The sequence below is a fragment of the Nitrosospira sp. NRS527 genome (assembly GCF_018406445.1).
GTDB classification, from domain to species: Bacteria; Pseudomonadota; Gammaproteobacteria; order Burkholderiales; family Nitrosomonadaceae; genus Nitrosospira; species Nitrosospira briensis.
Genome location: NZ_AP024515.1, coordinates 2306031 through 2421373 on the forward strand (window position 1 = coordinate 2306031; position 115343 = coordinate 2421373).

Below are 115343 nucleotides of genomic sequence, written 5' to 3' on the forward strand. Positions count from 1 at the left end.
ACTCACACTGATTTTTCCCTCAAGCACCTGAGCTTCTTCTTCCAGCTTTGTCATCCTGCTGCGGTATTCCTCAGGCGCCATTGTTAGCTGATCATGACGCGCGACCACATACAATTCTGCACGCTGGCGATTTACTGACGAAAGCTGATTTAGCAGCGCACCATTCTCCGGGCTCAGGCGACGACGCAATTCGCTGTAGCTATCGGTAAGGGCGTCGAGTATGCGCCCCTTTCTTTGCAATATTGTGGTTAACGCCAAACGGGCTGCATCTGGCGCGTATACGCCCGTCGCCAGATGCAGCGAGATGGTTCGATGAGTATCCCAGCCAATTGTTGCAATGTATGCACGTTTTTCGTATTCGGAGCCTTTAGCAAGTAACAATCTCAGATGATGCTCGCGAATAGAAGTGGAGCGCCGAAACAACCCGACAGCTCGCACGATATCGCCATGCATCCATGAGCTTATTGCAATATTATTCAGACTTGTGGCGACATCAGGGTGATCTCGGCCCAAGGCATTCTCAAAGATGGCTAGCGAACGTTTAAGGAGTGGCTCGGCTTGTTCGTACTGGCCTTGATCTTGGTAGAGCAACGCGAGATTGTTCAGATTTTTGGCTACAAGGGGGTGGTCCGAGCCTAGAGCCTTCTCCCAGATTGCAAGCGAACGTTTAAGGAGTGGCTCGGCTTGCGCGTGCAGATGTTGTTTGTTGTATAACACCGCAAGGTTATTCAGAGTCAAGGCAACATCGTCGTGATCCGAACCGAAAACCCGCTCCTTGACTGCCAGAGCGCTCTTGTAGAGTGGCTCCGCCTCCGCGTACCGGCCTTGACTGTCGTAGAGGCTTGCGAGGTTGTTAAGGTTAGCGGCGACATCAGGATGATCGGGCCCGAAGACCTTCTCACGGATTGCGAGCGAGCGCTTAAGGAGCGGCTCCGCCTGCACGTACTGGCCTAGTGCCTCGTAGAGCACTGCGAGATTGTTAAGGCTCGTTGCTACTTCGGGGTGATCCTGGCCGCGAGTCTTGTACCGGATTGCAAGTGAGCGCTTAAGGAGCGGCTCGGCCCGCGCATACTGCCCTTGAATACTATAAAGAGCCGCGAGGTTATTAAGGCTCGAAGCAACGCTATCACCATCCGGGCCGAGGATCTTTTCCCATATTGCCAGCGAGCGCATGTAAAGCGTCTCGGCCTGCGCGTACCCGCCTTGGGCTTGGTAAACGGCCGCGAGGTCATTCACGTTAGCAGCCACCTCTGAGTTATCCGGCCCGAATGCCTTCTCGCGGATTGCAAGCGAGCGCTTATAAAGCGGCTCGGCCTGCGCGTACCGACCCTGCGCATAGTAGAGCACCGCAAGGCCGCTCAGGCCCGTGGCCACATTGACGTGGTCGGGGCCGAATGCCTTCTCACGAATTGCGAGCGAGCGCTTATAAAGCGGCTCGGCCTGCACGTACCGGGCTTGGGTACGGTAGAGCGCTGCGAGCCGGAGCAGGCTGGCAGCCACAACGGGGTCGTCGGGGCCGAGGTCCTTCTCCATAATCGTCAGCGAGCGCTCATAGAGCGGTTCCGCCTGCACATACCGGCCTTGGGCTTCGTACATCATCGCTAGGTTGGTCAGGCTCACAGCAATAGCGGCGATAAGGGGAACCCGTTCTTTCTCGGCGACATCAAGGGCTTCCTTGGCCAACAATACCCCCTGATCGTACTGGCCCTTTTGATAAAGAGCCTCCGCCCTTGCGGTAAGGTTTTGCCATTCAAGGCTTTGAGCCTGAACACACGTTACAGAAACGAGTGAAAACACTAGACTGGACAACAGCTTTATAGGTTTTTTCATGTGTTTACTATTATTCGGTGCAGATTGAGTGCCCAGGAAAACCCGCAAAAATATCTGGAATTTTCCAGTTCATCATTTCTCAATCACTTGCTATTTTATCGCCACCAAATCAAACCTCATGGATGCGCTACATAACCACCACACATTATCGTTAGTTTTCGCTATCGCGGAGCGAAAGCTTGTCCCGCTTGATATACGAATCCAACGAATTTAATACGGCAGGTAATGCCATCGCAAGTACCGCAATGGTTGTCCTTATTTTCAACCGCAATTGAGGCAAACTCCGCGCTTCCCAAAAATGTTCTTGTGCGGCTTGATTCATGAATTCCTTGACCCACGACTCAGCAAGTGACGGGGGAACCGCGGAAAGATTCTGCAACAGATAATTGGAAAAAGGGACTCCTGTGCTCACGGCGCTGGACGCCGATATGATATATGGCCCATCCCGATTATCGCCGGGTAAGTGCCTCATCAGGTGTCGTGATCGGGGATAATCATAGTGTTCGAGCACCCATCTCGCCAGCAATTTAATGTCGGTGATGGCGGGAGGCGGACCGTCGACAGGCAAATAGGTAATGTTAAGTTCGCTTGGTGCGAAGTATCTCTCCAGTCGGGCAATATCTGGAAGCAGTAGAAGATAGGCTTCAATCGCTTTTAAATACCGCTCGCGCGTGGTCTCACTTGGTGGTCCTCCCAATAAAAAATAACTGATAAGCCCATACCCCTTATGCTCAGGCTGTTTAGGGAGGAGAAAAGATCGGCCCGACTCACGCATGCCCCGCTCATCATTTGTGTGGATGTCGCTGTTTAACTCGATAGATTCGACAAATATCTGGAGCGCGCATTCCGCAACGCTCACGCCAGGTGCCGTGACCCGCACGTTTGCAACATAATTGCCGGGCTTCGCATTTTTTAGGTCCCACTGAACCGCAGCAGTTTGGCCTCTAATATGCCCTCCATTCACTGACCACTCGTACGTCAACTTCGCGGGGGATAATTTGCCGTTAGAAGTGGTAACCCAAACCTTCAAACGAACTGACTGCCCAAGCGAAACTAATGGAGTTTCAGGACTACAAGATACAATTAACGAATTATCACGAGCTTTTGTCTCCGCTTCGAGCGTTTCATCGTACGCGGTAGACAATGCTCCAAAGACAGATGTGGCATATGCCATCATCATGAGAGCACTGTGAAAGGAAACGGTGCTGGAAATCCTCATTACGGTTTGCCTCTCTTGTGAGGTAAGCGCGACCACAGCCAGCGAGCTGTTAGTATAATTATTAGATATATGCCGACAACCAGCGTAGTTTCCGGCGCCGTTAGCGTATCGCCAGTCTCAAAGAAGAATTGCCAAGTGAGGAGCGATAAAAGGATAACTGGAACGAGTATCGTTACCGCTATGCTCAGTTTCTGGTCTTTCATTCGTGAAATGTGGGCACAAACGAAAAGACGACCTTGCCGATCTTATCGACAACCGTCTTCTGCAGCGATGCTTTTCTTGGAGAACTTTTTGCTTGTTCGCCAAAACAAAGCTCAGTGAGGGATGTTGGAAAAGGGCGCAAGACGCTCAGTGTTAGTCAACGTTTCATTCTGTTACTAAGCAACCGCGAGTATAGCCAAAATTGCTATATCGCCCAGCTTTATTTCTGCGCTATTCATATTCATTATAGTAACTCTAGATTAAGTGCAAGCAATCATCGTAGAATTTCTTCATCCGGCACATCCGGGGCTTGGTCATCCAGACATACGACCCTACCCCACCAACGCGGCTCGGCGTCTCGAGTGACTCGCGAGTCACTCGAGACGCGCTAAAACGAACGATGATCCTGCCTGATGCCGAGGCACTATTCGCCAATGGGAGACAAGAGGCCCTAGCAGAGCTAGGGGAAATATTAAACAGTTTCTCTTTCGTTTCTCCCTAAATGGGGTGATGGCACCCCGCAGCCGCGTGGCTACTTCACGATGACCGTGCGGCAAACATTCACCATGTACGATGAGTATGGGCAAACAAGGGACGACAACCGATTGTCGCAGGCATCAAGTGATCAGAGCAGCCCTCATCGAACGGGTGTTTTAGATCAAAAAATCATAGAGCCTCTCTAATCGTGTTAAATAATCTTGAGCGGCCTTTTTTCCCATCCACGGTGAATTAACGCTACGGTACAGGCCGTGCCGATCCAGGGCTCACCACCGCTGCGATTTGAGCCGGAGTAAGGCGAACGTGAAGGGCTTTGAAATCTTCGTATTTCAGCCCACGATCACCTGCAGCCTGGTTGCTTCCAATAGGCTTGTAGTTTCGATTCACGAGAATGCACGTAGCAGGAATCACCGTGGCTTGAATAAAATATGGCAAATCTCGTTGCATCTCAAAGTAGGCACGGGACGCTTTACGGATCGGATACCGCAGCAATGCAGAGTTTAGGGAAGCAATGGCACAGGCGGTTGCCTCTGCAGCGTACCTATGGCTACGGGAGATGTCAGGAAGGTGAGAAATTGTAAACGGCATGATTCTTTGCTCCACGGTTGGTAGTAATGACAGCAATTAATTACGGGAACCATCGTTTTTGGGGAACCCCAGAACTGCGACCCCAAGTTTCAAAGACCGCCGCCTTATCCGTTCCTTCAATTCTTCAACATCCCTATATGGTTCGCTCCGTTTCGGTTCATTGCGTCCATTAAACATCCCGAACTCTTTTCCTAACAACATTAGCGCCTGGTTGGATGCAGGAATATTGGGTCTGTAAGCCTTGACGCGGATTTACATTACACACTGCACTAAAATGACGTGAACACGCAGAAGTAATGGGTGTTCGCATTAAGTGGTCCGGTGCGTTATTGCGCTGAGCCACTTCTACACATCGCTTTTTGAGATGCTAGAAAATGGCCAGCGCCAGTTGATGACTTCACCAAGGAAAGCATCGTCACCGAGGTCGATACTTCTATTGCGGGAGAGCGCGTGGCGCGTGTACTGGATCGCATTGCAGGGCTGCGCCCTTTGCCCCAGATGATCAGGGTCGATCATGGGCCCGAATTCACCAGCCTGGCACTCGATGCATGGGCTCATGCTCGCGGGGTAAGGCTGGCGTTCATCCAGCCAGGCAAGCCCACGCAGAATGCCTATATCGAAAGCTTTAATGGTCGATTCCGAGATGAATGTCTTAACGACCATTGGTTCTTAACCTTGCATGAAGCACGAGTTCTCATCGAAGCATGGCGCAAGGATTACAATTCAAAACGGTCACACAGTTCCCTTGGTAATATCACGCCAGCAGAATTTGCGGCCACACATCATGACCCTACCCCAATAAACAGTACCGATTAAAAGTAGAATTTCCGGCATGATTTTAACCTTGATGAAAGGAGTCATGACGTGAAGAGAAGCAAGTATACGGAGCAGCAGATCGCGTTTGCCCTGAAGCAGGCAGAGCTTGGCACGCCGGTTGAAGAAGTCTGCAGGAAGATGGGCATCAGTGATGCGACGTTTTATAACTGGAAGAAGAAGTACGGTGGGCTGGGGCCGTCCGAGCTGAGACGGCTGAAGCAACTGGAAGAAGAAAATACCAAGCTCAAGCGGCTGGTCGCGGACTTGAGCCTGGACAAGGCCATGTTGCAGGATGTGTTGTCAAAAAAGCTCTGAAGCCTTCCTGCAAGCGCATCCTGATTGATGAATTGCGCAACCGTTACCGCGCCAGCTTGAGGCAGACCTGCGCATTGCTCAAGCTGTCGCGCACGGTGTACGTCTACAAGTCTCGCGCCCGTGATTCATCATTGCTGCTCATGCGCATCAAGGAAATTGCCGCCGCCCGCGTGCACTACGGTTACCGGCGCGTGCATGTCCTGTTACAGCGGGAAGGCTTTAGGGATAATCACAAGCGTGTTTACCGACTCTACCGGGAGGAAGGGCTGTCATTACGGCTCAAGCGTCCGAAACGTAACAAATCTGCGCGGCTGCGCCAGCCCAAGCACCACGTTACTGCCATTAATCAGATCTGGAGCATGGATTTCGTCGCAGATGCGTTGTTCGATGGCAGGCGGCTGCGAGCACTGACTGTAGTGGATAACTATACGAGAGAGAGTCTGGCCATCGAGGTAGGCCAGAGCCTGAAAGGAGAAGATGTCGTGAACACGCTCAACCGCATTGCAACGAGGCGGGGGTTGCCCAACATTATCAAAGTCGACAATGGCAGCGAATTCATTTCCAAGGTCATGGATAAGTGGGCCTATGAGCGCGGCATCGAACTCGACTTCAGCCGTCCCGGCAAGCCGACCGACAATGCCAAGGTGGAAAGCTTCAACGGACGATTGCGGCAGGAGTGCCTCAATGCGCATTGGTTCTTGTCTTTAGAAGACGCCAAGCGCAAGATTGACGAGTGGCGGCAGTACTATAATGAGACGCGCCCCCACTCTGCATTACAGTGGGCAACACCCGCTGAATTCGCCCGCCAGGCAAAGGAAAATGCCTTGCCCGGCAGGCCTACTGAGTCGGAAATTTTCACTTTAGACCGGTACTGATTTCGGGGTCAGGTCATGAGTCGGAAATTTCCACTTTAGACCGGTACTGATTTCGGGGTCAGGTCAATCAATTTGCAAACCAGGGTTCTACTGCACCGTGTAGCGGGAGCAGGTCAGTTACAAAGAACGTTCTAACAGGTCAAGAAAAAATATTAATTCCCCCTCATAAGCTGGCGAAAGGTTTCCCAACCGAAACACCTCAAATAAGGTTCCTGCTTTAGCATCGTTTTATAGTTATCCGGTAGATTTTCCATGACTTCCTCTATTTCCCGCTCATCCTGTGGGGTAATCACCGTGGGTCCGACAAATGGAGTTTTATTCCTGCGCAAATTCATATCGAAACGTCGTTTATGGCGTAAATCGAAAAATTGGAGCATTCTCCTTAATACTCCTTCGTCCTTTAACTGTGCATCAACGTCTATAAAAAACACGCGATCGTGCCATTGATTCTGTTTAAGTAGTCGCATTGCCCGGTATTCGATTTCAATCCATTGCAGCAGATAAAACTGGAATCGACTCAAGGTATGCCCGGTGTAATGCCGATAGATGGTTTCCTTTCCAGTTAACGCCCAACGAAAATAACGGTCGCCTGTATCGCTTTTATAATCAACAAAGGGGATCCGTGCCTTGTATATCAATTGCTCCCGCAGTAGCTCGCTTTTAGCCACCTTCGCGGGATGACGAACAAGGTGAATGAAACCCACATTTTTTAAAAGGGCGCCCGCATGACGATCGAATGCCTTTAGGAAGGCATGATTGGATTCGAAATATACTGGTTCCTTACAGTTGGCGATAAATCTGCATTTCCGCATCAGCACTGGCAATAATGCGTTATCGTCGTGTCGCGTATTCCAGTCTATCGGCTTTCCAAACAGAACAGGATTTCCGGGAATAAGGTAGGGTTCATGGGTGCTATAGCACTGTTGCACATTTTTCGAAAAGAAGTCAGCTAGATAACTTGTGCCGGAGCGACCACTTGCTAGAGCAAAAAGCGTTAATTTAGTAATTGATTTAGGGCCTATAAAAGCACTTTAAGTAAAAGTTATAAATCTCTGCATTCCAACTACAACTCGCTTGAGGTTTAGCTGGCATCTATAAGCCTGAATGTTGCGGAAATCGAAGCAATATTCAAAAGCAGGGTTTGAACAGACTGAATGAGTATACTCCGGCCCGCTTCCTCACTCATCGCAATGTAGGCTATGTGTAGCCTGTAAAAAAAAGCTTACGATCTTACCCGTAAGCCTTTATTTTATTGGTGGGTCTGGCTGGACTCGAACCAGCGACCAAGGGATTATGAGTCCCCTGCTCTAACCAACTGAGCTACAGACCCGATTATTTAGACACCAGCGCTAAATACCGAACTTATCAACCCTCGGTATCCAGGAAACTACGCAGGCGTTCTGAACGCGAAGGATGACGCAGTTTGCGCAATGCCTTGGCCTCGATCTGCCGAATGCGTTCACGGGTCACGTCGAATTGCTTACCGACTTCCTCCAGTGTATGGTCAGTATTCATTTCTATGCCGAAACGCATGCGCAGCACTTTCGCTTCACGCGGCGTCAGCGAGTCGAGGATGTCTTTCGTTACGTCCCGCAGGCTGGCATACACTGCCGCGTCGGCGGGCGCCATGGTAGCGGCATCCTCGATGAAATCGCCAAGATGTGAATCTTCGTCGTCGCCTATAGGCGTTTCCATTGAAATAGGCTCTTTGGAAATCTTGAGGATTTTACGAATTTTCTCTTCCGGCATTTCCATTTTCTCCGCCAGCAGGGCGGGTTCCGGTTCCTGTCCGGTTTCCTGCAGAATCTGGCGCGAAATGCGGTTCATCTTGTTGATGGTCTCGATCATGTGCACCGGAATACGTATGGTGCGCGCCTGATCGGCGATGGAACGGGTAATGGCCTGGCGAATCCACCAGGTCGCATAAGTCGAAAACTTGTAACCTCGCCGGTATTCAAATTTATCCACCGCTTTCATGAGCCCGATATTGCCTTCCTGAATGAGGTCAAGAAACTGCAATCCGCGGTTGGTATACTTTTTGGCGATGGAAATCACCAGCCGCAAATTGGCTTCGGTCATTTCGCGCTTGGCGCGGCGTGCCTTGGCTTCGCCCGTCGACATCCGACGATTGATTTCCTTCAGGTCTTTCAAGGGGATACCGACCTGCTGTTGCAGCGTCAGCAGGTTTTGCTGCTGCTCCACGACATCCGGCCGGAAACGCTCCAGCGCTTGGCTATATGGTTTGCCAAGTGCAACTTCCTTGTCCATCCACTCAAAGTTGCTCTCATTACCAGGAAAAGCCTTGATGAAGTGGTTACGCGGCATGCCCGCCTTCGTCACGCAGAGTTCCAGGATTTTGCGCTCGTAGGTTCGCATTTCATCCACCAGCCCACGCTGGGTGTCACAAAGCTTTTCAACCATCTTTGCCGAGAAACGAATAGCCATGAGTTCGGCCGAAATCTGTTCCTGTATGTCTTTATAGGCTTTGTTACCCGGTCCTTTCTTCTCCAGCGCCTTCTGCATTTCCACATATGCATTTTGAATGACAGCGAAACGCTCCAGCGCGTCATTTTTCAACTTGAGCAAATTGGCATTGGCTATCGCGGCAATGTCTTCGTCTTCCCCATCCTCCGTGCTCAGTTCCTGCTCCAGTGACTCCTCGGAGATTTCTTCCCTGAGCAATTCTTCGGCATTGGGATCCAGCAATCCATCAACCAGTTCATCGATGCGCATCTCATCTTTCGCCACCTTATTGGCGAGATCGAGAATCCCGGCTATGGTTGTCGGACAGGCGGAAATCGCCTGGATCATATGCTTCAGGCCATCTTCGATACGTTTCGCTATCTCGATTTCGCTCTCGCGCGTGAGCAATTCAACCGACCCCATTTCGCGCATATACATACGGACCGGATCGGTGGTACGCCCAAACTCCGAATCCACAGTGGAAAGCGCCGCTTCGGCTTCTTCCACTACATCCTCATCGGCCACTGTGGGCGCGGTCTCCGACATCAGTAGTGTTTCCGCGTCGGGCGCTTCATCATAAACAGAAATGCCGACGTCATTGATCATGCTGATGATATTCTCGATCTGCTCGGCATCGAGCATATCATCGGGAAGGTGATCGTTGATCTCGGCATAGGTCAGGTAGCCGCGCTCCTTGCCTTGCACAATCAGGCTTTTGAGCCGCATACGCCGCGCTTCGAGATCCTGCGGTGCAAGCGAAGATTTTTCTGCGTCCTTCGACTGGGCAGGCTTGCCTTCCTTTACTGCCTTGACTTTACTTATTTTGGCAGCAAGCGGACTCGGTTCTTTGGTGGTCATCATCGGCCTCACGATTTCGGTCACAGCGGCCGGGACTTTAGCCGCCGACTTTGCAGTAGTTGTCGTAACATCGTCTTCCTGCGTTTCTGCAGCCGTCTTTACCGGCGCTTTTGCCACCACTTCTTTTGGCTGGCCTCTCGGCGACTTCTTCATATCGTTTGGTTCCTTTTTGGCGGCCATCCGAACGTCATCGGCGGAACGACTCACAGCCGCAGCCATTGAAGCTCCGGTCTTTGCCTTTACCGCCGTTTTGACTTGTATTTTTGGTTTTACCATATCTTTTCCAAATAGTATCGCCAGTTGAAATTCAAAAACTCTCTATTATATCAAGATTCAATTACACTGTCCGTATGCTGTCCCACATTGCCTTCAAGAAATCGCCATTCGCTGGAGTTCCTGTTTTTCCTCGGGAGTAAGCGTGCTCAAGGACTTGTTGTGTAATGTCGCCATTCGCTCTTTACGTTTCATTTCACGCAACCGGGCCATTGCGCCGGAAAACTCGGCTTCCAGATCTATCTCGCTATCCCACGTGAGCGTGTTGCTCTCCGCCTTCTCCAGGAGAACGCGATGGGAACTGTCGTGAAAATATGCGATAGCTGAAGGTATTGCCGTGTTTCCTCCAACGTTGGGGTGGGTATCGATAAATTCAACCAGAGCCTTCAGCGCTGCTACTTCTTCAGCATATTCCTCGTTCTGCATGAGTAATTCTCTATCCAGCTTCTGGATATAGCCGGGGTCGTATAACAATACCTGCATTAACCAGCGATAAGGTGAGGCAGGTTGTGGTCGAGGTGCCCTTTCACGCGACCGGGAAGCTGAAACGCGCTTGATCTTTAACAGCCCTTCCAGCTCCCTCTGATCGAGGCCGCTGATCTCCGCCAATCTTTTTAACAGCATCAGCGCGAGCCCCGGCGCAGTAACCTTTGCAAGCAACGGCTTGGCATCCTGTACCAGTTTAGCTCGCCCTTCGCTAGTTTTGATGTCCGCACGACCCGACAGTTCCCTAAATAGAAAAACGGATAACGGCAATGTCTGTTTTAACAAGACTTCAAAGGCATCCTTGCCGAAATTGCGAACGTAGCTATCCGGATCTTCACCCTCGGGCAGGAAAAGAAAACTGACGTTCTTACCGTCCACAAGCTGCCCAAGGCTATCCTCTAACGCCCGCCACGCCGCTTTCCTGCCGGCGTTGTCTCCATCGAAACAAAACACGACATTATCGGACTGGCGCAGAAGTTTCTGGACATGGTAAGGCGTTATTGCCGTGCCCAACGCGGCAACTGCGTACTCGATGCCATGCTGAAAAAGCGCCACCACATCCATGTATCCTTCCACCACGATGACACATCCCGCCATGCGGATTGCCCTGCGGGCGGTGAAGAGGTTATAGAGTTCGTGGCCCTTCTGAAACACGGGTGTTTCGGGAGAGTTAAGATATTTGGGCTCACCCTGTTCCAGCACTCGCCCACCGAAACCTACAATCGCTCCTTTGAGGTTAAGAATGGGAAACATGATGCGGTCGCGGAACCGGTCGTAGTATTTACCATCGTCGTTCGCGATCACCAGTCCGGACTCCACCAGCAGATTTTTCTGTGCCTTTGTCGGGGCGTCGGAAAATACGGCATCCAGGTTTCGCCAACCGGCCGGCGCATAACCAATGCTGAAGCGGGCAGCAGTCTCGCCCGTCAAACCACGCTTCTTCAGATAAATAATGGCATCTTTCGAATGCTTGAGCTGTTCCCGATAAAATCGGGCGGCTACATTCATTACCTCGAGCAAATCCCCGGAAGAGTTTTGGCCTCCTTGCGGCTTGTCTTGCGCCGACCCCGATTCTGCTGCTCCAGAGCGGGATTCCGTTTGTTGCACAGGAACCTGAAGCCCGATCCGGGCCGCCAGATCATTCACCGCTTCGACAAAATTCATGCCGTTGTATTCCATCACGAAGCCGATGGCGCTGCCGTGAGCACCACAGCCAAAACAGTGATAAAACTGCTTGGTGGGGCTTACCGTGAAAGAAGGTGTCTTTTCGCTATGAAACGGGCAGCACGCCGCATAATTTGCGCCGCCTTTCTTAAGCGGCAGGTCGCGCTCGATGACGTCAACGATATCTACACGGTTGAGCAGTTCGTGAATGAATGATTGTGAAATCATTTATAGTGGATCAGGCAATATTGTCCCAGGGCAGGCAAACAGGAAAGCACTTTGTTGAAAGCAGGTACACTCCAGCAATCTCGATCCGCGCGATATTTGTAACAGCCTTTGCAGCAATCCTGTAGCGATAAGCTACGGTATTAGACGATGAGCCTGTTTTTTACCAAGGCCGATACTTTTCCCATATCGGCATGTCCTGCAAGTTTGGGCTTGAGTATCGCCATTACCCGCCCCATGTCCTGTTGTCCTTTGGCGCCAACAGCGGAAATCGCTTCGCTTACGGCACTTTCCACTTCGTTGTCGCTCAATGCCTGAGGCATATAATGTTGCAGCACGCCCATTTCGTATTTCTCTACATCGGCCAAATCCTGACGATGAGCAGCCTCATACTGGGCAATGGAATCCTTGCGCTGTTTCAGCATCTTTTCGATTACAGCGACTACCGCAACGTCATCCAGCTCGATACGCTCATCCACCTCGCGCTGCTTGATAGCCGCCTGCAGCAGCCGGATGGCATCCCGCCGCCGCATATCGCCTGAACGCATGGCGGCCTTCATGTCTTCGGTGATTTGTTTTTTCAGATCCACAATGAACCAAACCGGGCAGCGCTTATTATTATGATGGAAGTTTCACTCGTTTTTTGGACTGACTTTGACTAATAAAGTTTCGGAGGAAGCAATTGGCTGCGCAGACGTTTGTAAGTACGCTTAACTGCCGCGGCCAACTTGCGCTTGCGTTCAGCCGTCGGTTTTTCGTAGAATTCCCGGGCACGCAACTCGGTGAGCAGACCGGTTTTTTCTATGGTACGCTTGAAACGTCGCATGGCAACTTCAAACGGCTCGTTTTCCTTGACTTTAATAGTGGTCATGAAGACTTGGTTCCTTTCTAGAAATGTTAAATGACTGACAAAGAGGGGCTGGGTAAACAGTATCGTATGGTTGATCTAACTATAGACAGCGCACTATTATATAACAAGTGCCAAATGCTGTCGTGAAAGAGTAATTTCTCCCATATTCCATTGCTCATACTTGGCATTGAAACTTCCTGCGACGAAACCGGGGTCGCGCTTTATCACACTCAGCAGGGGCTGTTGAGCCACGCGCTTCATTCCCAAACGGAAATGCATGGGGAGTATGGCGGCGTGGTGCCGGAACTTGCCTCACGCGACCACATCCGGCGGGTATTGCCTCTCGTCAGGCAAACTTGCGCGGCGGCCGGGCTCGACCTGAAAGCCCTCGACGCCATCGCCTATACTCAAGGACCGGGGCTGGCGGGAGCGCTACTGGTAGGGGCGAGTATCGCAGCCGCCCTGGGCTTCGCACTGGAAATTCCTGTACTGGGCATCCATCACCTTGAGGGACATCTCCTTTCTCCGCTGCTATCCGATCCCGCGCCGGCTTTTCCATTCGTGGCGCTGCTCGTATCGGGCGGCCATACCCAGTTAATGGAAGTGAGTGGCCTCGGGCTATATAAATTGCTCGGTGAAACCGTGGATGATGCAGCGGGAGAAGCTTTCGACAAGACCGCCAAGCTGTTGGGGCTGGGTTATCCCGGTGGTCCGGCGCTCTCGAAACTTGCTGACGAGTTTTTTCGGTCAGGCCAACCAAATCAATTCAAGCTTCCCCGCCCCATGCTCCGTAGCGGCGATCTCAATTTCAGCTTCAGCGGGCTCAAGACAGCAGTATTGACGCTGGCCAGAAAACAACCCCTGACTCAGCAAACCCGAGGTGCCCTTGCTTCTGCTTTTCAGGAAGCCGTCGTTGACGTCCTGACGGAAAAGTCGCTGGCGGCACTTTCAAGAACGGGTCTTACTCAACTGGTAGTTGCAGGCGGAGTGGGGGCAAACCGTCAACTGCGGAACAATCTCTGCCGGGAAGCCGAAAAAATGGGCGCCACTGTTTTTTTTCCCGAACTCGAATTTTGTACGGATAATGGCGCCATGATCGCATTTGCGGGAGCGATGCGACTACAGGTGCCAGAAACATGGAATAAAAAGCTGGATAATACGTTTACGATAAAAGCACGATGGGATCTGGAGATGCAGGACGCCGCAGGGGAGTAATCATGAGGCGCTGCGCTTGCCGATGCGTGGTTCACCACCCGCAATCAAGCTGGCGATATTTGACTTATGCCGCCAGACGAGCAATACGGACATGATAAAAACGATAAGGGTGCGGGCTTCAAAACCGAAAAAAAATACGGCGAAAATTGGCGCGAACCCCGCTGAGGCCAAGGCGGCAAGCGATGAGAAGCGCCAGATCGCAGCAACGATGATCCAGGTCGCGATTGCCAGCAACCCTATCCAAGGGTTAAACCCCAATAATACGCCCAGTGCCGTCGCCACCCCTTTCCCACCTTTGAAACGCAAAAATATCGGGAATAAATGCCCCAGAAACACTGCCAGCGCCACTACGGCAATCGCTTCCTCACCGAGCGCAAAACGTTGCGCCAAGACGACCGACAGCCAGCCTTTGCCGACATCCCCCAGCAGCGTGAACACGGCTGCCGCTTTCTTTCCACTGCGCAGCACATTCGTGGCCCCGGGATTTTTTGAGCCGTATGTACGAGGGTCGGGCAAGTGGAAGAGCCGAGCTGCCAGCACCCCAAAGGAAATGGATCCCAGCAAATAGGCCAGCAGGACAAGGGCCATCAGCATCATTTAATTAGCGACATCGTTGCCAGACAGAAGAAAAAAATTCCCGTGATTCTACGTGAAAATAACTTCGTCCATGCGCGCCTTTGTTTCTGCTGGAATCTTTAATAAAGACTCCAGGATTTAATCGACGACTGAACTGGTAGAATCTGGGCGGTTCCAAGGGTGCGGCGACGGTTATAGCTGGACCTTTTCCTGGGGGAATCCGGTCTTGTCATGCTGCTGCACCGTTGTCGCGCCCCTCCGGCAAACGCAGGGATTTATTCAGAGACTTCATATATGGACATTATTTTTTTGCATGAGCTCAAGATCAAAACCTTGATTGGGATCTATCCATGGGAGCTCAACACTGCACAAACCATCCAACTCGATTTGGAGATCGGGCTAGTAACAAGCCGAGCTTGCCAAACTGATAATATCGAGGATGCGCTGGATTATGCTTTTATTGTCCAGCGCATCAACGAAACCCTTTCGCAGAAACACTTCTCTCTGCTGGAAGCCTTGGCTGAACATATCGCGCAAATCGTCTTGACCGAATTCAAATCACCCTGGATAAAAGTCAGCGTGGCGAAACTCAGCGCGATACGCGGCGTAAAAAAAGTGGGAATATGCATCGAAAGAGGATCGAAGCTCGCGTAGAAACACGAATGCTTCAGGTTAGGTACGTTCAGTCAGCTAATACAAGCCTGGATGGCTCGCATGCAGGGTAATTACGCCCCGAGAGTAGTGAATGGCGCCTATCGCTCGTCAACTACCCCACAACACACCCACATGCTAACTTGTGATCAATGCTTCTTCAATTTCAGTAAAAGTCCTCGCCACCTCTATCGGCAGAATAGCGGCACCAAGTTGCTTCTCGATCTGCGTCAACGAAAAAATACCGCACACCTCGAGATTGCCCTCGTGATCGCTCTCTATGACTAAAGAATGCTGCCGCCCGGCATTGCGCAAGCTGGCGACGACATTTGCGACTTTGCCATGCTGAACCTGTTCGATCGGAATAGCTTCCAGATGATCGAGCGGTGTCATGATATCAGCGACCAGAATCTCATTATGCTTCATGTGCCGCTCCTGAATGAAGCGGAGCGGCTTTTCACCGAGAATATCGGCCGCGGTAATCATGCCCACCAGAATCTGATCCTGGTTCAGCACCAGCAGTGAACGTATACCTCGCTCCATCATGTGTGTATTTGCGCGTTCCATCGTTTCATTGGGTTCGGTTGTACCCGCCTCGACAGTACGCAGGTCGGTCATCACATCAAGAGCGGGTGACATCAGAGTGACAAATTTAGGCGGAATGGGACGGACGACCCGGATAGCGCCCGCCAGACGCTGTGCAGGGAGAGGGTGATATTCGGACATGACATTATCCTCCAGTAGTGGTGGATGGGATGCGCTTGAAATCTGAAAATACAATGCAAGCCTTCCCGTATTTGAACTCTACGCGCAACGAGACAGCGGGTCAATTCGGTAAACAGCATATATCATCGCCGCCAAACCAAGGCAGCTCTTAAACTTGGGAGTGATAATTGGAAACGATCGGAGAAACGGAAGTTCTGGCAGGAACCAGGGCATTTCAAATTTAACCAACCGCAAGGTTATTGCGGAATTTCAAGCAGATAACCCCTGCCCATCCTTCAATTCACCGATTTCCTCGTTCAGTCGCCGCAGCATTCCTACCGGGTCTTCTGCCTGTGTGACCGGTCTGCCAATGACGAGGTAATCCGCGCCATTTTCAATTGCTTGGCGCGGAGAAGTTACCCGCTTCTGGTCTCCCTGAGAAACGTCGGCCGGACGTATTCCCGGTGTGACGAGGCAAAAGCTCTCCCCCATCATTTTCCTGAGCATGGGCGCCTCCAGCGCCGATGCCACCACCCCATCCAATCCGCAGTCGCGCGCCAGCAAGGCCAGCCGCTGGACTACATCCTGAGGGTCGCCTTTCAGGCCAATCTCGTTCATATCCTCCGACCCCATGCTGGTGAGGAGGGTAACGGCGATGAGCCTGGTATTTCCCACCGGCACGGCTTCCCGGGCTGCCGTGAGCATTTTTCTCCCCCCAAGCGCATGGATATTCATCATCCAAACGCCCAACCCTGCTGCGGCCTTGCATGCACCCGCCACAGTACTGGGAATATCGTGAAATTTCAAATCGAGGAAAACCTCAAATCCGTTATCCATCAATTTCTCGACCAATTGCGGACCCGCGGCGGTAAAAAGCTCCTTTCCCACTTTGACCCTGCATGATGCAGAGTCAAGCTTGACCGTCAGGTCCAGTGCCTGTTTTGCGTCAGGAAAATCCAGGGCAATAATGATTCTTGGGTCGTTCATACGATCAGTCAGGCGTTCTCAATGAATTTGGCGGAAGCACTTACAGCTGCTCAGTTCGTATTGGATAGACGGGCTTTCGATAAATATTGTAGCTTCGCGAGTCTTTGATGGGAGTCTTTGATGGTGCGCATAATGCACGTTGACCCATTCCCGCTCTACCTGGATGGCAGGGCGGATTGGCGCTTTCTTATCGCTGTTCATCCAGCGAAGGATATCTTTTTCTGTATGTCGAAATTTCCCGCCTCTGGCTGAATATCTTGCCGAGGCAGGACCCGATGCCGATCGCCACGCCGAGGGCAAAAAATAATAATATTATCAGTACCAGCGGCGCATGCCATTCATAACCGAAATAATAATGTAGCGTTACCGTTTCGACATTTCTCACGGTAAAGCCAAGCAGCAACAGAAACAGCGCGGTGCGCAAGAACCATCTCAGGTAACGCATGATTCCTTTTCCCCGGGGCCAGACATCGTTAACAGCATGAACCGTGCAAATACCTCGAACCTCAATTTCTTCGTATTGCACCGATTGAATCGCACCAATTGAATCGCTTCACATAAGTTAAAAAAACGGCATGGTCCTTCGACCCTGCCGTCATTATACCTACCCATCCAATATGATTTTTCAGGTTTTGTTATCGACCCGCTCACGCATTTCCTTCCCCGCCTTGAAATGAGGAACATACTTTTCCGGCACCTTGACCTTCTCTCCGGATTTCGGATTACGCCCGACACGCGGCGGCCGGTAGTTGAGATCGAAGCTGCCGAATCCACGAATTTCAATACGCTGTCCCTGCGCTAAACTCTTGGCCATCGCATCAAGTATCACCTTGACTGCAAGCTCGGCATCCTTCGCGCCCAACTGCGGATAACGGGCTGCAAGCCTCGAGATCAGTTCAGACTTTGTCATGGACGCCCTTTATTGTTCAGTATTTTTAACATCCATCTTGGCTTTAAGCAACGCGCCCAAACTGGTGGTTCCCGCGCTTGCAGCACTATCCACCGTAACCTTGTGCATGGCGTCGGATTCCTCTGCGATATCCTTGGCCTTGATGGAAAGATTAATGCCGCGATTCTTGCGATCGACGTTGATTATCATTGCCTCGACCGTATCGCCTTCCTTCAAGTGCGAGCGGATGTCCTCGACCCTATCGCGCGACACTTCGGATGCACGCAGGTAGCCTTCGACATCATTCTCCAGCGCAATTACCGCACCCTTGGCATCAATTGACTTGACCGTGCCTTTGACGAGGCTATTCTTGTCGTTTATCGAGACAAAGCTGTTGAATGGGTCGCCTTCCAGCTGCTTGATACCCAGCGAAATGCGCTCACGCTCGACGTCGATGGATAACACCATGGCCTCAACTTCGTCGCCTTTCTTATAATTGCGAACCGCTTCTTCACCCGGTTGGCTCCATGAGAGATCGGAAAGATGCACCAACCCGTCTATCCCGCCCTGCAATCCGATGAAAACGCCAAAATCGGTGATGGACTTGATTTGCCCGCGCACTTTGTCGCCTTTTTGATGGTTCATGGCAAAGTCATCCCAAGGATTGACCTTGCATTGCTTCATGCCGAGCGAGATACGCCGCCGTTCCTCATCGATTTCCAGGATCATCACTTCCACTTCGTCGCCCAACTGCACCACTTTGGAGGGGTACACGTTTTTGTTGGTCCAATCCATTTCAGAGACATGCACGAGCCCTTCGATACCCTGCTCGATTTCAACAAACGCGCCATAATCGGTCAGATTGCTGACTTTTCCGAACAGGCGGGTATGCGGCGGATAACGCCGGGAGAGACCTACCCATGGGTCTTCGCTCAATTGCTTCATGCCCAGCGATACGCGATTCTTTTCCTGATCGAACTTAAGCACTTTGGCGGTGACTTCATCACCGACGCTGATGACCTCGGAAGGATGCTTCACACGCCGCCATGCAAGATCCGTGATGTGCAACAGGCCGTCTATACCGCCCAGGTCCACGAATGCGCCATAGTCCGTTATGTTCTTGACAATACCCTTGACTATCGCACCTTCCGTCAAATTCGCAAGCAAGGTCTGGCGATCCGCACCCTGGCTTTCTTCCAGAACTGCGCGACGCGATACAACCACATTGTTGCGCTTGCGATCAAGCTTGATGACCTTGAATTCCATCTCCTTGTTTTCGTATGGAGTCGTATCCTTGACCGGACGGATATCCACCAGCGAACCAGGAAGAAAAGCGCGTATGCCGTTGATCATGGCAGTCAGACCACCCTTGACCTTGCCGCTTACGATGCCGGAGACGATGGCACCACTTTCCATCGCAGCCTCCAGGTCATGCCAGGCCGTGAGGCGTTTGGCCTTGTCGCGCGATAAACGGGTTTCGCCGTAGCCATCTTCGAGCGCTTCGATGGCGACACTCACGAAATCGCCGGCCTTGACCTCGATTTCGCCTTTATCGTTCTTGAATTCTTCGACAGGAATGAAGCTTTCCGATTTCAGTCCGGCGTTTACAACCACAATGTTGTAATCAACACGAACAACCTGGGCGGTGATGACTTCACCGACACGCATTTCCTGACGGGAAAGACTTTCTTCAAATAACGCCGCAAAACTTTCGGAAGAATCTATAGCGGGGGAAGCAATAATCATTGTGGAAGATACCTGATTTGGGATCCCGTCAAAGAAAATCGACGGGGTTAAAAGTTAATAATAATAAGTGCCCGATCAGACCGCGCGCTCCTTTTGCCCGGAAAAAGCGCGGTCAGACAGCACCAGCCATACTCCTTAACTACTTGACTACTTGACTACTTGATCCATTACCTGGACAACCCTATTTCCATATTTCAACTATTTTTCATGCGCCGAGACATGAATCTTTGCCATAAAAGCAACGTTTTACCCATAACACGTATTAGTCGAACGTGCTATTATCACACCGTAGCATTTGCGGCGTCTGCACTCTTCCTTTACTTTCCATTCTTTTTCCTGGCTCGCTCGCTGCGACTGCGGCCGCCTGATGCAAGTGCATCGAGAGGCGAGGCTGACTTCAGTTTTTCACCTGCGACCTTTTGCACAGATTTCAATATATTGCTTTAGGACGCTATCCACGGCTTGTGTTATGTCGAGGGAAGTCGTATCCAGCAACGTTGTATCCGTACCCAGTTGCAATGGTGCCACGCTCCGATTACTGTCGCGGGCATCGCGGTCTCGTATATCCTGCAAAAGGGTGGCAATATTAGCACCTATCCCTTTTTCCATCAACTGCTTATGGCGCCGTTGGGCTCGCGTTTCAGCACTTGCCGTGAGAAATATTTTGAGAACGGCTTCGGGAAAAACGACCGATCCCATATCGCGGCCGTCCGCCACCAAGCCGGGAAGCTGGCAAAATGCGCGTTGCCGCGCTAATAGCGCGCTTCTGACCAGCGGATAAGCGGCTATTCTGGAAGCCGAGTTACCGCACGCTTCCGTGCGGATCGCATCGGTGACGTTTTCATTGCCCAACCGGATTTCTTCATCCTTAAAGACGACATCCAGGCTTGCGGCAACATCGCTTATTGTTCTTTCATCGCCCAGGTCGACCCCGGCACGCATCGTTGCCAGCGCCACCAATCGGTAGAGCGCACCACTGTCGAGATAGTGAAACCCCAGTTTTGCCGCCACCCGTTGTGCAACGGTGCCCTTGCCGGAAGCAGAAGGACCATCGATGGCGATTACGGGAACGTCATTAATATTCGTATTCATGAAAAACCGCCTCGATAAAATTTACCCGGATTCTGCCGGTCAGGGACTGACGATGGCCGCGAACTTTTCAAAATAGTCGGGAAAAGTCTTGGCGACGCAATCGGGTTCGTTGATACGCACAGGTGCGCCAAAGGACGCCAGCGAAAAGCACATGGCCATCCGGTGGTCGTCATATGTATCAATCGCTGCATCCCCGGTGAGTCTACCGGTTGGCGGAGTGATACGCAGAAAATTCGCGCCCTCCTCCACCACCGCCCCCAGCTTGCGCAATTCCTTTGCCATTGCCGCGAGGCGATCGGTTTCTTTCACCCGCCAACTGGCGATATTCCTGAGCGTGGTGGTACCAACGGCGAACAACGCCGCCACTGCAAGCGTCATGGCGGCGTCCGGAATATGGTTGCAGTCGAGATCAACGGCCCGCAAACCACCAGACGCAGGGGCGCTTGCCTCGATCCAGTTATTGCCCACGTTGATGCGTGCTCCCATTTCTTCCAGCACTTCAGCAAAACGGACATCTCCCTGAAGGCTGCCATGACCGATACCCTCTACTCGCACCGGACCGGCACCGATGGCGCCGGCGGCGAGGAAATACGAAGCGGAGGATGCATCGCCCTCGACAAATATCTCGCCCGGGCTGAGGTAGCGTTGGCCTGAGCGCATAGTGAAGCGGTGCCATTCCTCACGCTCCACCTGCACGCCGAAACGGGCCATCAGCGCTATGGTCAACTCGATATAAGGCCGCGAGATCAATTCTCCCGCCACCGTTATCGTCGACGTATGATTGAAACGCATTGCGGATAAGGGCAAAGCCATCAGCAGACCCGTCAGGAACTGGCTGGATACATCGCCCCTCACCGTAATTTCCTCTCCGTGGATCCGCCCTGGCTTGATTTGAAGCGGCGGAAAACCTTCATTGCCCAGATAGGTTATATCCGCACCCCATTGGCGTAGCGCACTCACCAGATCGCCGATAGGGCGTTCATGCATGCGCGGCACACCCGATAATTTGTAATATCCCTGAGCCAGCGCCAGCACGGCGGTCAAAGGACGGAAAGCCGTGCCTGCATTGCCCAGGAATAAACTCGCTTCACTGATGGGGAAACGGAGAGGCAACTTTCCGCCTATGCCTTGCACCCGATAACAATTTTCATTGATCAGGGCGATGGGCACACCCAGCGCCTCAAGTGCCTCCAGCATTCGCGCCGTATCGTCGGAAACAAGCAGGTCACGTATAACTGTCGCACCGTTGGCCAATGCAGCAAGCAATAGAATGCGGTTGGAAATGCTTTTGGAGCCAGGCAGGCGCACCGTGCCCTGAGCAGTCTTGACGACCGGAAGATCAATAAAACTCACGCCGTGCCTTATGAATCATTGGGATCATCTTTGCCGATATGAATAAGATTTGCATGAAGACTCGGGCAATCGCCCTGCCCTGTCTTTGAGATTCAATGCAGTGTCAGTGTCAGTGTCAGTGTCAGTGTCAAGAAGCGGCATCGTTCCTGGTTTACAATACTTGCAAATGCTGGACGCCCGGCTTGAATAAGCGGTCTCGTTCCCGGAGCAGGCTACAAGCATCAAAGTAGTACCTGAAGAGCAGGACGTCGCCTGCGTTCCACGATTGACCTCAGTCAAATGGTTACTCCGGCGCTTATACTCATGTTAAAATAACTCAATGATTTCAGCGAGATATTATAGAAAAGGCAGCGTAAACCCTGCGGTAAACCAAGTATTATAATCAATACGTCTTGAATAAACATTAAACCTGCCGTTCTGATGAACGCGCAACCCCTGGATGCGCCTCACCCACGGTTGCAAGAAAGCCCATCTCGAACGGATTGGATGGGTTGAAACGATTTAAGTTCTGTCTTCCAAACATGTCCATCCTCACGGGCGTCATATTCGTGAACAGGCTTGCCCGGAACCCATACTGAAGGAAGTCGCAGCATGCCGCGTTGGTTCAAGGATAACTCGCTGTCTATCGGACATACCCCGTTGGTCCGGCTCAACCGCATTACCGACGGCGCTCCCGCAACGGTGCTGGCGAAGATCGAGGGGCGTAACCCCGCTTATTCCGTAAAATGCCGTATTGGCACGGCGATGATCGAGGACGCGGAAGCGCGCGGACTGCTCCTTGCAGGAAAAGAACTGGTGGAACCGACCAGCGGCAACACCGGCATCGCACTGGCGTCCGTTGCGGCCTCCCGCGGCATACCGCTGACCTTGACCATGCCGGAAACCATGAGCCTGGAACGGCGTAAACTGCTGGGCGCATATGGGGCAAAACTGGTATTGACGGAAGGGGCGCGGGGAATGAAAGGCGCCGTGTTGAAAGCCGAGGAAATCGTTGCTTCCGATCCTGGCCGGTATGTACTGCTTCAGCAATTCAACAACCCGGCCAACCCGGCCATCCATGAACGCACTACCGGGCCGGAAATCTGGAACGATACCGAGGGCGCCATTGATATTTTCGTTTCCGGCGTGGGTACAGGCGGTACTATAACCGGCGTTTCGCGCTACATCAAAAATACAAAGGGGAAAACGATCATTTCAGTTGCCGTTGAACCATCCGCCAGCCCGGTATTGACCCAATTGCGCGCGGGTGAGCCGCTGAAACCCGGACCGCACAAAATCCCTGGAATTGGTGCCGGTTTCGTTCCGGAAAATTTGGACCTGGCGCTGGTGGACGATATCGAGCAGGTCAGCAATGAAGATGCGTTGCGCTATGCCCGCCGCCTCGCACGCGAAGAAGGCATTATTTCCGGAATTTCATGCGGCGCAGCGGTGGCGGTGGCGATACGTTATGCGAAGCGTCTGGAAAACGCAGGCAAAACCATTGTGGTAATCCTTCCCGATTCGGGAGAACGTTACTTGAGTTCCATTCTCTTCGAGGATGCGCTCGATGGTCAGGGTTCGGTGCAATGATGGCAAAATCAGGAAAAACAGGATACTCATCATCGAAAGGGAAAAGTTTGAAAATCGACAAGGTTGTGGCCGAGCTGCGCGCCTTGCGTGTGAAATCACTGGAAAACCGGCAAAGGCGCGACAGGCCGCCTAAACTGCCCTCCCGCAAGATACTGGTCGGGATCGCGGATGGGCTGAGTGCCGTGTTGTTTCCGAACCGCCTGGGCTTACCCGAACTCACCAATGAGAGCGTCGATTATTACGTCGGACACACCCTGGATGTCACACTCCGCGAACTTTTGGTTCAAGTGCGCCGTGAACTGCGCTTTACTTCCGGCCTGGAAACCACAAGCGATTCGGATCGAGAACAGGCCGCGGCCATCACCCAGGCATTCGCCCGGCAATTACCCCATGTACGAACATTGCTGGAAAGCGACATTCAGGCAGCGTACGAGGGTGATCCGGCTGCCCGCAGCCTCGACGAGGTACTGGTCTGTTATCCGGGCATCACGGCCATAACGCATTATCGCCTCGCGCATGAACTGCACTGCCTGGGCGCGCCGCTGATTGCACGCATGATTTCGGAAATTGCCCATTCCGCCACCGGTATCGAGATCCATCCAGGGGCGAAGATTGGAGGCAGTTTTTTCATTGATCACGGCACCGGCGTAGTCATTGGCGAGACCGCTATCATTGGCGAACACGTGCGCCTGTATCAAGCCGTGACGCTGGGCGCCAAACGCTTCCCCACGGATGAGCATGGTGCGCTGGTAAAAGGGAATATTCGGCATCCTATTGTCGAGGATGATGTAATTATCTACGCTGGCGCCACCATTCTTGGCCGTATCACCATCGGGCGCGGCTCGACCATTGGCGGCAACGTCTGGCTAACGCGCAGCGTTCCGCCTGGCAGTGTTATCTCGCAGGCGCAAATACGAAATGAGGTATACGACGGTGGCGCCGGTATTTAACCTAAATCCGGTAGTTGGGCGGGGAGAAGTGTACGGTTTTTGGGGTGCAGGGCAAGGCGCGACGACGCGGAATGCGACCGCGCAGGGCGGAGCAGTGCCTTCCGCAGGAAGGTGCGACCCCGAAGCGGGATGCGGGCGCCCCCTTGCGTGTGGAGCGCGATCGCGGCATCCCCTGCGCTGCCCGATCCCCGCTTCGCGGAGCCCCTCGGGCGACGCTTCGGGGCGCCGTTCCATTCCAAGGAGTTGCAACGCAGCCATGTGCCGCAAAAACTGTGCAATTCTCCCCGTAGCGGCCTCACCCGGAAGGCGAGCGTCAACTAATATGAAATATTGTTATTAATCACGATACTGATCTATTAAATGAGCGGTCAACTACCGGATTTAGGTTTAAGCGGGTAATCCATATCAACATCGATACTGAAATCATCCCGATCCGCTGGATCAGGCTGGGGATGGGTAGCTTGAATGCGCAGCCAACCTGAACTCGTCAGGGAGCTAATTGCGCTGAGATGTGCCTGGTATTCCTGCCTGGGTTGACGTTCGGTCAGCCGCTGCTTAGACTTCGCGAAATACAGGAACGCCTACTTTTCGAGTAGAACGGTAACAATACCCAATATTATGTACCCGGAATGCATTAAGTGCGGAAGTAAAAAAACGCATGGCTCTCGTGCCCGGCCCGGGGAACGGACATTGTCCATGCTGTTCCTTCGCCCCGTGCGCTGCCGCGATTGCAGAGAGCGCTTTTGGGTGCGAAACCCCCATGCTTATCTTGTAACGGGATCGACACTAACCGTGGCCGCGCTACTGATTGCGTTGGTCTGGCTGATCATAGAACAAAACATGGCTGACCATTACGTCGGACCCATATCTGAAATCGAGCCGGAGAAACCCGCTATTCCCGGCAATGGCAATTCCGGACGCAATCATGAAGAACATTTGAATGCGGCAACCACCGGCGTCAAACCTCCTCCCGGAACGGCAGCGACGCGTAACACAGGGCCATCCTCTCCTGCCACACCAGGCCCAGCGGATGACCATTATTTCACGGTACGGTTGTATCAAGAGAGTGCGGAGAAGGGGGATAGCGATGCGCAATATAAGCTCGGCCTGTTATATTTGACTGGAAATGGCGCCCTTCAGGATTTCGCCGAGGCTGCGAAATGGCTTAAACTGGCAGCGGAACAAGGCTACGGACTTGCACAATATGAGCTAGGCCTCATCTACCGCACCGGATATGGTCTTGCTGTCGACCAGGTACAGAGTTACGTATGGCTGAATCTTGCCGCTGCCGCCGGGGTTCAGCAAGCTGTAGCGGCTCGGGACGAAATCATGCGCTCTCTTAGCCCCAAGCAACTCGCGCAAGCGCAAAAAGCCTCGCGCGACTGGCTCGCCGCAAGGCCCAAGCCCAAAACAACCGGCGAAAAGGCTCACCAGGCGGAGCCAGGAACGTAGCCGATATATTAAACCCAGACAATCCATTAGGACGCGAGATGATGGCAAGGCAGGTTGCGAGACAGTTTTGCCGGTTGAGAGAAGTCCATAGCTTGATCTATGGACGCCCCGCAGGTAGCGAGAATGGCCGCAAACTGACCGCCAGCACTCGCGTAGGCTCGCAGAGCCGCCTAATGAATTATCTGGGTTAAAGACCAGGCGTGACTGCAAGATCGCCTTGACACCAAGCACAATGCCGGGCAATACAGCGTTCCCGGAAACGGCAGGGATTGCGTCTGTGAAAACAGCGTTGGCTTACCGATTACTTCCGCGAGCCTTTTGATTCGCATCGCCGCATTTGTCGTCAATTACCTGAAGTTATTTGAAGTTACAAGCTATCTCAGGCAGCCGGCCGAGCTAACTTTCAGCCCGTTACCATGTCATTTTCTTGCCCGTTCACCTTACCAACCAATAAGGGTCAATAGGAGAAGCCATCATGAATGAATCATACGATGTCGCTATTGTTGGGGCCGGTACTGGGGGTTTGGCTGCATTGAATGAAGTGAAGAAGCAAACATCCAATTTCATCCTCATCAACGATGGACCATGGGGAACGGTCTGTGCCCGGGTGGGTTGCATGCCTTCCAAAGCGCTGATCGAGGCAGCGAATGCCTTTCACACTCGTAACACGTTTGAGGAATTTGGTATTCGGGGAGCGGGTTCCCTCACACTCGATATTCCCGCTGTGCTGTGGCATGTACGCCGGCTGCGCAATGATTTTGTTGCCAGCACGCTGAAGACCACCGAAGCACTGGGCGAGCGCGCGATTTCCGGTCGCGCACGTTTGCTTGGAGCAGGAAGGTTGGAAGTAAACGGGCGCGAACTCCGCGCACGCAGCATTATCATCGCTACCGGCTCACGCCCGGTCGTGCCTGAGCCATGGCATGCCTTCGGAAGGCAATTGCTCACTACGGATACATTATTCGAACAGCAAACGCTGCCTTCCCGTATGGCAGTGATAGGCTTGGGCCCGGTCGGCGTGGAAATGGCCCAGGCACTTTCGCGGCTAGGCGTGAATGTAGCGGCGTTTGACCAGAAAACTGCCATTGCGGGATTGCGAGACCCTGGCGTCAACGCCGTCGCGACAGAACTTCTGCAACAGGAATTCCCTGTTCATCTGGGGCAAAAGGCTGATCTGCACGCGTCCAACGGTGGTATGCAAGTCCGTGCCGGAAGTAAAGAGGCTGTGGTTGACAGTGTTCTTGTTAGCCTGGGCCGGCGGCCAAATATCGACAACCTTGGGCTGGAAACGTTGGGTATCGAACTCGATGAGCACGGACTGCCTCCAGTTGATCCTCATACTATGCAAATAGCCGATCTGCCGGTTTTCATGGCCGGCGACATCAATGACCGGATACCTCTTCTGCATGAGGCGGCGGATGAGGGACATATCGCCGGAATCAATGCGACCCGTCGCGACCCGATGTATTTCAAGCGTCGCGTCCCGCTCGCGATAGTCTTTACCGATCCTAATATCGCAATGATAGGCAGGCGCTTCAATTCACTCGACGGTAATAAAATACTGACGGGAGAAGCTTGTTTTAAACACCAGGGCCGCGCCAGGGTAGGTCAGCGCAACAAGGGCATCCTGCGTCTCTATGCCGAACCGGAAAGCGGCCGGCTGCTCGGCGCCGAAATGTGCGCCCCTGCCGGAGAGCATATGGCACATTTGGTGGCGCTGGCTATCGACCGTTCGCTCACCGTGCATGATATGCTGCGCTTGCCGTTTTATCATCCCACCCTGGAAGAAGGCCTGCGTAGCGCTTTACGCCAACTATCGGCACAAGTTCCCGCTTGCGGCAAATCCGATCTTGCCAACTGCGATGCATTCGATTGCGAGGCGCTTGATTAATTCCGCTTGGTTAAAATCAAACTGAGGGCGACGACTCTGCTGCATGTTTATGTGTGAAATACTTGAACATTTTAGCGCCTGGGCTGCCAAACTCAATCACAAGCACTAACGACCTGCGAGTCAGGAAGTAGCAACGCAAGCAGACAACAGGCGTGAGCCTTGGCATATTTGTGCTGGCATGGGTATCGAGAACATTTTTGCATAAGCGTTTCGAGCAGGAAAGACCGGGAGATTATTTCTATGGATGAGTTCGCTTTCGCCAGAGTGGTCCATGTGTTGGGCGTTGTGCTATGGATTGGTGGCGTGGCGATGGTCACTACCGTGCTGATTCCAGCCATGGCACAGATGAGGTCGGCATCCGAGCGAACAGAGTTTTTTGCGCGTATCGAAGGCCGCTTTGCACCGCAGGCTCGCTTCGTTACGTTACTCGTCGGCTTGAGCGGATTCTACATGGTGCATTTTCTGAACGCATGGAGCCGTTTTGCCGAATTGGGCTTCTGGTGGATGCATGCCATGGTTCTGGTCTGGCTAATCTTTACCTTGATGTTGTTTGTAGTGGAACCGCTGGTGTTACGGAAACAGGCCCCGAAAACGGCGCAGCACGACGCCGAGAAGACTTTTCGCCGGATGCGGCGCATGCATTGGATATTGCTCGGGTTAAGCCTTGTCACTATTGCGGGCGCTGTGGCGGGCAGCCACGGCTGGATGTTGAGCGGGGAGTGAGCATGAGTTACGCGGCATTAAAAATGATTCATATCACCAGCGTGGTAATCAGCTACCTGTTGTTTTCGTTGCGCAGCATATGGAGAATGCGTGAATCTTCCGCTTTACAGCAGCGCTGGGTAAAAATTACACCACACGTGGTGGATACCATACTGCTGACGAGTGCCATCGTGTTGGCTACCAGGATTCACCAGGATCCGATACATGATTCATGGCTCAGCGCCAAAGTCATCGGCCTGCTGGTTTATATCGGCCTCGGAATGATGGCGTTGAAATTCGGCAAAACCCGTAAAGCAAGAATCTATGCATGGATCGCGGCTCAGTTGACTTTTCTTTATATCGTACTGGTCGCCGTGACTAAGAATCCGGCGGTAGTTTCCTTTGCATCCCCGTAAACAGACAAGCCTGCAAGTTGAGACCTCCCACCTCACTTCCCTGAAAAACACTTCAAAATGTGCCGTAGCGTTCCCAGCATTCGCTTCTGCCACATTGCTTCACGTAATACTGCATCACGTAATGCCTTATAATTGCATATGTTCGTCTTAACTCTCTTTTTCAAAATTCTTCCTACATGCTAGCACGTTGGTGGGTTTACCTGCTCGCCGCATTTTTAGCGCTAGGTCTTATTGGAGTCTTGCTGACCGGCTTTGCCGCGCTGGTTACCATTCCCACATTGCCCTCGCTTGAAGCGCTGACCGATTACCGTCCGAAAATCCCTTTACGAGTGTACAGCGCTGAAGGTCTCCTGATCGGGGAGTTCGGCGAAGAGCGTCGCGAGGTGGTTAAAATCAGCTCGGTCCCGAAGCGCCTCAAACAGGCGATTCTGGCCGCTGAGGACGACCGCTTCTATCAGCATGGCGGAGTGGATTATCCCGGCATATTGCGGGCGGCCTATTCGAATTTCACTTCCGGCGGCGCGCGGCAAGGGGCCAGTACCATTACCATGCAAGTCGCACGTAATTTTTTCCTGACCAAGGAAAAAACACTCACTCGGAAATTCAGCGAGGCTTTGCTGGCATTCAAAATTGAACACAGCCTGAGCAAAGACGAGATTCTTGAACTTTACTTCAACCAGATATATCTCGGGCAGCGCGCTTATGGCTTTGCTGCTGCATCACAGGTCTATTTCGGAAAGAGCCTGGAGAAAATCAACCTTGCAGAAGCCGCAATGCTGGCGGGACTGCCCAAGGCGCCTTCACGCTTCAATCCGGTAGTCAATCCCAAGCGTGCGAAAACCCGGCAGCTTTATGTCCTCCGGCGCATGCGCGAACTCGGCTATATTTCCGATACAGCGTTCAAGGAAGCGGAAAAACATCCGCTGCAGGTTAAACGCGAATCGCAGGAATTCACAATGCACGCCGGTTTTGTGGCAGAAATGGCACGGCAGGCAGTATATGAACGCCATCGTGAAGATACCTACACCAAAGGTTTCAAAGTCTATACCACGATACGACGGCTGGATCAGGATGCAGCCTACAACGCGGTGCGGCAAGCCGTGATGGATTATGACAGCCGGCATGGGTATCGCGGCCCTGAAGCATTTATCAATCTGGCACAAACTGGCCAGAATCGCGAAGAGATACTGGAAGACGCGTTACAGGAAGTGACCGACAGCGACGATATCCAGGCTGCCGTAGTGCTGGCGGCCAGCACTAAATCGGTCAAGGCGTACCGACGGGGTGGGGAAATCATCGAGATTACCGGTGATGGCCTCAAGTTTGCCCAGAAATCCCTTTCCAGCACCAGCAAGGCGGGCTCTGGTCAGCAATATATTCGTCCGGGCTCACTCATCCGGATACGGAAGAACGAAAAAGGCGTGTGGCATATCGTGCAACTTCCTCAGGTTGAAGCCTCGCTGGTCGCAATAAACTCGCATGACGGGGCAATTCGCGCCATTGTAGGCGGGTTCGACTTCAACCGGAACCAGTTCAACCATGTTATACAGGCATGGCGCCAGCCGGGCTCCAGTTTTAAGCCGTTCATTTATTCCGCATCCCTGGAAAAAGGCTTTACGCCAGCCACCGTCGTCAACGACGCCCCACTCTCCTTTACCGCCGAGGAAACAGGAAGCGATCAGTGGGATCCTCGAAATTACGAGGACACCTACGAAGGACCGGTACGCATGCGCGAAGCGCTCGCCAAATCCAAAAATCTGGTTTCCATTCGCATTCTTCAGGCAATTGACGTTCAATACGCGCAGGATTATGTTGCCCGCTTCGGCTTCGACCCCAAGCTACACCCCGCCTACCTGCCGATGGCGTTGGGTGCCGGGTCGGTGACCCCGATACAAATGGCGGTGGGTTACGCCGCGTTCGCCAATGGGGGCTTTCTCGTAACACCCTATTTCATCCAACGCATCGAGGATGAGAGAGGCAACATACTGGAGCAGCCAAAACCCGTGCTGGCGGGAGAAAGCGCCAAGCAGATCATAGATCCGCGCAACGCCTTTCTTATGACCAGCATGATGCAGGATGTGGTACAGCGGGGAACCGCCACCAGGGCAAAACAGCTCGGCCGTGCCGACCTGGCCGGGAAAACCGGCACCACCAGCAATTATGTCGACGCATGGTTTTGTGGCTACCAGGCTGACCTGGTCGCTATCGCCTGGATCGGCTTTGATAATCCAAAATCACTGGGAAACAACGAAACCGGTGGCCGGGCTGCCTTGCCGATGTGGATGAGCTATATGAGCAAGGCATTGAAAGGCGTCCCGACGGCGGCCTATACGCCGCCTGCCGGCATCACCACAGCGAAAATCAACCCTGAAACCGGTTTGAGGGAAGCGCACGGTACCATGACCGAATATTTCCTGGAAGAGCAGCTACCGCCCGAAGCGAACGACAAGGTGGACGAAGCTATAAAATCGGTGGAGGACGTGATCAGGGAGTTTTTGTCACCGTGAAATGATGAGGTCCATACCTCACGCCAACCTACCTGTTTACTCCTTCAGCCACTCCGCCGCATCAAGGGCGTAATAGGTCAGGATGCCGTCAGCGCCGGCACGCTTGAAAGCCAATAACGATTCGAGAACGCAGGTTCTTTCGTCAAGCCAGCCGTTTTGCGCAGCAGCCTTGAGCATGGCATATTCACCACTTACCTGGTAGACAAAAGTAGGGACGCCAAACCGGTCCTTTACGCGGCGCACGATATCCAGATAAGGCAAACCAGGCTTTATCATCACCATATCGGCGCCTTCTTCCAGATCCAGACCTACCTCCCACAGCGCCTCGTCTGAATTGGCCGGATCCATCTGATATGTATACTTGTTACCCGCGCCCAGATTGGCGGCGGAACCCACTGCATCGCGAAAAGGGCCGTAAAAAGCGGAAGCATATTTTGCGGAATAAGCAAGAATACGGGTATGAGTACACTTCTGACCTTCAAGCGCCTCCCGGATCGCTGCAATGCGCCCATCCATCATGTCGGACGGCGCCACGATGTCCGCACCGGCCTGGGCGTGCATCAGCGCCTGCTGTGCCAGCACGGTAACGGTTTCATCGTTCATCACATAGCCATGGGCATCGATCAACCCATCCTGGCCATGGCTGGTATAGGGGTCGAGTGCAACATCGGTAATAACGCCCAGCTCCGGAAATTGCTTCTTCAGCTCCCTTACTACCCGTGGCACGAGCCCTGCAGGATTGAAGGCTTCCGAGGCGGTGAGATTCTTGAGGTCGGGCTCGATAACCGGAAATATCGCGATAGCCGGTATGCCGAGCCGAAGGCATTTTTCCGCTCGATGCATCAACACATCCAGGCTTTGCCGCACAACACCCGGCATCGAGGATACGGTCTCCTCCCTATTCTCTCCGTCCAGTACAAATACGGGATAAATCAGGTCGTCCGGATGCAGACGATTCTCCCGCATCAGGCGACGCGAGAAATCGTCGCGCCGCATGCGCCGCATCCTCTTCTGTGGAAACTGGTTTAAAACTGGCATGGTCTACCTAAAAAAAGAAAATTGATAAAAAATGAAAAACTGGGAACTTGTACTCGAATTCTGCGTCTTACTTGCAGACGTTGCTTAATTGTCTCCCGCTTTTCCTCCCTGAGCGGGTACCTTAATCCCTATTAAGGTATGTTTGCCCCCGGTTTTATTCCCCTTTAACCGGGGGTTTTTTATTTTTTGCTTCGGAACAGCATTCGGTTCCCGAATCGAATCAGCTTCCAATCCCAGCCACGTGCCTAGCAAGGCCGTGGCGTCTTTCACCCCTTCTCTGGTTTTACTGGAAAATAACTGTACGCTGCATTGCGGATAAGCTTCACGTAAATAAGCCATCACCTCTTTGAGTATTTTCTCTGCCTGCTGTCTGGTCAGCTTATCCGATTTCGTAAGCAGCACATGCACTGGTTTTCCTGTTGACGCGAACCAGACCAGCATCTGGCGGTCAAGCGGGGTCAACGGGTGCCGCACATCCATGATAAGCACCATTCCACAGAGCGATTCCCGCGTCTGGAGATAAGTGCTGAGCAGGTGTTCCCAATGCCGCCGCACATCGATGGGTACTTTGGCGTAACCATATCCGGGAAGGTCTACCAGAAAACGGTCGCCCCCCAGCTGAAAAAAATTCAAATGCTGAGTGCGTCCGGGTGTTTTACTGACGAAAGCAAGGCGGCCACGAGTAGCCAGCGCGTTGATTGCGCTGGACTTGCCTGCATTCGACCGCCCGGCAAAGGCTATCTCCACCCCGTCGGGTGACGGCAAATGGCTCAACTGATTGACAGTGGTATAAAACGTTGCATGCTGGAAAACGGACATATTTCAACCAAATGAGTAAATGCAGACAGCTAAAAACAAAATTTCCAAATAGGCTCTAAATAAGTCCACAAGGATACGAACGGAGCAACAATCGCATTGAAAGGACAAAACCTGTTCAGAGGCTTCCAACTTGCTGCGGATGAAAGCTGAATTTACAGCGGTGTTTGCGGGTTCTCCTGGGCGATTGCCAGCAGGCCTTGCAATACCAGATTATCCATCACTTTGGCATTGACGTTAAGTTGCGGCAGCAACCGCTGTGCCGAGCCCCCGCATAAAATACAGTCAGGCACGCGACCCAGGGTACCTGCGAGCGTCACGGCCATCCGCTCGATGGCGCCGGCCATTGCATGCACCGCGCCGCTGCATATGGCATCCGCGGTGCTGTCGGGGTAATCGCAGAATTTCCCCTCCGCGGATTTCAGGGATACGATATCCCTCATCAGTATTTGCTGCATCAGATCAATACCCGGAGTAATAATGCCGCCAAGAAATTCACCTGTGTCGGTAAGAGCGTCAACAGTCATTGCGGTCCCGGCATCCACGACCAGGCATCCTTGCCGTTCCGATTCCCATGCGCCAATCAGGGCCGCCCAGCGATCACTGCCGAGTTGGGCGGGGTCCGCATAGTAGTTGCGCACGCCGCACTGGTAAGCAACCGCATGGATCCATTCCGGTTGGGTTTTCCATCGGGCAAATAGCTCGGACAGATCGCTCCCGGCCTGCGCGTCGGCAACATGGGATACCATGATACGCGAGGGTTCCTCCAGAACTTCCCATTCCCGCTCCAGCAGCACCTTTTTTCCTTGTGCCACGACTCCTTGTTTCAGCCGGTTGCTCCCGTCGTATAGTCCCCACTTGATATGGGTGTTGCCGGAATCAACTGCCAGCAAAAGCGGTTTCAGGCTATTCTGCATAGCGTAATCTCGCCGCCGCTGTAGCTACGAATACCTGCCGAAGTTTGCAGCAGCAACGATCCGTCATCCGCCACACCATGGACGGTGCCCTCCTGACTTGAGCCATCGGGGAAGCGAAGTTTGACAATCTTATTTTCGCAAAGATGGCGACTCACCCATTCTTCCTTGAATGGCGCAAAGCCTCTGCGCTCAAACTCTCTCAACGCGGCTGCGAGATCAATCAACAGCGCAGCCAATAATTCATTGCGGTCAGGCATTTTACCGGTAATCGAATGCACGTCCGTCACCCCCTGGTCTATACGCGCCTGTATATTATCCGACAGCTTCAGGTTTACGCCCACGCCAATGACAGCAGCGGAGGGACCCAGCATATCGCCGTGCAATTCGATGAGTATGCCTGCAAGCTTGCACAGGTTGTACATGACGTCGTTGGGCCACTTGAGTACCGCGCCCTCGATTCCCGCAGACTCGAGCGTACGTATGATCGCCACTCCAATCGCGAGGCTCAGGCCGGACAGGAAGCTGGCACCCTGCTGAAATTGCCATGACATCGAAAAAGCAAGGCTGCCGCCCAAACCCGAATGCCATTGCCGTCCGCGCCGTCCACGTCCGCTGGTTTGCAATTCTGCCGCAACCACATGAATACCGGCCCTGCCGCAATTTATCCCTCTCGAAGCTTCATGAAGCAAAAAAGTGTTGGTTGAGTCGATGCTATCCATCACCTCAAGGTCGAAATTGTCCGCGCTGCCGAGATGCTTCAGAATAGCCTCCCGTTCCAGCCATTGCACCGGGTCGAGCAGGCGGTAGCCACGACCGTGAACCCTGTGTACCGTCAGACCGGCTTCATCCACGTCTCGTAGCGCGTTGGACACGCTGGCCCGGGAAACACCCAGGGTTTGTGCAATGGCAGCGCCCGAATGGAATTCGTTATCGCTCAACAGGCGCAGAATAGAAAAAGTGAGCGGCTTCATATTAACCAGTGTAGTGCAAATTTTTCCGGCCTGCGCTACAGCTTGCGCATTAATCGGCGTGAAGGGTTTTTATCGGATTTAGCGTAATGCGCTAATCTCTCTATAATAGGTGAACCAAGCTAAGCATAATGAATGACACGAGAGGCTAATTTGAAAGATAACCCCGCAACCGGGCCCGCGGCGCTGCCCGTTTCCAACTTCATCCGTAATATCATCGAAGAAGATAACAGGACGGGCAAATGGAACGGACGCGTAGAAACCCGTTTTCCGCCTGAACCGAATGGCTACCTGCACATCGGCCATGCCAAAAGCATTTGCCTGAATTTTGGCCTTGCCCGTGATTATAACGGTATATGTCATTTGCGTTTCGACGATACCAATCCTGAAAAAGAGGAGCAGGAATATGTCGATTCAATACTTGATTCGGTTGAATGGCTGGGTTTCAGCTGGGGCAAGCACCTCCATTACGCCTCCGACTATTTCGATAAGCTTTACGAGTTTGCCGAGCACCTCATCAAGCGGGGCAAGGCGTATGTAGACAGCCTTACTGCCGAGGAAATCCGCGCGCTACGCGGAACACTGACCGAGGTTGGCAAGAATAGCCCTTATCGTGAACGCGGCACTGAAGAAAATCTTGACTTGTTTCGACGGATGAAAGCGGGAGAGTTTGCAGACGGGACGCATGTTTTGCGCGCTAAAATCGACATGACGTCTCCCAACATCAACCTGCGCGACCCGGTTATATATCGTATCCGCCATGTTCATCATCATCGCACCGGCGATAAATGGTGCATTTACCCGATGTACGATTACACGCATTGCCTTTCCGATGCGCTGGAGAAAATCACTCACTCGCTTTGCACGCTGGAATTCGAAGATCACCGTCCGCTCTATGATTGGGTATTGGATCAATTGGCTGATATTGTCCCCTGTCATCCCCAGCAAATCGAATTTGCGCGGCTGAATCTCACCTATACCGTCATGAGCAAGCGCAAGCTGATCGAATTGGTTGAGGGAGGTTTCGTCGATGGCTGGGATGACCCGCGCATGAATACGCTGGCTGGGGTACGGCGCCGCGGCTACACGCCCGAATCCATCCGGCTTTTCGCCGAGCGCATCGGCGTCAGCAAGGCCGATTCGTGGATAGAGCTGGGTATGCTGGAAGACTGTCTTCGCGAAGACTTGAATGACCGTGCTCACAGGCGACTGGCTGTCCTGGAACCGCTAAAAGTCGTTATCGATAATTATCCGGAAAACAGCGAGGAGGATTGCCTGGCGCCCAACCATCCGCAAAAACCGGAGTGGGGAAACCGCATCGTGCCACTGTCGAAAATCATCTATATCGAGCGCAGCGACTTCATGGAAACACCATCGAAGGGCTACTTCCGCCTCTCGCCTGGCACGGAAGTGCGATTGCGTTATGCTTATATCGTAAAATGCGTGAATGTCGTGAAAGACGCCGCCGGGGAAGTCATCGAAATTCACTGCACTTATGATCCCGACACCAGGAGCGGCACCGCAGGCGCGGACAAGCGCAAAGTCAAGGGCAACATACATTGGCTTTCGGCAAACCATGCGCGGCAGGCCGAAGTGCGGGTTTATGACCGCCTGTTTTCCCATGTCCAACCCGACGCGGGAGGACAGGATTACAAAATTTTTCTGAATCCCAATTCGAAGAAAATTATCACCGCCTATGTAGAACCGGCACTCGATCAGGCTCAGCCGGAAGACCGCTTTCAATTCGAGCGCCACGGTTACTTCATCGCCGACCGTGAGAGCTCGAAACCCGGAAAACCGGTGTTCAATCGAGCGGTTACGCTGCGGGATTCATGGAGCAAGCCCGCTAAGGCCTGAAACACGGCGGTTGAAATTACGATTGACGCCGATACCGAACTTGCTCAGTTCTACTGTGATATAATGCGAATTCAACTCAAGCCCGTCTTTCTTGAAAAAGCTGCTTCCCTTTCCTGCATTTTTTCGATAGCATATAAAAAATACAAAAGCAAAGCATCCGGAAAAGAAGCGATATATAATTTCTGATATTGCCACAGACCCCTGACTGAACTGCAGCTTCTTCATTTTCAGCATTATCGCATCGGTGTCGTTTGGCCCTGCCTGCCGTAGTCATTAGCCGCATATATTTAACTTGGACGAGAAAGTCACATGAGCCAGCATATCCTTTATATTTCCGATGGGACATTTGAAGCCGAAGTACTGCAATCCACCGTGCCGGTGCTGGTTGACTACTGGGCTGAGTGGTGTGGACCATGCAAGATGATCGCGCCGATACTGGATGAAGTGGCCAAGGAATATGGAGATCGGCTGAAAGTGGCAAAACTGAATATTGACGAAAATCAGGCTACCCCGCCAAAATATGGCATCCGTGGCATTCCCACGCTTATGCTTTTCAAAAACGGCAATATCGAGGCAACCAAGGTTGGCGCACTATCAAAGTCCCAGCTTACCGCTTTTATTGACAGCCATATCTAAAATCGCTAATCTTGTAAATAACCGCCTCCCCAAGCGGAATCCTATTCGATCTACCGCTTCTAATTCTCGCTCTGCCCCATCAGTTTTTTCCAACGCGTCCTGACGCTTTACGCCCCTGTTCTTCACCCACGAGTTCCGCTCAATGCACCTATCCGACCTTAAGAACTTCCACGTCACCGAACTGGTGGAAATGGCTATCGCCAACGAAATTGACGGCGCCAACCGGCTACGAAAACAGGACCTGATTTTCGCCTTACTGAAAAACCAGGCGCGCAAGGGGGAGAGCATTTACGGCGAAGGCACCCTGGAAGTGCTCCAGGATGGCTTCGGCTTCCTGCGATCTCCGGACACCTCCTATTTGGCCGGACCCGACGATATTTATGTCTCCCCCAGCCAGATAAGACGTTTCAACCTGCACACGGGTGATTCCATAGAAGGCGAAATTCGCACCCCCAAGGATGGCGAACGCTACTTTGCCCTGGTCAAGGTGGATAAGGTCAACAGCGAACCGCCGGAAAATTCCAAGCACAAGATTCTGTTTGAAAACCTCACCCCGCTATTCCCCACCGAGCGACTACTGCTCGAACGTGACATCAAGGCTGAAGAAAACGTTACCAGCCGCATCATCGATCTCATTGCTCCCATCGGGAAAGGCCAGCGCGGCCTGCTGGTAGCGAGCCCCAAGTCGGGAAAAACGGTCATGCTTCAGCATATCGCCCATGCGATCGCGGCCAATCACCCCGACGTCATCCTGATGGTATTGCTGATAGACGAGCGTCCCGAAGAAGTAACAGAGATGATCCGCTCGGTCAGGGGTGAGGTGGTTTCCTCCACTTTCGACGAACCTGCAGTACGTCACGTGCAAGTGGCCGACATGGTGATTGAAAAAGCCAAGCGGCTGGTCGAACACAAGAAAGATGTGGTGATACTGCTGGATTCCATCACGCGACTGGCGCGCGCTTACAATACCGTGGTTCCTGCTTCCGGCAAGGTACTGACCGGCGGCGTCGATGCCAATGCATTGCAACGCCCCAAACGTTTCTTCGGGGCCGCCCGCAACATTGAGGAAGGCGGTTCCCTTACCATCATCGCCACCGCCCTGGTGGATACGGGCTCGCGCATGGACGATGTGATCTATGAAGAATTCAAGGGGACCGGCAACATGGAAATCCATCTTGACCGGCGCATGGCGGAAAAACGCACTTACCCCGCCATCAACGTAAACCGCTCCGGTACCCGCAAGGAAGAATTGCTCATCAAACCGGATGTACTACAGAAAATCTGGGTGCTGCGCAAATTGCTCTATCCGATGGATGACATGGAAGCGATGGAATTCTTGCTCGACAAGATCAAGGCCACGAAAAATAACGCGGATTTCTTCGATTCCATGCGCCGGGTATAGTACAAAAACCGCGCCTAATGGAATACATTGTTGCAACCTCTCCCCGGATTATAAGATAATAAGAGTTTTTCCTGCTCCGCAGCTATCTACTGCCGACCGGGCACAGCTCAGCTCAAGGACTACGCCATGAAAGCAAACATTCATCCAAACTACCAGGAAATCACCGTTACCTGTAGTTGCGGTAACATATTCCAGACTCGCTCCACCATGGGCAAGCCTTTGCATATCGAAGTATGCTCGGTCTGCCATCCTTTCTATACCGGCAAGCAAAAAATTGTTGATACTGCCGGGCGAGTAGAAAAATTCCGCCAGAAATATGGAAAAAAGGTCGAAAAGCAACCAGCGGCTTAAAATCAATCGTCAGGTATCTGCTGAAATAGAGCAGGCAGAAAAAGAGCAGCTTCACGCTGCTCTTTTTCGTTTCCCTACGCTCTTTTATTTTCAGCGGCTAACCAAAATAATACGATGAGGATCGTAACCGCGTTTCAATTGACCCTCGCGCTCGGCTGCCTGTTTCAGTTCTCTGGTTGCGCGGTAAATCCGGTTACGGGCAACCGGAATTTCACGCTCATGTCGGAGGCCGATGAGATGCGCGAGGGGCGGCAAGCCGCTACCGAGATAAGCAAGACATATGATATTTATGACGGCCTGCCGGCTTTGCAAAATTATGTGAACGAGATTGGGCAGAAGCTCGCCAGGAAAAGCCATCGCCCCCAGCTCGATTATCATTTCACGGTCGTGGATAGCCCCGAGGTAAACGCCTTTGCCCTGCCGGGCGGTCATATCTACGTTACACGGGGCATCCTGGCTTATCTTAATTCCGAGCCACCGTTGGCGGCCTGGCAAAGCCTTCTCGGGGTCACCGGCAGCGCTCTTCTTTCAGGCTACGGCCGCAGCCATGAACTGGAGGCGGACCGTCTGGGTGCGGAGTATCTTGCGCGAAGCGGTTACGATCCGCAAGCGATGATCAAAGTCATTTCCGTGCTTAAAAATCAGGAACTGTTCGATATCGAAGCCGCGAAACAGGAAGGACGCGAGCCGCGACGTTATCATGGTATTTTTGCCACCCACCCTGACAATGACACACGATTGCAGGAGGTGGTTGGTGAAGCGAATCGATATGCCCAGCCGGGAAAATTCGATGATCACCACGCGGAATTCCTGCACCAGACCGAGGGCATGATTTTCGGCGATGACGCCAGCCAGGGGGTCGTGCGAGGAAACACGTTTCAACATAAGCAAATGGGTTTCATGCTGTCTTTCCCGCCCGGCTGGCGTATCCGGAATAAACCGGATGAAGTGGTTGCGGTGAGTCCTGACGGGGAGGCCATGGTGGTGTTAGGACCTCTGGGTGACCAACGCGGGGCGCCAGCCGATCTTGCCCAGGAACGCTTTCGCCCTGAATCCCCTGCGGAAATTCTGTCGATGACCAGTAATGGCCTGCCAGTAGCTGTCGTAACGCCCATTGCGCAGGGCGAGCGACCCTTCAAGGCGGCCATGATTTATCACGAAGACAAGGCATACCTTGTCGCGGGACGAGGCGACTCTCCCGCGGCGTTCGCCCGCTACCGGGATGCTATCTCCGGCACCATCGAAAGTTTTCGCGCACTTACCGATGCGGAAAAAAAATCTGCCAGGGCACTTGAGATCAGAACCATTAAAGCTGCCAATGGCTTGAGTTATGCCGGGCTGGCCAAAGAGTCTCCCCTTGGAGTTAACGCCGAAAGTTACCTGCGCTTGCTCAACGGCCAGTATCCCGAGGGAGAGCCCGCCGCTGGCCAGATCATCAAAATCGTCAAATAAGCCATCGCTCTACCCTGCGTTACCTGAAGTCAACAGGGTGATTTATAGCATGCGTAATTCCAAAATCCTGTTTTTTTTAGCTGCACTATGCATTTTGCACCAGGAGCGGATAATCGGTAATCACCCCATCCACGCCCAGTTCCCGGCAATCGTCGTGCTCGGCTTTAGTGACGGGACCATAAACGAAATTGCGGAAGCCATCCAAAGACGCCTGCTTCAATAGATCGGCGTCCAGCACATCATAATCCCATACGATATGATTGATCCTGGGATTGCCATTGTCGTTCAAGTCTGCCAGCAATGAACTCAGCGTTCGCGGCCGATGCGCCAGCAAAAGGCCGCAATTGACCTTGAGCGACGACGCGCAGATCGCCACCAGGTCATGGCGAAAAGACGTAACGATAATACGATGGCCAGCCTGATGCTTCTTGATAACGCCAATCACGGCGGATAGCGCCTTCATTGCCTTGATCTCGACATTCCACAAGATGCCGGGAAAGTGTTCCAGCGCTTCATCCAGAGTGGGTACCTGATGCCCTGCGATTCGTTCGATGTCACTCCGGATCAACTCCGCTACCGCTTGTCCGGATGCAATAATACGGTCATGAATCAGTACCGGTAAACCATCGCGACTGATGCGCACGTCTGTTTCAATGCCGTTCGCGCCTACCGCCACCGCCGCTTCGAAAGCAGCCATGGTGTTTTCGGGAACCGCGTCGTGATATCCGCGATGAGCGATTACCAGCATGATCTGTAATCAGGAACCATATGAGTTCGTCGAAGCGCCGACGCTTCAGCGTGGAGGCACGTACCTGTCGATAAATTCATTCAACACTTTCACCCAATCGTCCCGCATGTAAATGAAGCCATTATTGTGGCCGCCTTGCAGCTCCAGAAATTGCTTTGGATCGGGTGCTGCCTGGTATAGCGCCTGGCCATGCGCAAACGGCACGATTTCATCCTGCGGACTATGCGCGACAAATACCGGGCAGGTAACGTTTCGCAAGTAGTCAATCGTGTTGTACTCGAAACGGGACAGCAATCGTACAGGCAAAAACGGATACATTTTTACCGCCATGTCGGGTACCGAAGTGAACGCGGAAGCCAGCACCAGCAGAGCCGGCTTTTCATGTGCCGCAAGCCATGCCGCTATTGCGCCACCGAGGGATTCCCCGAATAAAACGATACTATCAGGCGGCAAAGCTCTTTTTTCGATAAGGTATTGCCAGGCGGTCTGAGCATCAAGATAGGTGCCAGCCTCTGATGGCGTTCCGCTACTTTCGCCGTAACCGCGATAATCGAAAATGAATGTATTGTAACCGAGCCGGTAAAACATCGGCAGATAGTCCAGGCGGTGCGAAATGCTTCCGGCATTGCCATGCATGAACAAAACGGTTGCGGTTGCAGCGGGGGCCGGTACAAACCAGCCATGCAGGATTTCGCCGTCAGCGGTAGTGATCTCCACTGACTCGTAGGCAAGCCCCAGGTCATCCGGTGTTCCGGTAATGCTTCGCCCAAAATCCGGATAATAGACAAAACGCGGCTGCACAAAAAAAATTGCCGCCGCGAAAACAGCATACCCAGCCATGGCCATGATGCCTAAATTGAACAGCATATTGGTGCCCGATAGGATGGAATTAGGGAACCTATGAATATTTTCCGGGCTTATCTGCCCAGTTGCCGGTAATTTGGTACACGGAAGCTTATTCAAGGTTTCTGGGTTAATCTGCTTACTCATAGTTATAATAGCCGTTTTTCAGCCATCAGTAACAGGAACGCAAATGAATCTCGACCGGGTTGGTTCAGGCCGTGACGTGCCCAACGATTTCAACGTCATCATAGAAATACCCATGAATGCCGATCCTATCAAGTACGAAGTTGACAAGGAAACCGGTGCAATGTTCGTGGATCGCTTCATGTCAACGGCGATGCACTACCCATGCAACTATGGTTATATTCCCCATACGCTATCGGACGATGGAGATCCGGTGGATGTGCTGGTAATCTCGCCGGTTCCGCTTATTTCCGGTGTGGTCGTGCGATGCAGGGCCTTGGGAATGTTGGAAATGACCGATGAAGCCGGTGAAGACGCCAAAGTATTAGCCGTGCCTGTTGACAAGCTATGCAGCCTCTACCGCAAAAAAAAATCCCATGATGACTTACCTGAGCTGATTCGTTCACAAATTGCACATTTTTTTGCTCATTACAAGGATCTGGAACCAAACAAGTGGGTCAAGGTAAATGGCTGGGTTGGTGTCAAAGAAGCAAAAGCGGAAATCGTGGAAGGTGTAAAACGCTATAACACAGCCAAAAAGAAGCCGATGTTTTAGGAAAGCCGCTGAACAGGTCTCAGGCGTGAACAATGGAGATTGATACGGTACAGGTCAGTGAAAGGCAATATGAACACATGCAATGATGCGCTGGCTTGAACCTATCCAGCTCAAGGGGGCGCTTGTAACCCTTGACCCGCTTGATATTAATCACATTGATCCGTTAAAGACAGCGGTAATGGATGGAGAGTTGTGGAAGCTCTGGTTTGCCAACGTGCCCTCCCCTGCCCAAATCGGCAATTATGTGGCTAAAGCCATTGAAAATGCCAGGAACGGGGATATCGCGTTTGCGGTCCGGCTTAATGATGCGAACAGGATAGTGGGAACCACGCGCTTCTATAACGTGGACGAAAAGAACAGGCGACCGATGCTTGGCTATACCTGGTATGCAAAGTCCATCTGTAAAACAGGGGTAAATACCGAAAGCAAGCTGTTGTTGCTGCAACATGTCTTCGAGCAAAAAAAAGCCATCGCGGTAGAGTTCAGGACACATTTTTTCAATCAAGCCTCACGAACGGCAATTGAACGGCTGGGAGCGAAGCAGGACGGGATTTTACGCAATCACCAAGTAATGCGTGACGGTTCGGTTCGTGACACGGTTGTCTATTCGATACTCCAGCATGAATGGCCCTCGGTAAAAAACAATTTAACAAGCAGGCTCTCGTTCCACAAACACGGCAATGAAGCCACTGTGGCGGAAATTACGCCGACCTCATAACCTCCATTGTCGAAATTAAATTGATTTCATGAACTTGAAGGCAGTGGCGCTATCAAAGTAGTTAACCGACAACACCGCTGGTGCCACTGTCTACCAATTTATGGGAGAAAGCATGAATTCCGGCAGTTGCGAGGAATCGTTCATGAATCGACGGAAAATGCTCACTTTGATCGGCGCAGCCGGCATTAACAAGCTCAGCGGATATTCATCCGCGAACGCCAGCGGGTCGGTACACAGGACCCTCTCATGTGTCCTCACTCCTCAGCAAACCGAAGGTCCCTACTTTGTCGATGAGCATTTGCATCGTTCGGATATTCGATCCGATCCTTCGGATGGATCGATAAAAGAAGGGCTGCCACTCGCACTTGAGATTCGTGTTTTTGCCACCGGCACAGGTACGAAGACCGGCAATGGAATCGACTGCAAGCCCCTTGCGGGCGCTTCTGTGGATATCTGGCATTGTGATGCCCAGGGGATTTATTCCGATGTGACGGATAGCAGCTTCAACACCGTCGGCAAGAAATTCCTGCGCGGCTATCAAGTAACGGACACAAGCGGCAGCGTACGATTTCTCACTATTTACCCCGGCTGGTATCCCGGCAGAACGGTTCATATTCATTTCAAAATACGTACTGACGCGAAATATGCGCGGGCCCGCGAGTTTACGTCGCAGCTCTACTTCAACGACTCGATTACGGACCTGGTATATGCACGGCAGCAGGCATATGCAAGAAAAGGGTCCTACCTGCCGAGAACGAGGAATGAGGGCGACAGCATATTCCGCGAAGGAGGAGACCAGCTAATGCTTACGCTTCTGGAAACCGGAAAGGGGTACGCGACAACCTTCGATGTCGGACTCGAAACGAGCTAGTTATTTTTTGGATGACGCGAGTGCCGCAGCAAACTCGGAAATCCTTGGATCACATGCATGAGTTCGAAGGCGGCTGGTTCAGAAACTTCTTATATCAGCTTGAATTCGGAAGCGGCGCGACTGGCGCCCCGTTGACCCAGCGCCGCCTGAATTGCGTCATCCACCGTTTCCAGGAAAACGAATTCCAGTGTGGCGCGCGTCGCTTCGGGTACTTCCCGCAAATCTTTTTCATTACGCGCCGGCAGTAGTACCGCGCGCAGACCTGCACGCTGAGCTGCAAGCACCTTCTCCTTGATTCCCCCTACGGGCAATACCATCCCGCGCAAACTGATCTCCCCGGTCATTGCCACATCGTGATTTATCGGCCGGTCGGTAAAAAGTGAAGCGAGCGCTATAAACATGGCTACCCCGGCGCTGGGGCCATCCTTCGGGATGGCCCCAGCCGGCACGTGCACATGAACGTCGACCCCGTCAAACATTGACGCCGGAATATGCAAATCGCCCGCAAGCGCCTTTACCAGGGTGAGCGCGGCCTGAGCACTCTCTTTCATGACCCCGCCAAGCTGCCCTGTCAGAATCAGTTGGCCGCGCCCACTGACTCGCGTCGCTTCGATGAAGAGGATATCGCCGCCTGTCGGCGTCCATGCAAGGCCGGTAGCCACACCCGGCAGGCTGGCGCGCAAGCCGATCTCATGCTCATATTTGGCAGGGCCCAGGATACCATCCAGATCTGCGATATCGACCCGCACCCTGAGCTGCGCACCATCGGCAACCCGCATGGCCGCATGACGCATCACACGCCCGATCTCGCGTTCGAATTGGCGTACGCCGGCCTCACGGGTGTAGTTCGCAATGATGCTATTCAACGCCTCGACCGTTATTTCGCACTGCCCTTCGGTCAGGCCGTTGCCCTCACATTGGCGAGCCACCAGGTAACGCAGCGCGATCTGAAGTTTTTCCTCCCGGGTATAGCCGGGAATGTCGATAATCTCCATGCGATCGCGCACCGGGGGCGGCACGTTATCAATTACATTCGCCGTCGCAATAAAGACGACACGGCTCAAGTCGAAAGGCACGCCGAGATAATTATCCCGAAAAGTCGAATTTTGTTCCGGGTCCAGCACCTCCAGCAGTGCAGCCGATGGGTCTCCGTGAAGACTGGCTGACATCTTGTCCACCTCGTCAAGCATCATCACGCAATTGCGTGCCTTGGCCTTGCGCAGACTCTGCACGATATTACCCGGCATGGCGCCAATGTAAGTGCGGCGGTGACCGCGCATTTCCGCCTCGTCATGCACGCCACCCAAGGATACGCGAACAAATGGCCGCTGCAGCGCCCGCGCGATGCTCTGGCCGAGGGAAGTCTTGCCTACCCCCGGCGGGCCGACAAAACAAAGAATCGGCGCGCGCCCCTGAGGTTTCAGTTTTTGCACCGCCAGGAACTCGACAACCCGCTGCTTGACGCGCTCAAGCCCGAAGTGATCGGCTTCCAGTATCTCGCGTGCTGCATTCAGGTCGATCGGCATGTCGGCCGGAAGCCGCCACGGCAACTCAGTCATCCACTCAAGATAAATGTGAAGCATTGAATATTCGCTTGAGGCCGACGGCATGCGTTGCAGTCGTTGCAGCTCCTTGCGCGCCTGGGCCTCGATTTCATCCGGCATGCCGGCCTTGGCAATAGCCTCATCCAGTTCCGTGATCTCCTGGTCATTGCCTTCAGTTTCACCCAGTTCCTTCTGGATCGTCTTTAATTGCTCACGCAGCAGGAATTTGCGCTCGCGGTCCACCAACTGTTCTTTCGTCCGCTCACCAATCTCCTGCGAGAGCCTGAGCACCTCGATGCGGCGCGACAGGATCTGAAGCACTTTTTTCAGCCGTTCTTCCGTACTCAAGGTTTCGAGCAGCATCTGCTTCTCACCGACTTCAGCATCGAGCAGGCTCGCGGCAATATCCGCCAGATGCGATGGTGCGCGGGTAGCTTGCAGTGCGTGCGCAAGCTCTGCCGGCACTCCGGGCAAGAGCGAGAGAATTTCCACGGTGCGTTCACGCAACTGCATTGCCAGCGCCTCGGCCTCTGTGGACACCTCGGCCGGCTCGGCGATGCGCCGTATACGAGCGGCAAGAAACGGATAACCTTCGACCAGTTCTTCGATGCAGAACCGCTCCAGACCCTGACATACGGCGTGGCGCAGCCCATCGGCCGAAGTGAGATGCCGAACGATGCTTATTATTGTGCCCATGTTGAATAATGCATCGAGCCCCGGTTCGTCGACGGCCGCGTCCTTTTGCAGAACGATGCCCAACGGCCAGTTGGAGTGCAGCGCATGCTCCACTGCCGCGATTGACTTTGCCCGGCCAACGGTGATCGCCGTCAATACGTGGGGAAACACCACAAGGTTGCGCATAGGCACTAGCGCGATCACGTCCTTGGGTAACTTGAACTGGGTGACGGCAGACTGTTCCATAACGATTCCCTCGGCAATAAACGATTCTTCGCTAAGTGTATAAGTCATAGGGATCTGCTCAGCCTTTACCGTCATGCATGGGTATAAAAGACCGGTAGCCGAGCAGAATGAAAGACGATAAATTATCGCTTCCATGTTCCAGTCTAGCATTCGCTGGTCGAGCGTCAACTCGAATGAAATTATTTCTGGCTTAACAATGTTTTCACACTGCAGGAGGAACAGCCATAATGAGCGAGACAGCGCCTGAAATACCGGTATTCGCATTCGCACGTTCATTGCATCGGAGCCGAGGGCGCAAAGCGTTCCAGATATCCCCGAGCTACGCGGGTTCTGAATAAAGCCTGAATAAATCTCACGCAGGCTCGGATTATTTCATACAATGAAGCAGTAACGGCCGTGCTTCGGCAAGGCTCAATCCATTGTCAGAGAAATAAATGAGCAGATATCTCGTACAACTTAGCTTCATTTCCTTCGTGAAGTTCAATTCACTGGTATTCTGTTGTGCCAATACGTTATTTTCCCCGGTAAACGCATTTTTCACTTTTCAGAGCAGCGGTATAGGGAAAGCGCTTCTTGTTCTCCTTTTAGCGCCGTTTGCGGGCCTGCTTCTGGGCATAATCTTTGGCGCGCTCGCGTTCCCGCTTTATAAGCTGCTGACTACCCACAGCCAATTTCTAGCATCTCTTACCGGCAGATTCCAGGAAATACCGAGCAGTTCCGCGGACGAACCTGCCAGGGATGACTAAGCGCGGCCTGCTCGCGAGGAGGGCAATTGAAAGTTAAAGCAACGTTTGAGGAAGTATTTTCCCGCATTCCAGGTCCCGTTACCGCAGAGTGGCCCATGGGTGAACGATTCGCCGTTGCGCTTGCTCATGGCACCATGTCGGTCGAGTATTACGCACCCATCGGCCTCGACCCCCAGACACCGCATGAACAGGATGAGGTTTACTTCATCCATAAAGGCACGGGTGAGCTTGTTATCGGCGACGATCGTCATTCGTTCGAGGCGGGTGATTGCCTGTTTGTAGCTGCTGATGTTGAACACCGGTTCGAGAATTTTTCCGGCGATTTTGGCACGTGGGTTGTATTCTGGGGGCCTAAAGGCGGAGAAAGCAGCCGTGGAAGGGTTGAGGAAAATTCCTAACTCTCCAGTCTATTCCGTAAAGAATGCACAGTTCCTATGCGGATTCCATGAGCTTTGATCGATAGCCCTCCAATTTGCGCACATATCGTAGCCGTGCTATCAGCGCTAATTCATCTGGCGAATTGTAATCCATATGCAACTGCTCGCTCGTGGCGACCTAATGGGACTTATATTTGACGTTCCCAAGATTCATGAAGTACGTCGACTCGCATCCAGCGCCTTCCTGATCGTTTTTGCCAATTCTTGTGCGTTGCCCTTGCCCCAGTAGTGCATGAATAAATAATGCGGCTGATCGTGGGTCATATGTTGATGGATCGCGACGACATTGATGTCGCCTGCCCGCATTATTTTCAGAACAGCCTGCATTTCATCTGGCAGCATTGCGAAATTTCCATCTATGCTGCCCATGTGTTGACACCCATTTCCTTGCCGACTTGCGCGCCATGCATGGTAGCGGAACGGCCAACCGTAATTTTGAACATGCCATCTTTTGATATGCCCTTTATTCCCAAGATTGTTTCGAGAGGCCCTGCGGAGATTCTGCTTTCCTTCGAAATTGCTTTAGGGAACTCGGGCACAGGTACAGGTTATATAGCGCGAATTTCGACGATTTTGTCATAAACCTTTTTTACGCCCGCGGCAAGCTGTGCGGCACTACCCACGCCGCCAATATGCATGAAATAGATTTTCGGTTCATCGAAGAAAAAGTGATTGTATAAAGCGGTAACTTCCAGTCCCGAATCAAATGCCATGCTCATGGCTGGATTAACCTCATCCTCGAACAGAACAGTGTCTCCCATCATCATCACTTGTCCATCCTGAGCAGGGACAAAAGCAGCCCAAGAGGTCAAGCCCATGAATGGCGGCATCATCCATTTATCCACCTTGATTTTTACGTCGGTGCGTGGCTTGGATACCTTGAAAACATTTTCTTCGCTGGAGTATGTTCCTTTAAGACCCGTCAATTGTTCTATTTCAGCCGTATTCAAAGTGTCGGGGGTATCGGCGGCGTGGGCTGTTGCGGCAACTAGCGCGAGTATAGCGGTAATCAGGCGAATGAGAGCGGGCATGGCTGTTTCCTAGTTATGTAATTGACATGCAATAATTCGAAAGAGGCCTTTTGACTCCCGCTTTCGCGGGGAAGACAAGATTTGACAGTACCGTTATAAAAATGGATAGCAGGTACAAATCTGGTTAAATACGTTCGTCATAGCTGCCAGTCATCAATGTGGCCTCTCGTGGGAATGGGCTGAATGCGCCGAAGTGTCGGCATTCTCGGATAGATGAAGCTGATGCAGGATGCCGTCAGTGAAGACCTGGTAATTTATGTCGTAATACAGGCGATACTGGATTTTTCGTGCATCGGGCCGGGGCTGTACCGATCCCGGGGTGGCGGTTGAACCTTGATAGACCTTGCCCGAGAACCCATAACGGAATACCGGGCCAAAGCCGCTATAAGGCAGCGTCAACGTTTCGGAATGTATCAGCTTGTCGCCATCGTCAAAGACATGAACGTCAATCCATGCGTTGGCGCCGAAAGTGGTTTCCCTGACCCATGCGGTCACCTTCAGCATCGTCTGCAAGTCTGTGCCCTGGCGAGGGCCACCTTCCGGCAGTGGTGGAAAGACATTGACCTTGACAGCGCTATGCTCCAGCACATTGACCGTCTCCGGACTTGTTATCGCACCGCTGCGATAAGCGACCGGCTGCATTGGGGTCTGCGCCGGCGCACCGTCGATCTCGAACCAGTAATTGGAACCAAATCGGCTATCCCAGGCGTCGCAACGCGTGCTGGTCTGATAAAAATTGTGGAACCAGATCTCCGCCTGTGCAGCGTCGTCCGGCACTGCGGTTTCAAATGGCGCAGGCACATGCCCGATAATCATGCCAGGCGGGCTTTCCTGGTTTCGGACCGGAGCAATCACACTGCCGCTAACGACCTCCCCTCGAGGATGAAAACGGATATATGCGGTGATATCGCCGAGCCCGGCGCCATGCCATGCCGTGAAACAATGCGGCAACCGGTGCATGTCATACTCGACCTTGAGCCGTCCATTTCGCTCGATCATGCCATGCTGGAACTCGCGCCAATCCCTGAGGAACTGAATCGTTGCTTTGGATTTCATAATTTCCCCTACTTTCTGCTGGTATGGGCTAAGCGGTCTTGATGCGGACATGGCGCCAGGCCACTGTGCTGCCCGCATAAGCCTGGATGCCGATGAATCCCGGGGATAGGCCGCGGTCCGCGTCGGTATTGTGGAATATCGTCGTTTGCTTGCGTTCCCCGGTCTCGATGTTGGTGAGGAAGACGGTATAGTCGTTGCCCTGCACGACAATCTCATATTCAAACCAGACAGCAGGAACGAGCGCGGGGCCGGGCGTATAGTTCTGCATGGCCGGTTCATTGAAATTCAGGTGCCAGACACGGTCGCCAGCCTGAATTTTATAGATCGCGCCGGTACGGTTTTTAAATAATCCATCCGGCTCAGGCTTGATGCCATAAAAATCCTTGCCGGAATCCCCGCGGGCGTTGTCGTCTATCTGGACCTCAAAACCAGCAATCACAGGTTTCCAGGCGGAATTTCCCGCATCGAAGGAAGGTTCGGGCGATGGTTGCTGCGAGATGCGATTTTGGAGAGCTGCAGTCAGGCCAAGCGTCGGACGCGGGAAGCGGATGAATACACCGCTGTTGTGATTCGCGGCATCGAAGATGCGAAACTGCAGGCGCAACGTGAAATCGCCAAAAGCCTCCTGGGAGTAGTAGAACAGCCGTAGCGCGCCATCGCCATAGCTGACCATCTCGCCGTTGAGGTGAAGCATGCCACCGCCACCGGGTCCGGCAAGAGTCCAGTTTTTGAATGTTGCCGCCGTACCGTCGAAGAGAGGGCGGAAGCCAGTCTCGTCCTGAGGACTGATGACCGGGTCGGGGCCGAAGAGCACGCCACCGTTGAGCAGATCTCCCGTCCGACGGCCCAGCGCGACACCCGTGAGCATCGGGTTGGGTGAACCCAGCGAGGGGAAGAGCGCAGGGCTGGCGATGTAGCAATTGGTGGTGTCGTGGATACGGCCAAAATCATTGGTTACAGCGTCCGCAATGTTGTCGCCCATGCGCATCGTGCCGGCGTCGTGGTGCGTTGTACCCAGGTCGTCGCGGCGGTTCTTGAACGCGGCGAGCATGGCGAGTCGCTGCGTCCGGGTACCAGAGGGTATCGGAATGGCGCCGTCAGGATTGGTGAGAAGTATCTCGAACGGTTCATTGCCGGCAAAGATGAGCGCGATCTTATCGGCTACCGCATCCATGGCATCCCACGTGGCGCGATCGTTGTTGGTCTGTGCACTGCCGGGAAACTGCTGTGGACTGGCTTTGGCATTGCCGAGATGAACAACGGCCTTCGGGCGCCCAAAGTCGCTTTCCTGCGCCGAAAGATCGATGAAGCTGTCCGGATTGCGAGTCGTCATTTCGCCGATGCCGCGGATGGTGATGACAACGGTCGCATCGTTCGCGCGGCGCATCGCTTCGATGAGTTCCAGATCCGGGATTTTCTTGAAAAGCTCGGCTTCGGAATCGGTGCCCAGTTTGCCCAATCCCGAGGCGGTGATCTGGAAATGATAAGTCCGATTATTGGGCGCCTTGCCTTTGATGAGCAAGGCCGATGCCTGGAGGCTGGGAATCAACGTAGCCGGCAAGTTGGCCGCAATGGCCGCGCGCGGTATCCGTATGGTGAGGTTGGTGCGCAGATGCGCAATGAGATTTTCACCCATGCGCTGTGCAGCGCGCCCCGCGAGCGACTGCTGAAAGGTGGTCAGCGCCACGCGCGTGGTTTCAACCGTCCCAAGCGCGATTACCGACGCACTCTGCCGGCCATTTCGCGGCGGCGCGAGCAGAATATCCCGTGATGCGCCATTCTGCCAGATACGCGCACCCGTCACCCGCACCCAATTATCGGGTTGTGTCTCGGTGATGAGTTCCTGTACGTGGCAGTTTGGCACAATCATGAGCCGCTTGCGTGCGTCCGCCACCGGTCCTACTCCGTCCGCCTCTTTGTTCGCCAACCTTGCTGCGCTGATCAAGCCGGGGATAGCACTGAATTTATTGGTTGGAAAAAATCCGGGCAGCGTTGTCGACTGCACCGCAAGCGGTGCTTCAAGTTTGAAAAGTTCGTGTAGGACTGCCTCGGGAGTGGTGTCGGTACTGGGCAAGCCCAGCCAGTCACGAAGCAGCGCGGCGGTCAACGGCGGTTCTCCGGGGTCAGGGTAGCGCACCGCCGGATGCTCGAGGAGTTGAGCGAAAGTAAAGCCGGTTTCATTGCCCGGCATGTTGAGCCCGGCGTGGAGTTGTTTGCGCAGCGCGATATGGAGCGGTCCGTAGATGAAGTCGTTGGTTTCTTTTACACCAATCTGCCGGCTCGACTGTGCGAAATATCCCTCAGCAGGAAGTGGCGGCCGCAGCGCCGTTTTTACCGCTGGTGGCCATGCCGCCATCTCCTCATCGAGCATCTCGGGCGACCACCCGCCCCATGTCAGCGAGCGTCCTCCGACAGCGAAGATCAGGCCGAGGTAGTTCAGCGCCGGATGATTTACCCAGGGCACACGCAAATCGGGCGCGCCACCCATAAACGGCATGTTTTGCACGTGCTCGGGTACTACGAATGGCCCGGCTTCGAGTACGAGAATCCGGCGACTGCGCGTGGCGTCGGTAATAAAAAGATGTTCCGCCATCACTGCCCCGAAGGTGCCGCCGCCAATGATAATCACATCAAAGTCGCGCTGGCGCCCACCGACGGTCTGTGCGGCGCTATCGACTGCTTCCTGCAACGTGTTGCAGAGGAACCTCCCCATATTGTCCAATGTAAACGAGGTGGATTCAGAGGCCAGCAATTGAGGCATGTCGTTTCCTCCTGATTAGGTAACTATTTGATTATTGCTTCGGTTGATTGATAGAGAGCAGGAAAGTGCCATCGCAGTGTTAATGACCTTTACCCTCATGGATCAAACATTCATATCACTATAGTTCACAAACTTGCGCATTTCCGAGAATGAGAGCAGCTGAATTATTTGGGCAATTCATTGCTCCCTATAAGAAATCCTGAGCTTGGCCTGTGCTAACGAGAAAAAAAGCAGCTATTGGCATTATTCGTTCCCGGGTATAGAATCTAGGAAGCCATGAACCCACGACGCCATATCCACCCCGTCATGCTTGTACTGTTCGTCACCATGATGACGAACGCATTTAGCTGGGCGTTTAACGGCGAGGTTTTCGCTCATGAGCTCGATCATGAGCATCACGTTCTTTCTCTCGATCCAACAGCTCATCTCGAGGCCCATCAGCATGCGGCAATAAACGATGAGGGCCATCTGGATGCCGCTACTCATTTGTGTCTTCACGCGGCAGGACAGTATCAGCCCTTTTTCTTTACGGCTCCTTTAACTGTACCCACTTTCACCGGTATGGAAGTTCTGGGGATCTTTGTCTCTGCCACCGTTCCCGAATCCATTCCCGAGTCACCTCTGCATCCACCCCGAAACATCCTGGCAAGCTGAATCTGCAAGTCTCAGCATGCGTATCCCCCTGGCTTTGCTTTGGGCGGACCCGGCTCGCCGGGAGAATACTTCGAGGCCTTTATCCTCGCGCCCATTGTGCCGCTGCGCCATGCGCAGACTTGCCCTATTCTCATCTACGTAAGGACCGGCTGACTCATAGGAGCGCCGGTTACGGAGTTCGATATCTACCCCGGATGTTTCATAAATTGACGCGCGCCCTCGCTGGTCTTTTGTTTCGTATGAAAATTTCGTTCAGTCGGGCGTATGAATAACTACGCCACTCTTTCACGAAATCTCCCTACAAATCCTGCGCAATCATCACGCGAATTTATGACACATCCGGGTTACGTAGCCTTGCGGAGGATTTTCATGAGCTTTGATGTATTGTTCGCGCCGTCACGATATTCCGTGCTGGCTGGATGCCTTGTTCTTGCACTGAACTGGCATTCTTCGGCAATTGCGGAAAATACTTTTGTCGGCGTTATTCCCGACAGAAGCCCGCGCTTCCCCGATGCGCTCCAGCCTGAGGAAAAGGGCGATTTGACGTTACGGGACGCCGCGCTGCTTGCATTACAGCGCAATCCCGAGCTGGCCTCTTTTGCCAAGGAGATGCGCGCCCTGGAAGGCGCAACGCTTCAAGCGGGGCTGCTGCGAAACCCCGAATTATCGATCAACGTCGAAAATGTCGGAAATATCCAGCCGCTTCAGGGCGATGTCAACTCGCAAAAGGCGGTTACGCAAGAGGTTGTACAACAAATCACGACTATCCGCATCAGCCAGCTGATCGAGCTCGGCGGGAAACGCGCGGCTCGAGTCAACGCGGCGCTGCTTGGTGAAGAACTGGCAGGTAAAGACTACGAAACAAGACGGGTGGAACTTATCGCCCGGATAGCAAACACCTTCACGGAAGTGCTGGCCGGACAAGAACGTGTGCGTCTTGCCGAGGATAACCTGCAACTGGCGCAGGGGGTAGTCAGTACAACCGGAAAGCGTGTTCAGGCCGGCAAGGTGCCCCCCATCGAGGAGACCAGGGCGGGAGTGACACTATCCACCACGCGCATCGAGCTTGAGCAAGCGCAGCGTGATCTGGCATCGGCGCGCAAACGGCTGACGCTGCTATGGGGCAACGCTTCTCCCCGATTTACCCGGGCGCTGGGAAATCTTGAATTATTGATCACCCTGCCGAGCTTTGAAGTTCTCTCGGAACGCGTCCTCAGCAGCCCCGCAGCGCTTCGCGCCATAAAAAATATAGCACAGCGTAAAGCACTGCTGGAGGTGGAACAGACCCGTCAGATACCGAATCTTACCGTGAACGCGGGTGTCGTTCACCACGCGCTGCTCGGGGGCAATACGCCTGTGGTCAGCCTGGTGATGCCGTTGCCATTTTTCGACCGTAATCAGGGCAATGTCCGCGAAGCGCATCAACGTGTAGATAAGGCCATCGACGAGCAGGCAGCCATCGACCTGCGGCTTAAAGCTGAGCTCACGCTTGCGTATGAGGCTTTGTCGAGCGCACAAAACGAGGTAGGGATACTGCGCGACGAAATTCTACCTGCGGCCAGAAGCGCGTTCGAGGTTACCAACAGAGGCTATGAGCTGGGTAAATTTGGATTTCTTGAAGTACTGGATGCGCAGCGGACTTTATTCCAGAACAGAATTCTTTATGTGCGCGCGCTCGCGAATTACCACCGCCTGGTCAATGAGATCGAACGCGTGATTGCAGCGCCCATTGATGGAGCCATAACTCCCGCTGCCATCAACGGCAACAATACAAATGGCACAAATGGGAATTCGAGGAGCACATTGTGAACAAGCGTCAAAGGATATCGATTGCCGTTGTCATCGTAACCGGGGTCGTACTGGGTGGGTTAATCCTTGGATGGGACAAGGCTCCTTCTCACGATACCCTGCATGAAGTCCATGATGAAGCTGCCGCCTCCGGCGCTCGCGAAGACCATGATCACCCAGCGACGGAAAAACGAGCTGGACAAGAGCCCGGCAAAGGTCCGAAGGGAGGAAAACTGTTTGTCAAGGATGGATTCGGCGTAGAGGTCACCATTTTTGAAAAAGGGGTGCCGCCGCAATTGCGCCTCTACCTCTATAAAAACGGGAAACCTCTTCCGCCCGCTGCCGCGAAAGTAACGGTCACACTATCCCGGCTGGGTGCGCCGGCGCAGATATTCAACTTCAAGCCTGAGGCCGATTATCTGCTGGGCGACCAGGTGGTGGAGGAACCTCACTCATTCGATATGGCAATTGCCGCGGAACACGACGGTGAAACATTTCGCTGGGGCTACAGCCAGGTCGAAGCACGGGTAGCAATGCCGGACGAAATGCTGAAAAGCATCGGCGTCGAAATACGCACTGCCGGGCCAGCGACGCTCAGGCTGACACTCAAGCTGCCCGGCGAGATCGTATTCGATGAGCATACCATCGTGCAGGTCGTACCCCGGTTGCCGGGCATTGTGGATGCCGTCTATCGACATCATGGCCAGCATGTGCAGAAAGGCGAGGTGCTCGCAGTCATCGAAAGCATGATGCTGGCGGATTTACGCAGCCAGCTCTTCGCGGCGCGAAAACGGCTGGGGCTGGCGCGGATCACATTTGAACGCGAGAAGCAGTTGTGGGAGGAAAAGATCTCCGCAAAGCAGGATTATCTCACCGCCCAGCAGGCGCTGGCCGAAGCCGAGATCGCCTCCGATCTCGCCTTATCCAAACTACGTACGCTTGGCGTGCGGCCCGAGGCAATTCATCAGGAGCGCGATCTGTCCCGCTATGAGATTCAGGCGCCGATTCCGGGCCTTATTACCGCCAAAGCCATAGCCCAGGGCCAGACGCTCAAAGAGGATACGGCTATCTTCACCATAGCCGATGTGTCCACGGTATGGGCGCAAATCACGGTGTATGCGAAAGACCTGGATGTACTCAAGATCGGACAGAAGGCGAAGGTGAAAGCAACAGCCATCGATGTCGAGGGCGAAGGTGAAATCTCCTACATCAGCGCCCTCGTCGGTGCCGCGACCCGCACTGCCACCGCGCGGATCATACTGGATAACAAGGATGGCAGATGGCGCCCCGGCATGTTTGTCACCGCGGAACTGGTGGCCGAAGAAATTCAGGTGCCTGTCGCGGTATCGGTCGATGCCATCCAGACACTGAACGACTGGTCGGTGGTGTTCGGCCGCTACGGCGAGCATTTTGAAGCACGTCCGCTGAAGCTCGGGCGCAGCGATGGCAAGATGGTGGAGGTGCTTAGCGGACTTTCCGCCGGGGAGCAGTATACGGCGGGCAACAGTTTTATCATCAAATCCGAACTCGGCAAGGCAGGCGCATCCCATGATCACTGAAAATCGGCGCGGCCAGCCGGCAAGCTGCAGGTCAGCCACAATATTTTCGATGGCGATACATCATGATTGAACGCATCTTGCAAGGTTCGATACACCGGCGCGTCTTCGTGATGGGAGCGGTGCTGGCGATGGCCGCGGTCGGGGTTTATAGTTTCCAGAAGCTGGCAATTGACGCCGTGCCGGACATTACCAATGTGCAGGTACAGATCAATACACCGGCGATAGGCTATTCGCCGGTGGAAGCAGAACAGCGAGTGACCTTTCCGATCGAGACGGTCATGGCCGGCCTTCCCCACCTTCACCATACCCGGTCCCTCTCCCGCTATGGTTTATCCCAGGTGACGGTTATTTTCGAGGATGGCACCGACATCTATTTTGCGCGCCAGCTGGTCAACCAGCGCATCCAGGAGGCCAAGGCCAAGCTGCCCGTTGGAATTGTGCCCACGATGGGGCCGATCTCTACCGGCCTTGGGGAAATCTTCATGTGGACCGTGGACGCCGGGAAAGACGCACAAAAGCCGGACGGCACCGCATATAGCACGATCGACCTGCGGGAGATCCAGGACTGGATTATCCGGCCCCAGTTGCGCATGGTCAAAGGGGTAGCGGAAGTCAACGCAATAGGCGGCTACGTCAAGCAATTTCACGTCACACCCTATCCCGACAAGCTGCTCTCCTTCGGACTGACATTACAGGATGTCATCGTCGCCCTGGAGCGGAATAATCTTAACGTAGGCGCAGGCTATATCGAAAAAAGCGGTGAACAATACTTGGTTCGAGTGCCGGGGCAGGTGGCCGACCTGGATGAAATCGCCAATATCATTCTCGGCTCGCGGCAAGGCATACCCATACGCATCAAGGACGTTGCGGATGTCCTGATAGGTAAGGAATTACGCACCGGCGCCGCTACGCAGAATGGTGAGGAAATAGTCCTTGCCACCGCGCTCATGCTGATCGGAGAGAACAGCCGGACGGTCTCTCAAGCTGTCGCCGACAAGCTGATAGAGGTTAACCGGACTCTGCCGGAAGGCATCGTCGCGACGCCGGTATACGATCGCACCGATCTCGTGGACAAAACCATCTGGACAGTCGCAACCAACCTGTTCGAGGGTGCAACCCTGGTAATCCTGGTGTTGTTCCTGTTCCTGGGAAACCTGCGTGCTGCGCTGATTACCGCGCTCGTCATTCCGCTTTCGATGCTGTTCACCTTCAGCGGCATGGTGGCCAACCATGTCAGCGCCAATCTGATGAGCCTGGGGGCACTTGATTTCGGCCTGATCGTGGACGGTTCCATCGTCATTGTCGAAAATGCCATCCGGCGGCTCGCGCATGAGCAGACGCGACTGGGACGACTGTTGACGTCGGCCGAACGCTTTGCCGTGGTCTTCGATGCATCCAGGGAAGCCCGACGAGTGCTGATCTACGGCGAACTCATCATCATGGTGGTCTATCTGCCGATTTTCGCGCTGTCAGGCGTGGAAGGAAAGATGTTCCATCCCATGGCTTTCACGGTCGTGATCGCGCTGGTCGGCGCAATGATTCTTTCCATAACATTTATCCCGGCGGCAATTGCGCTCTTTCTCTCGGGGAAGGTAGCGGAAAAAGAAAGCCCGGTAGTGGCGTGGGCGAAGAAAGTGTATGTACCGGCCCTCGCGGCAGCGATGCACAATAAGGCACTCACGATCACGCTTGCGGTGGTGATTGTGGTGCTGTCGGGCCTGCTGACAACGCGGATGGGCAGCGAATTCATACCCAGCCTCAATGAAGGAGACATAGCTCTCCATGCCATACGCATTCCCGGCACGAACCTGACTACTGCCGTCGAGATGCAGGACGAACTGGAGAAAAAAATCAAGGCATTTCCCGAAGTGGACAGGGTGTTCTCCAAGATCGGCACCGCCGAGATTGCGACCGATCCGATGCCGCCAAGCGTAGCGGATACCTTCGTTATCCTGAAGCCGCCGTCGGAATGGCCGGGGCCGCACCATACCAAGCCGCAGTTGGTTGCCGCCATTGAAAAGGCCGTGCGGGAAGTACCGGGTAACAATTACGAGTTCACCCAGCCGATACAGATGCGTTTCAATGAACTACTTTCCGGCGTGCGCGCGGATGTCGCCGTAAAAGTATTCGGCGACGACATGGATACGCTGCTCGCTGTAGGGGAAGAGATCGAAAAAGTTCTGGGCACCATCCCTGGCGCGGCGGATGTGAGGACCGAGCAGATCAGCGGATTGCCGGTATTGTCGATTCAAATGGATCGGGCAAAAATGGCGCGTTTCGGTTTGAATGCGGTGGATATGCAGGATGCCGTTGCCATTTCCATTGGCGGCAGAAGCGCGGGCACTATCTATGAGGGGGATCGCCGCTTCGATTTGCAGGTTCGGCTGCCGGAATCACTACGCAGCAATATCGAGACCCTCGAGCGTTTACCGATCAGGCTACCCGATTCGACCATGGGGGCTACGGCGGCCCCTGGCACTGGCATAGTCGGCTACGTCATGCTGGGCGAGGTGGCCAATCTGGAAGTCGTCCAGGGACCTAATCAGGTAAGCCGCGAAAACGGTAAACGCCGGGTAGTGGTCACCGCTAACGTTCGTGGCAGGGATCTGGGGTCCTTCGTTGAAGAAGCGGAAGCGCTCATCGCAGAAAAGGTGCAGAGTCCGCCGGGCTATTGGATAACCTGGGGAGGGCAATTCGAGCAATTGATTTCAGCGGCGCAGCGCCTTCAGATCGTCATTCCCGTGGCCCTCGGATTGATTTTTGTTCTGCTCTATAACATGTTCGGCAATGTTCGGGACGGATTGCTGATGTTCAGCGGCGTTCCATTCGCGCTTAGCGGCGGAATTGTGGCACTGTGGTTGCGCGATATTCCACTGTCCATTTCAGCCGGCGTGGGATTCATCGCCCTGTCCGGCGTAGCCGTGCTGAATGGCCTGGTCATGCTGGCGTTTATCCGTGATTTACGAGCACAGGGCATGGCCCTGGATGAGGCTATTCAAACTGGCGCTCTCACTCGTTTACGCCCGGTATTAATGACGGCACTGGTGGCAGCACTTGGGTTCGTCCCCATGGCGCTCGCCACCGGAACGGGTGCGGAAGTGCAGCGGCCACTGGCAACAGTGGTAATCGGCGGCATTCTTTCGTCCACCGCGTTGACTCTGCTGGTACTGCCCATATTGTACCGCCTGGTCCATGGCAGCGATGATGATCGCAATGGAATGCGGGGTTGAATACTCACCCCCTTATTTACCCCTTAACCGCCCATTACTCATCGCGGGGCAAGTCTGAAAAAATTGTTGCAGATTCCTTCTGCCGGCCTATCCCGGCGCCCGGAAGAGGCGGCGGAACTGTGGCCTCCATATTCTCCGTTCAATGCATCCATCACTTTCATCAGCGCCTATCGCTTCTCGCCAACCCATGCGCCAAGCGGGATAGGGATAATACATTTGACATTGCATCTCATCCGTGCTAGTGTCAAATCGGGTTTGATTTATTCAATCCACCTTTCGGAGGTATCGATGAAAAGTACGCTGAAACCGTTACTGATACTATCTACTCTGATATTCTTCTCGTCTGAAGCCGCAGTGGCTGCCAGTTATGCGACCTACGGCCTGGGCGTAGGTAATAAACTCGCGCACGGCGCCGCGAATACCGTAACAGGCATCGCGGAAGTTCCGAAGAGCATGCTGATGGAGACTAATGACAAAGGCTTGGGTTATGGACTCACCACAGGGTTGCTGACTGGTATTACCTACGGGGTCGGCCGTTCGCTGGCGGGGGTTGCGGATCTGGGTACGTTCTTTATCCCAGCCAAGCCGCTGGTCTCTCCCGGTTATGCCTGGCAGAATTACCGGACCCAGCAAACTCGATTCCAGCCAAACTGGAAGTAGAAATATATCATTTTGGCAGCGGACTGATCCTCTGCCCTTATACAAGAAGGGAGCTGCGGCTCCCTTCTTGTATAAGGGCATCAATGTAGCAACTACCGTCGGGCGGGCCGTCGCACGCTTCGGGTCTCCGCGCCCTTGCATACCTGCTTGTATCCCGATTCCACCGCCTCGCCAGTTTGGGCTACTCAGTCAACCTGGCAATGATTCCAGACCACGCCAAACCCAGCCATGCTTCTTCTCCTTGGGGCGATCAGCGCCTCGGAAGTATCAATTTATCGAGGGGTAGTGGCAACTCGCTAATTATTGATAACAGATCCAATTCTTCAGTGGAGTGCCTGCCGCTCACTCTAACCGGGCAATTCCACCGCGAAAAAAGCTCGCAGCACTGCCGTCTGCATGGACGACCGATGCAAGGATATGAAGATGGGTGAAAGAACTTTTATTTAGTTGCCAGTCTCGCCATTTGCGGCGAAACGGTATGATGCCTGGAGTTGTGCCTCGTTGTTCAACTTCAGAAAGGAAAGCCATTATGCTAAAAGTCGCTCTATTCGTACGATTACATGCCAAACCAGGGAAGGAAACCGATGTAAGCAATTTTCTCGAACGGGGGCTTACACTCGCGAACCAGGAAGCCCAGACGCCGGTATGGTTTGCTCTTCGCCTGGGCCCATCCACTTTCGGCGTTTTCGATGCATTCGCCGATGAGGCGGGGCGGTCGGCGCATTTATCCGGTCCGATCGCAGAAGCACTGAGCGCCAACGCAGCCGATCTACTGGCGGAACCCCCGCAGATTGAGTATATAGACGTACTCGGCGCGAAGCTTCCACTCTGACGCCATTAGCGGCGAGAAAGCCAGGTAGTGCAGAGGAGCGCAGCAGATGATCGGCTCGTTCCTTCGCATCGTTCGATCCCCTTAAAGCGTATCCTCCTTCCATCCTTGGGATTTAAGTTAAAATATTTTTTTGATCATACGCGCACATCAATTTTAATGAAAAAAACTCGCGCTCCCCATCGCACCAAATCCCCGCGCGCAGTGCAAGAGCTTTGCCGCCTGGCGGCGGGGCTTGCCGCTTCCGGCAGCCGCATAGAAGACGCATTCTGGGAAAACCGGCTTGCGGCAAAGATACACGCCCAACTGCGGACAAGCGACGATCAGAATCTCGAAGCGGCGCTGGATCAGCTTTATGATACTGACCCGGCGGGTTATAGCGAATTCATTTATGCCATAGAGGCGGCAATTGAATGCAGCATATTGACACATGAAGATCGGCGCTATGATGTTCTGATGTTCGCCGTGCCGGTGCTGACCTGGTCGCGGTTTTCGATTCCTTCGGGTCCGGTAGACGAAGAAATGCTGGCCAATTTGCGCGTACAGTTGCAGACCCATGTGCTGGCGCCGAATGTCCAGTTCGTGCTCGCCGATTGCCTGTTCAGTCCCGACCAGTTACCGCGCGGCTATCACCTTACACATGAGCTGGCCGGCAAACTATGGGCAGCAGCGGTGGCGGGAGAGCGCAGGTTGCATATGAACCCCAACCGACTGCCCGAAACCGGCCGTTTCCTCTCCGATACACGCTATCTTCTCGGGGGTATCGCGGTGCCGCAAGGAAAGGCCATGTTCCGCTGGCAGCAAACAGACGGGGCTGGCGAGACCAGAAACAGCAACTTGCCGGCTCTGATGTTATCAAAAGAGGAAATTGTGCCTGCATGGCAGACTCACGGTGGTGAAGCTTTGCGGAAGTTGTTCCTGGGGTGCGCGTTTGAATTGCTGATACCGGATGGCTTTTTTTCGGCCTGGCGCATGGCGGATCGCCTTGCCCGGCCCTATTCCACGCATGCCACCGTTAATTTCCTGCAAACCACCCTGAACATTTCACCTAACAGGCTGCGTGCGGTGATCGCGCCGTTCTATGATCAGTGGCTGGAAGAATACCGTATAGGTTTCACGCTCAAGGATCGCAACGAGGTGCTGTATGGGATAGTATGGGCATTGGTTGGCGATGAAGATGAGAGCAGCGATATCGTAACTCAAATCGAAACGACCTTGCGGGAATGCGGTATAGGCCATACCATGTTGCTGCAAAATCATTTTCTTCTGGACTATTGCGAGGAGTGTGGCGCTCCATTGTTTCCAAACCCGGAAGGCGAGGTGGTACATGCTGAATTTCCGGAAGAAGGTGAAGTGGCTCCGGTACATCTACATTGACAGACACTCTTGATCCGCTTGAAATATATCCCTGAAATATCCCTGAGATACCTTTCAGGTGGCACTAAATTATCGACTGAAGGGAATCATGGACCGAAAAATCGTCAAGTCTGAACAGGAATGGCAAAAGCAGCTCACGCCTCAGCAGTATCATGTTTGTCGCGAGGGTGGTACCGAGCCCGCTTTCACGGGTGAATACTGGAATTGCCACGACAACGGCGTATACCGTTGCGCATGTTGCGGCGCCGCGCTATTCAGTTCGGATACCAAGTTCGATTCAGGCACGGGTTGGCCTTCTTTCTGGCAACCCGTGAACCCGGCCAATGTCACTACCGAGGAAGATGACAGCTTTTTCATGCACCGGACAGAGGTATTGTGTGCTCGCTGCGACGCGCACCTGGGGCATGTATTCGACGACGGTCCTGAGCCAACCGGTTTACGCTATTGCATCAATTCCGGATCACTCAAGCTCGATCGGGGAACGGACAATATATAAACGGATCGATTGCTGACTCGATTGCTTTATCAATGGGGCATATCGTTTTTATAACGCTGAGAGACATGCTGCGCATTTTAGCGGGAACCTGGTTCGACCATTCTTCATTCGTCCAGCCTTTTAAGCCAGGGCGGAGAATTATCTGCCGGGGTTAAAATCTCCCGCAATTTAAGCGTCTATATTCGCTCATCTTTCTGGAAAATTTGAATAGATTTTTCCGTGGCTAGCGGCCATAATCACTCTTCAACGGCTCCTGCCGACCCAGCTGGATATTATGAAGCTTCTTTTTGATCTCTTTCCGGTAATCCTGTTTTTCGTCACCTTCAAAATTTATGGCATCTATGCAGCCACTGCCGTTGCCATTGGCGCCACTTTTGCACAAATCGGCTGGGTCTGGTTTCGCCACCGCAAGGTGGATACCATGCTGTGGGTCAGCCTTGTTATCATCGTTATTTTCGGCAGTGCGACATTGATTCTACAAGATGAAACATTCATCAAGTGGAAGCCGTCGGTACTTTACTGGTTTTTCGCCGCCGCGCTGCTGTTAGCCCCGCTGGTTTTCAAGAAGAATTTGATCCGTATCATGATGAAAGAACAGATCAAGCTGCCAGACCCCGTGTGGGGGCGCCTCAATGCCAGTTGGGCTGCATTTTTCGCGTTGATGGGTGGAGCGAATCTTTACGTGGCTTTCAATTATGATACTGATACCTGGGTCAACTTCAAATTGTTCGGGTTTATGGGTCTGATGGTGGCTTTTGTCTTATTACAAGGTGTGATGCTGGGTAAATACATACAGGACAGCGAGGATAAAGAAGCGTGATGTTCTATGCGATAAGCGGGGAAGATATACCCGACAGCCTGGAAAAACGGCTGGCGGTCCGTCCGGAGCATCTGGAACGCATCAAGATATTACAGGAAGAGGGGCGTCTTATCCTGGCCGGACCCTATCCCGCAATTGACAGCCCCGATCCCGGCCCCGCGGGATTTTCCGGTAGCCTGATCGTGGCCGAATTCGAATCGCTGGAAGCAGCACGAACCTGGGCAGAGGCCGATCCATATGTTACTTCCGGCGTATATGGCAAATTGACGGTCAGGCCCTTCAAAAAAACTTTGCCTTAAATAAAACCGATGAGCACCATCGAATTGATCAAGCAGAAACTTTCTGTTCTTGAACCGGAAAAAATTGAAATCGTGGATGAAAGCGCCAGGCATGCAGGACACGAAGGTGCTAAAAGCGGAGGCGGGCATTACTTGCTTACCATTGTTTCCCGTAAATTTTCCGGCCAATCCGCGTTGGCGCGACATCGTCTGGTCTATACCGCGCTGCAAGAGATGATGCATAAGGATATTCACGCATTAAGTGTAAAAGCGTATACTCCCGAAGAAATTTGATTTTGATCCCATGACAAGGAAGCCCCATGTATTTTATTAAATTTTCTCAACTCACAGCGCTAGGTATTTCCGGACTGATTGCCGTGACGGCTGCTCAGGCTCAAACTGGGTCAACCATGGCCAAGGTGAACGGAGTCGCCATTCCTCAGTCGCGTATCGAATTTATAATGAAAGCACGCGCTGCCCAGGATCAGCCGGATTCTCCTGAAGCCAGAAAAGCCTTGCGCGAGGACCTCATAACCGAGGAAGTCATAGCTCAGGAGGCGAAAAAGAAGGGGCTCGACAAGGACCCGGATTTCATAACCCAACTCGAGATGGCGCGTCAAACAGCTCTGGTTAGGGCCTACCAGGTCGATTACATAAAGAACCACCCGGTGAGCGATGAAGAGCTGCGCAAAGAATATGAAACAGTCAAAACTCAGATGGGTGACAAGGAATACAAGGCACATCATATTTTAGTCGCCACTGAAGCAGAAGCTAAAGATATTATCGCCCGTATCAAAAAAGGTACCAAGCTTGAGAAGATTGCCGAGGAAAAATCCCTGGATAGCGGTAGCAAGAATAAGGGTGGCGAACTCGACTGGAGTCCCGCTGCAAGTTATGTCCAGCCCTTTGCAGAAGCGTTGACCAAATTGACCAAGGGCCACCTTACCGAACAGCCGGTGAAAAGCCCTTTCGGCTGGCATGTCATACGTCTGGACGACGTGCGGCCCCTGAAGGTTCCGCCATTCGAAGAAATAAAGCAAAACCTGGCCCAGCGCGTATTGCAACGTCAGTTTGCGGCATCGGTCGGCGATTTGCGATCCAAGGCGAAGGTTGAATAACCCAAGTTCACCTGCTTGCTGGATAAAAAAGGCGGTCAGTCGACCGCCTTTTTTTGGGCTCAGTTTGAGCAGGTCCAAGCAGAAGCCCGCGCTTTCACCTGCTAAATCAAATCGGAATCAGGTTACTATCTGCATGCGCGGCGCCAACGCGCACAACAACTCATAGCCTACCGTACCGGCTGATTGCGCCACCTCGTCAACGGGCATTCCCTTTCCCCAGAGCGTTACGGGGGTACCTACTCCGGCGCTTTCTATTTCGCTCAGATCTACATGCAGCATATCCATGGACACGCGCCCGACAATGCGGGTGCGCCTGCCGTTCACCAGTATGGGGGTGCCGCTAGACGCATGACGCGGGTAGCCGTCCGCGTAACCCCCCGCCACAATTCCCACGCGCATTGACCTGCCCGCCCGAAAGGTATGACCATATCCGACGCCATCTCTCGGCTCAAGCGTTTGCACCGCGATGATCTTGCTCGATACCGTCATTGCCGGGTGCAAATCCAGCTCGTCAGCCGCGGTATCGGCGAATGGAGAGGCGCCATAAAGCATGATGCCGGGCCGTACCCAATCGGCATGTGTTTCGGGAAAACGCAGGATAGCAGCGGAATTGGCCATTGAACGGGGCAGATACCGCCCTTCGGCGGCAGCGTTGAAACGTTGTAGCTGCGCCGCGATGCTCTCGCTTCTACATGACTCGTCTGCGCGGGCAAAATGCGTCATCACTGTAATTTGACCTACGGCAGGATTCGCCTTGAGGGTTTCCAGCGCAGCGGGAAACTCATCAAGCGTGAATCCCAGCCGATTCATGCCGGTATTGAGCTTCAGAAATACATCCAGCTTGCCGCGTGGCCTGGATGCCGACAGCATGGCGAGCTGCTCGCGGTGATGGATTACGGTGCTTAAATGGTATTGCTCGATCCAACCTAGTTCGCTTATATCGAAAAAACCTTCGAGTAGCAAAATCGTCTGGCGATAGCCCGCCTCGCGCAGCCGCACAGCCGCGTCCAGCTCGAGCATTGCGAACCCCTCTGCTCGAGCTAGCGCTTCGGCGGCACGCAGCAACCCATGGCCATATGCGTCAGCCTTGATCACTGCCATCACGCGAGAGTTAGGGGCGTGCCGGCGAACGACAGACAGATTATATTCGAGCGCGGAGAGATCGATCAGTGCCTGGATGGGACGTGACATCAGCAGGGCAACCTCTGCATAAATCCACCGGAGAGCATTCCGGATTTAAGCAGAGGTTTCTTGGGAGATAACGAAAATTTCATAAGTGATCCTGAATCAGATGGTGCCAATTTTATAGCGCAACGGTTTCGTGATATTGCCCGGATGAGCATTGTATAATTCCTCGCCTTACGGTGAGAAAGTTTTAGGAGAACAAAGCTTGAAACGCGGATTCTATACCATCATGGCAGCGCAGTTTTTCTCTTCACTAGCAGACAACGCGCTGCTGGTCGTCGCCATTGCGCTTTTGGTAGAACTGCACGCGCCTGCTTACCTCACTCCGATGCTCAAATTTGTGTTCGTTTTGTTTTATGTGATTCTTGCTCCGTTCGTTGGCGCTTTTGCCGATTCCATGGCCAAGGGGTGGGTAATGTTCATTAGCAATAGCATCAAGATCGTGGGTTGCAGCCTGCTTTTTCTGGCATCGCATCAGTATTTTGCTCTAGCTGCCTACGCGGTCGTCGGGCTTGGCGCCGCTGCTTACTCTCCCGCTAAATACGGCATACTCACTGAACTGTTGCCCCCCGAAAAACTGGTCGTCGCCAATGGCTGGATCGAAGGTTTGACCGTTGCCTCGATCATAATAGGCACGGTACTGGGCGGGCTGCTGATCTCACCCTCGATCTCCGCCCTATTTTTGACGCTCGACTTTCCACTCATAGACACAGGTGTGAATACCGTCGCGGAAGCTGCCATACTTCTTATCGCCGTATTCTATACCACCGCCGCCATCTTCAATCTGTACATTCCCAATACCGGAGTTGACCACCGCGCTCTCAAGAAAAACCCCCTATTCCTGATGCATGAGTTCGGGCATTGCATGAAGCTGCTATGGACAGACAAGCTCGGACAGATTTCGCTGGCCGTCACTACGCTGTTCTGGGGAGCGGGGGCAACCCTGCAATTTATTGTGTTGAAATGGGCCGATATCGCGCTCGGCTATCCGCTAAGCAAAGCCGCACAATTACAAGGCGTGGTCGCCGTAGGGATCGCGGTAGGCGCTGTCATCGCGGCACGGTTGGTATCGCTCCGGCAGTCGGTAAAAGTGATTCCTCTTGGCATCGCCATGGGGATCGTCGTAATAGCCATGGTTCTGGCGCGCGACCTGTGGATTGCGGTTCCACTTTTAATGCTGATCGGCGGACTTGCGGGATTTTTTGTCGTGCCGATGAATGCCCTGTTGCAACACCGCGGACACATCCTGATGGGTGCAGGCCACTCCATAGCGGTTCAGAATTTCAACGAGAACCTGAGTATTCTCACCATGCTGGCCGTGTATGCGATGCTGGTGAGTTTCGACGTCCATGTTTACACCGTTATTGTTCTGTTCGGCCTGCTCGTGGCTGTAATCATGACTCTGATACGTCAATGGCATTTGCGTAACCAGAGCATTGAAGATTCATTACATCTGATCGGTGCCAATAAAGGGCACTAGTGAATCTGAACAAGTATTGAGAGCGACCTGACCTCTTGGTTACGGCTATAAATGCGTTGCCGGCTGTGCTTCCTGGCATCCTGGACTGAGCAACAACACGGCTCCGTTGCCTCGTGATCATTCGGACTTGGCACAACGCGCTCCGCAGCGGGCTTGCCGGGGGCTTCCCGCGCATCAATATTTTTCTGCTATAAAATAACCGGCCTGTCGGACAGTTCATTTTCTCCACCCTTCCGCTGCGCAGGGAAATGCGTCTGCAAGTGATTGCCGATAGCTCGGATTCCCGCAATTACCCCTGGTTCGAATTGACCTCGACGAAAAGCATCTTCCATTTCGCGACAGATCTTTTCCCACTCCTCAGTATCGACCTTGCTGCTGATTCCACGGTCCGCAACGATTTCAACATCGCGATCCGCGAGCAATAAATAAATAAGCACACCATTGTTATGCTCTGTATCCCAGACACGAAGTTGGGCAAATGCCTCTACGGCTCGTTCGCGTGCCGACTGATCTCTAAGCAGAGGCCACGTATTCAATGCTGCCTCAACCGCGAAAAGTATCTCTCCGTCATGGCTGACTTCAGTTCGGCTGATGGCCTGCTCGATAGCTATCAGCACGGCGTCCGGAAATACACGCCGCACTGCCAGAGAACCGGTAAAACAATGCCGCAGTATGCGTGCAAAATTCATCTACCATCTCCCAGATGCGCCGCCGCCGCCAAAGCCACCACCGCCACCACCAAAACCGCCGCCGCCCCCAAACCCACCGCCACCCCTGCCCCCCATTCCACCGCCCGGCCAGCTACCGCGGCCCCCTCTAAAAACTCCCCCGCCAGGACTGCCGAACAAGCTTACGAAAAATGCAAAGATAGCCGCAATGATGCCGATGACTATCGAAGAAAAAAGCAGCCAGCCCAAAAATCCTGCCGAAGCGCTTACGATGCCGGCGCCGATGAAGCGCCCAAAGAAGGACTGCAACACTTTTGCGACGACGATGAGCATGATAAAAAGGGGAATAATGTTATCCATCACAGCATTTCCCGAGGGAGCACGTTCGCCGCCTCTGGCTTGCGGCGGCGGCAACGGTTCTCCTTCGACCACGCTCATCATTTGCTCGATACCAGCATCGATACCGGCGGCAAAATTGCCCCGCCTGAATTCAGGAACAATCACTTCGTCGACTATGCGCTTTGCCAGCGCGTCCGGCAGCACGCCTTCCAGACCATAGCCCACTTCTATACGCACCGTCCTGTCCTGTTTGGCGATCAGCAGGAGTGCGCCGTCATCGATACCTTTTCGTCCGAGTTTCCACGCCTCGGCAACGCGAATCGAATATTGCTCGATAGTTTCAGGCTGAGTGGTGGGAACAATTAATACCGCAATCTGACTGCCTTTTCTGGTTTCAAATGCGGCCAGTTTCTGTTCCAGTTGCGCGGCGTCATTCGCAGCCAGTGTACCGGTCAGATCGGTAACGCGGGATTTAAGCGCGGGAACGGCCACTTCTGCCATCGACAAAGAAACGGAAAAGAGCAGCGCGAAGAATATAAGAGCTTTTTTTCCGGTTTGTCTCATAAAGAAAAGTTGAGGCGTGGTTTCAAGTTCCATGGTCGGGTTTATGGATTCCCGCGAAAAATCTGTTTTCCCGCTATGGCTTGCTGAAATCCACCTTGGGCGCAACCGAGATTGCTTTCTCGTTTTCAACGGCGAAGCTAGGCTTCACTTTGAACCCAAATACCATTGCCGTAAGGTTGCTGGGGAACGAACGCACGGTGATGTTGTACTCCTGGACCGCCTTGATGTAGCGGTTACGAGCCACGGTGATACGATTCTCGGTGCCTTCCAGTTGTGCCTGCAATTCACGAAAATTGGCATCCGATTTAAGTTGCGGATAGTTCTCCGCCACCACAAGCAAGCGCGACAGAGCGCTTGTCAGTTCCCCCTGGACACTCTGAAACTTCGCAAAGGCCTCGGGGTCGTTGATAAGCTCCGGTGTAGCCTGGATGCTTCCGACCTTGGAGCGGGCATTCGTTACGCCCAGCAGCACGTCCTTTTCCTGCGCGGCGAAACCCTTCACGACGTTTACAAGATTGGGTACCAGGTCAGCGCGACGTTGATACTGATTCAGAACTTCCGCCCAACTCGCCTTGATTTGCTCATCGGTAGACTGTAACGTGTTATAGCCACAACCGCTCAAGGAAAGGGCAATAAGCAACGCCAGGGATCGCAGCAGATTATTCATGAAATTGTTCCCAAAAAAGTGTTGCCGTGCCGTAAATAATTAAACCGTAAATAGTTAAATCAGCATCAGAAATGGGGTTTAATTTTCCGAATGCAATAGGGTCTGCATCGTGTATCTGGCAAAACATAAATCCTCCCAGGCTTTCGCTTTGGCGGGCAATGTCCTTAGCAGATAGGCGGGGTGATAGGTGACAATAACGGGAATACCCGAATGCTGGTGCAATCTGCCGCGAAGGCTGCCGAGACTGGCATCGGTATGCAGCAAATTCTCCGCCGCGACTTTTCCCAGCGCAATAATAAGCCTGGGCTTGATCAATTCGATTTGCCGCACGAGATATGGTTCGCATTGATGCGCTTCATGCGAGGTGGGGGCTCTGTTGTCAGGTGGACGGCATTTTACGATATTGGCGATGTAAACATTCTGGCCGCGCTTCAGATCAATTGCCGCCAACATGTTGTCCAGCAACTTGCCGGCCTGCCCGACGAAGGGCTCTCCGGTAGCATCCTCCTGCGCACCAGGCCCTTCACCCACATAAAGCCAGTCGGCGTTTCTGTCACCTGTGCCGAATACGGTGCGCGTGCGGGACTGAAACAGCGGGCAGGCGACACAACCCTCAACGCTGGCCTTAAGTTCATCCCAGCCCATCCGCAGAATTTGCGTGCGCCTGTCTTCCTTTGCGCCAACATGGGAACAGGGAACCGGCTCAACGGCGGCCTCGGCTTTCTCACCATGCACCTCGGTCCTGGCACGCCACAGTGGCGTCAAACCCAGTTCTTTGAGTATGTCCTTGCGCCTGGTTCGCCTGGCAACAGTCATAACACCAGTTCCATGACTAATGAATCTTCACGCCCACCCATCGCAGGGTAATAGTCCTTGCGTTTGGCAATCTGCGTAAACCCGATCCGTTTATATAGCCGGGCAGCGATATGATTGGATTCCCGTACATCGAGGAACATCGTCAACGCACGCTGTTCCCTGGCGATATGGATGAAATGCCGCAGTAGTCTTTCACCCCAGCCCTTCCCTTGCGCGCCTGCAGCAATGCTAAGGGTCAGCAGATGCGCTTCCTGCGCTCCAATTGTCATCACACCGTATCCAAAGACGTCTCCATCCTGCTCTAAAACAAGGGCATGGTAACCGGACTGGAGCGAATCGCTGAAATTACCGCGTGTCCAGGGAAAAAGAAAAACCTCACGTTCGAGTGCTACCACCATATCCAGATCTGCCGGAACCATCCGTCTCATCTGCGGCATCTCCTGGAACTGAGCACTCATCGCTCCTTCTCCTTCAGAGCTACTTTATTGCGGATGTATAATGGCGCGGCATCGGCAGGGTCGATACCCCATCCCTTTCTGAATCCTGCTGCAGCCAGCTGAGCTATGGCGCGGGCATTCGGCCTGAGGCCACTGATAACGTGACCGATAGATCCATGGTAATGGTCACGCAGTATTTCCCCATACATATCAAAACCGCTGCCACAACCTGTCCAGTCGTCTCCTGAAACAATGGGCGCATTGTGCGGCAAGCACAGCGCTGGTTCGCTCACCGGTAGCCATCCGTCTGCTGTTCTCTTATACGCGGCATGATATATCTCGCTCATGCGGGCGTCGAGCGCGGCAATTACGCCGGCAACTGTTCCTTTTTCCCCGGCGTCCTGCGCCAATGCTTCCAATGTGCATACACCGATTACCGGCAGGTCTGTACCAAGAGCCAGCCCTTGGGTTACGCCGCACGCAATGCGCAAACCGGTGAAAGACCCCGGCCCCGATCCGAAAGCGAAACCGTCCAGTTGCCTCAGCGTCAACCCGGCCTCGTCCAGTGTGCGCCTCACCATGGGTAGAATCAGTTCGGAGTGACGCTGTTCCGCAAGAACCTCCTGATTCAGGATCTCGCTATCCCGCAATAGCGCAACCGAGCAATATTCGGTAGATGTATCGAGAGCGAGAATTTTCAAGGTAAAATTTAACGAATATTAAGTATTATACGAATGCAAGATTCTGCCGACGGAAACTTCTGTTGAAATCGGGTTGTCAATTGATGAGCAGCCCTTTACTCGGTTTTACTTGGTTGTACCTGGTTTTACTTTACCACCATCGCACGGAGGAGTCATGAGCATCACGTGGATTTTGGTCGCAAACGCAAGCGCCGCATATCTTTACGCAAATTACGGACCTAAAAAAGGACTACAGAAACTCAAGGAATTCAGACATGATGCCAGCAGGGAAAAGGGGCAGCATCTGGTTTCCGACCGCCCCGGACACAACAAGAGCCACGGCAACGGCTGTGGTTCTTATATCTCCTCCACCCATCCAAAACAGCATGAAGCGCGGACCTTTGCCTGCCAACTAGCCAGGGAACTGGAGCATGGCCGCACCACCAACAGCTATCAGCGCCTGATCCTGGTTGTGTCAACTCCGTTCATGGGCCTGATCAACAGCAATCTGGGAAGCCATGTACGAAATTTGGTAAGCGATACTTTTGAAAAGGATTACACCAGGGCTAGCGAGAAATATCTGACAAGACATCTGGAAAGCTGCATTTATCTTTAATCATAAAAGAAACTCTGGCGTCGGGTTACGCTATGCTAACCCGACCTCTTCTTTGGCATATTCGATAGTGCCCGCCTAATAAAAAAATCACTAAAAGTATGATTTTTCAATCATTGGCTATCCCCTGATGTGTTGCCAAAATCAAGGTTTATTAGAAGTCTCCAAAGACCAACGGCCGATAGGCGTATAAACCGAGCCGTTGCTGGTCTGTTCTGATTTAACCAGCGTCCATTCCCGCACTCGCCAGGCTACCGGCTCGGCCAATTCAGCCAATGCCGGGCAGAAAGCATTGCTCATCAGGGTTATGTGCGGCGCATAAGCTCGCTGCTCCAATGGAAACCCGGCTGCGGAGATTGCGTCCCGTAGCATCTTTTCCAGATTGATAAGTTCCTGGGGAACCTTGCCTGGCGCGACATAAACAATGTGGTTATGTTTCCAGTAGCGAACCTCATCAATGACCAAATCAAAAGCGGGCAACACGGATCGCTTGACGCTATCCGCCACATCGCGTAGCACTTCCAGTCTGTCGGGGTATACTTTTCCCACAAATACCAGCGTGAGATGAATGTTTTCCGCTTTTATTTTCCTTCCGCCGCAGAGCGATTCCAGCCGTAGTTGTTTTGTCAGCCCAACCAGTTGATTTTGCGTATCGTTGTCCGGCCATATTGCAAAAAAAATGCGATGGGCTTTTCCCACGCTTCCAGTATTGTCTTCAGTTATCGGCATTGCCCAAGGCGATCAGGCATATCGCCTCCGCCTCTATTCCCTCACCCCTTCCAACCGGGCCCAAGCGCTCGGCGGTTTTAGCCTTGACGTTGATATCCTCCTGTGGCATCCGAAGGTCATGTGCAATGTTGCTCAACATAGCCGGAATATACGGCGCCATCTTGGGTGCCTGAGCTATGATGGTTGCATCAATGTTCACGACCTTGTAACCACGCTCTGCCAGCAAACCATAGACGTTATGCAATAGTACGCGGCTATCGATGTTTTTGTAGCGCGGGTCGGTATCCGAAAAATGCCTGCCGATGTCGCCCAGCCCTGCCGCGCCCAGGAGCGCGTCACATATCGCATGCAGCAACACGTCTGCGTCCGAATGTCCGAGAAGGCCCTTCTCATATGGAATGGTCACACCGCCGATGATAAGCTTGCGGCCTTCAATCAATTGATGTACATCGAATCCTTGCCCGATTCTTAACTTCTTCACCCTTTTGCCTCTCTTCAGCTCTATAAATTTAATTTCTCTTTCTCCGCCACTACTTAGCGGGCAAACAGTACAACGTCATCGTCGGTTTGGACCGGATTCCGGACCTGGCCTGGAATGACGAAATTCATGCTATTTTCTCACCGAGATGGGATTAATAGCTCATATGGGCAAACAGAACACCCCGATCTTCCCATTCAAAAATTTTTTAGTATCAATTCCGCCAACGCCAGATCCTGCGGATAAGTCACTTTCAGATTGCGCGCTTCGCTCAGGACCAGCTTGGGTTTCAAGCCGAGCGCTTCAACCGCGCCCGCGTCGTCCGTCATGGTCATGCCGCCTGTCCTGCTCAAGGCTTCCACCAGTAGCCCGTGACGAAACATCTGTGGCGTTTGGGCCTGCCATAAATTCTCTCTCGATTCGGTACGCTCAACCCGGCCACCGCCACCGCTGCGCTTCAGCGTGTCCGCCACCGGCACCGCAAGCAGTCCTCCTACCTCATCATTAGCCAGTTCATCCATCAATTTGTCGAGCTGCGCGTTGCTTAAACAAGGCCGTGCTGCATCATGCACCAATACCCAGTCATCATTTTTCATGGCAGAAACTTCCCCTGCCGCTCTCAAACCATTCAGCACAGTTTCCGCACGGGTCGTGCCGCCGCACTCGAGCACGACCAATTTGTCGGAAAATTCCGACCAATCATGCCGCATCCATTCTCTATCGCCGGGTGCAAGGATCACAAACACGGAAGTGATTCGCGAAGACCCGCACAACGTCTTCAATGTGTGATAGATCATCGGTTTGCCTGCCAACCGCAAATACTGTTTGGGAAGCTCATCACCCATGCGTGAACCGGAACCTGCTGCGGGAATTAGCGCAAAAAAATTTGTCATTCTTGGAAGTAGCTCAGACTGATCTAATAGTGTAGTGGAAGATAAAGTATGTGGATCAAGCGTTGGATGCCGATAATTTGACGCTGATTGGTCAAAATCCCATGGAGTCAAATCCTAAAAAACAGGCTGTAAGTAGCACTTCGCCTGAATCATGGCCCCGCGTGATTTGAGGACTGAAGGAAAAAACCACAGGATATGTTCGCTAACGTACCGAATGCCCTGCCCCAGCAAAGGACCATAAAAAGGACGAGGTGACCATAAGCTCGACCATGACTCATTGTCAACTCTTTTTCAGCAGATTTTGGGCAACAAACGTCAGCAAGCTTCCATTCATACTTTGGCAATAAAATCGGCTGAATTATCTCAGGCGCATTCTACACAAGATAGCGCGAGTTTCCTCACAAAAAATGCGTTTGTCTTATTTCTTCAACCGCGTCGCAAGGTTGACCTACAGATAGACCGTGCGCGGTAGTCATCTGGATTCACGAGCCGGTTGATCCCGATGCCACCTGTAAAATCTTACAGCTATCCCGGAACTTAATCTTGCCTTCTAATAGCTATATCGTAGAGCTTAAAATACAGGGTGGTTACGAACGGGCCTTGGCATCATGATGAAACAGGTTAACTAGCAGTCTCTCAGCTTTTAGGGGAAATATGATTGGACAGTCACCCGCTTTCGTAAAAATCACTCAGCTTATTGAGAAAATCGCTCGTTGCGATGCACCCGTTGTTATTGAAGGTGAAACCGGCACCGGGAAAGAATTGGTCGCGCGGGCTATTCACGATAGAGGAACCAGGGCCGGCTATCCATTTGTTCCGGTCAATTGCGGAGCCATCCCCGACACATTGATCGAGAATGAGCTATTTGGCCATGAACGTGGCGCTTACACAGGCGCCCAATCGAAGCGCCTCGGCCTCATCGCTCATGCGCAATCCGGAACGCTCTTCCTGGATGAAGTCGATGCGCTATCTCCAAAAGCACAAGTTACCCTGTTGCGATTTTTTCAGGATCAGCAATATTCTCCGCTGGGCGGGGGTATCGCGCGCGCTGCAAATGTGAGAGTAATCGTTGCCAGTAACAGAAACTTGACGGAACTGGCGCAGAAGGGTGAATTCCGGCTTGATCTGCTGTTTCGTCTCAAAATCATGCACCTTACGCTGCCCGCGCTGCGAGAGCGCCAGGGCGACGCGGCGCTTTTAGCGGCCCACTTTCTGCATGCATGCGCAACGCGCTTTAGCTGCGGCGAAAAAATACTCCACCCCGAGACGATTGCCTGGTTTGATAACTATGGTTGGCCGGGCAATATCCGCGAACTGGAAAACCTCATTTATCGCGAGTGTTTGCTCGCCGATGGGTTAACTATCAATATCGCGCCACTAGCGTCCGCAGTTGTGGAGCGTCGGGCTGGGTTTGACCGGCGCCGCCCGAACTTCATCTATTTGAATTTCGCTGAGGCCAAAAATCATGCGATTGCAAAATTCGAACAATATTACCTCGCCCAAGCTCTGACCAAGGCGGGCGGTAATGTAAGCAAGGCTGCGAGTCTGGTAGGGAAAGACCGACGCGCATTTGGAAAGCTGCTAAAGAAACATCATATAGATAAGAATATTCATTGCGTTTAGCGTTACCTCCTCTGCTTCCAGCATTTTTCTGGACTGTTCATCGAAGCTGCCTTAGACATACCCATACCGAATAGCTCAGCAATACATACAGCCAAACTGATTGTATCGTTGTGATTCAAATTTAGCTCCTTTCGTTAAATTTCCCCCGCCACCGCGCAATGCTGGGATGCTCCAGCCAAAGGCTGAGCAACGCGCACGCCTGCGCCCTCAAGTTACAAGAATATTAAATCATGGGTCGATTTCAACCCGCTATGGGTACGTTTTCACCCATGGCATATATACCGTTGATTTAACTTGATTTCTGCCCGATGGAAGCCAGCTGCCGCCCACAGCGAACCATTTCACTTGAAAAAATATGACCCATACTCGAGTAATTTATTTTCTCAACTTATTGAATATCCTGCGTTTTAATTAATGATGAGGCTGGGCATGGATATTGCTGAGAAAAACAATGTGATCGGAATATCAGCGATCTTATCAAAAGGATAATCGTCGGCTTGCTCGCTAATGGCAAATGCTTTAGCGTTGATCGCCATGTGTGAGCCGAAACCCACTATAGGGTTAACACTAAATATTTGCGGCTTATTAATAAATTTAGCCTGAGTGGATATCAGATGATGAACGATAAGGCACATCCGACTATATGAGCATGATAAAAAAATTACAACGTAGGTGCAGTGGCGCACGGATCGTTCTGCCTCACACAAAACATCATGACCAAAATTTTGCGGTAGGAAACTCACCAGGACTCATTGCCAACTTCTAATCGTCAAGCGTAGGACTCAAGCTCTTGGCGAAATATTTTTAACCTGGAGCTGATTAAGTACTCATGGGCACACAGCACATCACGACTTTTCCTGATGTGCGAAAAAAAATCGCCCACTATCCACCCACGGAAAAGAATGAAAGTTTATCGATGGAAGCCATGGAAATCACAGCACATCCGCATCCCTTCGACAGTGGCCTTATTCGCCACCGCGATAGCTTTATTGAACTCGGTGCCCAATGTTCAAGCGGCGGAACGCTGCGTGCCTTCGATGGGATTGGTCGTGTCAGCGCAAGGTGCTGTTGAATTGCGCCGTGTCAGTGAAACTCGCTGGCAGCCGGCGAAGCTCAACAACTCGCTGTGCCCGGGCGATACCGTTCGCGTTCGCGAGCGTGGCCGCGCGGCCCTGCGGCTTAGCAACGAGAGCACGCTCCGACTGGATCAGAAGACCACTGTTACACTCTCCGACGCGGGCCATGATAAGACCGCGCTGCTGGAATTACTCACCGGTTCACTCTACGTCATCACGCGTACCCCCAAGCCATTCAGGGTGAGAACGCCCATTGTCGTTGCCGATGTGGAAGGAACGGAGTTTTTTCTCGAAACTGGGCAGGATAGCGCCACTCTCATGATCTACGAAGGCGAAGTCTCCGCCACCAACGAGCATGGCGGCATTAGCCTCGCCAGCAACGAAGCAGCGATCATCCCCAAAGATCAGGCGCCCCGCAAAGAAGAAATCGTCCGCCCGGCTGACGCCGTTCAATGGGCTTTGTATTATCCAACCATCGTTGGCTATCGGATTGACGAGGCAAACACCGGAGAACAAGCGCTGCCAGCGTTGCGCGCGTCTATTGAACTTTACCAGCAAGGCAAGCTGAGTGAAGCGCTGGCTGCGCTTGATAACGTGCCACAGAGCGAGCGTTCTCCCCACTTTCTGACTTATCACGCAGGCCTTCTGCTATTCGTCGGGAGAACCGATGAGGCACGAGCGGATATCGAACAAGCGCTTAGACTTGAACCCGGCAATAGTGACGCCTATGCGCTGCAAGCCATCATTGCCGTGGTACAAAACGATAAGGACCAGGCCCTGACCTTAGCCAATAAGGCAGTCGAGCTGGACCAGACCTCCTCCGCTGCCAGGCTGGCGCTCTCCTACGCCCAGCAAGCCCACTTCAATATCGAGGATGCTCTTGCAAGCGTCCAAAAAGCGGTGGAGCTTGATCCTCAGAACGCCCTCATCTGGGCCCGGCTGGCTGAATTGCATATGTCGACAGGTTATCTGGACCGCGCGCTCGAAGCAGCGCAACGTGCGGTGGATTTGAACCCCAACCTTTCAAAGACGCGGACGGTATTGGGATTTGCCCATTTAACCCAAATTGATACCGAGGCCGCCAAGGCGGCATTCGCCCAGGCCATCGAGCTGGATCAGGCTGATCCCATGCCGAGACTGGGCATGGGTCTGGCGAAGATACGCGAGGGGGATATCGAGGAAGGGCGTATCGAACTGGAAATTGCCGCCAGCCTCGATCCGGTAAATTCACTGATACGTAGCTATCTCGGCAAAGCCTATTTTGAAGAGAAGCGCTATAAGCTTGCGGAGATGCAATTTGATCTGGCCAAAGCGCTCGATCCCTATGATCCTACGCCCTGGTTTTATGACGCGATCCAGAAACAGACGCAGAACCGGCCAGTGGAGGCACTAAGGGATTTGCAGAAATCCATCGACCTGAATAATAACCGGGCGGTATACCGCTCAAAGCTGCTGCTCGATCGGGATCAGGCGGCGCGCGGTTCCAGTCTGGCGCGGATTTACGATAACCTGGATTTCGAGAAGCGCGCGCTTATGGAGACTGCGAAATCGTTGACGCTTGACCCGGCTAATCACTCCGCGCATCGTTTTCTTTCAGATGCTTACCTTAACATCCCGCGGTACGATATCGCACGAGTGAGCGAACTGCTTCAAGCCCAGCTCCTGCAACCAATCAATGTCAACCCTGTTCAGCCCCGCCTGGCTGTAGCTGACCTCAATATCATCACCGGCACGGGCCCCGCAGTCGCCGGTTTCAACGAATTCGCTCCGCTGCTTGAACGCAACAGACCACAGCTTGTGGCCTCGGGCCTTCTTGGCAACAATAATACAGCAGGGGATGAAATTGTACTTTCCGCACTTTATGGTCGTGCTTCGGCCAGTGTCGGCCAATTTCATTACAACACCGACGGATTTCGCGAAAACAATGATCAAAAACACAACGTCTACAATGCGTTTATCCAATATGCGGTGACGCCAAAGTTTAACGTTCAAGCGGAGGTGCGGGCGCGAAAGACCGAGCACGGGGATTTGTTATTTGATTTCGGAAGACCTCAGCAAGACGACCGACGGCGAAATTTAATCGAAGATACGGTACGGATCGGGGCACGTTATTCGTTCTCCCCACATCAGCATTTAATAGTGTCCGGCAGCTACAGAAATCGAGAAGAAATTCAAACGTTTGCCCAGGATCCTGGCGCACCCGACAGCTCGGCTATACAAACCGATAGGACGACTGGCAATGGATATCAATCTGAAGCTCAATACCTTGTTCAGCAGAAACTGTTTAATGCAACCTTCGGGGGTGGGGTCTACAGAATAAGCGCTGATAAACAAACGGAAATCGATTTCACCCGGTCTGACCATAGCTCATGTCCTGATGACCCAGACTTCCTTTACATATGTTCTTTGAATGCCGATTTCGAAAGAGACCGAAGCAATCTGTATCTCTATACGAATCTCAATTTGCCAAAAAACATCACGGCGACCTTGGGCTTAAGCCACGAGTGGTACCGGGAAATTCCCATGATGACATCGACTACTGATAACTCCGGTAACACGACACCGACAACTAATGCTCCAGGATCTCCTCTCAGCTTCGAAAAATCCAACCCCAAATTCGGGTTGCAATGGGACGTGACTCCTGGCCTGCGGTTACGCATGGCTTGGTTTCAAACTGTCAAATCCGCACTTATATCGCAACAGACACTGGAACCAACCCAAGTGGCTGGTTTTAACCAGATGTTCGATGATCTAAATGGCACGAAGGCAACACGAGCAGGAATCGGAACGGACGTTCGCGTTTCCAGGAGTTTTTATTGGGGCTTTGAAGCGTCTAGACGCGATCTCAATGTGCCGGTGCTTGATCCGCAAACGATATTGTTGCAAAACTGGCAAGAGCAGAAGGAAAAACTTCTTCGCGGGTACGTTTACTGGCTCCCTCACGTAAGCTGGGCTGTAAGGGGAGAGTATCAGTTTGAAAAGTTCAGCCGACCGACTGAAAATCTTTCCCCGTTCGACCCGACAAGGATCGCAACATCATATGCCCCTGTCAGTATCACCTATTACAATCCACATGGCTTATTTGCCCAATTCAAAACAATCTATATACAGCAACAGCTGGACCGTGCGTCTACAATTGAATCCACCGGAACGAAAGATGCTGTCATGTTGGACGCTACAATAGGCTATCGCCTTGCTCGCCGTCGAGGTATCGTCAGCCTTGAAGTCCGAAATCTCCTTGACAATCAAACCGCCTTCAGAAACATGAATTTTCCGACTTCAGAACCTTTTTTCGATCGGCGTTTTACTCCGGGCCGAACCGTTTTCTTACGTGCCACCTTAAACTTTTAAATGGAGAAATAGAAAAATGGAATCCGATGAACTTGACACGAACTATGTAAGTAAGAGTGAGTCTTCGACTAGCTGCGCGTCCACCAGTAATGCTGAAAAAGAAAACGATCCCTATATACGGAAGTTACCGAACGAAGCCAAAACTGCTTTAGAAGAAGCTGGCATAAAGGATATCGTATTTATTGCTACCATTGGTAAAGACAGGAGCATACGTTTGCTAGCGCCGGAAGAAGTCAGTCATGACATAATTACTTTTGATGAGAACGTGCCTTTGCTAAATGGTGGTCTTACAGGGCTCACATCGATCGCTATTTCAAGTCACATAGGCTCACAATGTTATTTATGGAGCGACGGCACCAAGATGGACAAAAACGGCAACATAATAAAACAGGGTACAGGCGGTGAGGCGGTAAGCGAAGGAACAAACTGCGCCAAGTTTTGCGTAAAGTATTACAAGGATCCGAAGCCGTAGTAGCCAATAGCTCTCTACTTTTTGGCACTCAGGGTAACCTTGGGCTACGCATATTTCTTTAGGACTTACTCTTCGCGGGCGTGCAGCGATGCGGCTTCTCTGTAACGCCCCCTCTTATTAAGCAGGTCAGCATAGCCTTCCAGGACGTTCGCCACCGCTGGGGGGTTGGGACCGAGCGCCTTTTCCCAAATCTTGAGCGCACGCTGATGCAAGGGCTCGGCCTTCGCGTATTTCTTTTCATTACAGTACAGAGTTGCCAAATTGTTGAGACTGGTTGCCACGTCGGGGTGGTCCGCTCCAAGAGTTTTTTCCCAAATCTTCAGCGAACGCTGATATAAGGGCTCGGCTTTAGTATATTGGCCTTGCGTAAGCTTCCCCGTCAAGTAGACAGTTCAGAAGTAGAACTTTTCCCTGCGAGCAATCGCTCACGGAACACAACCGGGGGCAGACTTCCCAGTGCGTCATGGGGTCGTTCTTCGTTATAGCTTTGAAGCCACTGATGTGTGATTTCCCGCACTTCCTCAAGCGAGGTGAACAGCCAGCTGTTGAGCACTTCGGTCCGGTATGACCGGTTGAAGCGTTCGATGAAAGCATTCTGATTCAGCTTGCCCGGCTGGATAAAGCGCAGTTCAATGCCCTTGTCCTTGCACCAGCCCGGCCAGATACTGTGAGGTGAGTTCGGGGCCATTGTCGAGCCGTATTGCTTTGGGTAATCCAACCCTTGATAGAAGCTGTCGCTCATGAAGTCCAGCGACCAGATCTCGTTGGGCCACAACGGTGCATCCAGCGGCTGCATCGGCCTGATCAAGCGCTTCTTCGTGCGACGCGGCAGATTGAGCTTCATGGCGCAATACACCCGCCAGACTCGCTTGTGATTCCATGCATGACCGGCTAGCCGCAGCCGGTCATGACACTTCCAGAATCCCCAACGGCCATGCTTGGCCACCACCGCATTGAGCGCCTCAACCAACGGCGCATCACGCGCTGCAAGCGTGTTCTCTTCCCGGTAATACGCCGCCCGTGACAGGTTCACCAGCTGGCAGGATCGTCTTAAGGATAACCTCTAATCCTGCGCCAAACGGGAAACCATGTCCCGGCGTTCAGACGGCGCTACAGCTTTTTTAATACCGCCTTGATCGCTTCATTCTCCAGGGCCAGGTTCGCATACATGCGCTTGAGCTGGCTGTTCTCCGCTTTCAGCTCTTTTACCCGCACCAACTCGGAAACATCGAGTCCGCCATATTTAGATTTCCATTTATAGTAGGTCGCCGAACTGATCCCATGCTTGCGCCAGATCTCGTTGACCGCAACCCCGCTATCGGCTTCCTTCAGAATCCCTACAATCTGGCTTTCCGCAAATCGCGATTTCTTCATTAGAACCTCCAGGCAAAATTTTCCCAGAAAGTTCTACTTTTTGCTTGTCTCTTAAATGGGGAAGCTTACGCTTGATCCTGATAGAGCTCCGCCAGGTTATTGAAAGTTGCCGCCACATGAGGATGATCGAGGCCGACAGTCTTTTCCAGAATCTTGAGTGAGCGCTGGTACAAGGGTTTGGCCTTGGCATATTCGCTTTGAGTGTAATATAGGGTCGCAAGATTGTTGAGGCTTGCCGCCACATCAGGATGGTCGGGGCCGAGAGCATTTTCCCGAATCTTGAGTGAATGCTGATACAAGGGCTCTGCCTTGTCATATTGGCCCTGACTGTAGTAGAACCCTGCCAAATTGCCGAGGTTGGTTGCCACCTGGGATGATCCGGCCCAAGCGCCTTTTCAAAAATCTTCAGTGCGCGCTCCAGCCAAAGGCTGAACAAGCTTTTCCCTAGAGTTATGCTCAGAACTTGTGTATGACAAGAAGGAGACTGCACTGCTGGAACGCGATGCGCCGGGATTGTCGGCGTCCACCATCAGCCGACTGAAAGAGAGCTGGAATGACGAGTACGGGCGTTGGTGCAAGCGGAATCTGACCCATAAGCACTATGTCTACCTGTGGGTTGATGGAGTGCAGTTCGGCGTACGTCTGGAGGACGCGAGCCAGTACATGCTGGTGGTAATTGGCGATTGCAAAATTCGAACAATATTACCTCGCTCAAGCCCTGACCAAGGCGGGCGGTAATGTAAGCAAGGCCGCCAATCTGGTAGGTAAAGATCGACGACCGTTCGGAAAGGTGTTGAAGAAACACGGTATAGATAAGAATACCCACTGCGTTTAGCGTTACCTTCCCTGTTTCCAGGATTTTTCTGGACTGTTCATCGAATCTGCCTTAGGCATAGCTGAAATAGCTCAACAATCAAACGATCAAACTGATTGTATTGTTGTGATTCAATTTAGCTCCCTTCGTTAACTTCTCCCGCCGCCGTGCTACGCCGAATGCGCCAGCCAAAGGCTGAGCAATGGGCAGGCGTAGTCGTTATTGAGATATTTATAGCGGGTCAATTTCAACCCGGCGTGGGTATTTCTTCACCCAAGGTCATTTATATCATATAGGTCGTTGATTTCATTCTATAAAATTCCAGTGGATATCCGATTGCCGTCGGCAGCAAATCATTCCACTCGAAAAATATGACCTAGGCCAAAGCAGTTTATTCCACAACTCATTGAATATATAGGTCTTTATATAACGATGAGATTGGCATGGATATTGCTGAGAATAACGGTGAAATCGGAATATTAGCGATCTTATCAATATGATAAATGGCCGGCTTGCAGCTAAGGCAGGTATTGCCTTGAAGCTCATCTGCCATCCGGTAGCCGAAACCCGCTAGCGATTAGCACCGAAAGCTTGCGACTATAAAGGAGAGAATTAGCTCGGAGTTGATCTCGGGCTTGACAAAAGTAGCCAGGACTAAATAAGTATTTTAAAAAACAGAGAACATGTGCGGTAGCGCACGGATCATCCTGGCTTAGACAAACATTATGCCCAATCCTTTTGTGGCAGGAAACTCACCAGGACTCATTGCCAACTTCTAATCGTCAAGCGTAGGACTCAAGCTCTTGGCGAAATATTTTTAACCTGGAGCTGATTAAGTACTCATGGGCACACAGCACATCACGACTTTTCCTGATGTGCGAAAAAAAATCGCCCACTATCCACCCACGGAAAAGAATGAAAGTTTATCGATGGAAGCCATGGAAATCACAGCACATCCGCATCCCTTCGACAGTGGCCTTATTCGCCACCGCGATAGCTTTATTGAACTCGGTGCCCAATGTTCAAGCGGCGGAACGCTGCGTGCCTTCGATGGGATTGGTCGTGTCAGCGCAAGGTGCTGTTGAATTGCGCCGTGTCAGTGAAACTCGCTGGCAGCCGGCGAAGCTCAACAACTCGCTGTGCCCGGGCGATACCGTTCGCGTTCGCGAGCGTGGCCGCGCGGCCCTGCGGCTTAGCAACGAGAGCACGCTCCGACTGGATCAGAAGACCACTGTTACACTCTCCGACGCGGGCCATGATAAGACCGCGCTGCTGGAATTACTCACCGGTTCACTCTACGTCATCACGCGTACCCCCAAGCCATTCAGGGTGAGAACGCCCATTGTCGTTGCCGATGTGGAAGGAACGGAGTTTTTTCTCGAAACTGGGCAGGATAGCGCCACTCTCATGATCTACGAAGGCGAAGTCTCCGCCACCAACGAGCATGGCGGCATTAGCCTCGCCAGCAACGAAGCAGCGATCATCCCCAAAGATCAGGCGCCCCGCAAAGAAGAAATCGTCCGCCCGGCTGACGCCGTTCAATGGGCTTTGTATTATCCAACCATCGTTGGCTATCGGATTGACGAGGCAAACACCGGAGAACAAGCGCTGCCAGCGTTGCGCGCGTCTATTGAACTTTACCAGCAAGGCAAGCTGAGTGAAGCGCTGGCTGCGCTTGATAACGTGCCACAGAGCGAGCGTTCTCCCCACTTTCTGACTTATCACGCAGGCCTTCTGCTATTCGTCGGGAGAACCGATGAGGCACGAGCGGATATCGAACAAGCGCTTAGACTTGAACCCGGCAATAGTGACGCCTATGCGCTGCAAGCCATCATTGCCGTGGTACAAAACGATAAGGACCAGGCCCTGACCTTAGCCAATAAGGCAGTCGAGCTGGACCAGACCTCCTCCGCTGCCAGGCTGGCGCTCTCCTACGCCCAGCAAGCCCACTTCAATATCGAGGATGCTCTTGCAAGCGTCCAAAAAGCGGTGGAGCTTGATCCTCAGAACGCCCTCATCTGGGCTCGGCTAGCCGAATTGCATATGTCGACTGGCTATCTGGACCGCGCTTTGGAAGCAGCGCAACGTGCGGTGGATTTGAACCCCAATCTCTCAAAGACGCAGACGGTACTGGGATTTGCCCATCTGACTCAAATTGATACCAAAGCAGCCAAGGTAGCCTTCACCCAGGCCATCGAGCTGGATCAGGCCGATCCCATGCCGAGGCTGGGCATGGGTCTGGCGAAGATACGCGAGGGCGATCTCGAGGAAGGGCGCATCGAACTGGAAATTGCAGCAAGCCTCGATCCGGCAAATTCGTTGATACGCAGCTATCTCGGCAAAGCGTATTTTGAAGAGAAACGATACCCGCTTGCCGAAACGCAGTTTGATCTGGCGAGGGGGCTCGATCCTAATGATCCTACGCCGTGGTTTTATGATGCGATTCAGAAACAGACGCAAAATCGGCCAGTGGAGGCACTGCGAGACTTACAGAAATCCATAGAGCTCAATGACAACCGGGTAGTGTATCGTTCACAACTGTTGCTGGATCAGGACCAGGCAGCACGGGGTTCCAGTCTGGCGCGGATTTACGATAACCTGGATTTCGAGAAGCGCGCGCTTATGGAGACTGCGAAATCGTTGACGCTTGACCCGGCTAATCACTCCGCGCATCGTTTTCTTTCAGATGCTTACCTTAACATCCCGCGGTACGATATCGCACGAGTGAGCGAACTGCTTCAAGCCCAGCTCCTGCAACCAATCAATGTCAACCCTGTTCAGCCCCGCCTGGCTGTAGCTGACCTCAATATCATCACCGGCACGGGCCCCGCAGTCGCCGGTTTCAACGAATTCGCTCCGCTGCTTGAGCGCAACAAGCCCCAATTCGTCGCTTCTGGCCTCGTCGGTACCCATAGCACACTCGGGGTGGAGACAGTTCTCTCGGCACTATATGGCCGCACCTCTGTCAGTGTCGGGCAATTTCATTACGATACTGATGGATTCCGTCGGAATAACGATCAGAAACACAACGTCTACAATGCTTTTATGCAGTTTGCAGTAACCCCAAGGTTCAACGTTCAGGCGGAGGTGTGGACGCGAAAGACGGAAGAGGGCGATCTCTTGCTCGATTTCAAGTTTCGTGAAAATTTTAAAGATAATGTTCGCCATGACATACAGCAGGATACAGCGCGAATAGGAGCAAGATATTCGTTATCACCGAGACAGGATTTTATTGTTTCGGGAATTTATACTGACCGGAAAGAGGATCAAGTAGAGTCTAACCCGCCAAACCCGGGGATTGTAACCGTAACGGAGGACAAACAAAGTGTAAGAGATCAAGGATACCAAGCAGAAGGCCAGTACCTGTTTAGGGAAGAGCGGTTCAATATTACTGCAGGGGCCGGCACTTATCAACTCAATGTCGAGGGGGAAGAACAACAAAACCGTGTTGGACCAAAGGGAAACCCAATTAGCCCCTTGGTTAAGACCCAACCGAATTTTGCGAGAGAACGCAACAATGCTTACATATATACCAATTTAAATTTTTTCAGAAATATAAGCGTAACCCTTGGCCTAAGCCACGAATCCTTTAAATATGACATTGATCGAGAACATTTCCGTCCGATCATGGGAGAGGATTTCAGTTTCACGAAAACCAGCCCAAAGGTAGGATTCCAATGGAATATTTCTGATAATCTACGCCTGCGGGTTGCGTGGTTCGAAACGGTCAAACCGGCGTTAGCTGCTAATCAGACCCTTGAGCCCACTCAAGTAGCTGGATTTAACCAGATGTTTGATGATATTAACGGTACCCGAGCCCGACGACTTGGAGCAGGAGTGGATGCCCGTATTACACACAAGTGGTATGTCGGCGGAGAAGTCTCAGAACGCGACCTGGATGTCCCGTTGCTGAGTACTGTAGATTACACTTTCGAACGCACTATAAAGCAAAAAGAGGAGCTCCAACGTATCTATCTTTATTGGTTGCCCCACGCATACTGGGCAATAAGGGGTGAATTCCAGCATGAGAGATACGATCAAGACCCTAAGGATGCTGGCAGTACCCCATACCGGATTGATACATTAACCGCACCACTTAGCGTAAATTATTTTGACCCTTCTGGAATATTCGCAAGAATCACAGCGACCCACGTTCGCCAGGAGGTGAAACGCTCGACCGCATCGAAAAACCAGGGTATCAGTAATTTTGAATTACTCGATGCAATGATTGGCTACAGGCTTCCTAAAAGAAGAGGTGTTCTTAGTGTGGAAGGCAGGAATCTTTTAAATGAAGATTTCTTTTTTAGAAATATCAACCTACAGCAATCTCAACAGACTCTTTACAACCAGCGTTACTCCCCCGATCGTACCTTTTTTGTACGGCTTACTTTAAACTTTTAAGGAGAATAGAATGGAAAAAGATGAGAAAACTACGTCAGATTACGTCAATTGTAAGGAGAACGCGCCTACTTCGATGAACGTTGGACGACTTACCCCAGATATGATACAAGCATGCGGCGTACAAGGTGCAGTATGGATGATGATTATCGATAAACGACACCAGAGGCATTTTTGGGCAGCAGAAGGGACGTTTGAAGACCCCCCAGGTTCTAAAGTTTGGTGGTACACACATTGTAAAGGGGGGCTGGCCGGCGAGCTGCCTCGTTGGACTACGGAATGTATGGGCCGTGATCCAGATTACGAACCTTCGCAATGTCCCGAGTGTGGTCCTGATCCCTATATAAAACAACCGCTTGGCGATATATGCGAGCTTGGGGATATATCGAGTAGTCGTACCTGAAAATGTGTCTTTGCAAGCAGCCATCATTAATCGATGGCTGCTTGTATGGTAAATCGCAAGCGACTCAGGATTAGGGCGAACAAAAGCGACAGGCGGCTCATCTTTTAAAAGATGAAGTAGTTACTAAGAGAAACGAAGAAAATTATCGAAAGCTGATTTCATGTATTCGAACATCGGCATGTCCTCCAAGCATAAATCCTCGCTCTGGCAGGAAGAGAGCAATTACCTCATTTGACCCTAACTTCCGCCATTCGCCTGTATAAGTTTCTTCCGGATCACCTCCCCACGGGCGTGCAAAGATTCTGCTTCTTTAGTACGCCCCATCTTATTAAGCAGATCAGCATAGCCTTCCAATGTATTTGCCACACCCGGGTGGTCGGGCCCAAGCACCTTTTCCCAAATCTTCAGTGCGCGCTGGTACAAGGGCTCAGCCTTGGCGTACTGTTTCTGATTATAGTAGAGGGTTGCCAAATTGTTGAGGCTGACCGCCACATGGGGATGATCGGGGCCGAGAGCCTTTTCCCAGATCTTCAGTGAACGCAGATACAACGGCTCGGCCTTGGCGTATTGGCCTTGCTCCTGGTAAAGTTCCGCCAGATTGTTAAGATTTGCTGCCACATGGGGATGATCGGGGCCGAGTATGTTTTCCAGGATCTTCAGTGAACGCAGATACAGCGGCTCGGCCTTGGCGTATTGACCTTGGGCGTAGTAGACGGTTGCCAAATTGTTGAGGCTGGCTGCCATATCGGGATGGTCGGGGCTCAGAGCCTTTTCCCGGATCTTGAGTGAGCGCAGATACAAGGGTTCCGCCTTGGCGTATTGGCCTTGGGTAAAGTAGAACCCGGCCAGGTTGCTGAGGTTTGCCGCCACATGTGGGTGGTCGGGACCGAGGACTTTTTCAAAAATTGCCAGTGAGCGCAGATATAACGGTTCGGCCTTGGCGTATTTGCCTTGGTCGTAGTAAACCCTGGCGAGATTGTTGAGCCTCACTGCCACATGGGTACTCTCGGGGCCGAGAGTCTTTTCCCCAATTTCAAGTGAGCGCTCGTACAGGGGTTCGGCCTTGGCGTATTTGCCTTGCGTGTAATAGAGGGTTGCCAGATTGTTCAGGCACACCGCCACATCGGGGTGGTCGGGCCCCAGGGACTTTTCCAGAATTTTAATTGAACGTTGAAGCAAGGGCTCGACCTTGGCATATAAGCCCAGATCGTGATAGAGCCCTGCCAGATTGTTGAGGCTGACGGCCACATCGGGATGGTTGGGGCCGAGTGTCTTTTCTCGAATGGCCAATGCTTTTTCATAGAACGACCGCGCTTCCGGATAGCGCCCCATTTCATGGTTGATCCTGCCCGCTTTGTTGACATAGTCGGCATTGTCCGGCTGAAGCCGCACGGCTTCGAGGTAATATCTGCGCGCCTTGGTGTAGTCAATTCTGCTTAAGGCCAGTTCGCCTAGCTGGAACGCAGCTTCGGCGGCGCGCTTCGTATCGGTTCCCAGCGTTTGCTCGAACAATTGCTCCGCCTTCGCCGTATCTCCTTTGATGAGCGACTCGCGGGCTTGTGTAAGAACCTCTTCCGGAACGTTTGGTGCAATGTCCTGCAAGCTTTGGTTTGCGTTGGCCAGGATTACATTGTATTTCGCGCTGGCTTCTTCAGGAGACCGCAGGTCGGCTTCTGCTTTCTTGATCTTGAGCTCGAGCGCGGTAATTTTTTCCTGGTCTGCCTGTTTTTCCTTCGCGAATTCCAGGCTCAGTTCGGTAATCGCTTCATCTTTTAGCTTACGGCGCCATTCCTCGAATTCCGTGGGGGATAGGCCGATGTTTATATCGCCCCCAGCGGTGACGTTTACATCGCCTCCGGCGGCGATGCTTCCTTGCTTCGCAACGATAGTCGGACCCGGGGTTGGCTTCGGTTCTTTATCGGAAAAGTGTACGTAAAGTGTCCAGATACCAGTCGCCAGCGCCGTAATGCCCCCCCCGATGAACTTCCAGGTACGCTGGTTCGTTTTGTTGGTTACCGCAGCCTGCCACCCATGGGACTCTCTGGGTGCGGTTTCTGCTACCAGCTTAGCCGCCACGCCAGCCTTTTCTATTGCTTCGATCACACGGCCCGCATCGTAATCGAATCGGGATTCTGTGATCTCCATTGCGTTTCGTCCAGCGAGTGCAGCAATATCCGGTGGCAATTGTTCGGCCTTTGGAACCTCCGCGCCGCCTATAAGAACAGGTATAACCAGTTTCTTTTGATCGAGTGCTTCGCGAACCTCCGCTCTGACGGGATCTTCTGGATATTCGAGCCTGCGTTCGCCTGCCGCATTTTTAACGCTAATCCAATTTTTACCGATGACGGCAACGAGGACCTCGCATTGCGAGATTCGCTCTTCGATGACCTTTGCAAATTCGGCACCGGGCGCAATGGCATCCAGATCGCGGAAGACTTGTTCTTTACCGAAGTGATGGGCTAAACGATCATATAATCGACCAGCGGAAGCAGCGCTGTCGTCTCGCCGATAACTGATGAAAATGCCAGCCATTAAATTCCCCATCGTTGACGACGACCGGTTTCAGGCGCCCTGGTATGCACGCGCTATAGGATTCGACCGGGCGTTAAGCGGACAAAATACAAGCAAGAAATTTCAGTGAGACGCTGATTATTAAATTCATAGTAGGTCGGGCTCTGCCCGACAACGTTTTTGATCGTCGGGCAGAGCCCGACCTACCGCGCTTGTCAATAAACTTGCTCCAGACCTGGTATGCCAGCCCTGGAATGACAAAAATTCCTCGCATTTGCCTCGGAATGAACGGGTTCAAATATCCAATGTCATGATAGTATCCGCCCGGACAAAAAACAAAAAACCCCGCAATAGCGGGGCGAGTATCGATTCCATGAATTGGCCTGAAACTTCCTACAGATTACAGAAAGTCAACTCAAACTCTACATCTTCTTCATATATTCTGGTTTTCTGCCTTGAACCCGAGATGACGAAACGGATGTTAAGCGCATATTTATTGGCGCTGATTTCGGGTACGCACGGCAGACTCTCGTCTACCTTCAGGCACAGCATATGCGCTACCCGAGCTGACCCAATCTGCTGATATACACCCCGGTGAGCAGTGTGCAGGATTGTCTTGCCGCTGTTTCGCAACAGGTGCAATACAATGCTGAAGCCATTTTCCAGCGGCAACATCGGTGCAAGCCATTCGTTGAGATCGCTGCGCCGCACCGCAGGATCCTGATGCAGCCAATAGTGATAAGAGGGCAAGTCGAATTCGCATGCGCCTCCTGGTATTCCGACACGCTGCTTTATGCTCATCAGCCACTCATTGTCCCGCATGTGTTCGCCGATTTTCCCCGACATACCCAGCATGCTTTGGGAGGCGGCCTGTATATTGGTCAACACTTGATTAAGCGCGCCTTCGGAAATGTCGGGCCTTCTGCGCAGCACCTCCAACGCGTGCTTCTGCCGCTCCAATTCCTGCAGCAGATCCGATTTCATATCGGCACGGCTTGTTACATCCAGTATTTCAAACAGGGTAACGAGCGCGGAGTGGTGCTGAAAAGCGTCCTTTTTTGCGGAAAAGAAGGCCACCTTGTCAAACAGGTCCTCAAGCCGCAGCAAGGTGCGGATGCGCTCGTTAAGAGGTTGCTCGTAACAAATCACGACGATGGTCTGAAAGAGAGAATGGAACGGACAGGGTACGTGATATTGTGCTGAAAGACAGAATTCTAAATCAAATAGCGTGCAATAAACGTAAAATGCCGGTAGAACTCAACTTTTATTTGCCAAAGCGAGATATTTCTGGTGTAACGCGTTTACCTGTCGCTCCAAATGCGCCATATCCGCATCGTTGATGATTACATCATCCGCCTGCTGTAATCTTTCCTTACGTGAAAACTGCGCGGACATGATTGCGCGTATTGCACGCTCGTCGAGCCCGGTTCGAGTCGTCGCGCGGACGATCTGATCGTGCTCACTGCAATCCACCACCAGGATGCGCCGGATCAACTCGTGGTATGCGCCGGTTTCAAGCAGCAGCGGGACCACTATCATCGCGTATGGGGTACAGCAATGCGCGATACGGCGAGCCACCTCGACGCGTATAAGTGGATGGAGGATAGCCTCAAGCGTGTGACGTGCGTTGCTGTCCGAGAATACCAGATTGCGCATTTCTTCCCGTTTGAGCGCGCCGTCCGCAGTGATGAATTCTTCCGTAAAGGCGTGCCGAATATCAGCAATTGCCGCACCCCGCGGTTGGGTAAGCTCATGCGCAATCGCATCGGTATCGACCACATCAGCGCCCAGGACGGCAAAGAATTTCGCAGCGCTGGTTTTACCGCTGCCGATACCGCCGGTTAAGCCGATGATCAAGGACATGGACTAAAATAGGTCTAAATAGATACGATTAAGCTGGTTACCCCAGAACATAGCCACGAAACCTGCACTAGCCAGATAAGGGCCAAACGGAATGCGAGCATGACGCTCCTGCTTTGCCAGCAGTATCAACCCGACACTGGCTATGGTACCCACAATTGAGGAAAACAGAATCACCAGCGGCAGCATTTGCCACCCGAACCACGCCCCAATGACGGCAAGCAGCTTGAAATCACCATAACCCATGCCTTCCTTACCGGTGATGAGCTTATAGCTCCAATATACCAGCCACAACACAAGATAACCGGCAACCGCACCGATAACCGCGGAATAAATATCGGTGAAACCATTGCCCAGATTGACCAGCAACCCTCCCCATAAAAGCGGCGAGGTAATGGCGTCCGGAAGCAATTGAGTATCCATGTCGATAAACGTCAGTGCGATCATCGCCCAGGCAAACGTCAAGGCGGTAAAAGCGGCAAAACCATAACCGAAATGCCAGGCTATAAAGCCACTGATAAAGCCGGTGGAGACTTCGATAGCGGGATAGCGTCGAGAAATGGAAGCCCGGCATTGGGAACAACGCCCTCTCAACATCAGATAACTTATCAATGGAATATTTTCAAGTACCGTGATTTTATGCCCGCAATCAGGGCAGGCGGAACGAGGCACGACAATATTAAAAAGCGGCAGCGCCTCCCCCTCCCCCTCCTCACGCAGATGCCCGCCCAGTTGGGCACAGTGCTGCCGCCATTCGAGCTCCAGCATTTTAGGGAGTCGGTAAATGACCACATTCAAAAAACTGCCCATTGCCAGGCCAACGATGGAGCAGCATGATATGAAAAAAGCGGGTGAGTTTTGCAACAGGTAAAGAAATGACATTCAGGCGACAGAATACTATCCTGTATAAAGATCTGGCGATTCCCGTTCGATTGGCGCTACAGTGAGGAATATCCGCACTACCTTGACCACGCGATCCTGAGTCTGGATGATTTCCATCGGATAACCGGCGATTTTAAGGCTGGTACCTGCTTCGGGAATATCCTGGAAGTGTTCCAGAATGAGGCCGTTGAGTGTTTTCGGCCCTCCCAGCGGCAGCGTGAGCCCAAGCTTGCGGTTAAGATCACGCAGCAGGCTGCTTCCTTCCACTATTACACTGCCATCTTCCTGTTTCAGGAATGCACCTACTTGCGAAGGTGAGTGCGTAGTAAATTCGCCAATGATTTCTTCGATGATGTCTTCCAACGTCACCAACCCCATCCATTCGCCGTACTCGTCCACAATGAGACCGACCCGTTCTCGGTTTTCCTGGAATAATTGCAGTTGCGAAAACAGGGGTGTGCCGGATGGGATGAAGTAAGGCTCACGCATGATTTTTTCGAGTGTTGCGGCGGAGATTTCGTCACTTCTCATCTGATTCAGCACCTTGCGCACGTGAATGATACCGGCAACGTTATCCAGCGTGCCCCTGTATACCGGCAAACGGGTGTGATAACAGGTGAGTAACTGATCGTGAATGATCTCATCGTCCGCGTCGAGGTCTATCGCCTCGATCTGGCCGCGAGGCACCATGACATCGTCCACGGTTACGGTTTCGAGATCGAACAGGTTAAGCAACACGCTCTGGTGCTTCTTCCGGATGAAGTGTCCCGCTTCCAGCACCAGGGTTTTGAGCTCTTCCAGGCTGAGTTTCTGTGTCGCGTTATCCGCCCTGGGTTTTATGCGCAGGATAGTCAATAGCGTCTGCACGAACAGATTGACGAACCAGACTACAGGATAAAACAGCTTCAGCAACGGCGTCAGCACGTAGCTCGAAGCCAGCGCGATACGCTCCGGGTGGGCAGCCGCGATGACCTTGGGCGTAATCTCGCTGAATACCAGGATGGCAAAAGTGACGCCTACCGTTCCCAGAAGCAGGGCCAGATCGCTCTGACCAAAGAAAGCGGAAACAATCACGGCCACCACAGTCGCGGCAGCGGCATTCAGCAGGTTGTTGCCAAGCAGGATTACCCCCAGCAACCTGTCGGTATTCAATAGTAACTGGGTGGTCAGGCGCGCGCCCCGATGTCCCTGTTTCGCGAGATGCTTCAACCGGTAACGGTTGATCGCCATCATGCTGGTTTCGGAAAGGGAAAAAAATGCAGATAAAATCAATAGAACAGCCAGTGCTATCAGTAGCACATACAACGGCATGTCTTCCAAGAGAAACGCCTTTATGCAAGTTGATAAAATTCAGATGCGGAAGAAAGCAGCCAGCCACAACTTCGGGCGGCTTTTGACGACTTCCAGATCGGCACGTTTACCGCCAACGGCATACGCTTTCTGAATATTAGTACCGTTAGCGCTGCAATATCACTTCCAGTACAAATTTGCTGCCGAGATAGGCCAGCAGCAGAATAATGAATCCCGCCAGCGTCCAGCGAATCGCGATGCGCCCACGCCAGCCATAAAACTGCCTGCCCGCCAGCAGGGCCGCGAACACCCCCCAGGAAATGAAACCAAACAGATTCTTGTGGGTGAATTTGACTGGCTGGCTGAATATCTCCTCTGAAAATACGACACCGCTGATGAGAGTCAGCGTGAGCAGTATGAATCCTACCCAGATGACACGGAACAGCAACGTTTCCATCGTAAGGAGCGGGGGTAGGTTCGTCAGCACCGAAGGCATGGCCGGTTGGTGCAGGCGACGCTCTACCACTGCCATCAACAACGCATGGAGCGCGGCAATGGTAAGAAGGCTGTATGCCAGCATTGCGATGGAAATGTGCGCCTTGAAAGCGGGTAGTTCAGTATTGGCCAAAGGGCGCAGGGAAGGAAAAACCAGCGGGAGCAGTACCGCCACCGCAGCCACCGGCGCGATCAGGGTTTGCAATCCTTCAAGGCGGTTGAAAAAACCGGATACCCAGTAGATCATGGCAGTAAGCCAAACGATGGCGGAAACTGCGCTGCCCACCCCGAAGCTCAACCCGATGCCTGCAAACACGGATTCATAAAGCGTATAGCCGTGCAGCACCAGCGGTGCGAGAATGGCATAGCGCTCCCATCCCGGCGCTATGATATCGCCGCCTCCGGATTTTGCGGGCGCATTCCACCTGGTGCGCCAGAAGTGCCAACCGATCAGTCCATACAGCAGGGAGGCGACGAGATAGGCTAGAATACCTGACATTTATATAGCGGATTAAATTGGGACTGCCAGTTAGTCTACACCAAATTTTCTTGAGAGGCATTTTGCATGTTCGACAATCTTACCAGCCGGCTTTCCGGAGTCATCAAGACCCTGCGGGGTGAAGCGCGACTGACCGAAACCAATATACAGGAAGCGTTGCGTGAAGTGCGCATGGCATTGCTGGAGGCCGACGTCGCCTTGCCGGTGATTAAGGAGTTCATTGCACGCATCAAGGAAAAGGCGGTCGGCAAGGAGGTAGTAGGCAGCCTTTCGCCAGGGCAGGCACTGGTGGGGGTAGTGCATCAGGAATTGATCGCTCTCATGGGAGGCGAAACCGCCGATATCAATTTATCTACCGTGCCGCCGGCGGTCATCCTCATGGCCGGACTGCAAGGCGCAGGCAAGACCACCAGTAGCGGCAAATTGGCAAAGTGGTTGATGGAGCAAAAAAAGAAAAAAGTATTGCTTGTTTCGTGTGACACGTACCGCCCCGCCGCCATTCATCAATTGGAGTTGCTGGCCCGGCAGACGGGCGCAGCGTTCTTTCCGGTTCAAGCAGGACAACAGCCGAAAGAAATCGCTACTGCCGCACTGGATTTTGCCCGCAGGCACTTCCATGATGTGATGATTGTGGATACCGCTGGGCGGTTAGCCATCGACGAAGCGATGATGGAAGAAATTCGCGGATTGGAAACGCTGCTGAATCCCATCGAAACGTTGTTCGTAGTGGATGCAATGCAGGGCCAGGACGCGGTCAACACAGCCAGGGCATTTGCCGAGGCGTTGCCGCTGACCGGCGTGATCCTTACGAAACTCGATGGCGATGCGCGCGGAGGCGCGGCACTGTCGGTGCTTCATGTTACTGGAAAGCCAATCAAATTTGCCGGCGTAGGCGAAAAATTAACGGGGTTGGAGGCATTCCACCCTGATCGGATGGCTTCACGCATTCTCGGCATGGGTGATGTGCTGGGATTGATCGAGGAAGCCCAGCGCGGCGTAGATCAGCACGAGGCCGAAAAACTCGCTAAAAAAATGAAATCGGGCAAAAGCTTCGATCTGAACGATTTCAAGATGCAATTTCAACAAATGAGAAATATGGGTGGCATGGGTGCCGTCATGGATAAACTGCCTGCTCAATTGAGTCAGGCCGCCCAAAACGTAAAAATTGACGATAAAGTCATGGGCCGCACCGAAGGCATCATTAATGCCATGACACCCCAGGAACGGGTCAAGCCTGAAATTTTGAAAGCATCACGCAAACGCCGGATCGCAGCGGGAGCGGGCGTTACCGTACAGGAAGTGAACCGCTTGCTGTCTCAATTCGAGCAAGCGCAGAAGATGATGAAAATGATGAGCAAAGGGGGGATGGCAAAAATGCTTAGAAGCATGAAAGGAATGCTTCCGGGCATGCGCTAAAGCGAGTCAGGGCGAGCCAGATGCAGACGTAGAATCCGGTAACCGATATCTGGCTATTCCGCTACCGGCATTTTATCGAGGCCCATGATCCGTTCACCCGCCTTTATATTTCTCGCCGAAAACCAGCCAAGATTCGTTTCGATAGCATATTTCGCGTCACCCGCGGAACCGTGCGCTGTTGCCGTGCGGGGCGTCATGTCCTCGATGTTGAGTATCACCCCGTTTACATCCAGAAAAGCGACGCTTAGCGGAATATCCGTGTTCATCATCCACATGCTGTGGCGCCCGGCCTCGGGGAATACAAATAACATCCCGTCATTGCCATCCATCGATTGTCGGGACATCAACCCCTGTGAGCGGGTGATTTGAGTGTGCGCGACCTCGACGCGAAGAGTATGGCCGGAAATCTTGAGCTGGCGTACCGGCATTTCCGCATTGACTGGTGCCGATAGAAGAAAAACAAAAAAAATCGCAAGAATGCGCCAACCGGAACCCGGCAATTGGATAGGGTGGAGTTTGCGGTTTTTAGGGTGCAAGGCAAGGCGCAACGACGCGGGGCGGCGACTGCATTCCAAAGAGTTGCAACGCGGCCGTTCGTCATAAAAACCGCGTAATCCTCCCTCTCCCCATAGCGAACTCGCCAGGAAAGTGAAAATCGGGTGGAGCAAAAATTGTTTGTTAAGCATGGCACCAAGCTGAAAAATGAGGGGTCAACTGCTGAATCAGGTTTAATGTTTGCCGGTACTGCCAAACCCGTTTGTTCCCCGATGACTTTGCGTAAAATCATCTACCACATTGAAATTGACTTGTACCACCGGCACCACGACCAGTTGCGCGATCCGCTCCAGCGGATTCAATAGAAAAGGCACCTGTCCACGGTTCCAGCATGAAACGAATATCTGACCCTGGTAATCGGAATCGATCAGCCCAACCAGGTTCCCCATCACTATGCCATGCTTGTGGCCTAGCCCCGAACGGGGAAGCACCATGGCGGCAAGTCCTGGATCCGCAAGATGAATGGCAATACCGGTGGGGATGAGGTGGGCCTCGCCTGGTGCGATCGTCATCACATGTTCCGTGCAGGCCCGCAGATCAAGCCCAGCGGAGCCGGGAGTAGCATAAGCCGGCAACTGGTGCTTCAGACGTAAGTCGAGAATCTTGATGTCTATCTTTAGCATGGCAATCTCGGGATTTTTTTCACGCTTTTTGTTTTTCCTGCAGCAATGAAATATGTTTAATTAAGCGTCGTGCCTGCTCTATTTTCTGCGCTCGCGGTAAATGATGCCTGCCTGCGTCGTCAAATAGAGTCAATGTACAATCCTCAGAGCCAATCGTTTCCTGGACCAGGTTTGCGGCGAGAAGCGGCAGCTTTTTCTTGCGTCGCTTGATTTCAGCATTCTCCTCAAGATTTTCCGTCTCGGCGGCAAAACCTACACAGAAAGGCGGATCGGCAAGCCCTGCTGCATATTCAAGAATATCAGGATTGGGTATCAGCTCGAGCGTGATGTTATTGCTGGTTTTCTTTGTCTTCTGCTTACTGATGCTTTTGGCGCGATAGTCGGCTACTGCCGCGACACTTATAAAAATATCGACACCTGAAATTTCATTTTCCACGGCCCCAAGCATGTCTTGCGCGCTCGTCACCCGGGTGACCTTTGCCGCCTGAGGTGCATCAAGACAAACAGGACCGGAAATGAGAATGACCTCCGCCCCGGCTTCAAGTGCTGCGCGCGCGATTGCATAGCCCATTTTTCCGGAACTTAAATTGGTGATTCCCCTGACCGCATCAATAGCCTCGTATGTGGGCCCGGCAGTGATGAGCACGCGCTTGCCTTGCAACAGTCTGGGCTGGAAAAAAGAATGCAGTGTTTCAGCGAGTTCGCGCGCTTCAAGCATACGACCCATGCCGGTCTCCCCACATGCCTGGGCACCACTGGCGGGACCGAGTATTGTTACATTATCCTGCCGTAGCGTAGCCAGGTTTCGTTGCGTTGCAGGATTTTCCCACATTTGCCAGTTCATGGCCGGGGCGATCAGCAAGGGACAATCGCGCGCAAGGCACAATGTCGATAACAGGTCATTAGCAAGACCATTGGCGAGTTTGGCGATAAAATCGGCACTGGCAGGCGCAACGAGGATCGCATCCACGTTGCGCGAAAGATCAATATGAGCCATGCTGTTGGCAATGCTCGCGTCCCACAGTTCAGTAAACACCGGCTTACCGGTTAATGCCTGCAACGTTGCCGTACCGACGAAATGGCAGGCAGATTGGGTCATTACCGCCTGCACGTCCACGCCGTCATGTATCAGGAGACGAGCCAGCTCCGCAGCCTTGTATGCGGCCACCCCGCCGGTCAACCCCAAAAGCAGGTGTCTGGTTCTTTGTAAGGACGTGTCAGTCATAATCACAGGATCATTTTTAGCAGGAAAGAAGTTTAACCTAAAAACAGCATCTCATTGCAGAGGACGGCTCTCACCGCTACGATGATTTTGGATTTCTTACCTGACCTTTGCACTTTTATTTGACACCCACTACCATGGCAATTTCCGACTGGCCTGAATCCGAGCGTCCACGCGAAAAACTTCTAAAAAATGGACCCACACATCTTTCCGATGCGGAACTCCTGGCGATATTCCTGCGCACGGGTATGGCCGGAAAAAGCGCAGTGGATCTGGCGCGAGAACTGCTCCAGTGCTTCAACGGGCTGACAGGGCTGTTTGCCGCGGATCAAAATGCTTTTTGCCAGGTAAGAGGAATGGGCCCGGCCAAGTATTCGCAATTACAGGCAGTGATGGAAATGGCGCGACGTGCGCTGGAAGAAAAACTGAAGAGCGGCGATGCCATGAGCTCGCCGAAATCCGTACGCGATTATTTGCGCCTCAGTCTTCAGGGTAAAAAGCACGAAGTATTCGTGGCTATTTTTCTCGATGCTCAGAATCGCACCATTGCAACCGAAGAGTTGTTCAAGGGGACCCTCACCCAAACCAGCGTATACCCGCGCGAGGTGGTAAAACGGGCGTTGTATCATAACTCAGCCGCCATTATCTTCGCCCACAATCATCCTTCCGGTGTTGCGGAGCCGAGCCAAGCCGACGAAATCCTGACTCAATCTCTAAAACAGGCGCTTGCTTTGATAGACGTGAAGGTCCTCGATCATTTTATCGTTGGCGCGGGCACGGCCATGTCATTTGCTGAGCGCGGATTGATATGATCCTAAATCCGGCAGTTGACCGCTCATTTGTAAACTAAACGCTATAGTTGAAAAGAATTTTTCGTACCCCATGAGCTGCACTTTTTTGGTGAGTTCGCTACGGAGTGGATTGAACAGTTTTTACGGCACAGCGCTGCGTTGCAACTCCTTTGGAATGAAATGGCCCCGCGAAGCGGGGATCGGGCAGCGCGGGATGCCGCGATTGCGTTCCACACGCAAGGAGGCGCCCGCATCCCGCTTCGGGGTCGCACCTTCCTGCGGAAGGCACTGCTCCGCCCTGCGCGGTCGCATTCCGCGTCGTTGCGCCTTGCTCTGTACCTCAAAAACCGCTCACTCCACCCCGTCCAACTGTCGGATTTAGGATAATTTGAGGAAATTCTTGAAATCGGGATATAATATCGGTTTTTCCGATTTTGGGAGTGGATCACCATGGCACAAGTATGTGAAGTCACCGGAAAGAAGCCTATGACCGGCCACCACGTTTCCCATGCGAACAACAAGACCAAACGGCGTTTTTTGCCCAATTTGCAGCGCCGCCGGTTCTGGGTTGAGAGCGAGCATCGCTGGATCAGCCTGCGCCTGTCTAATGTAGCGCTCCGTACAATAGACAAGAATGGCATTGACGCAGTGCTAGCTGGAATGCGCGCACGCGGGGACAACATTTAAAAGTCGGGAAACGGCATTCAGGCTTGGGAATATAAGGACATTATCATGAGAGAAAAAATAAAGCTCGAATCTTCGGCCGGAACCGGTCATTTCTACACCACCACCAAGAATAAGCGCACCAAGCCAGAGAAAATCGAAATTTCAAAATTTGACCCGGTCGTACGCAAGCACGTCAAATACAAGGAAACCAAACTCAAGTAATATTATCGCGAAGGTTGTGCCGTAAATCTTCCAGGATATATTAAAAACGCACTAAAACAAAAAACCCGCCAGCAGCGGGTTTTTTGTTTTTGCTATATGTTTGTAGCGCTTGTCACATTTGGCTTAAGCAGCGTAGCAACGTAGCCTGCGGGAGAAATTTTCCAGCACTTCAATACCGCTTTCTTCGGCGCGATGGCACCAATCTTCCAACTGCTTGACCAACTCATCCTTGGAGGAGGTCGAGCGCTGCCACACTGCCATAAGCTCCTCACGCATTTTATAGACCTTGTCCAGCGTGCTGGTCTTGCTCAGCACCAGGTTCAGCTTGACCCGTTCGTCTTCCTGCAGGGTCTTGGAGTCGGCAAGAACCCAGCGTTTAAGGGTGGAGCGATCTACGCCGAAGTTTGCAGTCCCGTCCTTCAGATGATCAGTTTCCTTTGCCAATGTATGCTTGAGGAACTGAGCATATTTTGCCAGCACTTCGTAACGATGAGAAATAACAGCTTGCAGCGTATCGATATCGCAAGTCGTTTTGGCGGCATCCAAGCGTAATTTGGGTGCAACCTTCTTCACCTGAGCCAGCCCCATCGATTTCAAAATGCATATATACATCCAGCCGATGTCGAACTCATACCACTTGTTGGATAAACGCGCAGAAGTGGCATAGGCGTGATGATTATTATGCAACTCCTCTCCGCCAATGAGAATCCCCCAAGGTACGATATTGCGGCTGGCATCTTCCGCCTGGAAGGTGCGATAACCCCAGTAGTGCCCCACACCATTGATGATGCCAGCAGCCATGATAGGAGCCCATGCCATCTGTATCGCCCAGATCGTCAGCCCGATGGGACCGAATAGAATAAGATTGATGATCAGCATCAGTGCAATACCCTTGGCGCTATGCTTGGAGTAGACATTACGCTCCAGCCAGTCGTCCGGCGTACCATGGCCATATCTTTCCAGGGTTTCCAGATTCTTTGCTTCTTTCCGATAGAGCTCGGATCCTTCTCTCAGCACTTTACTGATACCGAGCACTTGCGGACTGTGGGGGTCGGCTGCGGTCTCGCACTTGGCGTGATGCTTGCGGTGTATTGCCGTCCACTCCTTGGTCACCATGCCGGTGGTAAGCCACAACCAGAAGCGAAAGAAATGGCTGGGCAGCGGATGCAACTCAAGCGAACGGTGCGCCTGATGGCGGTGCAGGTATATCGTGATACCGGCAATCGTAATGTGGGTAAGACCCAGGATGACCGCGATATACCCCCACCACGGCAAGTCGATAAGACCTAAAGTCATAGATGTGTGACCTTTTAAGATAACTGCTGAAAAGAATGGATATTACGGGGAGAAAGGATACGTCAATTTAAAACTAAATGGGCATTTAGTCAAGGAATTGTTCAGTCTTGGTGCGGGTTGCCGCAGATATGGAGAGAGGCGGGGTAGCCTTGTCGCGCACGGCGGGGCACGGCCTTACAGCCAAAGTAGCGGTAGCGGTTTTGGCGCTGCTAAGCCGCTTACTCGGGATGAACACTCACTTATCGCACCCCTGCCCTTCATGAGAATTATTTTTCGGGAATAACTGTTTGAAGTCGACCTGGAGAAAATCGATTTTTCCCTTGCCGGCATCCAACCGCCAAACGCTTCATATTTATTTGCGGCCATACTAACGGGAGCCAGCAAGCAGGTATAAGCCTATCGACCACAATATCCACCGGCTGGTGAGAGGAATGTCCGCCAGGTAAACGAGATAGGAACCCGTGACGGGTTGGATAATAACTGTCGTGCCTAAAGATAAGCATGCAGGATGTGCGTTATCGTACTGAGCGATTTTTGCCAAAGCCTATATATTCGAGGGTGGACATCAAACAACTGAAAAAGATTCAGGCAAGCGCGCCGGCAATCCTTCCACTAATCTGAATGGTTGATTGGTTCGAGCTCTTTGGCTTCTCAGCTAATCCGGTCGAAATTTTTGTGTGCGGAACTGTCATCTATTCTTGCTTCGCCGCAACATCGGCGCTATTGCCGTACCGGATGTGATGTTGCTTGTCCTTATCGATTCAGCGTTGAAACCCGAAACAGGAAAGGAGCATCACATGAATGACTCTTTGATTACCCTAGAGCCGAGAGCTGAGCCAGGTCTTGTCAACATCATCGTCGACACGCCGAAAGGCAGCCGCAACAAATTCAAGTATGACGAGAAAACGCGATGCTTCCGCTTGAGCCGGATTCTCCCGGTTGGCGCCTTTTTTCCTTTTGATTTTGGCTCCATTCCGATGACAAGCGCAGAAGATGGCGACGCGCTCGACGTGCTTGTGATCGGCGACGCTCCAAGCTTTCCGGGATGCCTCCTGACAGGCAAACTGATCGGCACAATATCCGGTGAGCAGACGGAGAAAAAGAAAACGATACGCAATGATCGGCTCCTCGCCGTGCCGGTCACCCCGGCAAATCCTCCCCTGTTTGAGCACATTGATGATTTACCCAGCGGCTGGATAACTGAAATAGAGCATTTTTTTATATCGTATAACCGTGTGCAGGGGCGTGAATACAAGCCCATTAAACGCGGGGGCCCGAAAGTGGCAGAAGAAACGTTGGCCAACGCCGAGCAGCGTTACAAGCGCGAGCAGAAACAATGAAATCCGCAAATCGGTCCATCCAGTCCGAGACAGCGGGGCATCCGGCCGAAAAACTGCTGCGTACGTCGGTCGGCGAAGCGCTGGAGCGCCTGCAAGCACCACAGCCGATCTCGGACGAAGCCATTCATGACGCACGGAAAGCTTTAAAAAAGGCACGAGCCGATCTTCGGCTGCTGCAGGACGGAATGAGCAAAGCGACTTACCAAGCGGAAAACTCCGGCCTGCGGGATGCAGGACGTTTTCTATCGCCGTTGCGTGATGCCCGATCGTTGATCGAGGCCTTCGATTCACTCCATGATCGATATATCGATGAATTGCAAGAGGTTGAGCTTGCTCCGCTCCAAAAAATATTGCGGGGAAACCTGGTCAAGGCGCGACGCCATCTTCATCCCCAAGGCAAATCAACCGCGCTCGAAAACTGCATGCGTTTACTTGAAGGCAGCCTCGACCTGGCAAAACAGAGAGACTTCTCATCCATCAATTTCTCGACCATCGACCCAGGATTGCAGCGCATCTATCGAAAGGGTCGCAAAGCGTATGCTGAAGCGAAAACAGGTCCCACTACGGAAGCGCTTCACGAATGGAGAAAGCAAGTCAAGTATCTGCTTAACGCGATGGATGGACTTCATTCTTCAAAAAGAGACCGGGAAAGAGGCAAGGTGGTAAAAATCCTGAAACGAGCTGACCGGCTTGCTGACTATCTAGGGGACGATCACGAGCTCGCCATGCTGGCGCAGGAAACCGCACGCAGCGCCTACGCCTCGATTGATGGCGATGTGATAAAGAGATTGGACACGCTCATAGCGCCTCGTCGCGCAAAACTGCAAAAGCGCGCGTTCAGATTGGGAAAGAAGCTCTATGACGAGAAACCCAAAAAATTTACAAAGCAGACAGGCGTTAGCGTTCGCTCAACTTCTGGCTGATATCGCGCGTCCAATCGCGCTTTGGTATTTTCGTGCTCCTCTGGATATTATATGCAAGGCTGACAAGAGCCCGGTCACAGCGGCGGATCATGAAATCGAAAGTGCCCTTCGCCAGGTGATTAATGAGCAAGATCCTCACTATGCCATTATCAGCGAAAAATACGGGAAGATGCCGGGCAGTAATGACAACTGGATTCTCGACCCTAACCGATTGGAATGGTTGCCCGCCCGGTTTGAATTCGGATGGACGCATCGTTATAGCAACGAGCAAACCCCTATTAGGATGCAGCCCGTCCACTCATTAATGCGCTGGTAATATCCCGGAAACCTGTTTCTGTTTCTCTTTCAATAAGGATCATTTCCTCCTGCTGCCCCAACGTTCATATGCTCCCCCTAAGTGCGATGCCGCACCGAAAACGGGAAAGCCCGGGCGTAACGTCTTATTGTTATTTAGCTCAACATCAGGAGCAATCATGAAACGCTATTCAATATTTATGGCTCGGCCCCTGGTACTCGCCAGTGCATTTTTCCTGGCACCGGGACTGGCTTATGCCCAGGTTACACCGGGACCAGGGGGTTCCATCGTTGGGCAGCCGCCCGGACAAAACAACAATATTATCGGACAGCCAGTTCCGGGTCAGAGTGGCCCCACTCCATATCCACCCGTGTTAGGGAGTCAACCTGACTCAAGGATAATTACGGGCACTAATCCAGTGAAGGACAAATTGAATCGGGCGAATAGAGAAGCCGCCGATATAGATCGGGACGGCAGGATAAGTCCGGAGGAAGCTTCAAGGATCCCGCCCGGTACTCCCGTGATCAAGTAGGCCGCCTGCCAGCGTCTACTAACTGGTCACCCGTTTTTTTCCTGGAAAACGCCATGGAGGAAAATTCGGATGCATGCGCTTACCTATCACGGAAGTTATGACGTTCGGGTGGATACCGTACCTGATCCGATACTTCAGGAACCGGACGACGTCGTTCTTAAAATTACGGCGACTGCAATCTGCGGATCGGATTTACATCTATATCGAGGGAAAATACCCGAGCTCAAGGATGGCGACATCCTGGGCCACGAATTTATGGGGGTGGTTGTCGATGCCGGATCCGAGGTCGCGGCGCTACAGAAAGGTGATCGGGTAGTTGTGCCGTTTGTCATCGCCTGTGGCGAATGTTTCTTTTGCGAGAAACAGTTATTTTCAGCATGCGAGACAACAAATCCGGATCGCGGCACAATCATGAACAAGAAGAACGTGCGCTCAGGTGCGGCGCTCTTTGGCTATACTCATCTGTATGGAGGTGTACCCGGCGGTCAGGCGGAATATGTGCGCGTGCCAAAGGCCAACGTCGGCCCGATCAAAATCCCCCAAACGCTCGCCGACGAACAAGTCCTATTCTTGAGCGATATTCTGCCGACCGGTTATCAAGCCGTACTTAACGCCGATATCGGCCCGGGATCAAGCGTTGCCATCTTTGGCGCCGGCCCTGTCGGTTTGATGGCAGCCGCCTGCGCTCGCATGTTGGGTGCGGACAAAATTTTCATGGTCGACCATCACCCGTACCGGCTCGAATTTGCCCGTGAAACATATGGCATTTTTCCCATCGATTTTGATGAAGTCGACCCTGCTGAAGTCATTATCGAAAATACCTCATTCAGGGGTGTTGATGCCGCTATCGATGCAATAGGTTTTGAAGCGAAAGGCAGCGCGCTCGAAACCGTAATGACCAATCTCAAGCTTGAAGGCAGCAGTGGAGTCGCACTACGCCAATGTATTGCTGCCGTACGCCGTGGAGGTACGGTCAGCGTGCCCGGAGTTTATACCGGTTACATACATGGATTTCTGTTTGGTGACGCTTTTGAGAAAGGCTTGATATTCAAGATGGGCCAGACTCACGTACAGCGTTTCCTGCCCGAACTGTTGGATCATATCGAATCGGGGAAATTGCACCCCGATGTCATCATCAGTCATCGTATGCCCCTTGCTCAAGCGGCCGCTGCCTACAAGATTTTCGACAGGAAAGAGGACGATTGCCGCAAAGTTGTTCTCACGCCCTAGCAGCCTGTCGGACTTGAAGAATCGCAGCGAAAAAGTGACTGAGGACAGATTTCGAGGATTTTGAAGGTCAATAGTTATTCTATTGACCGAAAAATCGGCGAAATATGAACCAGACAGACGCTTTTGCAGCCGATTTCCTTCAAGTCCGACAGGCTGCTGGTATCAATCAAACACCACCTGGTTTTCAGGCTCCCACATGCATCATCACCCCGCAGTTGGCGCTTCTACCATTCCGCTGCTCTACATGGTCTCCGCTCAAACAATATACATAAACACGGCTGTATCCGCGCTCAAGAGCATGGGCTTTGCTGTGGCTCTATAAATGCCGCCACATCGAAAGGGCAAATGTACGTTATCGCACAGTAGCGTTCTCTAAAAACCTTGATCATTGCACTGTTGAGTACGTATAGCCGGTATACATAAGAACGATGCCGATATCGGACACCAGCTGAATCGAATCCTGATCAGCGCCTCAACCGCGAAGCTTATGCAGTGTATTCAATGAACGCGACCTGATAGTGAAACATCACGTTCTAATTGGCTAATCAGGCTATGCAAGCCTGGACCACATCAATGGCGCAGGGCAACTCAAGCGCCGTTCACTCAAGGAGCCGTAAATGACGACCATTATTGTTTTTTCCCACCTTCGCTGGGACTCTGCGTATCAACGGCCCCAACATCTTCTGTCAGGATTAGCGGAAAATTACAAGATAGTTTTTATTGAAGAACCGGTTTTCCATGAACATGACAGCTTCCTTGAAACATCCATTCCCGGACCAAACATAATCGTACTCAAACCTCATACGCCGGTCGCGGCACCTGGTTTTCATGATGAGCAATTGCCGCATTTAATCAAACTGATGCGTCAATTTGTCGGCATCGACGAAGAACACCTGGCCTGGTTTTATACGCCAATGGCATTACCGCTACTGCAGGAGCTAAACCCTTCTCTCGTGGTCTATGACTGCATGGACGAACTCGCCGCTTTCAAAAATCCCCCAAAACAGATGCTTCAGCGGGAAAATGCATTACTGAAAGTAGCCGATCTTGTTTTCACCGCAGGCCCCAGTCTTCATCGGGCAAAGCAGGGGCGCCATGCAAATGTTCATTACTTTCCTAACAGCGTTGATCTGGTACATTTCAAACAAGCTCTTGATCGCACCCACGTGCACCCCGCACATGAAGATATTCCGGGACCGAGACTTGGCTATTATGGGGTAATTGATGAGCGAATTGATACAGAACTCATCGGCCGCATCGCCGATGCGCATCCGCAATGGCAGATCGTCCTTGCTGGACCGGTGGTAAAAATAGATCCGGCCACATTACCGCGGCGGCATAACATTCATTATCTGGGACAACAGCCTTATAAGGCGCTACCACAATTTCTGGCTGGCTGGAACGTGTGTTTGCTGCCATTCGCAATAACCGAATCGAGTCACTTTATCAATCCCACGAATACGCTCGAATACATGGCGGCCGAGCTGCCCATCGTAAGTACGCCTGTCGTTGATATTGTAGATCTTTATGGAAATGTGGTGTCTATTGCGCACTCCTCGCGCGCTTTTATCAAGGCATGCGAAACTGCATTACTGACAACCCCGGAAGAACATAACCAGGATATCGTCAAGATGAGAGAAATGGTGTCGGAAACCTCGTGGAGCACTACGGTAGAAAAAATGCACGAGCTGGTGCAGCTCACGCGCGAGCAAAAAGAAGAGTCAAGCAGCGCTAACCGCCACAGCCTGAACCGGGCTTATCCCGTAGGCACGCAGTTCAGTCAACGCTGGCAAATAAAAAGCGCGTAACCCAGCTTGGGCATTCTAGCGGGCGAAGCATCGGACAATACTGATGTTCATCGAAGTAAGCGGTTCTTCTGGTTTATATGTACACATTTACACAGGCTGCTGAGGGTCGCTGCATGGGCTCTGACAGCTCTGCGAGGGATTGCACCAGCAGCTTTCGCCTCCTTGTTTGATTACGCCGATTTGTATATCTGGTAGGCAGGATTAGGCGAGCCGGGCACTAGCTCGAAGTTATCCAGAATGTACTGATGGATTAGCGGATGTGTATTACGGAAACGCAATTCCTCTCGTCCATCGAGCGGCAGATCGTATATCAAAATAAAGCCGGGGTTAGCAGCCCGGATGCGTTCAATCTCCAGCTGCTGAAAAACTTCATTTCGCGGAAACAGGGCATAGATCTCCCACATAGGAGATTTGCTTGCCAGCAATGGATAGGCTCCCGGCCAAAAAGGGGCAGCAACAAAGCTCCGGCTATGCGGCGCATATTCGTCAGCCAGCTTTCGAAGCAGGCGGATATCGCTTGCAGTGTCTGGAGCGACGTTCAGTTCGTTGCCGGAAACTTCGACATACACGCAGTGCTTGCTGGCGCCACATTGCCAGCCTGGATGAAGGACAAGCATCACCCACAGGCTTGCTCCACCCAGCAAGAATACCGAAGGCCATTTGATCCTGGCGGGCTGTGCAGCCAGCAGCGCCAGACAGCCCATTAATAATGGAAAAATACCTTGCGCAAGATGACCGACATCAGCGCGGGAATAAGCATAATGTGCGTAAGGCAGCGCCAGAAATGCGGTTGCAACCAGCACTGGTGCAACCGGTTTTTGACGGAATTTTTGCCAGCCCACCCATGCAATTGCAAGGATACCAAACGCAATTGTCCCGATAAAAAACAAACCGACCAGTACTCCATGAATCGCTTCCCTGACCGATATTGAGCCGAATGGCACTTTCCAGGGCCAGGGAACCGGCAAAGGAAGATTAGTGGCCTTGACTTCGAACAGGAAGCGGATGCTTTCCCAAAAGGCCATGGCGAAACCGGGCACCAGCAGCACCATGAGAAGCACAGGGGTAAAACCGACGATTACGCCGGCAGTCCAGAGCATAAGCCCCCTGATAAACCCGGGCTGATCCACTCGTTCGATTGTTAGCCAGGCCATGACGCCGAGACTGCCAAAAACGCCATATACACCGTGATTGCGGCCAAAGACAGCTACTAGCCCTATACACATGCCAGCCAAAAAATAACGCATGCTTGTTGGCTTGCGAACCAGGAAGACCAATACACCGATCAGCAGAATGGACAGCGAAATATCGAACAGCTTATGGCGCGGAAACATCCATAGCGCCAGTATGACTGCTGCAAGCAACAGGTAGGCGAAGCTCTGGTTTGTGGTACTTCGAGCGATCAGAAGCAGGCCGGCGAATAATCCAATCACTTGAAAAACCGCCACCGCGCCACGCAAAGCCATAATGCCGTTGTCGCCCCACAAGCTCATGAGAACGGCAGACCAGTAATAGCGGCCCGGATCGTAGGACATGAAATCCCGGAGAGGCACCTCGCCCAGTATTACGCGCTGAGCGCCGTACCAAAGATAACCTTCATCCCACAGGCTGAAGCCCTTATGCCCTTGCCATAAGAAGAGAGCAAATACGACAAAACTGGAAAGAGCCAGTATTGACGATGCTTGAAGTGTTTTGTGTCTGCTTCCTTGATGCTTGCTAAACATTGATGTCTACAGACCCAAGGAGAGGGAAAACAGACAATTATTATTGCATATTTTTATCCTTGCTCATCCCCATCCTGCTCCGCCCTTGTCCGTCCGCTGAGGGCTTTTTACAAGATGTCATGCAGCAAGCCTCCGGTCGCGGCGCAATCCTAGCTGCATAATGTTGCCGTCATATTCTTAAGAAAGGTTCCGAAAGATTTTCGGAAGGCGTTAAGAAAATTAAGCGGTGCTTAGCAAGCGCCAGGCGATGCGCACGGTTACCCACGTTATCCGAATTGGGTGATAACCGGCATCCCGGATTTTACTTTCGAAAGAGAAAACCAGACGACACCGATTGCACCCGCATGAAGCTATATGCCAAGAGCAATTTTCATAGGCTGCATTTGTATTTCAGCCTAGCCCTTGTCCATGCCTGGAGCTGATGGGTACTTCCGCGCGCCTGATTTCACGATCTTTTTTAAGGGCGGGGCCAGCTTTGTCGCGGTATTTATCATCCATTTTTTGTTGTTTCTTATCCTGACCGCCATCCAGCTTGGCCGGCACCTGTTCGCGCATCTCACGATCTTTGTCCGAGACTGGCGCTTTCTCGTCCGCCGCAACGCCAAAGCTGGAAATAACCATGAAACAGGCAGTAATGAAGGCGGAAATAGTTTTGATCATTTTTATATCTCCTATTCTGACCTTAAACCTCAGGTTTATAACGGCCATGAATTAAAAGGGGCGGAGCAGGCGTCAGAGAGGCAGCTCCTTCTTAATACTCCCTTTTGTCTCCATCATTGGTTGAGTCCGTGCCGGGCTTGGCCTCGTTTTTCATGTCGTCCTTGCTTCCTCTGCGATCCCCTTTTTTTGTTGCGGCGTCGCTTTTATGGGGCTCACCCTTTTTGATGACGCCGTATTTCTGCCCTGTGGGCGTTTCCCCTTGCTTGTATTGATCATCCGAAGATTGCCCAGGCATGGGGCTATCCATTGGCCCCTGCTGGGCATGAACTAAATTCGGTGCGGAAAAGGCCAGCATCAACCCGGCGATGCTTAATGTCAGCCCAGCCAAAGGTCGAGAATGCGGCGACGCCTTTTCTGATGTTGAACGATAGTTCATGACTTGCTCCTTGATCTCTCCAGCAATATTGCTGTGTGCCAACGATACGTCATGTTCCCCCGTCTATTCAGTGCGCTACCGCACGGGAGGGGGCCTAAGGTGGCGGCTCCTCGCCCGTACCCTGGCATTTTATTTCCCACACGAGGCGCGAGGAGATTACCGCCCCAATCTGGTTGAAGGTGGGAACCGATTCTTCAGAGATGAGCGTATATTCCGACAGGCACAGATTCTTGGCATCGATATCCAGCCATTCGGCAGCCCGCAGCCTTGATTCCGGATTGCCATCATATAAGGTTGTAAGGGAATAAACGCTTGAACCGTCTTCGGTTCTGACAGGTTCGTGATCGCCTGCTGTCGAAGTGCAACCAGCCAGAGCAGAAATCAGGAACAGGAAGATTTTCAGTGGGTTCAAAATCGTAGTGTATTGAAATTTGGAAGATCGACAGTAGACTTACGTCACATCTCACGTGTTAAAAAATGAAAAAACCACGAAAGGACTTTTGTCCCTCTGCGGCTCGGCATCAACTCTACCTAAAAGCGTTTTTGTGATGACGCCCCATGAAGCCCAGCAGACCAAGGCCAGCCAGGAACATGGCGTATGTTTCGGGTTCGGGTATGGGTGATACCGTGTTGCCGATGAATGCGGTTGGTAAAGCTCCAACTCTTTGATCACCAAAAGAATAAGTAAACGAAAGATCAAATCGTTTTGTTTCGTTGGGTGCAAATGCGCCTAATGAAAAAACAGGAATAAGGTCAGTCGAATTGCGGGTTTCTGGAGGGAAAGGTGCGTCGGTACAACTGATCGATCCGCTCTGGCAGGGTTCGGTCAATGGAAGCTGCTGATTTCCAGTCAAATCGGCCAGATTCCCCATGAGCACGGAGCTGGCGACTGGACTTGTCAAGCTAACAGTGAGGCTGGTGCCGGTGTTGTTGAAGTTGTTGGTATACCAACTATTTAGATCATTACGCCATTGCATGGGCAGGTAGGTGGTGGAATCGTCGACGTTCGGCCATGCGAAAGGAATAGCGAAGTTCAATGCCGGCAAGGGGCTGGTAGTGTCGTTCCGGGCAAAAAGGTTTTGATAGGTGACAACGTTGCCGATAATACTTCGTGTCGTTAATGAGTCTCCGTCCCACGTCGAGGAAGGATCATCCTGAAAAGTAAATGCTGTTGCGGGTGCGGCAACGATGATGGACGTGGCTATCATCGCCAAGCCGAATAATCTACTTATAAAATTATGAGTGTTCATTATCATACCCTTAACTTACTGGTTATTTATGATCCATTTATGCAACATAGGCTTCCAGACCTAGGCCATGCAATAGACCAAGTGGACTATTCAAACGAGAAACGCCAAGAATAGCCACATCCATGCAGGGCGTCGCACATGAGAGTACAAACTCGTGGCCAAGCATGAAACATAGTGCAGCATTTCACAAAGTGCAAATAGGGCCGATAACCGATATACAGCTGCTTACGGATAGATATAAGTATCCGTATTTACCGCTGAGCCCATACTTGACTTTTCCTACCCAGCTTAATAAACGGAGTGTGAGCGAGCACTGTTTGCTCATTTAGTGATATTAGTTGATCGAACTCGATTAATAATGCCTCCGAAATGATCACCTGTCGACTATCCACCATCCTTGGAGCCAAGCGGCTCAAAGTTGCCGATGTTTGCCGTGCAACGGGTATTGCCCGAGCCACGCTGGACCGGTACTACTATGACCGGGTAAACAGCTTTGATCGCGCGGTGTTGGAAAAGCTTTGCAGATTTTTACAGGTGAAACCAGGGGACTTGCTCACAATGATCGAGCAGAAAGACTTGTTTGAGACTTGGGTTGCACATGCTCCTGCTGCTGCGTTATAGGCGGAAGATAAAGCATGATAGAGCGTGAAGTGAAACTTCTACTTGACGCTAATGCGGTAAAACAGGTGCAGGTGCATTACGCCGTCATGTCCGACGGTTATATGGTCGTTATTGACGGCAAACCCCTGGAAACAGGAAAGCGTGAAACCCGCGAATTCAGGACACTTGATGCAGCGGCTAAATTGCTCTTCAAGATTGGAATTGCGAATTTTTCGGTTAAGCTCAAGACGAGTTGAAGTGCAGTGATTCAGAAAATCATATCAGGTGGGCAGACCGGAGTCGACCGCGCCGCGCTGGATTGGGCTATAGCAAACGATATCCAACATGGCGGCTGATGCCCGGCTGGGCGGCGCGCAGAAGATGGGGTGGGATGGTTCCCAGTTTGTATTGCCTGCGCGAAACGCCGGAGCGCAACTACCGGCAGCGTACCCAGTGGAACGTGCGCGACAGCGATGCCACGCTGATCATCACGCCAGCGGCAGAACTCACCGGTGGATCACAGTTCACACAGGAATGGGCTCAGAAAATTGATCGGCCATGCCTGCATGTTTATCGCTGTAACGAGTGACGTGAATGGATCAGGATTTTCTTCGAAACAAACTCGACCTCAATATTGAATGTGGCAGGGCCGCGTAGTTCAGGTGCGGCAGGAATTCAACCCAGATAATTCATTAGGCGGCTCTGCGAGCCTACGCGAGTGCTGGCGGTCAGTTTGCGGCCATTTTCGCCGCCATTTTTGCTACCTGCGCGGCGTCCATAGACCAAGATATGGACTTCTCCCAACCGGCAAAACTGCCGCAACCTGCCTCGCCATCATCTCGCGTCCTAATGAATTATCTGGGTTAAACAATTTGTTCATGAAGTGCTGGATGAAATGTTAGCGAATTCATCTGACAAGAAACGTTCTTATGACATCGAACCGAAGATAACCATCAAATAATTGGGGTTTTTTATTTCGCATTTGGGATAATAAGAAAATAACCCGTGGTTTCATTCGCACCGACATGAGACATGGAATCTTTCTCCAATCGAGCCAGTACACCTATGAAGACCCCGAACAGAATCAAGCCACTCGTTGAAGAGGGGCTGGTGGACATGGTAGTCCGCCAGCTC

At 52.5% G+C, this 115343-nt stretch carries 109 protein-coding genes, 1 tRNA gene and 2 pseudogenes (2 of these 112 cut by a window edge); 53 read left to right on the forward strand and 59 right to left on the reverse strand.

Annotated elements, in window-relative coordinates:
* Positions 1 to 1830, reverse strand: the 5' portion of a protein-coding gene (locus KJS40_RS10365; protein WP_213537565.1) for a tetratricopeptide repeat protein. Its footprint begins 1299 nt before the window's first position; only the first 1830 of its 3129 coding nucleotides appear in the window; the start codon lies at positions 1828 to 1830; its stop codon lies off the left edge, out of view.
* Between the two features lie 151 nt (positions 1831 to 1981).
* Positions 1982 to 3049, reverse strand: coding sequence for a hypothetical protein (locus KJS40_RS10370; RefSeq protein ID WP_213537567.1), 1068 nt, complete (start codon positions 3047 to 3049; stop codon positions 1982 to 1984).
* Between the two features lie 1674 nt (positions 3050 to 4723).
* Here KJS40_RS10370 and KJS40_RS10375 point away from each other — a divergent pair.
* Positions 4724 to 5152 (forward strand): annotated as a pseudogene (locus KJS40_RS10375) (integrase core domain-containing protein); the annotation flags it as partial.
* Positions 5153 to 5200: 48 nt separating this feature from the next.
* A protein-coding gene (locus tag KJS40_RS10380; RefSeq protein ID WP_213537568.1) for an IS3 family transposase occupies positions 5201 to 6342 on the forward strand; the annotation gives its coding sequence in 2 pieces (ribosomal slippage) (positions 5201 to 5453 and positions 5453 to 6342; 1143 coding nt in all).
* 152 nt (positions 6343 to 6494) lie between these two features.
* Here KJS40_RS10380 and KJS40_RS15360 read toward each other — a convergent pair.
* The 6 genes from KJS40_RS15360 to rpsU all read right to left on the reverse strand — a co-directional run bounded on the left by KJS40_RS15360 (position 6495) and on the right by rpsU (position 12682).
* The gene (locus KJS40_RS15360; RefSeq protein ID WP_244859542.1) at positions 6495 to 7010 is read right to left on the reverse strand and encodes a hypothetical protein; all 516 of its coding nucleotides are present in this window, start codon (positions 7008 to 7010) and stop codon (positions 6495 to 6497) included.
* 585 nt (positions 7011 to 7595) lie between these two features.
* Positions 7596 to 7672 (reverse strand) — tRNA-Ile (locus KJS40_RS10390).
* Between the two features lie 35 nt (positions 7673 to 7707).
* Positions 7708 to 9939 carry an RNA polymerase sigma factor RpoD gene (rpoD, locus tag KJS40_RS10395; RefSeq protein ID WP_244859543.1) on the reverse strand — a complete coding sequence of 744 codons (2232 nt, stop codon included), beginning with the start codon at positions 9937 to 9939 and terminating at the stop codon, positions 7708 to 7710.
* A gap of 93 nt (positions 9940 to 10032) precedes the next feature.
* Positions 10033 to 11814: a DNA primase gene (gene dnaG / locus KJS40_RS10400; protein WP_213537569.1), complete on the reverse strand. Its 1782-nt coding sequence runs from the start codon at positions 11812 to 11814 to the stop codon at positions 10033 to 10035.
* A 140-nt stretch (positions 11815 to 11954) separates the two neighbouring features.
* Positions 11955 to 12401, reverse strand: a complete 447-nt coding sequence (locus KJS40_RS10405; RefSeq protein WP_213537570.1) for a GatB/YqeY domain-containing protein — start codon at positions 12399 to 12401, stop codon at positions 11955 to 11957.
* A gap of 68 nt (positions 12402 to 12469) precedes the next feature.
* Entirely contained in the window at positions 12470 to 12682 is a 213-nt protein-coding gene (gene rpsU / locus KJS40_RS10410) for a 30S ribosomal protein S21 (RefSeq protein ID WP_004179462.1), read from the reverse strand.
* A 150-nt stretch (positions 12683 to 12832) separates the two neighbouring features.
* Here rpsU and tsaD point away from each other — a divergent pair, with 150 nt between their 5' ends.
* Positions 12833 to 13876 (forward strand): tRNA (adenosine(37)-N6)-threonylcarbamoyltransferase complex transferase subunit TsaD, encoded by a 1044-nt coding sequence (tsaD, locus tag KJS40_RS10415; protein WP_213537571.1) that lies wholly within the window; start codon positions 12833 to 12835, stop codon positions 13874 to 13876.
* Here the strand turns inward: tsaD and plsY are convergent, their stop codons facing one another.
* Positions 13877 to 14473, reverse strand: a complete 597-nt coding sequence (gene plsY, locus KJS40_RS10420; RefSeq protein WP_213537577.1) for a glycerol-3-phosphate 1-O-acyltransferase PlsY — start codon at positions 14471 to 14473, stop codon at positions 13877 to 13879. It abuts the gene before it with no gap.
* A 273-nt stretch (positions 14474 to 14746) separates the two neighbouring features.
* Here plsY and KJS40_RS10425 point away from each other — a divergent pair, with 273 nt between their 5' ends.
* The gene (locus tag KJS40_RS10425; protein ID WP_090458361.1) at positions 14747 to 15106 is read left to right on the forward strand and encodes a dihydroneopterin aldolase; all 360 of its coding nucleotides are present in this window, start codon (positions 14747 to 14749) and stop codon (positions 15104 to 15106) included.
* A 135-nt stretch (positions 15107 to 15241) separates the two neighbouring features.
* Here the strand turns inward: KJS40_RS10425 and KJS40_RS10430 are convergent, their stop codons facing one another.
* The 7 genes from KJS40_RS10430 to aroA form a co-directional block, all read right to left on the reverse strand.
* The gene (locus tag KJS40_RS10430) at positions 15242 to 15829 is read right to left on the reverse strand and encodes a CBS domain-containing protein (RefSeq protein WP_025041052.1); all 588 of its coding nucleotides are present in this window, start codon (positions 15827 to 15829) and stop codon (positions 15242 to 15244) included.
* Positions 15830 to 16078: 249 nt separating this feature from the next.
* Complete coding sequence (gene pyrF, locus KJS40_RS10435) at positions 16079 to 16795, reverse strand: orotidine-5'-phosphate decarboxylase (protein ID WP_213537578.1); 717 nt, start codon at positions 16793 to 16795, stop codon at positions 16079 to 16081.
* Between the two features lie 187 nt (positions 16796 to 16982).
* Positions 16983 to 17240 (reverse strand): LapA family protein, encoded by a 258-nt coding sequence (locus KJS40_RS10440; RefSeq protein WP_213537580.1) that lies wholly within the window; start codon positions 17238 to 17240, stop codon positions 16983 to 16985.
* Positions 17241 to 17420: 180 nt separating this feature from the next.
* The gene (locus KJS40_RS10445; protein WP_036575864.1) at positions 17421 to 17705 is read right to left on the reverse strand and encodes an integration host factor subunit beta; all 285 of its coding nucleotides are present in this window, start codon (positions 17703 to 17705) and stop codon (positions 17421 to 17423) included.
* A gap of 9 nt (positions 17706 to 17714) precedes the next feature.
* Positions 17715 to 19430: a 30S ribosomal protein S1 gene (rpsA, locus tag KJS40_RS10450; protein ID WP_025041055.1), complete on the reverse strand. Its 1716-nt coding sequence runs from the start codon at positions 19428 to 19430 to the stop codon at positions 17715 to 17717.
* Between the two features lie 405 nt (positions 19431 to 19835).
* On the reverse strand, positions 19836 to 20522 hold the full coding sequence (cmk, locus tag KJS40_RS15365; protein WP_244859544.1) for a (d)CMP kinase: 687 nt from the start codon (positions 20520 to 20522) through the stop codon (positions 19836 to 19838).
* 39 nt (positions 20523 to 20561) lie between these two features.
* Positions 20562 to 21875 carry a 3-phosphoshikimate 1-carboxyvinyltransferase gene (gene aroA, locus KJS40_RS15370; protein ID WP_244859545.1) on the reverse strand — a complete coding sequence of 438 codons (1314 nt, stop codon included), beginning with the start codon at positions 21873 to 21875 and terminating at the stop codon, positions 20562 to 20564.
* 591 nt (positions 21876 to 22466) lie between these two features.
* Between aroA and cysK the strand changes: the two genes are divergently transcribed.
* The 7 genes from cysK (at position 22467) to KJS40_RS10490 (ending at position 31362) form a co-directional block, all read left to right on the forward strand.
* On the forward strand, positions 22467 to 23444 hold the full coding sequence (gene cysK / locus KJS40_RS10460; protein WP_213537581.1) for a cysteine synthase A: 978 nt from the start codon (positions 22467 to 22469) through the stop codon (positions 23442 to 23444).
* A complete protein-coding gene (epsC, locus tag KJS40_RS10465; RefSeq protein ID WP_213539810.1) occupies positions 23444 to 24394 on the forward strand; it encodes a serine O-acetyltransferase EpsC in 951 nt (316 codons plus the stop codon). The genes cysK and epsC overlap by 1 nt, the downstream gene beginning before the upstream one ends.
* A gap of 696 nt (positions 24395 to 25090) precedes the next feature.
* Positions 25091 to 25846, forward strand: a complete 756-nt coding sequence (locus tag KJS40_RS10470) for a tetratricopeptide repeat protein (protein ID WP_244859546.1) — start codon at positions 25091 to 25093, stop codon at positions 25844 to 25846.
* A gap of 475 nt (positions 25847 to 26321) precedes the next feature.
* Complete coding sequence (locus KJS40_RS10475; RefSeq protein ID WP_213537585.1) at positions 26322 to 27737, forward strand: dihydrolipoyl dehydrogenase; 1416 nt, start codon at positions 26322 to 26324, stop codon at positions 27735 to 27737.
* Positions 27738 to 27977: 240 nt separating this feature from the next.
* Entirely contained in the window at positions 27978 to 28460 is a 483-nt protein-coding gene (locus tag KJS40_RS10480; RefSeq protein WP_213537586.1) for a hypothetical protein, read from the forward strand.
* A gap of 2 nt (positions 28461 to 28462) precedes the next feature.
* Entirely contained in the window at positions 28463 to 28855 is a 393-nt protein-coding gene (locus tag KJS40_RS10485; RefSeq protein ID WP_213537588.1) for a SirB2 family protein, read from the forward strand.
* A gap of 176 nt (positions 28856 to 29031) precedes the next feature.
* Positions 29032 to 31362 carry a penicillin-binding protein 1A gene (locus tag KJS40_RS10490; RefSeq protein WP_213537590.1) on the forward strand — a complete coding sequence of 777 codons (2331 nt, stop codon included), beginning with the start codon at positions 29032 to 29034 and terminating at the stop codon, positions 31360 to 31362.
* 36 nt (positions 31363 to 31398) lie between these two features.
* On the opposite strand, the gene hemB is transcribed toward KJS40_RS10490, so the two are convergent.
* The 4 genes from hemB to KJS40_RS10510 all read right to left on the reverse strand — a co-directional run bounded on the left by hemB (position 31399) and on the right by KJS40_RS10510 (position 35104).
* On the reverse strand, positions 31399 to 32400 hold the full coding sequence (hemB, locus tag KJS40_RS10495) for a porphobilinogen synthase (RefSeq protein WP_213537592.1): 1002 nt from the start codon (positions 32398 to 32400) through the stop codon (positions 31399 to 31401).
* Between the two features lie 84 nt (positions 32401 to 32484).
* The gene (gene yihA / locus KJS40_RS10500; protein WP_213537594.1) at positions 32485 to 33219 is read right to left on the reverse strand and encodes a ribosome biogenesis GTP-binding protein YihA/YsxC; all 735 of its coding nucleotides are present in this window, start codon (positions 33217 to 33219) and stop codon (positions 32485 to 32487) included.
* 152 nt (positions 33220 to 33371) lie between these two features.
* Positions 33372 to 34133 carry a type III pantothenate kinase gene (locus KJS40_RS10505; RefSeq protein WP_244859547.1) on the reverse strand — a complete coding sequence of 254 codons (762 nt, stop codon included), beginning with the start codon at positions 34131 to 34133 and terminating at the stop codon, positions 33372 to 33374.
* A complete protein-coding gene (locus KJS40_RS10510; protein ID WP_213537596.1) occupies positions 34118 to 35104 on the reverse strand; it encodes a biotin--[acetyl-CoA-carboxylase] ligase in 987 nt (328 codons plus the stop codon). Before KJS40_RS10510 ends, KJS40_RS10505 begins: the two co-directional genes overlap by 16 nt.
* A gap of 132 nt (positions 35105 to 35236) precedes the next feature.
* On the opposite strand from KJS40_RS10510, the gene KJS40_RS10515 reads away from it, so the two are divergent.
* Positions 35237 to 36958, forward strand: coding sequence for a glutamine--tRNA ligase/YqeY domain fusion protein (locus KJS40_RS10515; protein WP_213537598.1), 1722 nt, complete (start codon positions 35237 to 35239; stop codon positions 36956 to 36958).
* Here KJS40_RS10515 and KJS40_RS10520 read toward each other — a convergent pair.
* Positions 36932 to 37192 (reverse strand): hypothetical protein, encoded by a 261-nt coding sequence (locus KJS40_RS10520; protein WP_213537599.1) that lies wholly within the window; start codon positions 37190 to 37192, stop codon positions 36932 to 36934. The genes KJS40_RS10515 and KJS40_RS10520 overlap by 27 nt on opposite strands.
* A gap of 75 nt (positions 37193 to 37267) precedes the next feature.
* Here KJS40_RS10520 and trxA point away from each other — a divergent pair, with 75 nt between their 5' ends.
* The 4 genes from trxA to KJS40_RS10540 all read left to right on the forward strand — a co-directional run bounded on the left by trxA (position 37268) and on the right by KJS40_RS10540 (position 40799).
* Positions 37268 to 37594 carry a thioredoxin TrxA gene (gene trxA / locus KJS40_RS10525; RefSeq protein ID WP_107729943.1) on the forward strand — a complete coding sequence of 109 codons (327 nt, stop codon included), beginning with the start codon at positions 37268 to 37270 and terminating at the stop codon, positions 37592 to 37594.
* Positions 37595 to 37736: 142 nt separating this feature from the next.
* The gene (gene rho, locus KJS40_RS10530; protein ID WP_025041073.1) at positions 37737 to 38996 is read left to right on the forward strand and encodes a transcription termination factor Rho; all 1260 of its coding nucleotides are present in this window, start codon (positions 37737 to 37739) and stop codon (positions 38994 to 38996) included.
* Between the two features lie 126 nt (positions 38997 to 39122).
* The gene (gene rpmE, locus KJS40_RS10535; protein WP_090458330.1) at positions 39123 to 39347 is read left to right on the forward strand and encodes a 50S ribosomal protein L31; all 225 of its coding nucleotides are present in this window, start codon (positions 39123 to 39125) and stop codon (positions 39345 to 39347) included.
* A 114-nt stretch (positions 39348 to 39461) separates the two neighbouring features.
* Entirely contained in the window at positions 39462 to 40799 is a 1338-nt protein-coding gene (locus tag KJS40_RS10540; protein WP_244859548.1) for a M48 family metalloprotease, read from the forward strand.
* An 85-nt stretch (positions 40800 to 40884) separates the two neighbouring features.
* Here the strand turns inward: KJS40_RS10540 and KJS40_RS10545 are convergent, their stop codons facing one another.
* Both KJS40_RS10545 and KJS40_RS10550 read right to left on the reverse strand, forming a co-directional pair.
* The gene (locus KJS40_RS10545; RefSeq protein ID WP_213537602.1) at positions 40885 to 41547 is read right to left on the reverse strand and encodes a glycerophosphodiester phosphodiesterase; all 663 of its coding nucleotides are present in this window, start codon (positions 41545 to 41547) and stop codon (positions 40885 to 40887) included.
* 45 nt (positions 41548 to 41592) lie between these two features.
* The gene (locus tag KJS40_RS10550; RefSeq protein WP_213537603.1) at positions 41593 to 42414 is read right to left on the reverse strand and encodes an alpha/beta hydrolase; all 822 of its coding nucleotides are present in this window, start codon (positions 42412 to 42414) and stop codon (positions 41593 to 41595) included.
* Between the two features lie 166 nt (positions 42415 to 42580).
* Between KJS40_RS10550 and ppa the strand changes: the two genes are divergently transcribed.
* The 3 genes from ppa (at position 42581) to KJS40_RS10565 (ending at position 44718) form a co-directional block, all read left to right on the forward strand.
* Positions 42581 to 43129, forward strand: coding sequence for an inorganic diphosphatase (gene ppa, locus KJS40_RS10555; protein ID WP_213537605.1), 549 nt, complete (start codon positions 42581 to 42583; stop codon positions 43127 to 43129).
* Between the two features lie 82 nt (positions 43130 to 43211).
* On the forward strand, positions 43212 to 43847 hold the full coding sequence (locus KJS40_RS10560) for a GNAT family protein (RefSeq protein ID WP_244859549.1): 636 nt from the start codon (positions 43212 to 43214) through the stop codon (positions 43845 to 43847).
* 142 nt (positions 43848 to 43989) lie between these two features.
* Positions 43990 to 44718 carry an intradiol ring-cleavage dioxygenase gene (locus KJS40_RS10565; RefSeq protein ID WP_244859550.1) on the forward strand — a complete coding sequence of 243 codons (729 nt, stop codon included), beginning with the start codon at positions 43990 to 43992 and terminating at the stop codon, positions 44716 to 44718.
* Positions 44719 to 44807: 89 nt separating this feature from the next.
* Here KJS40_RS10565 and lon read toward each other — a convergent pair whose 3' ends face one another.
* Positions 44808 to 47231 (reverse strand): endopeptidase La, encoded by a 2424-nt coding sequence (gene lon, locus KJS40_RS10570; protein ID WP_244859551.1) that lies wholly within the window; start codon positions 47229 to 47231, stop codon positions 44808 to 44810.
* A 386-nt stretch (positions 47232 to 47617) separates the two neighbouring features.
* On the opposite strand from lon, the gene KJS40_RS10575 reads away from it, so the two are divergent.
* Both KJS40_RS10575 and KJS40_RS10580 read left to right on the forward strand, forming a co-directional pair.
* Positions 47618 to 47929 (forward strand): hypothetical protein, encoded by a 312-nt coding sequence (locus KJS40_RS10575; protein WP_213537609.1) that lies wholly within the window; start codon positions 47618 to 47620, stop codon positions 47927 to 47929.
* A gap of 26 nt (positions 47930 to 47955) precedes the next feature.
* Complete coding sequence (locus KJS40_RS10580; RefSeq protein WP_213537611.1) at positions 47956 to 48327, forward strand: cupin domain-containing protein; 372 nt, start codon at positions 47956 to 47958, stop codon at positions 48325 to 48327.
* Positions 48328 to 48516: 189 nt separating this feature from the next.
* Here the strand turns inward: KJS40_RS10580 and KJS40_RS15375 are convergent, their stop codons facing one another.
* The 4 genes from KJS40_RS15375 to KJS40_RS10595 form a co-directional block, all read right to left on the reverse strand.
* Positions 48517 to 48708: a DUF1259 domain-containing protein gene (locus tag KJS40_RS15375; protein WP_348529519.1), complete on the reverse strand. Its 192-nt coding sequence runs from the start codon at positions 48706 to 48708 to the stop codon at positions 48517 to 48519.
* Positions 48709 to 48914: 206 nt separating this feature from the next.
* Positions 48915 to 49397 carry a DUF1259 domain-containing protein gene (locus KJS40_RS15380; protein WP_244859552.1) on the reverse strand — a complete coding sequence of 161 codons (483 nt, stop codon included), beginning with the start codon at positions 49395 to 49397 and terminating at the stop codon, positions 48915 to 48917.
* Between the two features lie 153 nt (positions 49398 to 49550).
* Entirely contained in the window at positions 49551 to 50453 is a 903-nt protein-coding gene (locus tag KJS40_RS10590) for a DUF6209 family protein (RefSeq protein WP_213537614.1), read from the reverse strand.
* Positions 50454 to 50481: 28 nt separating this feature from the next.
* Positions 50482 to 53214, reverse strand: a complete 2733-nt coding sequence (locus KJS40_RS10595; RefSeq protein ID WP_213537616.1) for a family 16 glycoside hydrolase — start codon at positions 53212 to 53214, stop codon at positions 50482 to 50484.
* Positions 53215 to 53490: 276 nt separating this feature from the next.
* On the opposite strand from KJS40_RS10595, the gene KJS40_RS10600 reads away from it, so the two are divergent.
* The 12 genes from KJS40_RS10600 to KJS40_RS10655 all read left to right on the forward strand — a co-directional run bounded on the left by KJS40_RS10600 (position 53491) and on the right by KJS40_RS10655 (position 66023).
* Complete coding sequence (locus KJS40_RS10600) at positions 53491 to 53868, forward strand: hypothetical protein (protein ID WP_213537618.1); 378 nt, start codon at positions 53491 to 53493, stop codon at positions 53866 to 53868.
* Between the two features lie 369 nt (positions 53869 to 54237).
* Positions 54238 to 55677 carry a TolC family protein gene (locus KJS40_RS10605; protein ID WP_213537620.1) on the forward strand — a complete coding sequence of 480 codons (1440 nt, stop codon included), beginning with the start codon at positions 54238 to 54240 and terminating at the stop codon, positions 55675 to 55677.
* Positions 55674 to 57215 (forward strand): efflux RND transporter periplasmic adaptor subunit, encoded by a 1542-nt coding sequence (locus KJS40_RS10610; RefSeq protein ID WP_213537622.1) that lies wholly within the window; start codon positions 55674 to 55676, stop codon positions 57213 to 57215. The genes KJS40_RS10605 and KJS40_RS10610 overlap by 4 nt, the downstream gene beginning before the upstream one ends.
* Positions 57216 to 57277: 62 nt before the next feature.
* Positions 57278 to 60445 (forward strand): CusA/CzcA family heavy metal efflux RND transporter, encoded by a 3168-nt coding sequence (locus tag KJS40_RS10615; protein ID WP_213537624.1) that lies wholly within the window; start codon positions 57278 to 57280, stop codon positions 60443 to 60445.
* Between the two features lie 288 nt (positions 60446 to 60733).
* Positions 60734 to 61105, forward strand: a complete 372-nt coding sequence (locus KJS40_RS10620; protein WP_213537626.1) for an exosortase system-associated protein, TIGR04073 family — start codon at positions 60734 to 60736, stop codon at positions 61103 to 61105.
* Between the two features lie 529 nt (positions 61106 to 61634).
* On the forward strand, positions 61635 to 61937 hold the full coding sequence (locus KJS40_RS10625; protein WP_213537628.1) for an antibiotic biosynthesis monooxygenase: 303 nt from the start codon (positions 61635 to 61637) through the stop codon (positions 61935 to 61937).
* A 156-nt stretch (positions 61938 to 62093) separates the two neighbouring features.
* Complete coding sequence (locus tag KJS40_RS10630; RefSeq protein WP_213537629.1) at positions 62094 to 63311, forward strand: DUF2863 family protein; 1218 nt, start codon at positions 62094 to 62096, stop codon at positions 63309 to 63311.
* An 88-nt stretch (positions 63312 to 63399) separates the two neighbouring features.
* Positions 63400 to 63807, forward strand: a complete 408-nt coding sequence (gene msrB / locus KJS40_RS10635; RefSeq protein WP_213537631.1) for a peptide-methionine (R)-S-oxide reductase MsrB — start codon at positions 63400 to 63402, stop codon at positions 63805 to 63807.
* 274 nt (positions 63808 to 64081) lie between these two features.
* The gene (locus KJS40_RS10640) at positions 64082 to 64627 is read left to right on the forward strand and encodes a septation protein A (protein ID WP_025041095.1); all 546 of its coding nucleotides are present in this window, start codon (positions 64082 to 64084) and stop codon (positions 64625 to 64627) included.
* Positions 64627 to 64926, forward strand: coding sequence for a YciI family protein (locus KJS40_RS10645; protein WP_213537633.1), 300 nt, complete (start codon positions 64627 to 64629; stop codon positions 64924 to 64926). The genes KJS40_RS10640 and KJS40_RS10645 overlap by 1 nt, the downstream gene beginning before the upstream one ends.
* 9 nt (positions 64927 to 64935) lie before the next feature.
* Positions 64936 to 65199 (forward strand): BolA family protein, encoded by a 264-nt coding sequence (locus KJS40_RS10650; protein WP_213537635.1) that lies wholly within the window; start codon positions 64936 to 64938, stop codon positions 65197 to 65199.
* Between the two features lie 26 nt (positions 65200 to 65225).
* Entirely contained in the window at positions 65226 to 66023 is a 798-nt protein-coding gene (locus tag KJS40_RS10655; RefSeq protein ID WP_025041098.1) for a peptidyl-prolyl cis-trans isomerase, read from the forward strand.
* A 117-nt stretch (positions 66024 to 66140) separates the two neighbouring features.
* Here the strand turns inward: KJS40_RS10655 and alr are convergent, their stop codons facing one another.
* Positions 66141 to 67214, reverse strand: a complete 1074-nt coding sequence (gene alr, locus KJS40_RS10660) for an alanine racemase (protein WP_213537636.1) — start codon at positions 67212 to 67214, stop codon at positions 66141 to 66143.
* A 199-nt stretch (positions 67215 to 67413) separates the two neighbouring features.
* Between alr and lplT the strand changes: the two genes are divergently transcribed.
* Positions 67414 to 68688: a lysophospholipid transporter LplT gene (gene lplT / locus KJS40_RS10665; RefSeq protein ID WP_213537638.1), complete on the forward strand. Its 1275-nt coding sequence runs from the start codon at positions 67414 to 67416 to the stop codon at positions 68686 to 68688.
* Between the two features lie 188 nt (positions 68689 to 68876).
* Here the strand turns inward: lplT and KJS40_RS10670 are convergent, their stop codons facing one another.
* The 6 genes from KJS40_RS10670 to tsaB all read right to left on the reverse strand — a co-directional run bounded on the left by KJS40_RS10670 (position 68877) and on the right by tsaB (position 72880).
* Positions 68877 to 69377 carry a TPM domain-containing protein gene (locus tag KJS40_RS10670; protein ID WP_213537640.1) on the reverse strand — a complete coding sequence of 167 codons (501 nt, stop codon included), beginning with the start codon at positions 69375 to 69377 and terminating at the stop codon, positions 68877 to 68879.
* Positions 69378 to 70292 carry a YgcG family protein gene (locus KJS40_RS10675; RefSeq protein WP_244859553.1) on the reverse strand — a complete coding sequence of 305 codons (915 nt, stop codon included), beginning with the start codon at positions 70290 to 70292 and terminating at the stop codon, positions 69378 to 69380.
* Positions 70293 to 70332: 40 nt separating this feature from the next.
* A complete protein-coding gene (locus tag KJS40_RS10680; RefSeq protein ID WP_213537642.1) occupies positions 70333 to 70926 on the reverse strand; it encodes a LemA family protein in 594 nt (197 codons plus the stop codon).
* A 78-nt stretch (positions 70927 to 71004) separates the two neighbouring features.
* A complete protein-coding gene (locus KJS40_RS10685) occupies positions 71005 to 71742 on the reverse strand; it encodes a uracil-DNA glycosylase (RefSeq protein WP_213537644.1) in 738 nt (245 codons plus the stop codon).
* Positions 71739 to 72200, reverse strand: a complete 462-nt coding sequence (gene rimI / locus KJS40_RS10690; protein WP_213537645.1) for a ribosomal protein S18-alanine N-acetyltransferase — start codon at positions 72198 to 72200, stop codon at positions 71739 to 71741. The genes KJS40_RS10685 and rimI overlap by 4 nt, the downstream gene beginning before the upstream one ends.
* Complete coding sequence (tsaB, locus tag KJS40_RS10695) at positions 72197 to 72880, reverse strand: tRNA (adenosine(37)-N6)-threonylcarbamoyltransferase complex dimerization subunit type 1 TsaB (protein WP_213537646.1); 684 nt, start codon at positions 72878 to 72880, stop codon at positions 72197 to 72199. Before tsaB ends, rimI begins: the two co-directional genes overlap by 4 nt.
* Positions 72881 to 73034: 154 nt before the next feature.
* Here tsaB and KJS40_RS10700 point away from each other — a divergent pair, with 154 nt between their 5' ends.
* Positions 73035 to 73475: a host attachment protein gene (locus KJS40_RS10700; protein WP_025041107.1), complete on the forward strand. Its 441-nt coding sequence runs from the start codon at positions 73035 to 73037 to the stop codon at positions 73473 to 73475.
* Between the two features lie 141 nt (positions 73476 to 73616).
* On the opposite strand, the gene thpR is transcribed toward KJS40_RS10700, so the two are convergent.
* From thpR to ispD, 3 genes are all read right to left on the reverse strand, one after another.
* Positions 73617 to 74201 carry an RNA 2',3'-cyclic phosphodiesterase gene (gene thpR, locus KJS40_RS10705; protein WP_213537647.1) on the reverse strand — a complete coding sequence of 195 codons (585 nt, stop codon included), beginning with the start codon at positions 74199 to 74201 and terminating at the stop codon, positions 73617 to 73619.
* A complete protein-coding gene (gene ispF / locus KJS40_RS10710; protein ID WP_213537649.1) occupies positions 74188 to 74682 on the reverse strand; it encodes a 2-C-methyl-D-erythritol 2,4-cyclodiphosphate synthase in 495 nt (164 codons plus the stop codon). The genes thpR and ispF overlap by 14 nt, the downstream gene beginning before the upstream one ends.
* Positions 74683 to 74876: 194 nt before the next feature.
* Entirely contained in the window at positions 74877 to 75572 is a 696-nt protein-coding gene (gene ispD / locus KJS40_RS10715) for a 2-C-methyl-D-erythritol 4-phosphate cytidylyltransferase (RefSeq protein WP_213537651.1), read from the reverse strand.
* Positions 75573 to 76226: 654 nt separating this feature from the next.
* On the opposite strand from ispD, the gene KJS40_RS10720 reads away from it, so the two are divergent.
* Positions 76227 to 77195, forward strand: a complete 969-nt coding sequence (locus KJS40_RS10720) for a sigma-54 dependent transcriptional regulator (protein WP_213537653.1) — start codon at positions 76227 to 76229, stop codon at positions 77193 to 77195.
* A 407-nt stretch (positions 77196 to 77602) separates the two neighbouring features.
* Here the strand turns inward: KJS40_RS10720 and KJS40_RS15485 are convergent, their stop codons facing one another.
* Positions 77603 to 77731: a hypothetical protein gene (locus KJS40_RS15485; RefSeq protein ID WP_280520234.1), complete on the reverse strand. Its 129-nt coding sequence runs from the start codon at positions 77729 to 77731 to the stop codon at positions 77603 to 77605.
* A gap of 366 nt (positions 77732 to 78097) precedes the next feature.
* Between KJS40_RS15485 and KJS40_RS10725 the strand changes: the two genes are divergently transcribed.
* Positions 78098 to 81622, forward strand: coding sequence for a TonB-dependent receptor (locus KJS40_RS10725; RefSeq protein ID WP_213537654.1), 3525 nt, complete (start codon positions 78098 to 78100; stop codon positions 81620 to 81622).
* A 16-nt stretch (positions 81623 to 81638) separates the two neighbouring features.
* On the forward strand, positions 81639 to 82094 hold the full coding sequence (locus tag KJS40_RS10730; RefSeq protein ID WP_213537656.1) for a hypothetical protein: 456 nt from the start codon (positions 81639 to 81641) through the stop codon (positions 82092 to 82094).
* A 65-nt stretch (positions 82095 to 82159) separates the two neighbouring features.
* On the opposite strand, the gene KJS40_RS10735 is transcribed toward KJS40_RS10730, so the two are convergent.
* From KJS40_RS10735 to KJS40_RS10745, 3 genes and pseudogenes are all read right to left on the reverse strand, one after another.
* A complete protein-coding gene (locus KJS40_RS10735; protein WP_213537658.1) occupies positions 82160 to 82477 on the reverse strand; it encodes a tetratricopeptide repeat protein in 318 nt (105 codons plus the stop codon).
* Positions 82474 to 83468 (reverse strand): annotated as a pseudogene (locus KJS40_RS10740) (IS3 family transposase). Before KJS40_RS10740 ends, KJS40_RS10735 begins: the two are co-directional and overlap by 4 nt.
* 65 nt (positions 83469 to 83533) lie before the next feature.
* On the reverse strand, positions 83534 to 83836 hold the full coding sequence (locus KJS40_RS10745; RefSeq protein WP_213537660.1) for a tetratricopeptide repeat protein: 303 nt from the start codon (positions 83834 to 83836) through the stop codon (positions 83534 to 83536).
* 97 nt (positions 83837 to 83933) lie between these two features.
* On the opposite strand from KJS40_RS10745, the gene KJS40_RS10750 reads away from it, so the two are divergent.
* Positions 83934 to 84206 (forward strand): transposase, encoded by a 273-nt coding sequence (locus KJS40_RS10750; protein WP_213537662.1) that lies wholly within the window; start codon positions 83934 to 83936, stop codon positions 84204 to 84206.
* A 991-nt stretch (positions 84207 to 85197) separates the two neighbouring features.
* On the forward strand, positions 85198 to 88683 hold the full coding sequence (locus KJS40_RS10760; RefSeq protein ID WP_244859554.1) for a TonB-dependent receptor: 3486 nt from the start codon (positions 85198 to 85200) through the stop codon (positions 88681 to 88683).
* Positions 88684 to 89320: 637 nt separating this feature from the next.
* Here KJS40_RS10760 and KJS40_RS10765 read toward each other — a convergent pair.
* From KJS40_RS10765 to ccsA, 6 genes are all read right to left on the reverse strand, one after another.
* On the reverse strand, positions 89321 to 91615 hold the full coding sequence (locus KJS40_RS10765) for a toll/interleukin-1 receptor domain-containing protein (protein ID WP_213537666.1): 2295 nt from the start codon (positions 91613 to 91615) through the stop codon (positions 89321 to 89323).
* 372 nt (positions 91616 to 91987) lie between these two features.
* The gene (gene zapD / locus KJS40_RS10770) at positions 91988 to 92743 is read right to left on the reverse strand and encodes a cell division protein ZapD (RefSeq protein ID WP_213537668.1); all 756 of its coding nucleotides are present in this window, start codon (positions 92741 to 92743) and stop codon (positions 91988 to 91990) included.
* Positions 92744 to 92851: 108 nt separating this feature from the next.
* Positions 92852 to 93457 carry a dephospho-CoA kinase gene (gene coaE / locus KJS40_RS10775; protein WP_213537669.1) on the reverse strand — a complete coding sequence of 202 codons (606 nt, stop codon included), beginning with the start codon at positions 93455 to 93457 and terminating at the stop codon, positions 92852 to 92854.
* Positions 93458 to 93460: 3 nt separating this feature from the next.
* Complete coding sequence (locus KJS40_RS10780; protein ID WP_213537671.1) at positions 93461 to 94336, reverse strand: A24 family peptidase; 876 nt, start codon at positions 94334 to 94336, stop codon at positions 93461 to 93463.
* Positions 94337 to 94351: 15 nt separating this feature from the next.
* Complete coding sequence (locus tag KJS40_RS10785; RefSeq protein ID WP_213539817.1) at positions 94352 to 95647, reverse strand: HlyC/CorC family transporter; 1296 nt, start codon at positions 95645 to 95647, stop codon at positions 94352 to 94354.
* Positions 95648 to 95792: 145 nt separating this feature from the next.
* Positions 95793 to 96620 carry a cytochrome c biogenesis protein CcsA gene (gene ccsA / locus KJS40_RS10790; protein ID WP_025041115.1) on the reverse strand — a complete coding sequence of 276 codons (828 nt, stop codon included), beginning with the start codon at positions 96618 to 96620 and terminating at the stop codon, positions 95793 to 95795.
* A 66-nt stretch (positions 96621 to 96686) separates the two neighbouring features.
* Between ccsA and ffh the strand changes: the two genes are divergently transcribed.
* A complete protein-coding gene (gene ffh, locus KJS40_RS10795; RefSeq protein WP_213537673.1) occupies positions 96687 to 98036 on the forward strand; it encodes a signal recognition particle protein in 1350 nt (449 codons plus the stop codon).
* A gap of 53 nt (positions 98037 to 98089) precedes the next feature.
* Here the strand turns inward: ffh and KJS40_RS15385 are convergent, their stop codons facing one another.
* Genes KJS40_RS15385 through coaBC form a run of 3 tightly spaced genes read right to left on the reverse strand, consistent with a single transcriptional unit; the run spans position 98090 to position 100439 of the window.
* Entirely contained in the window at positions 98090 to 98722 is a 633-nt protein-coding gene (locus tag KJS40_RS15385; protein WP_244859555.1) for a DUF192 domain-containing protein, read from the reverse strand.
* Positions 98723 to 98764: 42 nt separating this feature from the next.
* Complete coding sequence (gene dut / locus KJS40_RS10805) at positions 98765 to 99214, reverse strand: dUTP diphosphatase (RefSeq protein WP_213537675.1); 450 nt, start codon at positions 99212 to 99214, stop codon at positions 98765 to 98767.
* 19 nt (positions 99215 to 99233) lie between these two features.
* Positions 99234 to 100439, reverse strand: coding sequence for a bifunctional phosphopantothenoylcysteine decarboxylase/phosphopantothenate--cysteine ligase CoaBC (gene coaBC / locus KJS40_RS10810; protein ID WP_213537677.1), 1206 nt, complete (start codon positions 100437 to 100439; stop codon positions 99234 to 99236).
* A gap of 134 nt (positions 100440 to 100573) precedes the next feature.
* Here coaBC and radC point away from each other — a divergent pair, with 134 nt between their 5' ends.
* Positions 100574 to 101248 (forward strand): DNA repair protein RadC, encoded by a 675-nt coding sequence (radC, locus tag KJS40_RS10815; protein ID WP_090458251.1) that lies wholly within the window; start codon positions 100574 to 100576, stop codon positions 101246 to 101248.
* A gap of 120 nt (positions 101249 to 101368) precedes the next feature.
* On the opposite strand, the gene KJS40_RS10820 is transcribed toward radC, so the two are convergent.
* A complete protein-coding gene (locus tag KJS40_RS10820) occupies positions 101369 to 101539 on the reverse strand; it encodes a hypothetical protein (protein ID WP_213537679.1) in 171 nt (56 codons plus the stop codon).
* 138 nt (positions 101540 to 101677) lie between these two features.
* Between KJS40_RS10820 and rpmB the strand changes: the two genes are divergently transcribed.
* Positions 101678 to 101914: a 50S ribosomal protein L28 gene (gene rpmB / locus KJS40_RS10825; protein ID WP_025041121.1), complete on the forward strand. Its 237-nt coding sequence runs from the start codon at positions 101678 to 101680 to the stop codon at positions 101912 to 101914.
* 45 nt (positions 101915 to 101959) lie between these two features.
* Entirely contained in the window at positions 101960 to 102115 is a 156-nt protein-coding gene (rpmG, locus tag KJS40_RS10830) for a 50S ribosomal protein L33 (protein ID WP_025041122.1), read from the forward strand.
* A gap of 123 nt (positions 102116 to 102238) precedes the next feature.
* On the opposite strand, the gene KJS40_RS10835 is transcribed toward rpmG, so the two are convergent.
* Both KJS40_RS10835 and KJS40_RS15550 read right to left on the reverse strand, forming a co-directional pair.
* Positions 102239 to 103411: a fatty acid desaturase gene (locus KJS40_RS10835; protein ID WP_213537681.1), complete on the reverse strand. Its 1173-nt coding sequence runs from the start codon at positions 103409 to 103411 to the stop codon at positions 102239 to 102241.
* A gap of 367 nt (positions 103412 to 103778) precedes the next feature.
* Complete coding sequence (locus tag KJS40_RS15550) at positions 103779 to 103952, reverse strand: DUF2269 family protein (RefSeq protein WP_348529520.1); 174 nt, start codon at positions 103950 to 103952, stop codon at positions 103779 to 103781.
* Between the two features lie 256 nt (positions 103953 to 104208).
* Here KJS40_RS15550 and KJS40_RS10845 point away from each other — a divergent pair, with 256 nt between their 5' ends.
* The 5 genes from KJS40_RS10845 (at position 104209) to KJS40_RS10865 (ending at position 109539) form a co-directional block, all read left to right on the forward strand.
* On the forward strand, positions 104209 to 104751 hold the full coding sequence (locus KJS40_RS10845; RefSeq protein WP_213537683.1) for an inorganic diphosphatase: 543 nt from the start codon (positions 104209 to 104211) through the stop codon (positions 104749 to 104751).
* Entirely contained in the window at positions 104748 to 105674 is a 927-nt protein-coding gene (locus KJS40_RS10850; protein ID WP_213537685.1) for a CHAD domain-containing protein, read from the forward strand. The genes KJS40_RS10845 and KJS40_RS10850 overlap by 4 nt, the downstream gene beginning before the upstream one ends.
* A 473-nt stretch (positions 105675 to 106147) precedes the next feature.
* Positions 106148 to 106501, forward strand: coding sequence for a hypothetical protein (locus tag KJS40_RS10855; protein ID WP_213537687.1), 354 nt, complete (start codon positions 106148 to 106150; stop codon positions 106499 to 106501).
* 69 nt (positions 106502 to 106570) lie between these two features.
* The gene (locus KJS40_RS10860; protein ID WP_213537689.1) at positions 106571 to 107731 is read left to right on the forward strand and encodes a zinc-dependent alcohol dehydrogenase; all 1161 of its coding nucleotides are present in this window, start codon (positions 106571 to 106573) and stop codon (positions 107729 to 107731) included.
* A 617-nt stretch (positions 107732 to 108348) separates the two neighbouring features.
* Positions 108349 to 109539, forward strand: a complete 1191-nt coding sequence (locus KJS40_RS10865; RefSeq protein WP_213537697.1) for a glycosyltransferase — start codon at positions 108349 to 108351, stop codon at positions 109537 to 109539.
* Between the two features lie 170 nt (positions 109540 to 109709).
* Here KJS40_RS10865 and KJS40_RS10870 read toward each other — a convergent pair whose 3' ends face one another.
* The 5 genes from KJS40_RS10870 to KJS40_RS15390 all read right to left on the reverse strand — a co-directional run bounded on the left by KJS40_RS10870 (position 109710) and on the right by KJS40_RS15390 (position 113609).
* Positions 109710 to 111263 (reverse strand): hypothetical protein, encoded by a 1554-nt coding sequence (locus KJS40_RS10870; protein ID WP_213537699.1) that lies wholly within the window; start codon positions 111261 to 111263, stop codon positions 109710 to 109712.
* A gap of 390 nt (positions 111264 to 111653) precedes the next feature.
* Positions 111654 to 111923 (reverse strand): hypothetical protein, encoded by a 270-nt coding sequence (locus tag KJS40_RS10875; RefSeq protein ID WP_213537700.1) that lies wholly within the window; start codon positions 111921 to 111923, stop codon positions 111654 to 111656.
* 91 nt (positions 111924 to 112014) lie between these two features.
* The gene (locus KJS40_RS10880; RefSeq protein WP_213537702.1) at positions 112015 to 112359 is read right to left on the reverse strand and encodes a hypothetical protein; all 345 of its coding nucleotides are present in this window, start codon (positions 112357 to 112359) and stop codon (positions 112015 to 112017) included.
* A gap of 94 nt (positions 112360 to 112453) precedes the next feature.
* Positions 112454 to 112771 carry a hypothetical protein gene (locus tag KJS40_RS10885; RefSeq protein WP_213537710.1) on the reverse strand — a complete coding sequence of 106 codons (318 nt, stop codon included), beginning with the start codon at positions 112769 to 112771 and terminating at the stop codon, positions 112454 to 112456.
* Between the two features lie 115 nt (positions 112772 to 112886).
* Positions 112887 to 113609: a PEP-CTERM sorting domain-containing protein gene (locus KJS40_RS15390; RefSeq protein ID WP_244859557.1), complete on the reverse strand. Its 723-nt coding sequence runs from the start codon at positions 113607 to 113609 to the stop codon at positions 112887 to 112889.
* Between the two features lie 369 nt (positions 113610 to 113978).
* On the opposite strand from KJS40_RS15390, the gene KJS40_RS10895 reads away from it, so the two are divergent.
* The 4 genes from KJS40_RS10895 to KJS40_RS10915 all read left to right on the forward strand — a co-directional run.
* On the forward strand, positions 113979 to 114230 hold the full coding sequence (locus tag KJS40_RS10895; protein ID WP_213537712.1) for a helix-turn-helix transcriptional regulator: 252 nt from the start codon (positions 113979 to 113981) through the stop codon (positions 114228 to 114230).
* 14 nt (positions 114231 to 114244) lie between these two features.
* Positions 114245 to 114466, forward strand: a complete 222-nt coding sequence (locus KJS40_RS10900) for a hypothetical protein (RefSeq protein ID WP_213537714.1) — start codon at positions 114245 to 114247, stop codon at positions 114464 to 114466.
* A 134-nt stretch (positions 114467 to 114600) separates the two neighbouring features.
* Positions 114601 to 114798: a putative molybdenum carrier protein gene (locus tag KJS40_RS15490; RefSeq protein ID WP_213537717.1), complete on the forward strand. Its 198-nt coding sequence runs from the start codon at positions 114601 to 114603 to the stop codon at positions 114796 to 114798.
* 476 nt (positions 114799 to 115274) lie between these two features.
* Positions 115275 to 115343: the 5' portion of a PA4780 family RIO1-like protein kinase gene (locus KJS40_RS10915; protein ID WP_213537719.1), read on the forward strand. It continues 789 nt past the right edge of the window; 69 of the gene's 858 nt are visible here — the first part of the coding sequence; it begins with the start codon at positions 115275 to 115277; its stop codon lies beyond the right edge, outside the window.

Coding starts and splice junctions, on each gene's coding strand:
- KJS40_RS10880 (WP_213537702.1), bottom strand. CDS start 112,359: ATGAACTATCGTTCAACATCAGAAAAGGCGTCGCCGCATTCTCGACCT.
- KJS40_RS10425 (WP_090458361.1), top strand. CDS start 14,747: ATGGACATTATTTTTTTGCATGAGCTCAAGATCAAAACCTTGATTGGG.
- KJS40_RS10675 (WP_244859553.1), bottom strand. CDS start 70,292: ATGGAACTTGAAACCACGCCTCAACTTTTCTTTATGAGACAAACCGGA.
- KJS40_RS15485 (WP_280520234.1), bottom strand. CDS start 77,731: ATGGCGATCAACGCTAAAGCATTTGCCATTAGCGAGCAAGCCGACGAT.
- rpsU (WP_004179462.1), bottom strand. CDS start 12,682: ATGACCACTATTAAAGTCAAGGAAAACGAGCCGTTTGAAGTTGCCATG.
- KJS40_RS10860 (WP_213537689.1), top strand. CDS start 106,571: ATGCATGCGCTTACCTATCACGGAAGTTATGACGTTCGGGTGGATACC.
- KJS40_RS10640 (WP_025041095.1), top strand. CDS start 64,082: ATGAAGCTTCTTTTTGATCTCTTTCCGGTAATCCTGTTTTTCGTCACC.
- coaE (WP_213537669.1), bottom strand. CDS start 93,457: ATGTCCTTGATCATCGGCTTAACCGGCGGTATCGGCAGCGGTAAAACC.
- KJS40_RS10895 (WP_213537712.1), top strand. CDS start 113,979: ATGATCACCTGTCGACTATCCACCATCCTTGGAGCCAAGCGGCTCAAA.
- KJS40_RS10630 (WP_213537629.1), top strand. CDS start 62,094: ATGAAAAAAACTCGCGCTCCCCATCGCACCAAATCCCCGCGCGCAGTG.
- KJS40_RS10835 (WP_213537681.1), bottom strand. CDS start 103,411: ATGACTTTAGGTCTTATCGACTTGCCGTGGTGGGGGTATATCGCGGTC.
- KJS40_RS10550 (WP_213537603.1), bottom strand. CDS start 42,414: ATGCTGTTCAATTTAGGCATCATGGCCATGGCTGGGTATGCTGTTTTC.
- cysK (WP_213537581.1), top strand. CDS start 22,467: ATGCCGCGTTGGTTCAAGGATAACTCGCTGTCTATCGGACATACCCCG.
- KJS40_RS10765 (WP_213537666.1), bottom strand. CDS start 91,615: ATGGCTGGCATTTTCATCAGTTATCGGCGAGACGACAGCGCTGCTTCC.
- KJS40_RS10685 (WP_213537644.1), bottom strand. CDS start 71,742: ATGACTGTTGCCAGGCGAACCAGGCGCAAGGACATACTCAAAGAACTG.
- KJS40_RS10490 (WP_213537590.1), top strand. CDS start 29,032: ATGCTAGCACGTTGGTGGGTTTACCTGCTCGCCGCATTTTTAGCGCTA.
- KJS40_RS10370 (WP_213537567.1), bottom strand. CDS start 3,049: ATGAGGATTTCCAGCACCGTTTCCTTTCACAGTGCTCTCATGATGATG.
- alr (WP_213537636.1), bottom strand. CDS start 67,214: ATGTCACGTCCCATCCAGGCACTGATCGATCTCTCCGCGCTCGAATAT.
- KJS40_RS10540 (WP_244859548.1), top strand. CDS start 39,462: ATGAGGATCGTAACCGCGTTTCAATTGACCCTCGCGCTCGGCTGCCTG.
- KJS40_RS10875 (WP_213537700.1), bottom strand. CDS start 111,923: ATGATCAAAACTATTTCCGCCTTCATTACTGCCTGTTTCATGGTTATT.
- pyrF (WP_213537578.1), bottom strand. CDS start 16,795: ATGAACGACCCAAGAATCATTATTGCCCTGGATTTTCCTGACGCAAAA.
- rpmE (WP_090458330.1), top strand. CDS start 39,123: ATGAAAGCAAACATTCATCCAAACTACCAGGAAATCACCGTTACCTGT.
- KJS40_RS10600 (WP_213537618.1), top strand. CDS start 53,491: ATGAACCCACGACGCCATATCCACCCCGTCATGCTTGTACTGTTCGTC.
- cmk (WP_244859544.1), bottom strand. CDS start 20,522: ATGAATACGAATATTAATGACGTTCCCGTAATCGCCATCGATGGTCCT.
- rpmB (WP_025041121.1), top strand. CDS start 101,678: ATGGCACAAGTATGTGAAGTCACCGGAAAGAAGCCTATGACCGGCCAC.
- plsY (WP_213537577.1), bottom strand. CDS start 14,473: ATGATGCTGATGGCCCTTGTCCTGCTGGCCTATTTGCTGGGATCCATT.
- KJS40_RS15490 (WP_213537717.1), top strand. CDS start 114,601: ATGGTTCCCAGTTTGTATTGCCTGCGCGAAACGCCGGAGCGCAACTAC.
- KJS40_RS10625 (WP_213537628.1), top strand. CDS start 61,635: ATGCTAAAAGTCGCTCTATTCGTACGATTACATGCCAAACCAGGGAAG.
- KJS40_RS10485 (WP_213537588.1), top strand. CDS start 28,463: ATGAGTTACGCGGCATTAAAAATGATTCATATCACCAGCGTGGTAATC.
- rpoD (WP_244859543.1), bottom strand. CDS start 9,939: ATGGTAAAACCAAAAATACAAGTCAAAACGGCGGTAAAGGCAAAGACC.
- KJS40_RS10780 (WP_213537671.1), bottom strand. CDS start 94,336: ATGTCATTTCTTTACCTGTTGCAAAACTCACCCGCTTTTTTCATATCA.
- dut (WP_213537675.1), bottom strand. CDS start 99,214: ATGCTAAAGATAGACATCAAGATTCTCGACTTACGTCTGAAGCACCAG.
- KJS40_RS10430 (WP_025041052.1), bottom strand. CDS start 15,829: ATGTCCGAATATCACCCTCTCCCTGCACAGCGTCTGGCGGGCGCTATC.
- ispD (WP_213537651.1), bottom strand. CDS start 75,572: ATGACAAATTTTTTTGCGCTAATTCCCGCAGCAGGTTCCGGTTCACGC.
- hemB (WP_213537592.1), bottom strand. CDS start 32,400: ATGCCAGTTTTAAACCAGTTTCCACAGAAGAGGATGCGGCGCATGCGG.
- KJS40_RS10670 (WP_213537640.1), bottom strand. CDS start 69,377: ATGAATTTTGCACGCATACTGCGGCATTGTTTTACCGGTTCTCTGGCA.
- KJS40_RS15380 (WP_244859552.1), bottom strand. CDS start 49,397: ATGCCCGCTCTCATTCGCCTGATTACCGCTATACTCGCGCTAGTTGCC.
- KJS40_RS10595 (WP_213537616.1), bottom strand. CDS start 53,214: ATGCCTCAATTGCTGGCCTCTGAATCCACCTCGTTTACATTGGACAAT.
- KJS40_RS10820 (WP_213537679.1), bottom strand. CDS start 101,539: ATGCGACCGCGCAGGGCGGAGCAGTGCCTTCCGCAGGAAGGTGCGACC.
- KJS40_RS10650 (WP_213537635.1), top strand. CDS start 64,936: ATGAGCACCATCGAATTGATCAAGCAGAAACTTTCTGTTCTTGAACCG.
- ccsA (WP_025041115.1), bottom strand. CDS start 96,620: ATGTCAGGTATTCTAGCCTATCTCGTCGCCTCCCTGCTGTATGGACTG.
- yihA (WP_213537594.1), bottom strand. CDS start 33,219: ATGTCCGTTTTCCAGCATGCAACGTTTTATACCACTGTCAATCAGTTG.
- KJS40_RS10900 (WP_213537714.1), top strand. CDS start 114,245: ATGATAGAGCGTGAAGTGAAACTTCTACTTGACGCTAATGCGGTAAAA.
- rpsA (WP_025041055.1), bottom strand. CDS start 19,430: ATGATTATTGCTTCCCCCGCTATAGATTCTTCCGAAAGTTTTGCGGCG.
- KJS40_RS10440 (WP_213537580.1), bottom strand. CDS start 17,240: ATGCGTTACCTGAGATGGTTCTTGCGCACCGCGCTGTTTCTGTTGCTG.
- KJS40_RS10505 (WP_244859547.1), bottom strand. CDS start 34,133: ATGCAGAATAGCCTGAAACCGCTTTTGCTGGCAGTTGATTCCGGCAAC.
- rpmG (WP_025041122.1), top strand. CDS start 101,960: ATGAGAGAAAAAATAAAGCTCGAATCTTCGGCCGGAACCGGTCATTTC.
- KJS40_RS10545 (WP_213537602.1), bottom strand. CDS start 41,547: ATGCTGGTAATCGCTCATCGCGGATATCACGACGCGGTTCCCGAAAAC.
- KJS40_RS10655 (WP_025041098.1), top strand. CDS start 65,226: ATGTATTTTATTAAATTTTCTCAACTCACAGCGCTAGGTATTTCCGGA.
- thpR (WP_213537647.1), bottom strand. CDS start 74,201: ATGCCGATAACTGAAGACAATACTGGAAGCGTGGGAAAAGCCCATCGC.
- KJS40_RS10445 (WP_036575864.1), bottom strand. CDS start 17,705: ATGACAAAGTCTGAACTGATCTCGAGGCTTGCAGCCCGTTATCCGCAG.
- KJS40_RS10590 (WP_213537614.1), bottom strand. CDS start 50,453: ATGAAATCCAAAGCAACGATTCAGTTCCTCAGGGATTGGCGCGAGTTC.
- lon (WP_244859551.1), bottom strand. CDS start 47,231: ATGACTTATACACTTAGCGAAGAATCGTTTATTGCCGAGGGAATCGTT.
- KJS40_RS10475 (WP_213537585.1), top strand. CDS start 26,322: ATGAATGAATCATACGATGTCGCTATTGTTGGGGCCGGTACTGGGGGT.
- KJS40_RS10575 (WP_213537609.1), top strand. CDS start 47,618: ATGAGCAGATATCTCGTACAACTTAGCTTCATTTCCTTCGTGAAGTTC.
- coaBC (WP_213537677.1), bottom strand. CDS start 100,439: ATGACTGACACGTCCTTACAAAGAACCAGACACCTGCTTTTGGGGTTG.
- KJS40_RS10865 (WP_213537697.1), top strand. CDS start 108,349: ATGACGACCATTATTGTTTTTTCCCACCTTCGCTGGGACTCTGCGTAT.
- KJS40_RS10605 (WP_213537620.1), top strand. CDS start 54,238: ATGAGCTTTGATGTATTGTTCGCGCCGTCACGATATTCCGTGCTGGCT.
- KJS40_RS10520 (WP_213537599.1), bottom strand. CDS start 37,192: ATGCTGAAAATGAAGAAGCTGCAGTTCAGTCAGGGGTCTGTGGCAATA.
- KJS40_RS10515 (WP_213537598.1), top strand. CDS start 35,237: ATGACACGAGAGGCTAATTTGAAAGATAACCCCGCAACCGGGCCCGCG.
- rimI (WP_213537645.1), bottom strand. CDS start 72,200: ATGAGTGCTCAGTTCCAGGAGATGCCGCAGATGAGACGGATGGTTCCG.
- rho (WP_025041073.1), top strand. CDS start 37,737: ATGCACCTATCCGACCTTAAGAACTTCCACGTCACCGAACTGGTGGAA.
- KJS40_RS10700 (WP_025041107.1), top strand. CDS start 73,035: ATGAGCATCACGTGGATTTTGGTCGCAAACGCAAGCGCCGCATATCTT.
- msrB (WP_213537631.1), top strand. CDS start 63,400: ATGGACCGAAAAATCGTCAAGTCTGAACAGGAATGGCAAAAGCAGCTC.
- KJS40_RS10725 (WP_213537654.1), top strand. CDS start 78,098: ATGAAAGTTTATCGATGGAAGCCATGGAAATCACAGCACATCCGCATC.
- KJS40_RS10620 (WP_213537626.1), top strand. CDS start 60,734: ATGAAAAGTACGCTGAAACCGTTACTGATACTATCTACTCTGATATTC.
- KJS40_RS10720 (WP_213537653.1), top strand. CDS start 76,227: ATGATTGGACAGTCACCCGCTTTCGTAAAAATCACTCAGCTTATTGAG.
- KJS40_RS15375 (WP_348529519.1), bottom strand. CDS start 48,708: ATGCTGCCAGATGAAATGCAGGCTGTTCTGAAAATAATGCGGGCAGGC.
- KJS40_RS10560 (WP_244859549.1), top strand. CDS start 43,212: ATGATGCGCTGGCTTGAACCTATCCAGCTCAAGGGGGCGCTTGTAACC.
- trxA (WP_107729943.1), top strand. CDS start 37,268: ATGAGCCAGCATATCCTTTATATTTCCGATGGGACATTTGAAGCCGAA.
- ppa (WP_213537605.1), top strand. CDS start 42,581: ATGAATCTCGACCGGGTTGGTTCAGGCCGTGACGTGCCCAACGATTTC.
- KJS40_RS15385 (WP_244859555.1), bottom strand. CDS start 98,722: ATGCTTAACAAACAATTTTTGCTCCACCCGATTTTCACTTTCCTGGCG.
- ffh (WP_213537673.1), top strand. CDS start 96,687: ATGTTCGACAATCTTACCAGCCGGCTTTCCGGAGTCATCAAGACCCTG.
- KJS40_RS10565 (WP_244859550.1), top strand. CDS start 43,990: ATGAATCGACGGAAAATGCTCACTTTGATCGGCGCAGCCGGCATTAAC.
- KJS40_RS10615 (WP_213537624.1), top strand. CDS start 57,278: ATGATTGAACGCATCTTGCAAGGTTCGATACACCGGCGCGTCTTCGTG.
- dnaG (WP_213537569.1), bottom strand. CDS start 11,814: ATGATTTCACAATCATTCATTCACGAACTGCTCAACCGTGTAGATATC.
- KJS40_RS10850 (WP_213537685.1), top strand. CDS start 104,748: ATGAAATCCGCAAATCGGTCCATCCAGTCCGAGACAGCGGGGCATCCG.
- KJS40_RS15390 (WP_244859557.1), bottom strand. CDS start 113,609: ATGAACACTCATAATTTTATAAGTAGATTATTCGGCTTGGCGATGATA.
- KJS40_RS10680 (WP_213537642.1), bottom strand. CDS start 70,926: ATGAATAATCTGCTGCGATCCCTGGCGTTGCTTATTGCCCTTTCCTTG.
- KJS40_RS10760 (WP_244859554.1), top strand. CDS start 85,198: ATGAAAGTTTATCGATGGAAGCCATGGAAATCACAGCACATCCGCATC.
- KJS40_RS10480 (WP_213537586.1), top strand. CDS start 27,978: ATGGATGAGTTCGCTTTCGCCAGAGTGGTCCATGTGTTGGGCGTTGTG.
- radC (WP_090458251.1), top strand. CDS start 100,574: ATGGCAATTTCCGACTGGCCTGAATCCGAGCGTCCACGCGAAAAACTT.
- epsC (WP_213539810.1), top strand. CDS start 23,444: ATGGCAAAATCAGGAAAAACAGGATACTCATCATCGAAAGGGAAAAGT.
- KJS40_RS10730 (WP_213537656.1), top strand. CDS start 81,639: ATGGAATCCGATGAACTTGACACGAACTATGTAAGTAAGAGTGAGTCT.
- KJS40_RS10785 (WP_213539817.1), bottom strand. CDS start 95,647: ATGCCGTTGTATGTGCTACTGATAGCACTGGCTGTTCTATTGATTTTA.
- KJS40_RS10645 (WP_213537633.1), top strand. CDS start 64,627: ATGTTCTATGCGATAAGCGGGGAAGATATACCCGACAGCCTGGAAAAA.
- KJS40_RS10870 (WP_213537699.1), bottom strand. CDS start 111,263: ATGTTTAGCAAGCATCAAGGAAGCAGACACAAAACACTTCAAGCATCG.
- KJS40_RS10470 (WP_244859546.1), top strand. CDS start 25,091: ATGCTGTTCCTTCGCCCCGTGCGCTGCCGCGATTGCAGAGAGCGCTTT.
- KJS40_RS10510 (WP_213537596.1), bottom strand. CDS start 35,104: ATGAAGCCGCTCACTTTTTCTATTCTGCGCCTGTTGAGCGATAACGAA.
- KJS40_RS10845 (WP_213537683.1), top strand. CDS start 104,209: ATGAATGACTCTTTGATTACCCTAGAGCCGAGAGCTGAGCCAGGTCTT.
- KJS40_RS10855 (WP_213537687.1), top strand. CDS start 106,148: ATGAAACGCTATTCAATATTTATGGCTCGGCCCCTGGTACTCGCCAGT.